The 114,175-nt window shown below is 59.6% G+C and carries 105 protein-coding genes and 6 pseudogenes (1 of these 111 running past the window's edge); 44 read left to right on the top strand and 67 right to left on the bottom strand.

Annotated features, from left to right (window positions below; genetic code table 11):
* Positions 1 to 184 carry the beginning of a LysR family transcriptional regulator gene (locus tag RGR602_RS26515; protein WP_040115000.1) on the bottom strand. Its footprint begins 767 nt before the window's first position, so only the first 184 of its 951 coding nucleotides appear in the window; the start codon lies at positions 182 to 184; its stop codon lies beyond the left edge, outside the window.
* 185 nt (positions 185 to 369) lie between these two features.
* On the opposite strand from RGR602_RS26515, the gene RGR602_RS26510 reads away from it, so the two are divergent.
* From RGR602_RS26510 to RGR602_RS26485, 6 genes are all read left to right on the top strand, one after another.
* Positions 370 to 1,386 (top strand): ABC transporter substrate-binding protein, encoded by a 1,017-nt coding sequence (locus RGR602_RS26510; RefSeq protein ID WP_040114999.1) that lies wholly within the window; start codon positions 370 to 372, stop codon positions 1,384 to 1,386.
* 73 nt (positions 1,387 to 1,459) lie between these two features.
* Positions 1,460 to 2,287 (top strand): ABC transporter ATP-binding protein, encoded by an 828-nt coding sequence (locus RGR602_RS26505; protein ID WP_040114998.1) that lies wholly within the window; start codon positions 1,460 to 1,462, stop codon positions 2,285 to 2,287.
* A gap of 2 nt (positions 2,288 to 2,289) precedes the next feature.
* Positions 2,290 to 3,129, top strand: a complete 840-nt coding sequence (locus RGR602_RS26500; RefSeq protein ID WP_052451768.1) for an ABC transporter permease — start codon at positions 2,290 to 2,292, stop codon at positions 3,127 to 3,129.
* On the top strand, positions 3,129 to 4,442 hold the full coding sequence (locus RGR602_RS26495) for a cytosine deaminase (protein ID WP_040114997.1): 1,314 nt from the start codon (positions 3,129 to 3,131) through the stop codon (positions 4,440 to 4,442). Before RGR602_RS26500 ends, RGR602_RS26495 begins: the two co-directional genes overlap by 1 nt.
* A gap of 1 nt (position 4,443) precedes the next feature.
* Positions 4,444 to 5,853, top strand: coding sequence for an FAD-binding oxidoreductase (locus RGR602_RS26490; protein ID WP_040114996.1), 1,410 nt, complete (start codon positions 4,444 to 4,446; stop codon positions 5,851 to 5,853).
* The gene (locus RGR602_RS26485; RefSeq protein ID WP_040114995.1) at positions 5,850 to 6,431 is read left to right on the top strand and encodes an NAD(P)H-dependent oxidoreductase; all 582 of its coding nucleotides are present in this window, start codon (positions 5,850 to 5,852) and stop codon (positions 6,429 to 6,431) included. The genes RGR602_RS26490 and RGR602_RS26485 overlap by 4 nt, the downstream gene beginning before the upstream one ends.
* Here RGR602_RS26485 and RGR602_RS26480 read toward each other — a convergent pair.
* The gene (locus RGR602_RS26480) at positions 6,428 to 6,817 is read right to left on the bottom strand and encodes a RidA family protein (protein WP_040114994.1); all 390 of its coding nucleotides are present in this window, start codon (positions 6,815 to 6,817) and stop codon (positions 6,428 to 6,430) included. The genes RGR602_RS26485 and RGR602_RS26480 overlap by 4 nt on opposite strands.
* 453 nt (positions 6,818 to 7,270) lie before the next feature.
* On the opposite strand from RGR602_RS26480, the gene RGR602_RS26475 reads away from it, so the two are divergent.
* Together RGR602_RS26475 and RGR602_RS26470 are read left to right on the top strand one after the other, a co-directional pair.
* A complete protein-coding gene (locus tag RGR602_RS26475; protein ID WP_040114993.1) occupies positions 7,271 to 9,139 on the top strand; it encodes an adenylate/guanylate cyclase domain-containing protein in 1,869 nt (622 codons plus the stop codon).
* A 493-nt stretch (positions 9,140 to 9,632) separates the two neighbouring features.
* Positions 9,633 to 9,866: a BrnA antitoxin family protein gene (locus tag RGR602_RS26470; protein ID WP_040114992.1), complete on the top strand. Its 234-nt coding sequence runs from the start codon at positions 9,633 to 9,635 to the stop codon at positions 9,864 to 9,866.
* A 1,085-nt stretch (positions 9,867 to 10,951) separates the two neighbouring features.
* On the opposite strand, the gene RGR602_RS26455 is transcribed toward RGR602_RS26470, so the two are convergent.
* The 3 genes from RGR602_RS26455 to RGR602_RS26445 form a co-directional block, all read right to left on the bottom strand.
* Positions 10,952 to 11,158 carry a KTSC domain-containing protein gene (locus RGR602_RS26455; protein WP_040114991.1) on the bottom strand — a complete coding sequence of 69 codons (207 nt, stop codon included), beginning with the start codon at positions 11,156 to 11,158 and terminating at the stop codon, positions 10,952 to 10,954.
* 294 nt (positions 11,159 to 11,452) lie between these two features.
* Positions 11,453 to 12,052 carry a general stress protein gene (locus tag RGR602_RS26450; RefSeq protein ID WP_040114990.1) on the bottom strand — a complete coding sequence of 200 codons (600 nt, stop codon included), beginning with the start codon at positions 12,050 to 12,052 and terminating at the stop codon, positions 11,453 to 11,455.
* 25 nt (positions 12,053 to 12,077) lie between these two features.
* A complete protein-coding gene (locus tag RGR602_RS26445; RefSeq protein WP_040116492.1) occupies positions 12,078 to 12,392 on the bottom strand; it encodes a PepSY domain-containing protein in 315 nt (104 codons plus the stop codon).
* 434 nt (positions 12,393 to 12,826) lie between these two features.
* Between RGR602_RS26445 and RGR602_RS26440 the strand changes: the two genes are divergently transcribed.
* Positions 12,827 to 13,117: a hypothetical protein gene (locus RGR602_RS26440; RefSeq protein WP_040114989.1), complete on the top strand. Its 291-nt coding sequence runs from the start codon at positions 12,827 to 12,829 to the stop codon at positions 13,115 to 13,117.
* 18 nt (positions 13,118 to 13,135) lie between these two features.
* Entirely contained in the window at positions 13,136 to 13,291 is a 156-nt protein-coding gene (locus RGR602_RS38880; protein ID WP_082046696.1) for an entericidin domain-containing protein, read from the top strand.
* A 467-nt stretch (positions 13,292 to 13,758) separates the two neighbouring features.
* Here RGR602_RS38880 and RGR602_RS26435 read toward each other — a convergent pair whose 3' ends face one another.
* Positions 13,759 to 14,667 (bottom strand): LysR substrate-binding domain-containing protein, encoded by a 909-nt coding sequence (locus tag RGR602_RS26435; protein ID WP_040116491.1) that lies wholly within the window; start codon positions 14,665 to 14,667, stop codon positions 13,759 to 13,761.
* Positions 14,668 to 14,792: 125 nt separating this feature from the next.
* Between RGR602_RS26435 and RGR602_RS26430 the strand changes: the two genes are divergently transcribed.
* On the top strand, positions 14,793 to 15,866 hold the full coding sequence (locus tag RGR602_RS26430) for an alpha/beta hydrolase (protein ID WP_040114988.1): 1,074 nt from the start codon (positions 14,793 to 14,795) through the stop codon (positions 15,864 to 15,866).
* 230 nt (positions 15,867 to 16,096) lie between these two features.
* Here RGR602_RS26430 and paoC read toward each other — a convergent pair whose 3' ends face one another.
* Genes paoC through paoA form a run of 3 tightly spaced genes read right to left on the bottom strand, consistent with a single transcriptional unit; the run spans position 16,097 to position 19,883 of the window.
* The gene (gene paoC, locus RGR602_RS26425; protein WP_040114987.1) at positions 16,097 to 18,295 is read right to left on the bottom strand and encodes an aldehyde oxidoreductase molybdenum-binding subunit PaoC; all 2,199 of its coding nucleotides are present in this window, start codon (positions 18,293 to 18,295) and stop codon (positions 16,097 to 16,099) included.
* Between the two features lie 2 nt (positions 18,296 to 18,297).
* Positions 18,298 to 19,248: an FAD binding domain-containing protein gene (locus RGR602_RS26420; protein ID WP_040114986.1), complete on the bottom strand. Its 951-nt coding sequence runs from the start codon at positions 19,246 to 19,248 to the stop codon at positions 18,298 to 18,300.
* Entirely contained in the window at positions 19,245 to 19,883 is a 639-nt protein-coding gene (paoA, locus tag RGR602_RS26415) for an aldehyde dehydrogenase iron-sulfur subunit PaoA (RefSeq protein ID WP_040114985.1), read from the bottom strand. Before paoA ends, RGR602_RS26420 begins: the two co-directional genes overlap by 4 nt.
* Before the next feature lie 775 nt (positions 19,884 to 20,658).
* Here paoA and RGR602_RS26410 point away from each other — a divergent pair.
* Positions 20,659 to 20,937 carry an HU family DNA-binding protein gene (locus RGR602_RS26410; RefSeq protein ID WP_040116490.1) on the top strand — a complete coding sequence of 93 codons (279 nt, stop codon included), beginning with the start codon at positions 20,659 to 20,661 and terminating at the stop codon, positions 20,935 to 20,937.
* Between the two features lie 206 nt (positions 20,938 to 21,143).
* Here the strand turns inward: RGR602_RS26410 and RGR602_RS26405 are convergent, their stop codons facing one another.
* The gene (locus tag RGR602_RS26405; protein WP_040114984.1) at positions 21,144 to 21,569 is read right to left on the bottom strand and encodes a VOC family protein; all 426 of its coding nucleotides are present in this window, start codon (positions 21,567 to 21,569) and stop codon (positions 21,144 to 21,146) included.
* Between the two features lie 106 nt (positions 21,570 to 21,675).
* Here RGR602_RS26405 and RGR602_RS38875 point away from each other — a divergent pair.
* The 3 pseudogenes from RGR602_RS38875 to RGR602_RS37685 all read left to right on the top strand — a co-directional run.
* A pseudogene (locus RGR602_RS38875) lies at positions 21,676 to 21,777 on the top strand (aldo/keto reductase); the annotation flags it as partial.
* 27 nt (positions 21,778 to 21,804) lie between these two features.
* A pseudogene (locus RGR602_RS38870) lies at positions 21,805 to 21,994 on the top strand (IMP dehydrogenase); the annotation flags it as partial.
* A 149-nt stretch (positions 21,995 to 22,143) separates the two neighbouring features.
* Positions 22,144 to 22,293 (top strand): annotated as a pseudogene (locus RGR602_RS37685) ((R)-mandelonitrile lyase); the annotation flags it as partial.
* A 336-nt stretch (positions 22,294 to 22,629) separates the two neighbouring features.
* Here the strand turns inward: RGR602_RS37685 and RGR602_RS26400 are convergent.
* Positions 22,630 to 23,661 (bottom strand): IS110 family RNA-guided transposase, encoded by a 1,032-nt coding sequence (locus tag RGR602_RS26400; RefSeq protein ID WP_040114983.1) that lies wholly within the window; start codon positions 23,659 to 23,661, stop codon positions 22,630 to 22,632.
* Positions 23,662 to 23,773: 112 nt separating this feature from the next.
* On the opposite strand from RGR602_RS26400, the pseudogene RGR602_RS38865 reads away from it, so the two are divergent.
* From RGR602_RS38865 to RGR602_RS38855, 3 genes and pseudogenes are all read left to right on the top strand, one after another.
* Positions 23,774 to 23,941: pseudogene (locus RGR602_RS38865) on the top strand (carboxymuconolactone decarboxylase family protein); the annotation flags it as partial.
* Positions 23,942 to 24,046: 105 nt separating this feature from the next.
* Complete coding sequence (locus tag RGR602_RS38860; RefSeq protein WP_223844126.1) at positions 24,047 to 24,541, top strand: carboxymuconolactone decarboxylase family protein; 495 nt, start codon at positions 24,047 to 24,049, stop codon at positions 24,539 to 24,541.
* Complete coding sequence (locus tag RGR602_RS38855) at positions 24,538 to 24,840, top strand: (R)-mandelonitrile lyase (protein ID WP_223844146.1); 303 nt, start codon at positions 24,538 to 24,540, stop codon at positions 24,838 to 24,840. The genes RGR602_RS38860 and RGR602_RS38855 overlap by 4 nt, the downstream gene beginning before the upstream one ends.
* 317 nt (positions 24,841 to 25,157) lie before the next feature.
* Here RGR602_RS38855 and RGR602_RS26390 read toward each other — a convergent pair whose 3' ends face one another.
* From RGR602_RS26390 to RGR602_RS26380, 3 genes are all read right to left on the bottom strand, one after another.
* On the bottom strand, positions 25,158 to 26,687 hold the full coding sequence (locus RGR602_RS26390; RefSeq protein ID WP_040114982.1) for a SulP family inorganic anion transporter: 1,530 nt from the start codon (positions 26,685 to 26,687) through the stop codon (positions 25,158 to 25,160).
* A 4-nt stretch (positions 26,688 to 26,691) separates the two neighbouring features.
* Positions 26,692 to 27,396 (bottom strand): carbonic anhydrase, encoded by a 705-nt coding sequence (locus tag RGR602_RS26385; RefSeq protein WP_040114981.1) that lies wholly within the window; start codon positions 27,394 to 27,396, stop codon positions 26,692 to 26,694.
* Positions 27,397 to 27,875: 479 nt separating this feature from the next.
* A complete protein-coding gene (locus RGR602_RS26380) occupies positions 27,876 to 28,244 on the bottom strand; it encodes a winged helix-turn-helix transcriptional regulator (protein ID WP_040114980.1) in 369 nt (122 codons plus the stop codon).
* A gap of 78 nt (positions 28,245 to 28,322) precedes the next feature.
* Here RGR602_RS26380 and RGR602_RS26375 point away from each other — a divergent pair, with 78 nt between their 5' ends.
* Together RGR602_RS26375 and RGR602_RS26370 are read left to right on the top strand one after the other, a co-directional pair.
* Entirely contained in the window at positions 28,323 to 29,231 is a 909-nt protein-coding gene (locus tag RGR602_RS26375) for an NAD(P)-dependent oxidoreductase (protein ID WP_133938138.1), read from the top strand.
* Positions 29,228 to 29,644: a GFA family protein gene (locus RGR602_RS26370; RefSeq protein WP_040114978.1), complete on the top strand. Its 417-nt coding sequence runs from the start codon at positions 29,228 to 29,230 to the stop codon at positions 29,642 to 29,644. Before RGR602_RS26375 ends, RGR602_RS26370 begins: the two co-directional genes overlap by 4 nt.
* Before the next feature lie 230 nt (positions 29,645 to 29,874).
* On the opposite strand, the gene RGR602_RS26365 is transcribed toward RGR602_RS26370, so the two are convergent.
* The gene (locus tag RGR602_RS26365) at positions 29,875 to 30,291 is read right to left on the bottom strand and encodes a GFA family protein (RefSeq protein ID WP_040114977.1); all 417 of its coding nucleotides are present in this window, start codon (positions 30,289 to 30,291) and stop codon (positions 29,875 to 29,877) included.
* Between the two features lie 661 nt (positions 30,292 to 30,952).
* Between RGR602_RS26365 and ku (RGR602_RS26360) the strand changes: the two genes are divergently transcribed.
* The 3 genes from ku (RGR602_RS26360) to ligD (RGR602_RS26350) are packed head-to-tail and all read left to right on the top strand — an operon-like array spanning position 30,953 to position 33,736.
* Positions 30,953 to 31,852, top strand: coding sequence for a non-homologous end joining protein Ku (gene ku, locus RGR602_RS26360; RefSeq protein WP_040114976.1), 900 nt, complete (start codon positions 30,953 to 30,955; stop codon positions 31,850 to 31,852).
* A gap of 14 nt (positions 31,853 to 31,866) precedes the next feature.
* Complete coding sequence (gene ku, locus RGR602_RS26355; RefSeq protein ID WP_040114975.1) at positions 31,867 to 32,685, top strand: non-homologous end joining protein Ku; 819 nt, start codon at positions 31,867 to 31,869, stop codon at positions 32,683 to 32,685.
* Positions 32,686 to 32,689: 4 nt separating this feature from the next.
* Positions 32,690 to 33,736, top strand: coding sequence for a non-homologous end-joining DNA ligase (gene ligD, locus RGR602_RS26350; protein WP_040114974.1), 1,047 nt, complete (start codon positions 32,690 to 32,692; stop codon positions 33,734 to 33,736).
* A gap of 252 nt (positions 33,737 to 33,988) precedes the next feature.
* Here ligD (RGR602_RS26350) and ligD (RGR602_RS26345) read toward each other — a convergent pair whose 3' ends face one another.
* The 15 genes from ligD (RGR602_RS26345) to RGR602_RS36470 all read right to left on the bottom strand — a co-directional run bounded on the left by ligD (RGR602_RS26345) (position 33,989) and on the right by RGR602_RS36470 (position 52,334).
* Positions 33,989 to 36,631 (bottom strand): DNA ligase D, encoded by a 2,643-nt coding sequence (ligD, locus tag RGR602_RS26345; RefSeq protein ID WP_040114973.1) that lies wholly within the window; start codon positions 36,629 to 36,631, stop codon positions 33,989 to 33,991.
* 143 nt (positions 36,632 to 36,774) lie between these two features.
* Positions 36,775 to 37,086, bottom strand: a complete 312-nt coding sequence (locus tag RGR602_RS26340; protein WP_040114972.1) for a DUF982 domain-containing protein — start codon at positions 37,084 to 37,086, stop codon at positions 36,775 to 36,777.
* Positions 37,087 to 37,210: 124 nt separating this feature from the next.
* Positions 37,211 to 37,786: an alpha-ketoglutarate-dependent dioxygenase AlkB gene (locus tag RGR602_RS26335; protein WP_040114971.1), complete on the bottom strand. Its 576-nt coding sequence runs from the start codon at positions 37,784 to 37,786 to the stop codon at positions 37,211 to 37,213.
* 21 nt (positions 37,787 to 37,807) lie between these two features.
* Positions 37,808 to 38,002 (bottom strand): hypothetical protein, encoded by a 195-nt coding sequence (locus RGR602_RS26330; RefSeq protein WP_040114970.1) that lies wholly within the window; start codon positions 38,000 to 38,002, stop codon positions 37,808 to 37,810.
* A 1,047-nt stretch (positions 38,003 to 39,049) separates the two neighbouring features.
* Complete coding sequence (locus tag RGR602_RS26325) at positions 39,050 to 40,087, bottom strand: IS110 family RNA-guided transposase (protein ID WP_040114969.1); 1,038 nt, start codon at positions 40,085 to 40,087, stop codon at positions 39,050 to 39,052.
* Positions 40,088 to 40,242: 155 nt separating this feature from the next.
* On the bottom strand, positions 40,243 to 41,862 hold the full coding sequence (locus RGR602_RS26320) for a GMC family oxidoreductase (protein WP_133938328.1): 1,620 nt from the start codon (positions 41,860 to 41,862) through the stop codon (positions 40,243 to 40,245).
* Positions 41,863 to 41,864: 2 nt separating this feature from the next.
* Complete coding sequence (locus RGR602_RS26315; RefSeq protein ID WP_040114967.1) at positions 41,865 to 43,394, bottom strand: FGGY-family carbohydrate kinase; 1,530 nt, start codon at positions 43,392 to 43,394, stop codon at positions 41,865 to 41,867.
* A gap of 30 nt (positions 43,395 to 43,424) precedes the next feature.
* A complete protein-coding gene (locus RGR602_RS26310; RefSeq protein WP_040114966.1) occupies positions 43,425 to 44,267 on the bottom strand; it encodes a class I fructose-bisphosphate aldolase in 843 nt (280 codons plus the stop codon).
* Entirely contained in the window at positions 44,240 to 45,988 is a 1,749-nt protein-coding gene (locus RGR602_RS26305) for a glycerol-3-phosphate dehydrogenase/oxidase (RefSeq protein WP_040116489.1), read from the bottom strand. Before RGR602_RS26305 ends, RGR602_RS26310 begins: the two co-directional genes overlap by 28 nt.
* Positions 45,989 to 46,000: 12 nt before the next feature.
* Positions 46,001 to 46,996, bottom strand: a complete 996-nt coding sequence (locus RGR602_RS26300; RefSeq protein ID WP_040114965.1) for an aldo/keto reductase — start codon at positions 46,994 to 46,996, stop codon at positions 46,001 to 46,003.
* The gene (locus RGR602_RS26295) at positions 46,993 to 48,000 is read right to left on the bottom strand and encodes a sugar-binding transcriptional regulator (RefSeq protein WP_040114964.1); all 1,008 of its coding nucleotides are present in this window, start codon (positions 47,998 to 48,000) and stop codon (positions 46,993 to 46,995) included. Before RGR602_RS26295 ends, RGR602_RS26300 begins: the two co-directional genes overlap by 4 nt.
* Before the next feature lies 1 nt (position 48,001).
* Entirely contained in the window at positions 48,002 to 48,991 is a 990-nt protein-coding gene (locus tag RGR602_RS26290; RefSeq protein WP_040114963.1) for an ABC transporter permease, read from the bottom strand.
* 22 nt (positions 48,992 to 49,013) lie between these two features.
* Entirely contained in the window at positions 49,014 to 50,540 is a 1,527-nt protein-coding gene (locus tag RGR602_RS26285; RefSeq protein ID WP_040114962.1) for a sugar ABC transporter ATP-binding protein, read from the bottom strand.
* A 65-nt stretch (positions 50,541 to 50,605) separates the two neighbouring features.
* On the bottom strand, positions 50,606 to 51,634 hold the full coding sequence (locus RGR602_RS26280) for a substrate-binding domain-containing protein (RefSeq protein WP_040114961.1): 1,029 nt from the start codon (positions 51,632 to 51,634) through the stop codon (positions 50,606 to 50,608).
* A 553-nt stretch (positions 51,635 to 52,187) separates the two neighbouring features.
* Entirely contained in the window at positions 52,188 to 52,334 is a 147-nt protein-coding gene (locus RGR602_RS36470; RefSeq protein WP_074071407.1) for a DUF1127 domain-containing protein, read from the bottom strand.
* 346 nt (positions 52,335 to 52,680) lie between these two features.
* Here RGR602_RS36470 and RGR602_RS26275 point away from each other — a divergent pair, with 346 nt between their 5' ends.
* Positions 52,681 to 52,923, top strand: a complete 243-nt coding sequence (locus RGR602_RS26275) for a hypothetical protein (protein WP_040114960.1) — start codon at positions 52,681 to 52,683, stop codon at positions 52,921 to 52,923.
* A gap of 4 nt (positions 52,924 to 52,927) precedes the next feature.
* Positions 52,928 to 53,254, top strand: coding sequence for a DUF2934 domain-containing protein (locus tag RGR602_RS26270; protein ID WP_082046695.1), 327 nt, complete (start codon positions 52,928 to 52,930; stop codon positions 53,252 to 53,254).
* A 431-nt stretch (positions 53,255 to 53,685) separates the two neighbouring features.
* Here the strand turns inward: RGR602_RS26270 and RGR602_RS26265 are convergent, their stop codons facing one another.
* From RGR602_RS26265 to RGR602_RS26225, 9 genes are all read right to left on the bottom strand, one after another.
* Entirely contained in the window at positions 53,686 to 54,942 is a 1,257-nt protein-coding gene (locus RGR602_RS26265; RefSeq protein WP_223844125.1) for a peroxidase family protein, read from the bottom strand.
* Between the two features lie 888 nt (positions 54,943 to 55,830).
* Positions 55,831 to 56,829: a L,D-transpeptidase family protein gene (locus RGR602_RS26260; RefSeq protein ID WP_040114957.1), complete on the bottom strand. Its 999-nt coding sequence runs from the start codon at positions 56,827 to 56,829 to the stop codon at positions 55,831 to 55,833.
* Between the two features lie 765 nt (positions 56,830 to 57,594).
* Positions 57,595 to 58,755 carry an alpha-hydroxy acid oxidase gene (locus RGR602_RS26255; protein ID WP_040114956.1) on the bottom strand — a complete coding sequence of 387 codons (1,161 nt, stop codon included), beginning with the start codon at positions 58,753 to 58,755 and terminating at the stop codon, positions 57,595 to 57,597.
* Positions 58,756 to 60,039: 1,284 nt separating this feature from the next.
* Positions 60,040 to 60,276, bottom strand: coding sequence for a hypothetical protein (locus RGR602_RS39530; RefSeq protein WP_246703744.1), 237 nt, complete (start codon positions 60,274 to 60,276; stop codon positions 60,040 to 60,042).
* A gap of 431 nt (positions 60,277 to 60,707) precedes the next feature.
* Entirely contained in the window at positions 60,708 to 61,616 is a 909-nt protein-coding gene (locus tag RGR602_RS26245) for a homocysteine S-methyltransferase family protein (protein ID WP_040114955.1), read from the bottom strand.
* Positions 61,617 to 61,814: 198 nt separating this feature from the next.
* Entirely contained in the window at positions 61,815 to 62,504 is a 690-nt protein-coding gene (locus RGR602_RS26240) for an ABC transporter permease (RefSeq protein ID WP_040114954.1), read from the bottom strand.
* 12 nt (positions 62,505 to 62,516) lie between these two features.
* A complete protein-coding gene (locus RGR602_RS26235; RefSeq protein WP_040114953.1) occupies positions 62,517 to 63,242 on the bottom strand; it encodes an ABC transporter permease in 726 nt (241 codons plus the stop codon).
* Between the two features lie 25 nt (positions 63,243 to 63,267).
* Positions 63,268 to 64,041 (bottom strand): transporter substrate-binding domain-containing protein, encoded by a 774-nt coding sequence (locus RGR602_RS26230; protein ID WP_040114952.1) that lies wholly within the window; start codon positions 64,039 to 64,041, stop codon positions 63,268 to 63,270.
* 44 nt (positions 64,042 to 64,085) lie between these two features.
* Positions 64,086 to 64,868 carry an ABC transporter ATP-binding protein gene (locus RGR602_RS26225; protein ID WP_040116488.1) on the bottom strand — a complete coding sequence of 261 codons (783 nt, stop codon included), beginning with the start codon at positions 64,866 to 64,868 and terminating at the stop codon, positions 64,086 to 64,088.
* A gap of 172 nt (positions 64,869 to 65,040) precedes the next feature.
* On the opposite strand from RGR602_RS26225, the gene RGR602_RS26220 reads away from it, so the two are divergent.
* The gene (locus RGR602_RS26220; RefSeq protein WP_040114951.1) at positions 65,041 to 65,526 is read left to right on the top strand and encodes an Lrp/AsnC family transcriptional regulator; all 486 of its coding nucleotides are present in this window, start codon (positions 65,041 to 65,043) and stop codon (positions 65,524 to 65,526) included.
* A 39-nt stretch (positions 65,527 to 65,565) separates the two neighbouring features.
* Here RGR602_RS26220 and RGR602_RS26215 read toward each other — a convergent pair whose 3' ends face one another.
* On the bottom strand, positions 65,566 to 66,342 hold the full coding sequence (locus RGR602_RS26215) for a transporter substrate-binding domain-containing protein (protein ID WP_040114950.1): 777 nt from the start codon (positions 66,340 to 66,342) through the stop codon (positions 65,566 to 65,568).
* A 373-nt stretch (positions 66,343 to 66,715) separates the two neighbouring features.
* Here RGR602_RS26215 and fba point away from each other — a divergent pair, with 373 nt between their 5' ends.
* Positions 66,716 to 67,780, top strand: coding sequence for a class II fructose-bisphosphate aldolase (gene fba, locus RGR602_RS26210; protein ID WP_040114949.1), 1,065 nt, complete (start codon positions 66,716 to 66,718; stop codon positions 67,778 to 67,780).
* A gap of 8 nt (positions 67,781 to 67,788) precedes the next feature.
* Here fba and RGR602_RS26205 read toward each other — a convergent pair.
* The 7 genes and pseudogenes from RGR602_RS26205 to RGR602_RS26175 form a co-directional block, all read right to left on the bottom strand.
* Positions 67,789 to 69,538, bottom strand: a pseudogene (locus RGR602_RS26205) (glycerol-3-phosphate dehydrogenase/oxidase).
* Between the two features lie 28 nt (positions 69,539 to 69,566).
* Positions 69,567 to 71,117, bottom strand: coding sequence for an FGGY-family carbohydrate kinase (locus tag RGR602_RS26200; protein WP_040114948.1), 1,551 nt, complete (start codon positions 71,115 to 71,117; stop codon positions 69,567 to 69,569).
* A gap of 37 nt (positions 71,118 to 71,154) precedes the next feature.
* The gene (locus RGR602_RS26195) at positions 71,155 to 71,997 is read right to left on the bottom strand and encodes a DeoR/GlpR family DNA-binding transcription regulator (protein WP_040114947.1); all 843 of its coding nucleotides are present in this window, start codon (positions 71,995 to 71,997) and stop codon (positions 71,155 to 71,157) included.
* Between the two features lie 179 nt (positions 71,998 to 72,176).
* Complete coding sequence (locus RGR602_RS26190; RefSeq protein WP_040114946.1) at positions 72,177 to 73,124, bottom strand: D-ribose ABC transporter substrate-binding protein; 948 nt, start codon at positions 73,122 to 73,124, stop codon at positions 72,177 to 72,179.
* A 110-nt stretch (positions 73,125 to 73,234) separates the two neighbouring features.
* Positions 73,235 to 74,287: an ABC transporter permease gene (locus tag RGR602_RS26185; RefSeq protein WP_040114945.1), complete on the bottom strand. Its 1,053-nt coding sequence runs from the start codon at positions 74,285 to 74,287 to the stop codon at positions 73,235 to 73,237.
* A 23-nt stretch (positions 74,288 to 74,310) separates the two neighbouring features.
* Positions 74,311 to 75,855 (bottom strand): sugar ABC transporter ATP-binding protein, encoded by a 1,545-nt coding sequence (locus RGR602_RS26180; RefSeq protein WP_040114944.1) that lies wholly within the window; start codon positions 75,853 to 75,855, stop codon positions 74,311 to 74,313.
* Positions 75,852 to 76,508, bottom strand: coding sequence for a DUF2291 family protein (locus RGR602_RS26175; protein WP_040114943.1), 657 nt, complete (start codon positions 76,506 to 76,508; stop codon positions 75,852 to 75,854). Before RGR602_RS26175 ends, RGR602_RS26180 begins: the two co-directional genes overlap by 4 nt.
* Before the next feature lie 794 nt (positions 76,509 to 77,302).
* Between RGR602_RS26175 and RGR602_RS26170 the strand changes: the two genes are divergently transcribed.
* From RGR602_RS26170 to derI, 7 genes are all read left to right on the top strand, one after another.
* On the top strand, positions 77,303 to 78,877 hold the full coding sequence (locus RGR602_RS26170; RefSeq protein WP_040114942.1) for an FGGY-family carbohydrate kinase: 1,575 nt from the start codon (positions 77,303 to 77,305) through the stop codon (positions 78,875 to 78,877).
* Between the two features lie 38 nt (positions 78,878 to 78,915).
* On the top strand, positions 78,916 to 80,427 hold the full coding sequence (locus RGR602_RS26165; RefSeq protein WP_040116487.1) for a glycerol-3-phosphate dehydrogenase: 1,512 nt from the start codon (positions 78,916 to 78,918) through the stop codon (positions 80,425 to 80,427).
* Positions 80,428 to 80,438: 11 nt separating this feature from the next.
* Positions 80,439 to 81,371, top strand: a complete 933-nt coding sequence (locus RGR602_RS26160) for a sugar phosphate isomerase/epimerase family protein (protein ID WP_040114941.1) — start codon at positions 80,439 to 80,441, stop codon at positions 81,369 to 81,371.
* A gap of 72 nt (positions 81,372 to 81,443) precedes the next feature.
* Positions 81,444 to 82,379, top strand: a complete 936-nt coding sequence (locus tag RGR602_RS26155) for a sugar-binding transcriptional regulator (RefSeq protein WP_040114940.1) — start codon at positions 81,444 to 81,446, stop codon at positions 82,377 to 82,379.
* A 100-nt stretch (positions 82,380 to 82,479) separates the two neighbouring features.
* A complete protein-coding gene (locus RGR602_RS26150) occupies positions 82,480 to 83,256 on the top strand; it encodes a DeoR/GlpR family DNA-binding transcription regulator (protein WP_040114939.1) in 777 nt (258 codons plus the stop codon).
* Positions 83,253 to 84,023: a triose-phosphate isomerase gene (locus RGR602_RS26145; RefSeq protein WP_040114938.1), complete on the top strand. Its 771-nt coding sequence runs from the start codon at positions 83,253 to 83,255 to the stop codon at positions 84,021 to 84,023. The genes RGR602_RS26150 and RGR602_RS26145 overlap by 4 nt, the downstream gene beginning before the upstream one ends.
* 12 nt (positions 84,024 to 84,035) lie before the next feature.
* Entirely contained in the window at positions 84,036 to 84,491 is a 456-nt protein-coding gene (gene derI, locus RGR602_RS26140) for a D-erythrulose-4-phosphate isomerase (protein WP_040114937.1), read from the top strand.
* Positions 84,492 to 84,749: 258 nt separating this feature from the next.
* Here derI and RGR602_RS26135 read toward each other — a convergent pair whose 3' ends face one another.
* The 3 genes from RGR602_RS26135 to RGR602_RS26125 form a co-directional block, all read right to left on the bottom strand.
* Entirely contained in the window at positions 84,750 to 85,025 is a 276-nt protein-coding gene (locus RGR602_RS26135; protein ID WP_040114936.1) for a hypothetical protein, read from the bottom strand.
* Between the two features lie 484 nt (positions 85,026 to 85,509).
* Positions 85,510 to 85,734, bottom strand: coding sequence for a hypothetical protein (locus RGR602_RS26130; protein ID WP_040114935.1), 225 nt, complete (start codon positions 85,732 to 85,734; stop codon positions 85,510 to 85,512).
* 128 nt (positions 85,735 to 85,862) lie between these two features.
* Positions 85,863 to 86,072, bottom strand: a complete 210-nt coding sequence (locus RGR602_RS26125; RefSeq protein WP_003588915.1) for a cold-shock protein — start codon at positions 86,070 to 86,072, stop codon at positions 85,863 to 85,865.
* Between the two features lie 1,191 nt (positions 86,073 to 87,263).
* On the opposite strand from RGR602_RS26125, the gene RGR602_RS26120 reads away from it, so the two are divergent.
* Positions 87,264 to 87,761, top strand: coding sequence for a cupin domain-containing protein (locus RGR602_RS26120; RefSeq protein WP_040114934.1), 498 nt, complete (start codon positions 87,264 to 87,266; stop codon positions 87,759 to 87,761).
* 358 nt (positions 87,762 to 88,119) lie between these two features.
* Entirely contained in the window at positions 88,120 to 89,586 is a 1,467-nt protein-coding gene (locus RGR602_RS26115; RefSeq protein ID WP_040114933.1) for an MDR family MFS transporter, read from the top strand.
* Between the two features lie 334 nt (positions 89,587 to 89,920).
* Here RGR602_RS26115 and RGR602_RS26110 read toward each other — a convergent pair whose 3' ends face one another.
* Positions 89,921 to 90,400, bottom strand: a complete 480-nt coding sequence (locus tag RGR602_RS26110) for a chemotaxis protein CheW (protein WP_052451764.1) — start codon at positions 90,398 to 90,400, stop codon at positions 89,921 to 89,923.
* On the bottom strand, positions 90,400 to 92,181 hold the full coding sequence (locus RGR602_RS26105) for a methyl-accepting chemotaxis protein (protein ID WP_040114932.1): 1,782 nt from the start codon (positions 92,179 to 92,181) through the stop codon (positions 90,400 to 90,402). Before RGR602_RS26105 ends, RGR602_RS26110 begins: the two co-directional genes overlap by 1 nt.
* A gap of 625 nt (positions 92,182 to 92,806) precedes the next feature.
* On the opposite strand from RGR602_RS26105, the gene RGR602_RS39920 reads away from it, so the two are divergent.
* Positions 92,807 to 93,229, top strand: a complete 423-nt coding sequence (locus tag RGR602_RS39920; protein WP_203226236.1) for a transposase — start codon at positions 92,807 to 92,809, stop codon at positions 93,227 to 93,229.
* Positions 93,230 to 93,387: 158 nt separating this feature from the next.
* Here RGR602_RS39920 and RGR602_RS38845 read toward each other — a convergent pair whose 3' ends face one another.
* The gene (locus tag RGR602_RS38845) at positions 93,388 to 93,606 is read right to left on the bottom strand and encodes a hypothetical protein (protein ID WP_082046763.1); all 219 of its coding nucleotides are present in this window, start codon (positions 93,604 to 93,606) and stop codon (positions 93,388 to 93,390) included.
* A 116-nt stretch (positions 93,607 to 93,722) separates the two neighbouring features.
* Positions 93,723 to 93,800 (bottom strand): annotated as a pseudogene (locus RGR602_RS38840) (LysR substrate-binding domain-containing protein); the annotation flags it as partial.
* Between the two features lie 393 nt (positions 93,801 to 94,193).
* Here RGR602_RS38840 and RGR602_RS26095 point away from each other — a divergent pair.
* Positions 94,194 to 95,114, top strand: a complete 921-nt coding sequence (locus RGR602_RS26095) for an aldo/keto reductase (protein ID WP_203226235.1) — start codon at positions 94,194 to 94,196, stop codon at positions 95,112 to 95,114.
* Positions 95,114 to 95,794, top strand: a complete 681-nt coding sequence (locus tag RGR602_RS26090; protein ID WP_040114929.1) for a DUF6064 family protein — start codon at positions 95,114 to 95,116, stop codon at positions 95,792 to 95,794. The genes RGR602_RS26095 and RGR602_RS26090 overlap by 1 nt, the downstream gene beginning before the upstream one ends.
* Positions 95,795 to 95,991: 197 nt before the next feature.
* Here the strand turns inward: RGR602_RS26090 and RGR602_RS37675 are convergent, their stop codons facing one another.
* From RGR602_RS37675 to RGR602_RS26070, 4 genes are all read right to left on the bottom strand, one after another.
* On the bottom strand, positions 95,992 to 96,597 hold the full coding sequence (locus tag RGR602_RS37675) for a hypothetical protein (RefSeq protein ID WP_040114928.1): 606 nt from the start codon (positions 96,595 to 96,597) through the stop codon (positions 95,992 to 95,994).
* 119 nt (positions 96,598 to 96,716) lie between these two features.
* Positions 96,717 to 97,157 carry a SyrB-like regulator gene (locus tag RGR602_RS26080; RefSeq protein ID WP_040114927.1) on the bottom strand — a complete coding sequence of 147 codons (441 nt, stop codon included), beginning with the start codon at positions 97,155 to 97,157 and terminating at the stop codon, positions 96,717 to 96,719.
* 300 nt (positions 97,158 to 97,457) lie between these two features.
* Positions 97,458 to 97,853 carry a DUF983 domain-containing protein gene (locus RGR602_RS26075; RefSeq protein ID WP_040114926.1) on the bottom strand — a complete coding sequence of 132 codons (396 nt, stop codon included), beginning with the start codon at positions 97,851 to 97,853 and terminating at the stop codon, positions 97,458 to 97,460.
* Between the two features lie 149 nt (positions 97,854 to 98,002).
* A complete protein-coding gene (locus RGR602_RS26070; RefSeq protein ID WP_040116485.1) occupies positions 98,003 to 99,406 on the bottom strand; it encodes an aminotransferase-like domain-containing protein in 1,404 nt (467 codons plus the stop codon).
* A gap of 345 nt (positions 99,407 to 99,751) precedes the next feature.
* On the opposite strand from RGR602_RS26070, the gene RGR602_RS26065 reads away from it, so the two are divergent.
* Complete coding sequence (locus tag RGR602_RS26065; protein ID WP_203226234.1) at positions 99,752 to 100,036, top strand: hypothetical protein; 285 nt, start codon at positions 99,752 to 99,754, stop codon at positions 100,034 to 100,036.
* A 600-nt stretch (positions 100,037 to 100,636) separates the two neighbouring features.
* Here the strand turns inward: RGR602_RS26065 and RGR602_RS26060 are convergent.
* Entirely contained in the window at positions 100,637 to 101,515 is an 879-nt protein-coding gene (locus RGR602_RS26060; RefSeq protein ID WP_040114924.1) for a LysR substrate-binding domain-containing protein, read from the bottom strand.
* A 110-nt stretch (positions 101,516 to 101,625) separates the two neighbouring features.
* On the opposite strand from RGR602_RS26060, the gene RGR602_RS26055 reads away from it, so the two are divergent.
* Complete coding sequence (locus RGR602_RS26055; protein WP_040114923.1) at positions 101,626 to 102,555, top strand: NAD-dependent epimerase/dehydratase family protein; 930 nt, start codon at positions 101,626 to 101,628, stop codon at positions 102,553 to 102,555.
* A 7-nt stretch (positions 102,556 to 102,562) separates the two neighbouring features.
* A complete protein-coding gene (locus RGR602_RS26050; RefSeq protein WP_040114922.1) occupies positions 102,563 to 103,192 on the top strand; it encodes a LysE family translocator in 630 nt (209 codons plus the stop codon).
* Between the two features lie 189 nt (positions 103,193 to 103,381).
* On the opposite strand, the gene RGR602_RS26045 is transcribed toward RGR602_RS26050, so the two are convergent.
* From RGR602_RS26045 to RGR602_RS26015, 6 genes are all read right to left on the bottom strand, one after another.
* Entirely contained in the window at positions 103,382 to 104,455 is a 1,074-nt protein-coding gene (locus tag RGR602_RS26045) for a lipocalin-like domain-containing protein (RefSeq protein ID WP_040114921.1), read from the bottom strand.
* The gene (locus RGR602_RS26040; protein WP_040114920.1) at positions 104,445 to 106,856 is read right to left on the bottom strand and encodes an ABC transporter permease; all 2,412 of its coding nucleotides are present in this window, start codon (positions 106,854 to 106,856) and stop codon (positions 104,445 to 104,447) included. The genes RGR602_RS26045 and RGR602_RS26040 overlap by 11 nt, the downstream gene beginning before the upstream one ends.
* On the bottom strand, positions 106,856 to 107,512 hold the full coding sequence (locus RGR602_RS26035) for an ABC transporter ATP-binding protein (protein WP_040114919.1): 657 nt from the start codon (positions 107,510 to 107,512) through the stop codon (positions 106,856 to 106,858). Before RGR602_RS26035 ends, RGR602_RS26040 begins: the two co-directional genes overlap by 1 nt.
* A 393-nt stretch (positions 107,513 to 107,905) precedes the next feature.
* Positions 107,906 to 108,526 carry an exopolysaccharide biosynthesis protein gene (locus RGR602_RS26025; RefSeq protein ID WP_040114917.1) on the bottom strand — a complete coding sequence of 207 codons (621 nt, stop codon included), beginning with the start codon at positions 108,524 to 108,526 and terminating at the stop codon, positions 107,906 to 107,908.
* Positions 108,527 to 108,559: 33 nt separating this feature from the next.
* Positions 108,560 to 108,862, bottom strand: a complete 303-nt coding sequence (locus RGR602_RS26020) for a hypothetical protein (RefSeq protein ID WP_040114916.1) — start codon at positions 108,860 to 108,862, stop codon at positions 108,560 to 108,562.
* Between the two features lie 53 nt (positions 108,863 to 108,915).
* Positions 108,916 to 109,899 carry a TerC family protein gene (locus tag RGR602_RS26015; RefSeq protein ID WP_040114915.1) on the bottom strand — a complete coding sequence of 328 codons (984 nt, stop codon included), beginning with the start codon at positions 109,897 to 109,899 and terminating at the stop codon, positions 108,916 to 108,918.
* A gap of 393 nt (positions 109,900 to 110,292) precedes the next feature.
* On the opposite strand from RGR602_RS26015, the gene RGR602_RS26010 reads away from it, so the two are divergent.
* Positions 110,293 to 110,967 carry a L,D-transpeptidase gene (locus RGR602_RS26010; RefSeq protein ID WP_040114914.1) on the top strand — a complete coding sequence of 225 codons (675 nt, stop codon included), beginning with the start codon at positions 110,293 to 110,295 and terminating at the stop codon, positions 110,965 to 110,967.
* A gap of 14 nt (positions 110,968 to 110,981) precedes the next feature.
* Positions 110,982 to 111,524 carry an OmpA family protein gene (locus RGR602_RS26005; RefSeq protein ID WP_040114913.1) on the top strand — a complete coding sequence of 181 codons (543 nt, stop codon included), beginning with the start codon at positions 110,982 to 110,984 and terminating at the stop codon, positions 111,522 to 111,524.
* Positions 111,525 to 112,015: 491 nt separating this feature from the next.
* Here RGR602_RS26005 and RGR602_RS26000 read toward each other — a convergent pair whose 3' ends face one another.
* Together RGR602_RS26000 and RGR602_RS25995 are read right to left on the bottom strand one after the other, a co-directional pair.
* On the bottom strand, positions 112,016 to 112,780 hold the full coding sequence (locus RGR602_RS26000) for a response regulator transcription factor (RefSeq protein WP_052451762.1): 765 nt from the start codon (positions 112,778 to 112,780) through the stop codon (positions 112,016 to 112,018).
* 13 nt (positions 112,781 to 112,793) lie between these two features.
* On the bottom strand, positions 112,794 to 114,032 hold the full coding sequence (locus RGR602_RS25995) for a GAF domain-containing sensor histidine kinase (protein ID WP_040114912.1): 1,239 nt from the start codon (positions 114,030 to 114,032) through the stop codon (positions 112,794 to 112,796).
* Positions 114,033 to 114,175 lie beyond the last annotated feature (143 nt).

Here is a 114,175-nt window from a genome sequence, read left to right as displayed (position 1 = left end):
CGGCCGCAGTCAGCCTGAGGCCGCGCGGCAGGCGCTCGAAGAGCGGAGCGCCCATTTCCGCTTCCAGCGCCAGGATCTGCCGGTTGATGGCAGAGGAAGCGACGTTCAACCGTGCCGCTGCCTTGCGGATAGAGCCCGACCGCGCAATTTCGTTGATGTAGAGAAGCTTCCTGGAATGCAGCATCGCGCGCCCTCGGTGCATCAAATTAAAGCACGCAGCCCAATTTAGGAGCGCGCACCGTTTGAGATGCCAAAAAGGCATCGTTGCGCACGAATTTTGATGCTTTTCAAAGAGCAACGCAATCGCTCAAATAAAGAAAATGGGGTGCCGGTAAGGGCAATCCCTGGCACCATAGGGGAACGCCGAACATGTCCAATGTACTGAAAAATATTGCACTCACCGCATTCCTTGGTCTCGGCGGCTCGATCGCCACGGCCGCGCCGGGCCACGCGCTCGACCAGGTAAGCTATGGCACCAATTGGTTGGCGCAGGCCGAGCATGGCGGCTTCTATCAGGCGGTCGCCGACGGCACCTACGAGAAGTATGGTCTTGACGTCAGCATCGTTCAGGGCGGCCCGAATGCAGCAAACAGCGCGCTGCTGATATCCGGCAAGATCGACTTCTACATGGGCGGTTCACAGGGCGAAATCACCGCCGTCGAGCAAGGAATTCCTTTGGTGGATGTCGCAGCCATCTTCCAGAAAGACCCGCAGGTGCTGATTTCGCATCCTAATGCCGGCATCGAGACGTTCGAGGATCTGGCCAAGCTGAAGACGCTGTTCCTCGGCAAGGACGGTTACCTGACCTATTTCGAGTGGATGAAATCCAATTACAAAGGCTTCAAGGACGAACAGTACAAACCCTACAACTTCAATCCTGGACCGTTCATCGCCGACAAGGAGTCTGCCCAGCAAGGCTACCTGACGTCCGAACCCTACGAAATCCAGAAGCAGACGGGCTGGGAGCCGAAGGTGTTCCTGCTCGCCGACAACGGCTATACCCCATACTCCACGATGATCACAACGACACAGATGATGATCGACACGAAGCCGGACGTCGTCCAGCGCTTTGTCGATGCCTCGATCGAGGGCTGGTACAATTACCTCTACAGTGACAACAGCAAGGCGAATGAACTGATCAAGAAGGACAATCCGGAAATGACGGATGGTCAGATCGCCTATTCCATCGCAAAGATGAAGGAATTCGGCATCGTTGAATCCGGCGACGCCATGGACAAGGGCATCGGCTGCATCACAGACGCGCACTACAAGAAGTTCTTCGACGAAATGGTGGCCATCAACATCTTCAAGGCAGACACGGACTATACCAAGGCCTTTACGACCAAGTTCGTCTGCAAGGGCACCGGCATGTCGCTGAAGAAGTAAGCCACAGGGCTGTGTGAAGAGCTTGCCGCGCCCCAGCGTCAAGCTGCATCCTCTTCAAACAAAGAGACCCGCAATGCCCCTAGCCGAGGTCCAGACGGCGCCGCTGACTGAAAAACGCAAACGGCCGTTGGTCGCCATGCAAGCCGTTTCGAAGGTTTTCTCCAGCGGAACAGTCGCGCTTTCTGGCATGTCGCTCACGGTCGAGACCGGCGAGTTCATCAGCCTGCTCGGCCCGTCCGGTTGCGGCAAGTCGACTGCGCTTCGCATCATCGCTGGCCTTGGTGATATCACGTCCGGCAGCATCGACTGGCCAAGTTCGCGCATCAACGCAAAGGGACTTCCCGAAGGCGATATCGGTTTCGTCTTCCAGGAGCCGACGCTGATGCCGTGGAAGAATGTCTTCAGCAATGTCCATCTGCCACTAAAGCTGCGCGGGATTTCAAAGGCCGCGGCACGCGATCAGATCATGGGCGCGCTCGCGACCGTCGGCTTGCAGGATTTCGCCGGCGCCTATCCGCGCGAGCTCTCCGGCGGCATGAAGATGCGCGTCTCGATCGCCCGTGCGCTCGTAACCAGACCGAAACTTCTTTTGATGGACGAGCCCTTCGCGGCACTCGACGAAATCACCCGTCAGAAGCTGAACGACGATGTGCTGCGGCTCTGGAAGGAGACAGGCATCACCGTGATCTTCGTCACCCACTCCGTCTTCGAATCCGCCTATCTATCTAGCCGCATCGTTGTCATGAAGGCGCGCCCGGGCCGGGTTCATGCAGATCTTTCGCTTGTGACGAGCCGCGAGCGCGACGCGCATTATCGCACCTCGGAAGAATACCGGCGCGCCTGCGAAACGGTCTCCCATTCGCTGATCGGGGCAATTAACGCTGCAAAGGAAGATCGTTGAAGATGGACACAGCCGACGCCTTCGCGCCGTCAATCCCCAATCGGCCCAACCCCAAGCGGCGTGATCTGGCGCTTCGCATTTCCGTACCCTTCGCCGTCATAGCCGTCGTTGTTTTGATTTGGGGGCTCTATGTCAAGCTCTCCGGTGTTCCGCCCTATATCCTGCCGGGACCGATCGCCGTGGCCAATGCCTTTGCCGCGGATTGGGGCACCCTCGCCCCCGCCCTTTGGGTCACAACCAAGATCACCGTCATGTCGCTGATACTGGCACTTGTCGGCGGCGTCGGTTTTGCGATCTTCCTCGTTCAATCCCGGTGGATCGAGATCGCCTTCTATCCGCTTGCAGTGATCCTGCAGGTAACACCGATTGTGGCTATATCGCCTCTCATCCTCATTTATGCACCATCGACGCAGGTGGCGCTCCTCATCTGCGCTTTCCTCGTCGCCTTCTTTCCGATCCTTTCCAACATGGTCCAGGGCCTGAAAAGCGTCGATCACAATCTGATCAATCTGTTCGAGCTTTACGGCGCCACGCGTTGGCAGACGCTGCTCTATCTCAAGCTGCCTGCAGCCCAGCCCTATTTCATGACAGGGCTCAGGATCGGTGGCGGGCTTGCGCTGATTGCCGCTGTTGTGGCGGAATTCGCAGCCGGCTCAGCCGGCGCCGGTTCCGGCCTCGCCTTTCGCCTGCTCGAGGCCCAGTATCGGCTGAACATACCCCGACTGTTCGCGGCGTTGCTGATGCTGTCGCTGCTCGGCGTCGCAATCTTTGCCGTCACGTCCTTCATCTCGTGGCTCAGCCTGCATCGCTGGCATGAAAGCAGCCTGGAACGGGAAAACTGATGACCTATTCCTTCATCTCACCTCCCAATGCCGGCCGATTCGTGCTGAGCAATGCAACGCTTCCGGCGGCAGCTGTCAGCGGCTACACCGCACCGGCCGAAGAGGGTCTCGTCAGGGCTGATATCGTCGTCGCAGACGGTCTGGTTTCCGCCGTTCTGCCGCCAGGCGAAGCACCCGCGGACTATGCAAGGTCCGATCTTAAGGGCGGCATGGCCTGGCCATGCTTCATGGACGTTCATACGCATCTCGACAAGGGACATATATGGTCCCGCAACGCCAACCTCGATGGCACCTTCATGGGAGCGTTGGAGGCGGTGCGCGTCGATCGGGAGGCGCATTGGTCCACCACAGACGTCAGAATGCGGATGGAATTCTCACTACGCTCCGCCTACGCTCACGGCACCAGCCTCATACGCACGCATCTCGATTCTATCGCTCCGCAGCACAGGATTTCCTTCGATGTCTTCGACGACGTGCGGGATGCCTGGAAGGATAGGATTACACTGCAAGCTGTCGCGCTCTTTCCCATGGAGCTCGTGGCAGATGCGGCCTATTTCGCCGATCTCGTGACGGTCGTTCGCAATAAAGGCGGCCTGCTTGGCGGGGTCACGAAGATGGGACCAGACCTCGTCTGGCAGTTGGATAAGCTCTTTCGTGCGGCCGCAGACAGTGGGCTCGACGTCGACCTGCATGTAGACGAAACGGACGATCCGGGCGCTGAAACGCTAAAAGCAATCGCCGACTCGGTGATCCGCAACGGCTTTCAGGGCAAGGTCACGGCAGGCCACTGCTGCTCGCTCGCCCGACAGGACGACGGTCTCGCTCAGAGAACTGTCGAATTGGTCGCCAGGGCCGGCCTGTCGATCATCTCGCTTCCGATGTGCAACATGTATCTCCAGGACCGCTATCCGGACCGCACGCCACGATGGCGTGGGGTAACGCTCTTCAAGGAGCTTGCCAAAGCCGGAGTCAAGACCGCCGTCGCGTCCGACAATACCCGCGACCCGTTCTATGCCTATGGCGATCTTGATCCGGTCGAGGTTTTCCGCGAGGCGGTACGCATCCTGCATCTCGATCATCCCCTGGATACGGCTGCTCGCATCATCACCACGTCGCCAGCGTCGATCGTCGGCCGCCCGGATATCGGCCGGATCGCCCCCGGAGGCCCGGCCGATCTCGTACTCTTCAGCGCCCGGCGCTGGAGCGAATTTCTCTCCCGTCCGCAGTCTGACCGCGTCGTGCTTCGGCGCGGCAAGGTGATCGACCGCAGCCTGCCGGATTACCGTGAACTCGATAGTGTCGTTGGAGCCTGACATGCCGGATTACGAAAAGATCAAAAAGGAACTTGCAGGCATAGCCATCGAGGACAATCCAGCGCTCGTGCGTCAAAAGAGCCGCGATTTCTATTGGTACTCGCCGATCCTGAAGGCCCAGCTCGACAACGTGACCGCCGATCTCGTCGTTACGCCGAAAGACGAAGCCGAGGTGATCCAGACGCTGCGGGTCGCGTTCGCACACGGCGTACCCGTGACGCCGCGCGGCGCCGGCACCGGCAATTACGGCCAGGCCATGCCGCTTTCCGGCGGCATCGTGCTCAATCTTGCGGCCATGGACAAGATCAAGGAAATCCATCCAGGGCGCGTCATCTGCGAGCCTGGCATCGTCATGGCGCAACTGGACAAGCAGACGAAGGCCCATTCCGGCCAGGAACTGCGCTTCCACCCGTCGACAGCCCAGACCGCAACGATCGGTGGCTTCATTGCTGGCGGCTCCGGCGGCGTCGGCTCGATCACGTGGGGTGGACTGCGCGACCTCGGCAATATCCTGCGGCTGCGCGTCGTTACCATGGAAGCAGAACCGCGAGTGCTCGACCTGACGGGCTGGGACCTGCAGAAGGTGAGCCACGCCTACGGCACGAACGGCATCATCACCGAGATCGAAATGCCGCTCGCGCCGGCCTACGATTGGGTGGACGTGCTGGTCGGCTACGACGATTTCATGACGGCCGTCCGCTTCTCCGATAAGCTCGCACGGTCCAACGGCATCTTGGTCAAGGAAATCGCGCCGATTGCCGCCCCGATTCCGCATGACTACTTCACCCGCCACAGGCCCTACATCCGCAAGGATCAGTCAGTCGTCGTCTTGATGATTGCCCCGCACTCCATGGATGCGTTCCTTGCCTTTGCGGCATCGCAAAATGGCGAGATCATTTTTCGTTCCGACAAGGTGGAGAGCATGCGGGGCATTCCGCATGCCTACGAGCTTGCCTGGAACCACACGACGCTCCGTGCGCTGAAGATCGATCCGAAATTCACCTATCTTCAGGTCCAGTATCCGGGACCGGATCATGTCGAGAAGGTTCAGAAGATGGTCGAAATCTTCGGCGATGAAGTGCCTGGGCATCTCGAATTCATCAGGTTCGACGGTCAGATCCAGTGCTCCGGCCTGCCGCTGGTGCGCTACACGACGGAAGGGCGGCTCGAGGAAATCATCGAGATCCATCAGGATCATGGCTGCCCGATCTTCAATCCGCACCGCTATACGCTGGAGGAGGGCGGCATGAAGCGGACCGACAGGATTCAGCTTGCTTTCAAGCATGAAACAGACCCAAAGGGCTTGCTCAATCCCGGCAAGATGATTGCCTGGGAGAACCCGAATTTCGACTTCTCGGCAGGCAAGAACTATCTGTTCCCCGGTCTTGCCAGCATCATGGAGCCCTCATGAGGGTTCTCGTCCTTCATTCCCATCCGGTGGAAGCGAGTTACGGTGCAGCCCTTTACCGACAGACACTCGAAAGTCTCGCCACGGCCGGACACACGGTCGATGGCTGCGATCTTTATGCGGAAAGTTTCGATCCGGTGCTCTCCCGTGGCGATCGCCTCGTCTATCACGAATATCCGAAGAATATCGCGCTGGTGAAACCCTATGTCGATCGCCTCAAGCAGGCGGAAGGGCTCGTCATCGTCACACCCGTGTGGAATTTCGGTTTCCCGGCGATCCTCAAAGGATATTTCGACCGCGTCTGGCTGCCCGGTGTATCTTTCGAGCTGGTTGACGGACAGGTGCAATCGCGGCTCCGGCACATCCAAAAACTAGCAGCCGTCCTGACTTACGGCGCCACGCCTTTTCGCGCGTTCGTCGCCGGCAATCCGCCGAAGAAGATCGTCAAGCGGGTGCTGCGCGCCCAGATAAACCCACTGAGGCCGGTCACTTTCCTCGCCCATTACGACATGAATAACTGCACGGCGGAAACGTGCGCTGCATTCCTTGGTAAGGTGAAGACGGCAATGGAGCGATTCTAGAAAACCTTAGCCGCCGTCACTTCGACCTCGACCAGAAATTCCGGCCGGGTGAAGCCACTGACGATGATCAGCGTCGACGTGGGCTTCGGGTCCGCGGTAAAGCGGTCGCGCACGGCCATATAGGCCGGAAAATCCTCGCGCCGCGTCAGGAAGCCCGAAATGCGGATGACATCAGCAAAGCTCATATCCGCCTCTTCGAGTATAGCCCTGATCGCCTCGAAGCACAGCTCGGCCTGCGCCGTCACGTCCCCGGGCACCGTGTCGTCGAGGCCAATCCCGAGTTGGCCCGATGTCACCAGCAACGAAGCTCCGGACGGCACCAGCAGGCCGTGATTATAATTTCCGAAGGGTCGGCGAACCGACGGTGGATTGAAAACCTTCGTCATGGAAGAGCCTCGTTGGAACCCTATCAGTTATAGCGGAAACCGTCGTGCTTCCAAGGCCGTGGTCTCATCCCCCGGAGGGAAACCCTAAAACCACCGTCCAGATCAGGTAAAGGACATCCGGTTAGGCCTCAACAGACTGGATTAGCTCACGCGGCACCCGAAAACCGGCGCAGTGATCTCGATTGCCGTCTTTTTCCTCAGCACGTGCGCCAGATCTCGACGCGCTACGGTTTCAACTCTTTGGAAGAGCAAGGCTATCTCGTAAGACGGCGTAAAAATTATGGAACTTGATCCACACCCTCTGAATATCAGAGGCCGGGGACGACCCGAAAGCGCAAGTCCGCGCTCTTGGCGGCAGCAAAAAGAGACATTCATCGACCGCTGGAGTATGATCGGATCGGCCTGGAATTATGGCACCCCGAGCGTGGCAATACACGGAGACGAGATGGTCACATGGACGATCCGACGGTGCACAGACGTTTGACGGCAATCCTCGCCGCAGACGTTGTAACTTATAGCCGACTCATGGGCCGGGACGAGGAAGGCACTCACGCGGCATGGAAATCGCATCGCAAGGAGCTGATCGACGCCAAGATCGCCGAATGTGAGGGTCGCATCGTGAAGCTCACCGGCGACGGATTTCTGGCGGAATTTCCGAGCGTCGTGAATGCGGTCACCTGCGCGGCCACAGTCCAGCGGGGCATGCTAGAGCGCAATGCGGGTGTGCCGCAGCGCAGCCGAATAGAGCTCCGCATGGGCATCAACCTTGGGGACGTGATCGTTGAGGGCGACGACATCTTCGGGGACGGTGTCAACGTGGCGGTGAGGCTTGAAAGCATAGCGACGCCAGGCGGAATCGCGGTCTCTGCAGCCGTCCGAGATAATGTCGGCAACCGGCTCGATCTTCGGTTCGAGGACATGGGCGAGCAGACGCTTAAGAACATTGACAGGCCAGTGCGCGCTTATGGCATCTCCCTGGACTTCCCACCGGCTCCGAGGGGCTCGGATGCAAGCCAAGGAGAGCCTTGGGAGATTGAAAAACCGTCCATCGCGGTCCTGCCATTCAACAACATCAGCGGCGACTCCGAGCAAGAATATTTTAGTGATGGGATCACCGAGGACATAATTACCGACCTGTCGAAAATCTCCGGTCTGTTCGTCGTCGCGCGCAATACGGTGTATACCTACAAGGGCAAGCCGGCGAAGGTACAGCAGGTGAGCCAGGATCTCAGGGTAAACTTTATTCTGGAAGGAAGTGTCCGCAAGGCCGGCTCGCGTGTGCGCGTCACCGCGCAGCTCGTCGAGGGCAAGGGCGGAGGTCATCTCTGGGCCGATCGCTACGACCGTGATCTCACCGACATCTTCGCCCTTCAAGACGAGATCACCCGTACCATCGTGGACCACTTGAAGGTCAAGCTGTTGCCCGAGGAGAAGAAAGTCATCGGTCAGGCCCCGACCGGGAGCTTCGAGGCTTATTCGCATTACCTTAGAGGACGGCATTTCCTGCACTGGCACTCCAAGTCTCATTACGTCCTGGCCAAGCGCATGTTCGCCATGGCCGTCGAACTCGACCCACTCTATGCCCGGGCCTACGCCGGAATTGCGGACTGCGATTCCTTCCTCTTCCTTCACTATAACGCTGATGTCTCAATCGACGGCATTCTGGCGGCCAGCGCCAAGGCGCTGGATCTTGAGAGCGGTCTTGCAGAAGCGCATGCTTCACTCGGCCTCGCTCTTTCGCTTCGCGAGCGACATCCGGAAGCGATGGCAGAGTTCGATCAGGCAATTGCCCTCGATCCCAATCTGTTTGAAGCCTATTACTTCTATGCCCGCGCCTGCTTCACCCAGGGCAAACTGGACGAAGCGGCCAGGCTTTTCCAGCGCGCCGCAGAGATCAAGCCTGACGATTACCAGGCCTTGCTTGTGCTCATTAACGTTCTCCGATCGCTCGGGCGCGAGCAGGAAATGAAGATTGCGGCGCGTGAAGGTGTTGCACGCGCCGAGCGCGAGCTCGTTCTGCGTCCGGAAAACGCGAGAGCCGCCTACCTGGGGGCTTTGGGTCTCGCGGCCCTTGGTGAGCTCGATCGCGCTAAGGAATGGGCAGGGCGCGCTTTGACCATCGATCCCGACGACCGCCTGGCGAAATACAACATGGCTTGCTTTTACTCGCTCGAGGGTGAACATGAACGAGCGATCGGCCTACTAGTGGAACTTCTCCCCCGCGCCACCCACGAAACAAAAAGGTGGGTGAAATACGACTCGGATCTCGACCCGATCCGTTGTCATCCGCACTTCCTGAAGGTGCTTGAACTCCTCGACTAAGAGACACTGATCTGGAAAAATATTTTCAGGTTGCCTCGTCCTTCGTCCGCCAGTCATCGCCTCGAAGCCCACGCGGAGTGGCGGCGAATGGTGTCAGAATGCCGTTTCGGCGCGACGACGGCCCGTGCTTGCCAATTTCAAGGGATGCGTCTGCATCTGCACGCATCAAATTCGTTTCGACTTCCGGCATGAACAGAAATCAATCACTCAGGCAGTCAATCACCCGTCTGAAAACGGAAAGGCGCTCGATCCTTTCGGGGAGCGCCTTCTCCGACCGGACGACTTCGAACGCAGCGGCAATTGCCGCTGCAGGAAGTTATCGAAAACGGGTAGTGAGTGATAGGTGTGATGGCGACACGGGCATTGCAAGTAACGAGACATCGTTTGCACACATCTTCGGTGGGTGGGAGCGGTTCACATAACCGGCGAAAAGGTGATATGCCTTTAACAGATCTGACGGTAACGGCTGCTGTCAGAATAGGAAGATTCGCTCATGGCAAACCCGCCTCGCAGACCTCTCAATCCGATGGACGCGGCCGAAGCGCTGTTCAAACCAGCGAAAAAGGCTGCAGCGCCTGCGGTCGACCGGCCAGCGGCCCCAAAAACGAAAGAGCTTGTCTCGCTCAAGATTGACAGCGATGTGCTCGCCTATTTCCAGGAAGACGGCCCCGGCTGGCAGGATCGCATCAACGAGACATTGCGGACGGTAATAAGAGACAAGACCTGAGCGGCTTGCCGCACTCGATAGCGCCACTGCAAAATGACCCAATTATGAAGGACAGCTTCCGGCCGCCGGCAGGCGAGAGAGGCGGACCAGCCTTCAATTTCCGGTTCGGAGGCCGCTACTTCGGTGACAGCAAGAGGTGCCTCGTCCTGCCTCGGCATTCTTCGGGTTACGGCACGAAATATCCCAGTGCCAAGCATCGGTGCACCTTGGTCGGCGCACCGTTCATGGCTATCGGCAGCCTTTGGCGGCAGGGCAAAGGGAACCACGTCGTGCACGATGTTGACCACAGAACCTGATCCAGATGTCTGCCCAATCCTCGCTCGACAGCTCGTCTCAATTTTTGTTGTCCGGTCATCGGATGGAACCCTTTGTTGACGGTCCCCAAGTAGCGTAAAATCGACATCTCGGCCAAAAGAGGATGGTCAATGAGGGGACGATTTCCCAGAGAATCCAAAGCTTGCTGCATTGCGGCAGCAATCTCGTTTTGGTCTTATGCTCCAGTTTCAGCAGACTGCCGATCAGCCCTCGACACCCCAGAGTGGCCAAGGATCGCCAGGTCAATTGCCGCTTTGCAGCTGTGCGAACAGATTCCCGTCGGTCCAAATCAAACCGCCCGGTTTCAAGTGGAGTCGGTCGATTTCTGCTCCGTTTCGAGCAGTGTCTCCTCAGTCACAGCAAGGGCATTGCTGACGTGCGAGGCGGATGCAGAGACGCTTTTTCAGACGCCGCCACTCGACAGTGAGGTTGTGGCCACGATAACGCTTGATACTGTTCAATGCCGGATAAGAGATACGAACCTTGAAATCAGCGGCGAAATTGGCGCACTCTTGTCCGGACTGACGGAAATCCAACAGATCGCCCGCGATTGGGCCCAGTCGCAGCTCTCACTCCTATGCGCCATGTACCGATGAGGGTATGTCCACCGCCAGTCCGTATCCGGCGCTAGGTTTTTCGAAGTTCCAGACAGGACAAGAGACTCGCTCGGCAGTGGTTCAGAACAACCGTCTGCCATATATGGCGTACGTCCCCAGTGCCTCGGACCCTTCTCGCCACACCAAGCATCCCCACCCACCAGGGCCAACACGTCACTCCTCCTTGGAAATTCGATATGTGAAACGATTCCTGATATGGGCGTTGAAGAACCGTCCCTTCGAGAAGGCACGCCGAAATGCCGCATATGTCTCGGGAGGAACATCCTCGTAGTCGTAGCGGTTCTCGCTGGTGACCAGCCAGACCGAGAGTGTGCGGGTCGCCGCATCATAATTGGTGTCGCGGATCAAATGCGAAGGCATTGCAACTCCGTCCCTCAGCCAAAATCTCGTCTCGCTCAATCGCGTGCTGACTCAAGTTGCTACCTCCAGGCTGCCCGCCCCTAGGTTGCAGAAGTCCGCTTTTGACCGGGTGCAATCGAACCACGACCCCAGGGCTCGGCGACAACGACCGGACGGTAAATGAAGGCTCGATGTGGGGCCAAGGCGCGATCGCCAGTCGTCTTAGCCGAGACCCTCGAAAAGGCGTCCCGCTTCGCGGGACGCCTTGAGCAGAGCGGCCACCAAGTCATTGATGCTCTTAATCCCTCGCGTTCCTTAGAGTGCGGTACGGCGGTAGCGGTTCCGCTCCTGTTCGATCTGCTCGGGGCTGTAGGGATCGAGACTGTCGTCGAACCGTGTCCAGCCCTCTTCCATATAGGCGCGGCGGCGTTCGGTCGGATCCACCCAGTTGGAGCGCCGAAGGATGGCTTCGGCTTCAGCGACCCGACCCTCGTCCACCCTTGCGCTCACGAGCGTCCCGCCCCGACGCACGCCCTCTGCATAGAGGTGAGCATCCTCTTCGGATACGCCCGAACTGGTGAGCGCTCCAATCAGGCCGCCTGTAACTCCGCCAGCAACTGCGCCAGCAGCGGCGCCAGCCGCGGTCGCGACCAACCAGCCGGCTGCGACGACAGGCCCGACCCCTGGAATGGCCAAAAGGCCCAGCCCGGCAAGTAGTCCGCCGGCGCCACCCACCGCCGCGCCGATACCGGCGCCGGTTCCCGCACCTTCTGCTGCGCCAGAGGCGTTATCCTGATCGCGCCCATTGTTCGAGACGATGCTGATATCATCCGAGGGAATTCCGGCCGACTCTAATTCATTCACGGCCGAGCGCGCGTCGGAATAGTCGTCGAATAGTCCAGTTACGGTTCTCATTGTTCTTCTCCTTGATTGGTGCTGGTTACTTGGCGACTACGTTTCCTTGGTAGTCGAGTGCGACCGATAACGATTTGCCGTCTTTGGTAGCGGACGCCATCCAGATCCCCTTGTCATCGAGCTTCAGGTCTTTGACATCGGTGTAACCTGCGTTTTCGATGCGCTCCTTGGCCTGGGCTTCGGTAAAGCTGTTGGCCCCTTCGACAGGCGCCGCCGGGTTATTCGTGCCCGGGGTCGCTACCGCAGGCGTGTTTCCGTTTGACGAGGGAGCGGGGGTTGTCTGGGCAAATGCCGAGAGCGCGGATGCCCCGAGGGCCACCACGAGAATGAAGTTTTTCATCGGTGTTTCCTTTTTTGCGGACTCATGTCGGATCCGTGATCGGAGAAACACCATGCTGCCCTTTAAGTTCCAGCCGCCCAGGTATGAGCTGGTTGCCGGCCGGAATCCAATCGGAGCATCCCGCGAGAGCAGAATGGCATCATCGGCGAAAGCGAAGAGATCATCGAAGAGTTCAAAGGCTTTGCCGCACTCGACGCAGGAATGATCCCAGGCCGTCAAACATTCCGAAAATCGTCCGCTACGGCACGCGGATCGCCTGGGCCAAGCAGCTGGGTCTGAAGACGCGATCCCTCTCCTTTTGGCAGGCCTCGCCGAAGAGGAGGGATTACTATGACCTGCGTCGAGGAACTATCTCTAGGCGCGCCGCGCTTATTCTCGCCGCGACGGAACACACGCCCTCCCCCGCAGTTCTCCTCTCATGGAAGGAGATCACCATGATCAGCGAAACAAAAGGTGCCCGATGGGAGGGTGTGAATGAAAACGGAGGACGGCCTTTATGCCTGCGCGCCGGGCATAAGGAACGCCGTCAGGAGGGCAAAAGCGTCGAGCACTGGGGCCGGGCTTTACCGAAAATCGGTCAAGGCGCAGCCGGTCTCAAGGCAGACGACCTTGCGAGGATTGACGCGCTTCGCGAAGCTGCGCGCAAGCACGCCGACAAGTTTCTCTCCGAGAGTACCAAGGATGTCGAGCAACAGAAGGCGTCGCGAATTCGCAAACGGCCCTAATCTCCAAGGATCTATGCAATGTCACTGACGACAAAAGTTGCCGCCGCCTGCTGCGTTCTTCTCGCCCTTTCCTCCTGCGGGAACACTATCCGCGGCGTCGGGCGTGATGCTGCCAATACCGTGGACGCCACCCAAAATGCCGGGAATCGGGTAGGCAGAGCAGCGGCGAATTGAACGGGAAAGCATAATAAGCGCCCCGTTATCGGCCACCCCTGGGTCAAATCCCGAGCGGATCTTCCGCCGGGCGGTCAACGCTTGCATCTCTAGGGATCGGAAGCGCGCAAGGCCCAAAAAGCCGAAGCGAGACGCTGACGAAACGCATCGGAGCTCACTCGAACCGTGAGCGCCGACAAGTTGCCGGTGCAGTTCGTCGAAAGCCGAGCTCCCCTCGTTTTTCAAAATTGTGTTTCGACATAGCAGTTGATCCCACCGCGCGCATTAAACATTGACGCCGGCGGCACTAACGCCTGCAGTCGAACGCATGAGATATCCTGCCTTGGCCAAGGGTTGATGTGCTCCTCCGAAGGGGTAGCCTTCCGTACTTGCTCACACCAGAGCGCCTCCTCTTCCGACCCGTGTGAAGCGGGACGGCAGCTATTCCTCGAGACGTTATAGGCTTTCGCGTTGGTTAGGGAGGCAGGCTACGGTTCGAACTTCAGCTCGTGACTTGTTGATCGTACCGTTTCCAGGAAGCTTCGCAGTGCTTTTCGCGCACCTCGTGGCTGCCATCCCATGGCCAGTTCCCAGGCAAGGTCTGCAGGTGCGTCAATCAGTGGGATGAATGCTACACCAGCGATCTTCATCGTCGTCGCGCCCAGGGGCACCAACGATACGCCGAGCCCCGCGGCGACCAAGCTCAAAATCGTATGCATCTGTCTTGCTTCCTGGACGACATTCGGTACGAAACCCGCCGTCCTGCAGGCATTTGTAATCTTCACATGTAGGGTCGGGCCTTGTGGGTGAGGAAACATAATGAAATCGTGTCCAGCCAGATCAGCAAGCCGGCAACGGTTCGAAAGAGCGAGCGGGTGATGTGATGGCGCTGCGACAACCAGCTTGTCCCGGTGTATCAGTTCCACGGCCAGGCCATCGACAGTCTTGATCGGCGGATGGAAGAAGCCAAGGTCGATATCACCGCCGGCAAGATCGGCCAGTTGCGCCTCCGTGGAACGCTCATCGAGGCGAATTGTCGTTTCGGGCCAAACCTCGTGGAAGGCGCGAATGGCCCGAGGAAGCAGCCGATAGAGAGCTGCAGAGACAAAGGCGATGGAAATCTGGGCAAGGTCGTCTGAAGCCGCGCGGCGGGCCAAGCGAACCGCGTCTTCCGATTGCGCAATTGTTCGACGAGCCTCCTGAAGAAACACGCGACCCGCTGCAGTGAGGCGGACCATGCGTTGCGTCCGCTCGAATAGCGGAAATCCCAAACGCTCCTCGAGCCTCTTGATCGATTGGCTAAGCGGCGGTTGCGCCATGCCGAGCCGGGCAGCGGCGCGTCCGAAATGCAATTCTTCGGCAACGGCAATGAAATGCCGCATATGGAGCAAGCTCATCATCATATCAGAAGCATCTCAATAAACACTGTTTTGATATTGGAAAAATTCGCCGGCAACAACGATCTACGATCTATCCAGTCGAGCCCATCCTGTGAGCGAGCAACCCTTTCGAAGGAGTGACCATGCAAAAACTTGCTATCTATTGTGCTGCCATCGCGACGACCTTCGGTGCTGCGCCTACATTCGCGGAAGTCGAACGCAAGGATTTCCGGGTAAATGCTGCGCCTGATATCGAACTGGCTATCCGGGAGGTCCGGAAGACAGGGCCAGAACGCAAAGGGCCTCCCATCATCCTTGTCCATGGAGCACGGGTGCCGGGTATCGCCTCCTTCGATTTGCCGGTCGAAGGAGGATCACTGGCTGCGGACTTGGCAACGAGAGGATACCGGGTGTTCATCGTGGACGCCCGTGGTTACGGCAGATCGGACCGTCCCGGACAGGATGGTCCACCGGAAGGCCGGCCGCTGACCCATTCCAACGAAGTCGCACGCGACATCGATGCTGCGGTCGAGGCGATCCGGGATAGGACTGACAGCCGGCAAGTCGGGTTGCTCGGCTGGGCCACCGGCGGGCATTGGGCAGGCATGTACGCATCGCTTTTCCCGGAAAAGGTCAGCCACCTGGTCGTCTATAACTCACTTTACGGCGCAACCTCTGGACATCCGACACTTGGATCGGACAGCGAGACCGCCGACCCGAATGATCGCCGCCGCTTCAACATAGCGAAGTTCGGGGCCTATCGGTTGAACACGGCTGCTTCCCTCATGCCCTCCTGGGACAAATCCATTCCTGTCGACGCCAAGGAAAGCTGGCGTGATCCGGCAGTGGTCGAAGCCTACCAAAAGGAGGCGCTGGCGTCCGATTCGACATCTGGCGATCGGAAGCCAGCTGCATTCCGCTCCCCTTCCGGGGCAATGGAAGACAGCTTCTATCTTGCTTCCGGCAGGCAGCTTTGGGACGCTGCATCAATTACCGCACGCGTGCTGGTCATCCGTTCTGAGAACGATTTCTGGAGCCGTCCTGATGACGTAACGACGCTTGAAGGTCACCTCGTCAATGCTGCCCGTGTCCGTAGCGTAACGATTCGGGGCGCCACGCATTATGTCCACCTCGATCGTTCCGAGCGTGGCCGTTTGCAACTCATCACAGAAGTGGTGAGATTGCTCTCGGAATCCGACAACACCGCAAGCCGGTGAGCTCATGTTCAACCGATGGTCACTCCTCTGACTCAAAGAGCCTCTAGGCAGCGGCTGAATTCGGGTCGCGCCAAAGGCTCCCGTAACCGCGGCGATGCCGAGGATCTCGGCAAGGTCGTCTGTGAAGAGTGCCCTGGTGAGCGTCGGTTGGGATACGGGGCTCAAGACCTCGTGCAACGCGGTTCCGTGCTGCCTGGCGGCGGTTGCGATCGCAACCACCGCCCGAAGCGCTAAGCGATGTCTGGAAGGCCGCCGATCAGTTTGTCAATCGTGATCGGATAGTGCCGGACCCTGACACCGGTCGCGTTATAGATGGCGTTGGCGATCGCGGCGGAGACACCGCACAGGCCGAGCTCGCCGACCCCCTTAGCCTTCATCGGTGACGACATCGGATCCGTCTCGTCCATGAAAATCACGTCCTGATGAGGGATGTCGGCATGCACTGGTACCTCATAGCCGGCAAGGTCGTGATTGACGAAGAAGCCGCGGCGTGCGTCCACTGCGAGCTCCTCCGAAAGAGCACCACCCGCCCCCATGGTCATCGCGCCGATCACTTGGCTGCGTGCGGTAATCGGATTGAGAATGCGTCCCGCCGCGCACACTGCCAGCATCCGTCTGATGCGCGTTTCCCCCGTGGCGACGTCCACGCCGACCTCGACGAAGTGAGCGCCGAAGGTCGATTGTTGGTGCGTTTCGGAAAGCTTACCCCATTGGATCGTATCTTCACCAACCAGTCCCTCGGCGCCCGCTGCCTCTGCGAGTGACACCGACCGGTTGCCGGAGCGGACCTCGCCGTTTTCGAAGACGACATCGTCGGAATTGAAACCAAGTTTCTGCGCTATGGCTTCCCTCAGCTTCACGCAGGCTGCGTAGACACCCGCCGTCGAACAGTTGCCGCCGAACTGCCCGCCGGAACCGGCGGAAACCGGAAAGCGGGAGTCGCCAAGCCGGACCGCGACCCTGTCGACGGTGACGCCCATCATCTCGGCCGCAGTCTGCGCGATGATGGTGTAACTGCCCGTTCCGATATCGGTCATGTCGGTTTCGACGGTAACGACCCCTTCCCGGGCGAGGCGGACGCGTGCTCCAGAAGGAAGCAGCAGGTTGTTGCGGAAGGCGGCTGCGACGCCAAGGCCGATCAGCCAGTCGCCCTCACGCTTCGACCCCGGTCTTGCCCGCGCGCTCCATCCGAAGCGCTCGGAGCCGAGCTTCAGACATCCGACCAGATCACGGTGCGAGAATGGCCGCTCGGGCTGCTCGGGATCGACCTGGGTGTCATTGATAATCCTAAATTGCACGGGATCGAGACCGAGCTTCTCGGCCATCTCGTCGATGGCGATCTCCAGCGCCATCAAGCCAGGGGCTTCGCCCGGAGCACGCATCGCGTTGCCCTCGGGAAGGTCGAGCGTCGCCAGCCGCATCGCCGTCATGCGGTTCGCGCCCGCGTAGAGCAACCTGGTCTGATTGACGGCCGTCTCGAGCTGTCCGCCTTTTAGATCGCCCGACCAGCTTTCATGGGCGATCGCGGTGATCTTGCCGTCGCGTTCGGCTCCGATGCGTATGCGTTGGATGGTCGCCGGACGGTGGGTCGTGTTGTTCATCATGAATGGACGCGGCAGCGCCACTTTGACAGGTCGCTTCGCAGCCTTTGCTCCAAAGGCGGCAAGGACGGCATCGGCACGAAGAAACAACTTGCCTCCAAACCCGCCGCCGATGAATGGCGACATCAGATGAATTTTATCCTTTTCCACGTCGAGGGTGGTCGCCAGGTCTGACCGCCACCAGTCTATCATCTGGCTCGACGTCCAGACCGTTAGCTCGTCACCATCCCAGGCCGCAATCGAGGCATGCGGCTCCATCATCGCGTGGGACTGGTCCGGCGTCGTGTAGGTTTCGTCGAAAGTGATCGGAGCCGTCCTGAAAGCCGCATCGAAGTCGCCGGCGGCTGAATCCGGCTGCTGGGACTCGTCCGGCTTCACCGCCGAAGCCATCGCCTCTTTGAGGTCGAAGGCGCCCTTCTCTTCGGCATAGTCGACCTTTACCAGTGCTGCGGCTGCGCGGGCTTGTTCGAAGGTTTCGGCCACGACGACGGCGATCGCCTGGTGGTAATGCTGGATTTCATCACCGCCGAAGAGCTTGGCGGTGTTAAACTTGCCCTTCTTCCGTTCGCCGACCTCAGGGGCGGTCACAACCGCGATGACGCCTGGCGCCTTCTTCGCGGCAGAGACGTCCATGGATTTGATGCGACCCTTGGCGATAGCCGCGCCCACGGGGTAGCCGTAGGCGTACGGCACCTTAGCATCGTGCCATTCGTAGGCGTACATCGCCAAGCCCGTCGTCTTGAGCTGGCCGTCAATGCGGTGGATCGGCTGGCCGACGACCTTGAGCTGATCGATCGGGTTCGTAGTTGCTGGCGTATCGAACTGCATGGCTATCCCCTAGCTTCCGAGATCACCGCTGCGAGCGTGCGCTCGACCAGGTTGACTTTGAAACGGTTCTGTTCGGTAGGACGGGCGTCCGCGAGAAGGACACCAGCGGCGGCGCGGGCCCCTTTCGGCAGCTCGGTTTCGGCCGCCTCGACCCGCCAAGGTTTGTGGGCAACGCCACCGACGGCGACGCGACCGGTCCCATCGGATTGAATAACCGCGCCCACGGAAACGAGTGCGAAGGCGTAGGAGGCGCGATCGCGGACCTTCCTGTAGATGTGACGCCCCCCGATCGGCGGTGGGAGAATGACCCCTGTGATGAACTCGCCGCGTTCGAGAACCGTCTCGATATGCGGGGTGTTGCCCGGCAGGCGGTGCAAGTCGGCGATGGGGATGGAACGCTGGCTGCCGTCGGCCTTTACCGTTTCGACCACAGCATCCAGCGCTCGCATGGCGATCGCCATGTCGCTCGGATGCGTGGCGATGCAGGCGTCGCTCGTGCCGACGACGGCGTGCTGGCGGGTGAAGCCGCCGATGGCCGAACAGCCGCTGCCTGGCTGGCGCTTGTTGCACGGCTGGTTCGGGTCGTAGAAGTACGGACAGCGCGTGCGCTGCAAGAGGTTCCCCGCCGTCGTCGCCTTGTTGCGGAGTTGACCGGAAGCGCCCGCGACGAGCGCTCGGGAGAGCAGCGCGTAATCTCGACGAACGGTTTCATGTGCCGCGAGGTCCGTATTGCGAACCAGGGCTCCAATACGCAGTCCGCCCTCCGAAGTGGGTTCGATCTTGTCCAATCCGAGGCCGTTCACGTCGATCAGATGCGTCGGCGTCTCAATCTCCAGCTTCATGAGGTCGAGAAGGTTGGTGCCCCCGGCGATGAATTTCGCTTCCGGATTGGAGGCGGCCGCCTGGGCCGCGGCCTCGACGGACAAGGCCCGTTGGTAGATGAAGGCTCTCATGCTTTTGTCCCCGCGACTTCGACGATGGCGTCGACAATGTTGGAATAGGCGCCGCAACGACAGATGTTACCGCTCATGCGCTCGCGGATTTCGGCCGGGGTGACAGCCACCTTAGCGGTTAGGTCGCCAGTGACGTGGCTTGGGACGTTTGCCTTGATCTCCTCCAGCACCGCCACGGAGGAACAGATCTGCCCAGGCGTGCAGTAGCCGCACTGAAATCCGTCGTGCTTGACGAAGGCCGCCTGCATCGGGTGGAGATCGCCTGGCTTTCCGAGACCTTCGATCGTCGTAATCTGGTCGCCTTCGTGCATGACGGCAAGCGTCAAACACGAGATGACGCGACGGCCATCGACCATGACGGTGCACGCGCCGCACTGGCCGTGGTCACATCCCTTCTTCGTGCCCGTAAGATGGAGGTGTTCGCGCAGCGCGTCGAGCAGCGTTGTCCTATTGTCGACGTCGAGATTACGCCTCTCGCCGTTGACGGTGAAGGACATCTTCGTCGTGTAGTTCATCGTGTTTCCCGCAGATTGTGCCGCCGCTCCCCCGGCTGCGACGCCGGTGGCCGCGACAGTCGCGGCAGACGAGATAAGCAAATCCCGACGAGAGATTTCGAGTTGAATGGGGTTATGCATGTGCAGCTCCACTTCACGCTGATTGCATGGGGGCGCGTCCAGCCGATCCGGCAAAGGCGCCAGCAGGCTAGATAGAGCAGAAACGATCGATGATTAGGCCTCCCTGCTGCATACACTTATCGATCTGATTCATGAATGGCATTCCGACATACGAGTTGAAGATTATGCCGGCCATGCATCCTTTGTCACACAGCGTTTGGCGCGCCATCGTGAAGTATCCGTTTGGCACATTATCGAACCTATGCCGATAGCCGATATCCTTAAGTTCCTCCTTAGAGCCCCATTTCGTACAGATTTTGAGGATTGATCCAGGGCCGTTAACGCGACGCGGCGAACCCACTATCCAGCCATACGCACCACCGACCGGCCTCGAAGAGCAGGCGAACGACCGTCGAAATGAGGGCAAGAAAACGTCTGAGCCAAATCTTTTTAATGTTTTGCGGTCCTCAGGTCGGGCCGCGCGGACACCAGAGGCGACGGTCACACTTCGTGCTTTCGCCATCGGTCAAGAGATCCGGATAGCGAACGATACTCTTCGTCTGGATCCGAGAACAGCTCGTGCACGCACCGTCTCGTTTCCGGTCCCGTAAGCTTCAACGGCTTCCAGAGCTCGACAAGCAGGATCTTGCAATTCAGCCTCTTGTATCATGACCGTCGAACGGAAGTATGCATCAAATCAGTGGATTGACGCCGTTGAACTCGTTCACTCTCTACCCTTTGGCGAAATTAATATGTCAAGATGCATAGGGAAACATTCAAAAAGGAACCAACTTACATGACGACGACAAACGAAATCGCAGACAAGATCGCCGGTGAACATGGCCTTACCAAAGCCCAGAGCAAGGCCGTTGTAGAGGCGGTCTTCGCCTCGATTACGTCGGCCGCCACATCTGGCGCCGAGACCTCGATCCCGGGCTTCGGCAAGTTCAAGATAAAGGAGACGCCGGAGCGCGAAGGCCGCAATCCCTCAACCGGAGCCACCGTCAAGATCGCTGCCGCAAAGAAGCTCGCCTTCACGCCGGCCAAGGCAGTGAAGGATGCTCTTAACAAGTGATCGTTCGGATCATGGAAGCCCCGCTTTCGGCGGGGCTTTTCGAACAGGCACCGGGGCACTGCGAGTCGTCTAAACCGACGAAACATTATGGGACCGAAGGGCTCCAAGCCTCCGGCCGCACTAATTTGCAAGAGTGAGGAGCAGATGCATCCACTTGGCCAGGATGCGGGCATCCGTTCCGTTCGTTGTAGCGGAATCAAGTCAATTCAATCCTGCGGTGGCAGATTGGCCGGATTCCACACCACTTCCCAAAGGTGGCCGTCAGGATCAGTAAAGTATCCAGCGTATCCACCGTAAAAAGTCTCCTCAGCGGGCTTTACAATATCTGCTCCCGCAAGCCGGGCTTGTTCCATGACCTCGTCAACCTCACGTCGATGTGAGACGTTGTGGCCGATCGAGAATGAGGCGCTGCGCGCGGGCGCTTTCGTCAGACCGCTGTCGTGGGCCAGATCATCCTGAGCCCAAATCGCAAGTTTAACCCCGCTGGAAAGGTCAAAGAACGCGACGGCGCCATGCGCGAACTCACGGCCGACGATCCCTTGAGTGGGTAGTTTCAGGCCGTCACGATAAAAGGCAAGCGAGCGCTCAAGGTGGGCAACACCCAGCGTCAAGACAGAAATACGTGGTTTCATTGACATTCCTCCATCTCAGTCAGCTCCGTCACATCCGAGATCGACCGGGCTTCGATACCAAATAGCGCTGCCGAAGGAGCACTGGCCCGAGAGGTGGCGAAATACTCTGACGGCCGCGGACCTTGCCGAGATCGAGGATGCCGCCGCGACGATCGAAATCGAGGGGGAACGCTATCCGGAACAGTTGATGGCCGCTACTGGGCGCTGACGCTTGGACCGGTTGACGCGGAGCTATGCCCGCGCGGGTGGAAAAGTCGGCTTCGTCGGTGCCCTGCACGGTGTGCAGCTCGACGGACAGGGCTGTTTTTCGCGCAAAGCTGCTCGGCGCTCCGGCCCAGTCCGCCGCTTCCTGCCGACAGGTTTTCGACCTCGAACTACCGCTTGCCGATGTCGTCGAAGGCTATCGCGCCATGCACGAGCGCCGCAATCAAGACGCTGCTCAGGGGTCAAACTGGACGTCGACTACGCAGTCCGGTCATCGAATCGTATTTGTCACCCCGCCTCACGCACGAGACGCGGCGCGCTACTGGCGAGCTAGCGTTCACGGGAGCAGACCATGGAAGAGGAAAGCCAGATGAAGAAGATTGCCGCAGGCATCGGCATTTCCGCTCTCGCCGCGGCAGGCGTCGAGGCTCAGGAACGTCGCCGGGTCGCTCCAGCCGCCGTCTACGACATCGCCCCCGGCCTTGCCCACTTCACAGACGATGTTCTCTTCGGCGAGGTTGTCTAATCGCGTTCCGTTCGTCAAGGTGGTCTGGGCATTCGGCATCTGCGCCGTGTTGCGAGACAGGCCACGCGGCGGGAGTTGAGTGGTTTGGGTCAGGCCTCAGCGGCCATGTTTCCTTCAGAGCTGTCCGGTGCTGGGAGCAGGGTTGTCTCCGCGGTCGATATAGGGTCGCCGCACGATGGGTCTTCGCAGGTAAGATCTTCCTATGTTTGGGACGCAGTCTCAGTGAGCTGCAGCCGCGCTAACGGAATGATCCAACCCACGTCCGCAGCAGGGACACTCAGTGCTTCAAATCGGGTTTGACGCGCTGAGGTGAGAAGGCTGGCACCTCGCTTATGCTGTTGCGCCAGCCAATCCGTTGAAGACTTCTCCTGTTTTGAGCATGCTGTGCATGATGACCGCGAGCTTTCGCGCGACCGCCACTGCTGCGCGCTTGAAGCCCAACCGCTGACGCAGCTTGAGCCCCCAGTTTTTGAGAGTGCTCTCGTTCCTGGCACCGGTTCTCGTGAGGATCACGGTCGCCGCTTCATAAAGCAGTCCCCGCAAATGGTTGTCGCCTCTTCGCGAGATGTGGCCGTCATAATCCACCTCGCCTGACTGGTAGCGCCGCGTTGTCAACCCGAGCCAGGCGCCAACCGAGCGCGACGTTTTGAAGTTTTCTGGATCTTCAATGGCCGCGATATACGAGACGGCCGTGACGGCACCAATCCCCGGGATTGTCATCAAAAGCTTCGTCTCTTGGCTTTGCCGCGCCGCTGCGAGCAACTGGTGATCAAGATCGGCTCCGCGCTTGCGTATGTCGCGCCAGGCCTCAAGTAGAGGCAATATGATCCTTGCCAGGCCGTCATTCCCATCTAGGAGTTCCCTCACATTGCCATCAAATACCCGACCTGTCCCTTTGGGGACGATGAGACCGAACGTCTTCATCAGGCCGCGGATCTGGTTGCTAAGCTGGGTTGAGATTCTCAGGAGCTGATTGCGAGCCGCCACAAGCGTGCGCGTCAGCATGCTGTCGAACGCCTTTACCCGGACGGCCTTGTAGAAGCCGGCTTCGGCCAGTTGCGCCAAGCCATCCGCATCATTGGCATCTGTCTTGTTGAGCGTCTCGTCCAATACCTTTTGCGCGTGCCGCGCTTCAATGCAGATCGCCGGAACCCCCTCGGCCGTCAGCGCGTGATAGAACCATGTCGACAACGGCCCCGTCTCGAACACAACGCGCCTGGCGTGCGGCGCATGCTTGCGGATCATCTGCGCCAGAAGCTTTGGATCCGACGGGCACTTTCCCCGCCAGATCCGCTTACCGTCCTGTCGTATCGAGATCGCAGTATCTTTCAATGAAACGTCCAGGCCTATATATTGGTCCACGGTTGCTCTCCGTTCGATGTTTGGGCCCGGTTCCAATCGTGAGCCCGTTTTACCATCTTATCGGGGGCAACCACCCCCGCCAGCCATCATCTTATAAAAATGGCCTGGGGCGATCGCGCCGCGATTACCCCATGTTTGGGAACGAGCAGAACTTGCACCTCGCGATCGGAGCCTCGTCACCGGTCTCGGCGATCATCTCGACCGGCAAAACTGGCAGATCGGCGGTCATGTCCGGCATGCCCTCGACAACGGCGTCAAAGCCGGAGAGATTGGCGAACTGATCACCCAGCTCGCCTTTTATTCCGGTTGGCCGAACGCCATCTCCGCCGCGGCAGAGACTAAAACGGTATTTGACGAGCGTAACATCGCTCCGGTCAAGAGCAGTGTGGCGGCCCGGATCGAGCTCGAGGCTGCCGCCGAGGCGGCACGGGCAGCAACGATCAATACTTCCGTCGCGCCGAACTCCGCGGGGCTTGCCGATCTGACAAACCGCGTGCTTTTCGGAGACCTCTGGCAGCGGCCAGACTTTTCGGCCCGCGACCGCAGCCTGGTAACCATGTCGGCGCTGATTGCCATTGGACAACCGGAGCAGCTTCCTTTCCATGCTAACCGGGCGATGGACAACGGCTTGACCCGCGCTGAAGCATCCGAGGTTGTAACCCAGATTGCCTTCTACGCGGGCTGGCCACGAGCCATGTCCGCAGTGCAGATACTCCAGCGGGTGTTCGACAGTCGGGAGGCCGTCTCTAAAGCATCTGCCGCCTCGGCCGATCTTAAGATAACCCGCGTGAATCAGGGCCGGGCCAGGGCTCCCGAACAATATTTCACGGGCGAGGTTGAGACCTCTGGCTTCTATCGGGCGATGCGCCCGCCCGTATAGGCGGGGCGACCGTATCTTTCCCGGCTGGAGCCCGCACGGCATGGCATACCCACCCGCTTGATCAAACGCTCTTCATCATCTCCGGCCGCGGCTGGATTCAGACAGAAGGAAAGCCTATCGAGCAAGTGGGACCGGGCGACGTGGTCTGGATACCGCCGCTGGTCAAGCACTGGCACGGCGCCTCGGCAGGCGAGCCGATGACGCATTTTGCCGTGGCCGAAGCCTTAAACGGTAGTTCGGTCACTTGGATGGAGAAGGTTTCCGACGAAGACTACGGCAAGGGTCGCGAACTCGATTGACTGGCCGGCGGAGCCTGACGGAGGAACCGACGCGGAACAGGATCTTAAGGCGAACTCTTCCAAAGGGCTGTCTCTGAGCAGCCGCAAGGTGCGGCATGGGCACCGCGCAATCAAAAGAGCTCCACGAGCTGCGTGGCATTTCTGCGGCAAATCATCCTCGCAATTGCGGAAGCAAGATCCATAAATTCAACGTTATCGCACTTGGCTGGAGCGTGCTTCTAGCTCCCGCTATGATTGCGGGTTCGTTACAGGCTGGCGGTTTAGGGAGGCAAGGCTTTAAACGGGAGGGCAACGAAAAATTGCCCTCCCGCAAACGATCAGGCGACTTCTGCAGAGAAACGCGCAAATAGCGGCTTAAGGCGGGGATGACGCGCCGCCTGGGGCGGATGAATCTCTACGCTTCGGCCGGATTTCGTCTCGCGCCTGAGCCATTCGCTGATGGTCTCTGCACTGGTGTGATCCATGTAAAGCAGGTGTTTGCCGATAATACTGACTTTACGGCCTTCGGGCAGTCCTTCGAGCGTGCTAAGCAGCACCGGCACGTCCTTGCAGGTCACCGCTCCCCTTAGCCGGACATGAATTTCGTCGTCAACCTCGGAATGCCTGATTGCGAGCTTTCGGCGCAGATAAGGAAGGATCTCGAGGATCGACAGCGCAAGGCCGAGCGCCACCCCGACCAGCAGGTCCTGCAGGACGACCATGGCCACCGTGACGGCCCAGATTCCAACCGGCATGAGACCATGGTGTTCGAACAGGTGGCGCACATGGTGAAGGCTAATCAGCCGCCAGCCGGTGACGAGCAGCACGGCGGCGAGCGCCGTCAAGGGTACCATTTCCAGCAATCCCGGCAAAAGCGCAACAAGGCCTAGGATCCATACGCCATGCAATACTGCCGAGGTGCGCGTGCGAGCCCCGGCCTGGATGTTGGCCGATGAACGGACGATAACACCGGTGATAGGCAATGCCCCGAGCAATCCGCAAAGCCCGTTACCGACGCCTTGGGCGAAAAGCTCCTTGTTGAAACGCGTGCGTCCCCCGTCATGCATGCGGTCGACAGCGGCCGCCGAAAGAAGCGTTTCGGCGCTCGCAATGACGGCAATCATCAGGATCGTCAAAATAATGCCGGGTTGCACTAGCTGGCCAAAACTCTCGGCCGTCGGTATCGATATGCTCTGTGCCAGTGAGGCAGGCACTTCCACACGGGCAATAGGGAGTTCAAGAGCGGTCGTCAGGACCGTCGCGGCAGCAACGCCGACAAGCGCCCCCGGAACCAGCGCCAGCCATTTGGGCCGGAATTGTTCCCAGCAGACCATCGCGAGGAGGGCGAGAAGACCGACCAGTAGCGCGACGGCCTCGTTGGTCACGCTGGCGCCCCACAATCTACCGACACTCTCGTTTATCGCGGTGACATTCTCAATGCCGCCGGCGGAGGGTTTGGCATCCATGAGCACGTGGACCTGTCCGAGGATGATCAAAATGCCGATGCCGGCCAGCATGCCATGAACGACGGCCGGCGAAATTGCTCTGAACCAGGAGCCGATCCTGAGGAAACCCGCCAAGATCTGCAGGAGGCCTACGATGAGCAGCACGGGACCGAGCATGGCAACGCCGTACTGTTCGACGAAGCCGAAGACGATGACGGCAAGACCGGCGGCAGGCCCGGAGACCTGAAGAGGCGAGCCCGCCAGCAGGCCGACAACGAGGCCTCCTATGATACCGGAGATAAGCCCCATGGCCGCTGGTACCCCGGAGGCGATCGCAATTCCCAGGCAGAGAGGAATGGCGACAAGGAAAACCACCAGAGACGAAGCGAGGTCGCGCGAGAGTGCAGAGCCGTTGTTTATCATGGCACTACTCCCCGCCAAGCGTTGCGGCAACCCGCGGCATGACATGCGGGTGGTCTCGTCCTGTGATGGCGACCGGCAGCGGCTCGCCCTCCTGCACCTCGGTAAACGTCGCCAAAGCCCCGTCATAGACTTGAACCTCACCCGTCCCGATGTCGAAGAACCAGCCGTGCAGCGTGATCTCGTTTGTCGCAAGCTTCGCAGCCACCGACGGATGGGTCTTTAAATGGTCGAGCTGCACGACGACGTTTTCCATTGCTACCGCACGCACGCGGTCAGTTTCGGAAAGGTCGTCGGGATAGGCTTGGCAAACAATCGAATAGGCGGCGTGGCTGTGCCGCAGCCAGGCTGCGACATTCGGCATTGGCGCCAGCATTTCCGGGTGGCACAGCCCTTTCATCGCCCCGCAATCGGAGTGACCGCAAACGACAATGTCGCTGACGCCGAGCGCCAGGATGGCATATTCGATTGCGGAAGAGACCCCACCATTGAGGGTCGAGAAGGGGGGAACGATATTGCCGGCATTGCGGCAGACGAAAAGATCGCCGGGACCGGACTGCGTTATCGTTTCCGGCATCACTCGGCTGTCGGCACAAGATATCATCAGGGCATGTGGCTGCTGGCCTTCGCGCGCCAGCTTGCGGTAATGGGCCGAATGATTCGGAAACACGGCGCCACGAAAACTGGAGATACCTTTCAGGAAGTCACCCATATATCGGATCCTCTTTCTGGCCGGACGTCGGACTGGGAGGATGTCTCTCATCCGGCGGGTTGCAGAAGCGATCTGTTCGCAGTTGCACAATAAAGGGCAGAACGAGCGCAAAAAAAGAGTCGCGCAGCATATTGCGTCGCAACATTTTTTGAACAAGACGTGATCTGGCTCATTGCCGCTCACGTCACGAATTCCAGGATCGAACCGTTGCGATCCACGTCTTCGCGCGGGGCACCGCCGCCGAATTCGCCGGTGATTCGATGATGCCCTTATTCCGACCGACACAACGGCAACATGATCCAGCACGATGCTTGAAAGAAGGTCCCACGGACTGGACTGGCGGCTCCCATAGAACCGAATCCTTAGCCGCAGGGGTGGTGCTGTCCCGCTTGAGCGCCAAAGGCAAGCCTCATCGGCTGCTCAACAAATATGGTGAAGCCGTAGCGCGAAACGGCGATGAATTTCGGCAGGATTCTGCCTCAGGCCCCTATCGCCAAGAGGGGCCGACGCTCCTGCTCTGCCTTCTCCGCCATGCGGATTTCGTATGCCTTACCCCAGTTTGCCATCACGGTCACGGCATGGTTGAGGCTGCGGCCGAACTCGGTCGCGGAATATTCCACCCGCTGCACCTTCCCCGGAAATACCGCGCGGCTGATGAGATCGTCCGCCTCCATCTCGCGGAGCTGCTGGGCGAGGACTTTCTCGCTGATCCCTGACAGGATGCGCCTCAACTCGCCGAAGCGGCGGGGCGAGAGATTGATCTCCCAGAGGATGTCAGTCTTCCACTTTCCACCGATCACGTTGAGCGCACTCGCAAAGCCGCAATCGTCGTCCGGCAGGCGTTTCATTTCCGATCTCCCCATACTGCAGAGTAACCACTTACCTGAAGGTACGCAATTTACCTCTCCGACTTGCAGCCGTATCAAATGACGTCTCAAATATTGGAGTTCAATTCGATGACGACAATAGGGTTCTTCGGCGCGGGCCGAATGGGAGCTTCACTTGTTCGGACGCTCGCAAAAAGCGGGCATGAGGTACATGTCTGGAACAGAACGGCGGCGAAGGCGGAAGCGCTGGCGCCGTTCGGTGTGCAGCCGAGACCAACGCCGGAAGCGGCGGCGGCTGAGGCCGAGATCGTCTTCGTCAACCTGCTCGACTATGCTGCCTCCGACGCACAGCTGAGAAAGCCGGAGGTCACACAGGCGCTGAAGGGAAAGCTCCTGGTGCAGCTCACCTCGGGCTCCCCAAAAGCGGCGCGCGACACCGGCGCCTGGGCGACCGGCCATGGGATCGCCTATCTCGACGGAGCCATTATGGCGACACCAAATGTCATCGGAGAACCCGACACACTGATCCTCTTCGCCGGATCGAAGTCGCTTTACCAAAAGCACGAAAGGGTATTTGTGGCGCTCGGGGGGAAATCCGCCTTCCTCAGCGAGGATTTCGGGGCTGCATCGGCCCTCGACAGCGCCCTTCTTGGGCAGATGTGGGGCACATTGTTCGGCACGCTTCAAGCGCTCGCCATCAACCGGGCAGAAAACATCGATGCCGACGCCTACTCGACGTACCTCAAGCTCGTCCAGCCGGTCATCGACGGGGCCGAGCGGGACCTCATGCAACGGGTCCACGACGGCCGCGACCGCGGTGACGATGAAACCTTTGCAACAATCGCTGCTCACAATGTCGCTCTCCAGCATCTGCGGCATATCAACGCCGAGCGTGGCCTGAATCCGGTCCTTGCCGATGCCTTCGACAGCCTCTTCACAACCGCCATCCAAAATGGTCACGTCGGCGACGATTTCGCGATACTGGCCCGTTTCATGAGGGCGCCATGACCGATGTAGAAAAGCCCGTCGTCCGTACGGCACGCTGCTCCTGCGGCAGCCTGAAGCTGGCCCTCCGCGGCGCGCCGGAACGGGTCTATGCCTGCGCTTGTCTGGACTGCCAGAAAGCGACTGGCTCGGCATTTTCCTACCGGGCGCGTTATCGCAAACAGGCCATCATCGCCGACGACGGCGAGCGACGGCGCTTCCGGCGCTTCACTGACAAGGGCCGCTGGATGGATCAGATCTTTTGCCCGAATTGCGGCACGTTGATCTATATGGAAGCGGAGGTGCTGGACGAGCAGATCGTCGTCTCGATTGGCTGTTTCGCCGAGCCAGATTTCGCGCCACCAGCTGCGATCTTCTGGTCACGGCGCCGCCATGGCTGGTACGAGCCGATACCGGAAATCCAACGTGTCGAGTAGCCTCAATCCACTGCGACCGCGGCCAAATATTGCAAGCTTTTACCGGCCCGAAATCATCCGCGGTGCGACCATTCAGCGATCCCTTAGCGGCAAAATGGGTCAAGGGGGTGATGTCTCCGTTTTGCCGATGGCCTCCCCCACGCGTCGTTGGACCGAGCTGGGAAGACTAAATTGCCCGCCTGTCGCGGCTAGGCTTCAGCACTCTTCCGCGGTTTCCGCTCGCACCCGCCTCAATCTGGATACCGATCGTATATTGGAAGCGCATGGATGTGCGCGGACCAAGGCAAGCGCTCGGCAACCTGAACCTGAATGTCAGGGGAAACCATCGTTGGGTCGTCAAGGGTGGCAATTTGCACGTCAACGATCCCGGGAATGAGGGCTTCGTTCAGATAGATAAGGCCTGTTCCGCATGTCGCGCAGAAATGGCGGTGCGCTTGGCCGTTGGATGACCAGATACGAGGTTCGCCTTTGGTAAATCGGAAGCTGCCGGTCTCTACCCCCATCCAACCGACCATCGGCGCACCGGACGAACGACGACAGTCCTCGCAGTGGCAGATCGCGGCGTGAACAGGCCGATCCGACTCATATCGAACGGCGCCGCAACGGCAACCGCCAGTTAGTCGGCTATTGGAGCCGGCTTCAACCATTCCAAGTCCTCCCAATGCTTTGCATCATCTCACCGATTCAGCCCTATAACACGAATCGCCACTCTTGCCTTGACCGCTGGCGAATTTTTCAGGGGCACCTTCGCGCATAATTTTCATCTCAAGGCTGGAGACAAGTCACAATGCAAGTGGCCGCATTGAAGCGACCAATCCGGACGATCGGGGAACTGATCGAGGCACTTCAATGACATCCTCCGTTTCGCCGTGCAGACGCTTAAAGCTCTTACCCGCCGTTGATGCCAGTTCAAGGGCGAAACCTGGTCAGTGCTTGACCTTCGTAATCCCTCCGGTCGCCCTCACCAGGCCCTTGTTTTGGTTTTTGCCGTTAGGCGGCGATCAGCAGAAAGAGAGCCGCCGAGGTCGTCGCTCTCCTTGAACTGTCCCTTTTCATTGCGGCGGACATAGCGTTGGTCGCTGCCTTATCGATCCGTTCAGGCTTGGTCATGTCATCCATGCGTCAGTTGCGACCAACTAAGAACGCACGCCGGGGGCGAAAAGATGCATCGAATCAAGGGCATGATGATGACGCGGAAAACGAGCGCCGAGCCAAGACTAAGTCATTGAAATTAGATTCGTTTCGAGTCGGAACAATCGATCAGTGAACCGGTTGATTCGCGATGGTTGGAGTCAGGAGTCCGCGTAAATGGTTACACCGCGAGCGAATTGGAAGGGCTACATCAAGTTCGGCGAAGTTGCGTTTCCGGTCGCGCTTTACACGGCCGCCTCGTCATCCGAGCGGATAGCCTTCAATACCTTGAATCGCAAGACCGGCAATCGCGTCCGCCGCGAATTCGTCGATAGCGAAACCGGCGATACGGTGGAGCGCGAGGCACAGGTGAAGGGCTTCGAGATAGAGGACGGGCGCTATGTTGTCCTCGAACCGGAAGAAGTCGCAGCGGCGATTCCAAATAGCGACAAGACACTGAAGGTCGAGGCATTCATTCCTTGCGACGAGGTCGACGACGTCTATTTCGACAAACCGTATTATCTTGCGCCCGACAAGATGGGCAGCGATGCGTACAAGCTCCTGCGTGACGGCATGAAACAAGCCAAGGTCGCCGCAGTCGCTCGCACGGTCCTGTTCCGGCGCCTGCGCACCGTACTTATCCGACCGCACGGCAAGGGCCTGATTGGATCGACGTTGAACTACGACTACGAGGTGCGTTCATCGCAGAAGGCGTTCGAGGAGATGCCGGACCTGAAGATTGAAGGCGAGATGCTGGAGCTGGCAAAGCACATCATCAACACCAAGAAGGGTGAGTTCGACCCGAAACAGTTCGACGACCGCTACGAAGAGGCGGTGGCCGAGCTCGTGAAAGCAAAGATGGAAGGCCGCGCGCTGCCGAAGAAGAAGGCACCCCCAGCATCCAAACCGAGCGATCTTCTACAGGCCCTGCGTGAAAGTGCCGGAATGTCCACGCCTGCCAAGGGCAAACGCACCGCGGCCAACGCCAACGCCGGCAAAGGCCGGCAAAAAGCCAATCGGGCCGCCGCATCCGCGGCCCGCAGCACTGGTGGCGCCCACCAGCGTCGTGCTGGCTGATCGAAGAGGACACCATGGCTCTCCGCCCTTACTGGAAAGGCTATCTGAAGCTTTCGCTGGTTACCTGCCCGGTACAAATGACGCCGGCCACGTCGGAAAACGAAAAGGTGCGCTTCCACACTCTGAACCGGCAAACCCAGCATCGCGTCGTGAGCCACTATGTCGATTCCGTCACCGGCAAGGAGGTGAAGGACGAAGACGAAGTCAAAGGTTACCAAAAAGGCGAGAACGACTATGTCATTCTCGAAGACGAGGAGCTCGAAAATGTTGCACTCGAAAGCACCAAAACCATAGACATCGAGGTGTTCGCGCCGCGCGATAGCGTTGGATGGATCTGGCTCGACACGCCTTACTACCTGTCGCCGGACGATCCTGTCGGCCAGGAAGCCTTCTCGGTCATTCGCGACGCCATGGCGGCCGAGAATATGGTCGGTATTTCCAGACTTGTCATCTCGCGTCGGGAACGGGCCGTCATGCTTGAGCCGCGCGGTAAGGGCATCGTGCTCTGGACGCTGCGTTACGGCGATGAGGTCCGCGACGCAGAGACCTACTTCGAGAAGATCGATGACGAGATGACCGACAATGAGTTGATGCCCCTGGTCCAGCAACTCATCAAAAAGCAGACACAACACTGGAACCCGAAGATGGCCTCCGACCCTGTCCAGGATAAGCTCCTCGACATCATCGAGGCGAAGAAGAAGCTGATGAAGAAGCCCGCCAGGGCAAAGTCGAAAGGCAAGGACAAGGAAGAGCCGGCGCCAACCAACGTCATCAACATCATGGATGCGCTGCGCAAATCGGTCGAAGCTGAAAACCGCTCGGAGAGGCAGTAGCCTCATGACGCGCCCGCGCCGACCCTCTTTGCCATTGCTCGACGTGTCTCATTCTGCACTCCAGTCGCGTCCGATCCGAAAGCGCGATCCTGACCAGCCGAACCTGCCTTTCGATCCGATGCCGCAGCGCGTCGAACCCTGCCTCGCCCTGCTGAAGAGCGTGGTTCCGCTGGGACCGGATTGGCTTTACGAGGTGAAATGGGACGGTTACCGGCTCGCGATCCATATCGAACCAAAGGGTGTGAGCATCATTACGCGCGGCGGCCATGACTGGACCCACCGCTTTCCTTCGATCGCCGCGGCGGCAAGAGACCTCGGGACGACCGCCATTCTCGACGGCGAGGCCGTTGTTCTCGACGAACAGGGCCGGTCGGACTTTAGCGCCTTGCAGCGTTCGCTCGGAGGTCGGGGCGGCAAACGGATCTCGAGCGAGGCCATCCTCTACGCCTTCGACCTTCTCTATCTCGACGGACACGATCTCACTCGCGCCGAGCTTGCCGTGCGCCGGCGCCTTCTTGAAGATCTGATACCAGAAGGCGGCAATGGGACGATCCGCCTTTCCGAAGCGATAGAACTGCCAGCCGAAGATCTCCTTGAGCACGCATACCAGGTCGGCCTGGAAGGGATCATAGCCAAGCATCGGGATCAACCTTACCGCAGCGGTCGGACTGGCGACTGGCTGAAGATCAAGTGCGTGCAGAGTGAAAGCTTCATCGTCATCGGCTACGAACAATCGGCGTCAGCGCGCGGCGGCATCGGCAGTCTGCTACTGGCCGGCAAGAAGGGCTTCGACTGGGTTTATGTCGGGTCGGTCGGCACCGGCTTCACCAGGAGCGATGCCGAGTATTTGAAAAAGACGCTCGATCATCTGAGAACGAACACCCCGGTGGTTCCGCTTAAGGGCAAGCGCTTCGTCTTCGCGCAGCCGACACTGATCGTCGAGATCGAATTTCGCGGCTGGACGCATGACCGCAATCTACGCCACGCTTCCTATAAGGGGCTTCGGGAGGTCCAGGACAACGCGGCCGTCTTCGATGTGACGGATTGTTGATGGGAATAGATCACACAGTCGGCGCCACCGATCAGCGCTTCGCGGAACCTGTTCACGCGAAAGGCGTCGAGATGATACAGGCGGCGATTGCTTCCCTGGAGGAGCGGCTTCGGCACGTCAGTGATGAGGTGAAGCCACTTCTCAAGCGGATATTGGCATGTACGGCATACCAGCATGAAATCATCGGTACGGCAACTCAGGCCATGACCATGAAGGCAATACGATCGGCAGCAGGGCTATTGCAGATGCCGCTCATGCGGCGGCTGTTGTCTTGCCCAAACGCTTAATCGCCTGCTCCAGCGGCCGCTGGGCATCACAATAGCCCTGCCAAGCCGATGTCTTTGCGAGCAGAGCCGGCACAGTTCTGACCGTGAATCGCTTCGGATCGAGGTCGGATTTGACCTGCGTCCATGTCAGCGGCATCGAGACGGTGGCGCCGGACCGGGCCCGTGGTGACAATGGTGCAACCGCCGTCGCCATGCGGTCATTGCGCAGATAGTCGAGGAATATCCGACCGTTCCTCAAGCTCTTGGTCATCTTGATCAGATAGAGCTCGGGATTGTCGCGCGCCATTTGCTGGCAGACGGCATGCGCAAACGCTTTCGCCTGAGACCAGGAGAGCGGCTTGCGTTTATTGATGGCAAGCGGGGTAACCACATGAAGGCCCTTGCCGCCAGTTGTCTTGCAGAAACTGATCAAGCCGAGTTCCTCAAGCCTGTCACGCATATCGCGGGCCGCCGAAACGACGGTGGAAAAGGGCACGTCCGGACCAGGATCGAGGTCAAAGACGAGCCTCCCTGGCACTTCTGGCTGCTGCGGCTCGCAATTCCAAGGATGCAGTTCGACAGCGCCGATCTGAGCGACGGCAGCCAAACCCTCGATCCGGTCGATCTGCAGATATGGCTTCTTGTCACCGAAGACCTTGACCAGTTCGAGAAGCCTCGAGGTGCCAGGCATGGCATGTCGCTGGAAAAACTGCTCGCCACCGATCCCGTCGGGGGCGCGGATAATGGAGCAGGGCCGCCCTTTGATGTGCTCGATCATCCAGGAGCCGACGGCTTCGTAATAGCGGGCCAACTCTTCCTTGGTGACGGATCCCTTGTCATTGGCATCCGGCCACAGCGGCTTGTCCGGGTTGGAGATCAGCACGCCCATCACGTCCGCCTTAACACCCTTCCGTCGCGTCGACCTGGCCGCCGTGGCTACCAGCGCCGGCCCCGGCAGGTCGGTTTTAGAAGGATTCGCCGGCCGTTCGGCCACGACTTCCTTGGCCGGCTTGTCATCGCGCAGTCCCTTAAAAGCAGCCTGGCGGATAAGGCCGTCGGCGGTCCAGCCTGCGAATTCGATTTCCGCCACGAGTTCGGGCTTCAGCCAAGTCACTTCCGCCCCCTTCTTCGGCGCGCCGATGCCAGTAAAGGGCGAATTCGTCGTCTCGAGCGCCTTCAACTTCGGAAGCAGCGTTTCCACTTTCTTCGCGCCATATCCCGTACCGACGCGGCCGACATAGACGAAGTGGTCGCCGTGGTAGACGCCGACCAACAAGGATCTGAACTTGCCATTCGTCTTGGCATAAGCGCCGAGCACGACCTCGTGGCCGGCGCGACATTTGGATTTGGCCCAGGTCTCTGTTCGGCCGGATTGGTACGGCGCGTCCACCTGTTTTGAGATGATGCCTTCCAGCGACAGCTTGCAGGCAGATCTGAGGACCGCGTCGCCGTCAGTCTCGAAATGCTCGACAAACCGGATGCGGGGATTGTCGCCTGCCTCCGCCAGCAGGCTCTGCAACCGCGCCTTCCGATCCGCAACTGACAGAGATCGCAAATCCTCACCACCGTCGTAGAGAAGATCGAATGCGAAGTAGACGAGATCCCCGGCTTTGCCTTCCGAAAGCGCCGCCTGCAGAGCCGCGAAATCGGGCGCACCATTCTCGTCGAGGGCGCAGATCTCACCATCGATAATTGAATCGGGCAGTGCAGATGCCGCCTCGCCTATTTCGCGATATTTGGCTGTCCAGTCGAGGCCCTTTCGGGTCTTCAGTGTCGCCTCACCGTCCAGCACGCGCATCTGGATCCGGTAACCGTCGAACTTGATCTCGTGGATCCAGCCCTTGCCCACGGGAGGGCGCTTCAGGGTCTGACAGAGCTGTGGCGCGACGAAATCAGGCAGGTCGACAGGCGAAACCGACGCCTTGCCGGCTCGCACATCCGATTTTCGCTCGTCAGCGGCCAGCCCTTGATGGCTGTCCCAGACCGCATCAGCCTGAACGTCGCCTCCCGCGACGATGAATGGTTTGGGCTTGCGCCCTTTGCCAGCGGCGATCATCTCCATTGTTCGGCCGGAGGCGACTGATGTGTCATTCTCCTCCAGGATCGCCGCGCCATTCTCCTCGACCGAGAAGGCGTCATGGTGCTTGATCAGCAGCCAGTTGGTTCGCTTACCACGTTCGCGATCGTTGCCCATGCGCACCAGCACGAAGCCGCCATGCAGGCGTTTGCCTTCAAGGGTGAATTTGAAGTCGCCCTTTTCCAGAGCTTGCTTCGGGCTCTTCTTTCCTTCCGGCTTCCAATAGCCACGGTCCCATAGCATCACAGTACCGCCGCCATACTGGCCTTTCGGGATAGTCCCTTCGAAATCGCCATAATCTAGTGGGTGGTCCTCCACCTCGACCGCCAATCGCTTGTCGTGCGGGTCGAGAGACGGGCCTTTCGTGACGGCCCAGGACTTGAAGACCCCATCGAACTCGAGCCTCAGATCATAGTGAAGGCGGGTCGCGTCGTGTTTCTGGATGACGAAACGAGGGCGATTGCTGCGCGCAATGCGCCCTTCACCGCTGGGCTCAGCCGTCCTTTGAAAATCGCGCTTCGATCGATAGGTCGATAGTTTATCACTGGCCATGGTTGTTCCCGAAAACAGCTCCGACAGCGAAATGCTGGTTGGCAGCTGGAAGTTCCATGGTGGCGTTCCTCCAGCCGATCATCGCAAAACAGGAAGCTTGTACCAGGCCTCGTCTCTTCGGAGACGAGGCCGTCGCTGACGCCCTAGACAATGGCTGCCCGTACTGGCCGGGCCGGGTGGATGGCCGGCCTTCTCTTCCACGGGACCATGACGGCAGGCATGCCGGCTTCGAGACAAGCCGCCAGGAATGCCTCGCGCGCGATCACAGCGGGAATGGTTCCGTTGAGGGCACCCCGGCACGTCTTCAGCGCGCGTTCATGGCGCTCTCCGTGGCGCAGTGGCCATTCGTTTTCGAGAAAATCCAACGCGTCGTAAGCGCCTGTGAAGGTCCGCTCCAAACCGCATTGCAGCCGAATCCTCACCGGCCGGGTCCATGGAACATCGTTGAGCGGCATCTCTTCCTCCTTTCATGCCACCAATGATCCTGACGAACTGATATTGGGAGTTGTCTCCGACTGTTCAAGACCGTAAGGCCAACCAGATCATCGCGCCGTCGTTCAGGCAACCTGCACGGTTCCGTCAGCCGATCTCGCGGAAGGTAATGGAATAGCGAAGCTGCTCGACGGGCGGGATGGAGTGCTCCCATTCGCTTCGGGCGGGACCCGAGAGCAGGTAAACGGAGCCCGGCTCGGCAATCACCGAGACACGCTCCCAGTTCGGGCCGGCGCGACGCCTCAACCTGAAAGTACATGGCGATAGCAATGAAACACCGATGACCCTGCCGAACACTTTTTTGTCCTTATGCCAGCCGATCGGCGCGCCCGGCGCATATTCGGTGATCAGCGCCTGTTGCAATCCATCGGGTTCAACACCGGCGAAATCTGCCGCAAGGGTGCGCACGGGCAAAAGGAACGGCGGGACGTCGTCAATGCGCCTCACCCGCTCCCTGTCGAAGTCATACTTCCAGCCGTAGGAGATGACCTTTCGTTTGCCTTCAAAGCCATGAAAGTCGAACGGTTTCAGCGGCAATTGTCTTATCTCTCGAAGCAGATCCGACTGGACCGCCTCGGGAACGACGGCGGGTTGATAGCGCAATCCCTCGGGCAATCGCGTCTCCGCTTCAGCAAACAAGTCTCCTTGCGGCGAAATTCTCATGGTCAGTTCCTCGCCGGCGTGTCAGTGGACACTCGGCGTTTTGACGACTGCGGCGAAATCTTCTGCCACCAGTTCGCTGATCGCAATAAGAACTTCCTCGGCCGAGAAGCCAGAAGCGATCGTAGTGCGGATAAGATCCTTCAGATCAGGCTCGACGACATCACGGCAATCATCGAGCCGCTCATGCGAGATTGTTATGCTGTGCAATTCTTCCATTGTTCGACCTTTCAAGGTTTCGGCTGCCGGCTCAGTGTGCCGGCGGGATCATACGGGCAGACGCTTGTCGCATGGCGATAGGCAGGAGGCCCTCGCGCAGCATCTTCTTGCGGACTACCTTTTGCCATCAGGTAATCGACAGGGCTCCTTCATGAACCCGACGCTCCCAGGGGCTTCATCTCGAGGAACTGGATCTTCTTTTTCACCGCGCGGATGGCCTGTTCGAGATCGCTGTCTATGACGATGACCTGCATCTGCTTGTTCCTTATCATTGTGGTTTATGTTCAGCCGATGCTTGGCAATGATCGCCTCCAGTTCCCTGCGCGTGAGAAGGCAGGGGGGCGGCTTCCAGTTGTTGTCCGGCCGAGCGACGACCTCACCGCGCTCGCACCTTCATGGCCGCAGGCGCGGCAGCAATGCTTGTCTTGTTCAATCGAGTACCTTAGCAGCACAGGGGGCCACACGTCGGCTACCCTTTGACACGCGGATTGTCGACGTCATCAGAACGCAAGCCGCGCGGTATGGGATTATGTGGGTGATTGCCAAAAGATAAGAGGTGACCGTCTGCATTACAAGGCGTTGCACAGCTGCGGACCTAGATGGTTGAATGGAGGCTCAATCCCGCACGGGATTGGAGAAGCGGTTTCAACGGCAGCCACGCTCCGAGGAAGAAGCGCTTGGCTGTCTGACGACCAAAGCGTTGGTGAGCGTCGGTGCCGCAGAAAAAGCTTTATACTCGGCCCAAACGACCAATACAAACCCCTTATGTGGACGGCCCCCGACTCGCAAGATATTTCGAGATAATTTGACCAGATCGCTTGCGTCCATATGTCCGGCCTGTTGTTGCGTCCGCACATGAACGCTGGCCAAGATGGTTTCCGCAACACAGGTCCCAAACATCAAGGCGGCCTTGAGGAGCCAAAGGGATTTCCGGAGTATCCTGTGTCCCGGATCGATCGATCACACCATCTGCTATTATCCTGCAAGTTGTTGTATCACCAACACGTGGTGAAGATCAGGATATCCAGGGTTCTTGCTCGCCAATCTTCATGTGGCGCATCCCGTCAAAGCTGCTCCTGATTGTGCGCTGTATGTTTGCCCAGAGATCATGAGTTTCCAGGCTATGCGCGCCATCTTGTTGGCAAGTGCGACAGCTGCCAGTTTAGGCGGCTTACGTCTGAGCAGTTCCGCCAACCATTGAGAAGCCTTACCAGATCGCCGCGCGTGATGAATGACAGCGGTTGCTCCTGCCACCAAGACGGCCCGCAGAGCTTCATCGCCGGCTCGGGTGATACCACCGAGCCGCAGCTTGCCGCCGGTCGAGTGATCTTCTGGCGTCAACCCTATCCAGGCTGCGAACTGGCGGCCAGACTGGAACAGCTCCGGAGCGGGTGTCTTCATGATCAAAAGAGCCGAACCGATTGGGCCAATGCCGGGAATGGTGTTGAGACGTCTGCTGCGTTCGTCGTTACGCTGCCATGCCTTTACCTTGGCCTCCACATCCGCAATCTTCTTTTCCAGTTGAGCGTATTCCTCGGCCTGGCTCATGAACAATTCCTGTGCGAGCTCTGGCACAGTCGCGTCGGCCTGTATCCTTTCAAGCAGCATAGGGATATGTGCCAGCCCCTTGGCTGCGGAGACACCAAACTCATTGGCGTAGCCCCGGATTGCGTTGGCGAGTTGGGTGCGGTTGGCGATGAGGCGGGTACGGACGCTGATCAGCATGAGTGCCGCTTGTTCATCAGCTGTCTTCACCGGAACAAACCGCATCGTTGGGCGGCTCATTGCCTCGCAGAGCCCTTCGGCGTCAGCTGCGTCGTTCTTGTTCCGTTTGACGTAGGGCTTGGCAAGTTGTGGTGCGATCATTTTTACCTCATGCCCGAATGAGGCGAGCAGCCGTGCCCAATGATGCGAACCACCACAGGCCTCGATCGCGACCAAAGTTGGCGGGCAGGTCGTGAAGAAGTCGATCATCTCCTTGCGTCGCATTTTCTCACGCAAGACCGGCTTCTCTCCAGCATTCACGCCATGCAACTGAAAAACATGTTTTGACGTATCCATGCCAATACGAATAATCTTGTCCATGGGCGGCCCCTTCGATTGAGATCTTAACAGCTCATTCTGGCACATTTCGATGCCGTTCAGGGGCCGTCCACTCCAACATAAAAGGATCGAAACTGGAGCCTCGCTCACTGCGATTGAACGTGAACTTCAGCGCCGGCCTTAAGCACATTTTATTGTCACAACTGCTTCAGAATGATTTCCGAAGCCTTCTCGGCGATCATAATCACCGGCGAGTTCGTGTTGCCGGAGACAATCTTCGGCATGATAGAGGCGTCGACGATACGCAATCTATCGATCCCGTGCACGTTCAGCGTCGGATCCACCACCGCCAAGGTGTCATTTCCCATCTTGCACGTGCCGACTGGGTGAAAAATGGTCGTCGCGATGTCGCCCGCCCTGCGGATCAGTTCCTCGTCGCTGTCGTACTCCCGACCGGGAAGGACTTCCTGCGGCCGGAAGCGCGCCAGCACCTTCGTTTTCATAAGGCTGCGAGCGTGGCGGATGGACTGTGCCGCCAGAATCCGGTCGCCGCCGGTGGAGAGGTAATTCGGGCGGATTTCTGGCGGGTGCGCCGCGTCGGGCGTCGTCACATGCACCGTGCCGCGGCTTTCGGGCCGGAGATTGCAGACGGACACCGTTACAGCCGGATAGCGATGGAGCGGTTCGCCAAGCCGATCGGTGCTGAGCGGTTGGACATGGTACTCGAGATTGGCCGTCGCGACGGCCGGATCACTCTTGGCAAAGATACCGAGCTGGCTCGGCGCCATGGAGAGCGGGCCGGACCGGCTGATGGCATATTGCAAACCCATGCCGGCGCGGCTGAAGAGACTGTGATAGAGTTGGTTCAGTGTGCGCGCGCCTTCTATCTTGAAGATCGTGCGGATCTGAAGGTGGTCCTGAAGGTTCTCTCCGACACCCGGAAGGTCGTGGTGGATGGGAATTCCGTTGGCGGAGAGCACCTCCGGCCGGCCTACGCCCGACAGCTCCAGGATCTTCGGTGAGTTGATCGCTCCAGCCGATAGCACGACTTCTCGGGATGCGCGAGCGACGCAGAGGCGGCCGCGATGCTGGAAGCGCACGCCGGTGACCGTCTTTCCGTTGAATTCAAGTCGTTCAGTTTCGGCACCTGTGAGCAGGCGCAGATTCGTGCGTTTCATCGCCGGCCGCAGGAACGCTTTTGTTGTGTTCCAGCGCACGCCGCCGCGCTGGTTGACCTCGAAATAACCCGAACCCTCGTTGTCACCGTCGTTGAAGTCGCCGGTCTTCGGAATGCCGAGCTCTTCCGCCGCGTCGCGAAAGGCGTCGAGGATCGGCCAGGAGAGGCGCTGGCGTTCGACGCGCCATTCGCCGCCGGCGCCGTGCGTGGCGGACTTGCCACGATAGTTATCTTCTGACTTCAAGAAGTACGGCAGTACGTCGTCCCAGCCCCAGCCCACATTGCCGGCCTGCCGCCAGTCGTTGTAGTCGGCGGCTTGGCCGCGCATATAGATCATGCCGTTGATCGACGAGCAGCCCCCAAGCAGCTTGCCGCGCGGATAGTTCAGCGCGCGGCCGTTGAGGCCGGCTTCCGCGGCCGTCTTCATCATCCAGTCGGTGCGCGGGTTGCCCATGCAATAGAGATAGCCAATTGGCACATGGACCCAATGGTAGCGATCCGAGCCGCCGGCTTCGAGCAGCAGGACCCGGTTCTTCGGATCGGCCGACAGACGGTTTGCCAGGACGCATCCGGCCGAGCCGGCACCCACGACGATGAAATCGTAGATGCCTTCGTCCACCGGCATTTCAGTGCCATGCATGTTCATGCCGCAGCTCCCGCCACCTGGTCCTTGGTTGCCGAAAGCCGCCGCCAGAGGGGGGTCATCGCTTCGGCAATATCCTTGTACAGCGCATAGCGCCTGTTGTAGTGCGCCGTCAGCGCATCGTTCGGCTTGTAGTGCCGTTCGACCCGCACCATGGCATTCGCCCCTTCCGTGAAATCTGCAAAGAGGCCGACGCCCGTTCCCGCCGCAATCGCCGCGCCCAATGCGCCCGTTTCCCGCGAGACAGCGACGGAAACGGGCATACCCAGCACGTCGGCGAATATCTGCGGCCAGAGGCGGCTGCGCGATCCGCCGCCCGACAGCACGGCCTCGTCGAAGATGGCGCCCGCCTTGCGGATCGTCTCGATGTGCTGGCGATGCCCGAAGGTGACGCCTTCCAGAAGCGCGCGAACCAGGTGCCCCTTGCCATGCCAGCCCGCAACCCCATAAAAGCCCGCCCGCGCATGGCCGTCCTGCTGGGCGCCGTAGAGGTAGGGGTGGTAGAGTGGATCGTCGGACGCCGGTTCGATCGCAGCCGCTAAAGCGCAGCAGGCGTCGAAGGGCGATACGCTCTCCTGATGTTCTCCCTCGAAGAACTCCCGTACCAGCCATTCGAGATTGGCGGCCGAGGTCGCGCTGTTTTCCATCGCCATGTAACGGCTGCGGTCGAAGGTCGCGGACATGAAGACCGGCCCGTCGAGGGCGGGGCGATCGATGATCACCTGGTTGATGCTCCACGTGCCTGCGATGATCGAGGCGCTGCCGGTGCGCGAGACGCCCGAGCCGAGTGCTGAGGCGACGACGTCGAACAATCCGCCGATGACAGGCGTGCCGGCTGCAAGGCCGGTTTGCGCTGCGACCTCTCCAGTCACGGTGCCAGCGATGTCGGCGCTTTCGATGAGCGGCGGCAGCAGGTCCATGCAGTCGGCCAGCCCATAGGCAGCCATCAGCGTCCGGTCGTACCGGCGGGCGGCGAGATCGAGCAGGCCGGCACCTGACATGTCGGAGACCTCGCTGACGCGACGGCCGGTCAGACGGTTGACGACGAAATCCTTGGAGAAGAACACCGTGCCGATGCGCTCGAAGAGCTCGGGCCTGTGCCGCTTCAGCCAGGCAAGAAGCGTTGGCGTCTGCGAGGGCCAGGGGCGCTGGCGGCCGATCGGATAGGTCCGGTCGCCCACGCCTTCCGCCGCCCATTCTTCGACGAGACCTATCGCCCGCGTGTCGAGCGACTGGATGGCGAGGAGCGGTTCGCCGTTCCGGTCGAGCGCATAAAGCCCGTTGCCATGGCCAGCACAGCCGATTGCCGCAATATCGGCCGCCACGATACCCGCCTTGTCCACACAGGTGCGGATGACACGCTTGGCATGGGCCCAGAGTTCGCCGAGATCGCGCTCGACATGGCCGGGGTATGGCATGCGGCTGTGGCCCTCCTCCCCCGCATGCGCCAGTTCCTGGCCCGTCCGATCGAAGATCACCGCCTTGATGACGGTGTTGCCGGCGTCGATCCCTAAAAGATAGTCTCCCATTCGCAACCCCTCCCAGGTTCGGTTAGGCCTTCATCCCTGCTGATAGAGCGCGAAGGCGTCCTCGCTGCTCGCATCGTCGTGCACGATCGCCATGAGCCCGCGCACGACGGCGCTCGGATTGGCATGTTGGTAGATGTTGCGCCCATAGACCATGCCCACCGCGCCTTGCCGCATCAAGGCCGCGGACTTGGCGAACACAGCGCGCAGGTCTTCCTTGCCGCCGCCGCGCACCAGAACCGGGCAGCGCGCAGCCTCGACCACGCGGTGAAAGTCTTCCGCATTCGCCGTCGGATCCGCCTTGACTATGTCCGCGCCCATCTCGCGGGCAAGCCGCGTCAGCGTGACGATCTTGTCGGCATCGCCATCGACCATGTAGCCGCCGCGTTCGGTGACTGGCTGCATGACGAGCGGCTCGATCATCAGCGGCACGCCGTACTTTTCGCAGTCTGCCCGTACGCGAGAAATGTTCTGCACGCACTGGCGGAAGAGATCCGGCTCGTCCGGCAGCATGAAGAGGTTGACTACTACGCAGGCGGCATCCATCTGCAACGCGCCGATCAGCGGCTCCGCCTCGTTCTGCAACACCGCCCACATGTCGCGATGGCGGATCCGGTTATAGGGGTTGCCCATGTCGATGCGCATGACGAGCGCCGGCTTCTCCTTGCCGGATATATCCTGCAGCAGGTCGGCTTGGCCGTAGTTCATCTGGATCGCATCCGGCTTCGCATCGACGAGCGCCTTCACGATGGCCGGCATGTTCTCCAGTCCATCGAGGAAGGACGGTTCGTTGCATACGCCGTGATCGATCGCCACGTCCAGGCAACGGCCGTTGCCGAACAGCCGATTCATCCGGATCTTGCGGTTGTCTCGCATGGTTCACTCCTTTGTTTGTTCCTTGCGGAAAGGGTTGCCTCCGCGACGCCGTGGCGCTCGCGCATGAGGGTGAGAAAACGGGTGCGCTCTTCGTCCTTGCGCTGCACTGGCCAGCCTTTGTCGTCGGCGAGGAGGTCGAGCGCGATCTCGGCCATGTCGAGGGAAAGCTCGCCGGTGATGGCAAGTGTCGTGCGCCGGAGGAGCAGATCGTCCAGATGCTCGACCGCCTCCGTACGGATGAGATGCAGGAGCTCCCGGGCGCTGTAGCCGGCATGAGGCAAGAGGTTGTCCGGCCCCGCGGCGGCGAAGCGGGCAACGGCCTTGGCATCCGTGCCATAGCGCTCGAACAGCGTTGCGGCGCGATCGAGGGAAAGGCCTGTCGATTCCGACAAGTCCCGAATCCAGCCGCTACGGTCTATCGGAAATGCCCGTCCGCCGCCGAAAGTGCGGTCCGCCGTGTCGAGGCGGCGGCTCCGGTCAAGCCGTTCCAACGCCATATCGGCGGCGAGTTCGCCGAAGGAACGAAAGGTCGTCCACTTGCCGCCGATCATGCAGAGCACTGGTGGACCACCGTCGCGGCCTTCGAGAACGGTGCAATAATGGTCACGGGGGATGCGGCCGGTGAAGCTGTCATTGCTTGCCGGCAGCGGGCGCACGCCTGCGAACTGGAAGACGATCTCTTCCGGGCGGATGCGGACACCGGGCAATACGAAGGCGAGCGATTGCAGGATATAGTCCCGCTCGTCGGCCTCGCAGCGCACCGTTGCGGGGTCGTCCACGCGGATATCCGTCGAGCCGACAAGCACCTTGCCGAGATAAGGAAAGAGGATGCAGATGCGCCCGTCCTCGTTCTCGTAATAGATCATGTGACCATCGAGCATGTCGCGAAGCCCCGCATGGTCGATGATGAGGTGCGAGCCCTTCGTGCCGCCGATCAGCGGCGCGGGACGAGCTGCCTCAGGAAAGAGCGCGCCATTGGCGATGTCAATCCAGCCGCCGGTCGCGTTGACGACCAGTGACGGCTTGATTGCCAAGGTTTCGCCCGAAATGCCGTCGTGCAGCCGAAATTCCCCAGCCGGCGCATGCTCGATCGTCGCATAGTTCAGGGCCCCAGCGCTCGGGCCGGCCGAGAGCCCATCACGCAGGAGCTCAATGCCGATGCGCTCCGGGTGACTGACCCAGGCATCATAATAGGTGGCGGAGTTGCGGATCGCCGGATTGAGCCCCGGCCATTTCGAAAGCGTGCTTTTGCGACCACGGAACTGATGGCGCGGCATCAGGGCGCGCTTGCGCGTCAGGAAGTCGTAGATGCTCAGTCCAGCCTTGATGGCGACGGTGCCGCGGCGGCTCGGCCGACGGGTGAGCCCAAGAAAACGCACGATGCCGTTTGCCAGCCCGGAAAAGATATCGAAGATCGGCACCATGGTCGGCAGCGGGGCGACATAGTGAGGGGCATTGCGCAGCAACCGGTCGCGCTCGACAAGCGATTCCTGCACGAGGTTGAACTCGCCGTTTTCCAGGTAGCGCAGACCGCCATGCACCATGCGCGAGAGCCCAGCGCTGGCCCCGGAGCAATAGTCGCCCTTTTCCACGATGAGCACGTTGACGCCCTGCAGCGCCAGCTCGCGGAACACGCTGAGACCGTTGATGCCGCCGCCAAGGACGCACACGTCGACCTTCGGGCTTCGGCGAAGCCCGTCCAATGTCTGTTCGCGGTTCATCATGACAATCCGTTATCCGTCGATGTTGGCCAGCTTTTCCGATAGGGCGGCGTCGATGGCCGCGTGATCTTCCGGAGACAGCCGAAGCGTGCCGGCCCGGGCATTGTCGAGTGCCTGTGCCGGATTGCGCGCGCCGCAAAGGGCAAAGGTCACACCAGGCTGCGCCAGTGTCCAGGCGATCACCGTCTGGGCGATGCTCGCATCGTGACGCTCCGCGACGGGCCGGATCGCGTCGGAGAAATCGCGGGCCTTCTGCCGGTTGGCGACGGAAAAGCGCGCATTGTCCTTGCGCTGATCATCGCCGGAGAAGATCCGGTTCGGCCCGATGCTGCCCGAAAGCAGCCCGAGCGCCAACGAGGAATAGCTGAGCGTCGATACGCCGTTTGCAACGCTGAGCGGCAAAAGGTCCGCCTCGATCTCTCGATCGATCATGCTGTACCGCTCCTGGATCGCGTCAAGCGAGCCAGTGGCTATGTACTGCTCAAGCACGGACCGTTTGACATTACTGGCACCGATGGCGCGGATCTTGCCGGCCCGCTGCAGTTCCTGAAGCGCCGCGACGGTCTCCTCGACCGGCGTCGTCACGTCCTGCCAATGGGTGATGTAGAGGTCGATATAGTCCGTGCCGAGCCGGCGCAGGCTATCCTCCACTTCATGGACGATCGAGTCCCCGCCGAGATAGCGGTGAACCGGCCTGCCGTCCTGGTCGAAGAAGTGATTGCCCTTCTGCGTGTGCCAGACGAGGCCACATTTCGTGGCGATCACGGCCTTATCACGCCGGCCGGCAAGCGCCTTGCCGACGATTTCCTCCGAGCGGCCGAGCCCGTAGGCGGGCGCTGTATCGATCAGGGTTACGCCGGCCTCCAGCGAGGCCTGAATGGCGGCGATGGACTGCGCCTCGTCGGTTCCCCCCCACATCCAACCGCCGATCGCCCAGGTGCCGAGCCCGACGGCCGACGCCTTGACGCCGGAGCGCCCGATCTCGCGGATCAGTTGTTCGCCGCTCATGCCGAAACCCCTTCCTTGGATGCAATTTCAAGAATGCGTGCCCCGGTCGCCTCGTCGGTGACAAGCGTGTCGAGATGGTTGCCGCGCAGGACGCTGAGGATCGGGCCCGCCTTGTTCGGGCCGCTGGCGACGCCGATCTTCATCGGGATCGAGGCGAATTCCGCCAGGGTAAGCGACACCAGGGAACGATTGAGGCTGTAGTCGCAGACCCGGCCCTGGTCATCGAGCAGGTGGGCAAGCAATTCGCAACTTGCGCCCGAGCGCTCGATCGCCACCCGATCAGTACTCGAGGAGGGATGCAGGTCGTAATAGCTGGAGTCGTCCGTTAGGATCGAGCCGATGCCGACCACCGCCACCTTTGCCTCGCGCGCCCGTTTGAAGACGTCGGCGACAGAGCGCATGTTGATCAGCATCGCCCGCTGCTCGGCATCGTCGGCGAAGAGGGGCGCGTGGATCTGGTAGGACCGCCCCCCGAGCCGGTCGGCCATCAGGGTCGAAACGTGGTTGACGTCGGTATAGTGCTTGCCCTGGACGCAGCCCGTTGCCGGAATGACCTCGACATCAAAACGGCGCGGTGGCTGCATACCGGCGACGACGGCGCTCACCCCTTTGCCGCCAGTGATGCAGATTGTGTCGCCGTCGTCGAGCTCCTCCATCAGGAGGCGAGCGGCCGCCTCCCCGACTGCCTGGAGCGCGGTCTGCGGATTGTCGGAGACGGTCGGGACCACGATCGCGCGGCTGATGCCGCCGAGTGCCAGAAGCCGCTCCTCCATGTCGACCAGCGGCTCGACCGGGGACTTGATCTTGATCTCGACGAGGCCGAGCTGACGGCCGCGTTTGATGAGGCGGTTGACGGTGGCTTGCGAGATGCCGAGCCGGCCGGCGATCTGTGCCTGCGTCAGGCCTTCCATAAAGTGAAGGACGAGCGCCTGGTGCATCTGGCGGGCGATGACAATCTCCTCGCGCGGTACTGTCGTCTTGGGTTTCAATTTTGCAATTGGCATGTCAGGCGGCTTTCTGCTTGTGCAGGAAATGGTCGATGGAAACGGCAGCGAGCAGAATGCACCCCTTGATCATGTCCTGCCAATAGACTGAAACATCGAGCAGGATCAGAGAGCTCGTGACGACAGATAGAAGCGCGATGCCGAGGATGGCGCCGAGTATCGTGCCGGAGCCGCCGTTGAGCGAGGCGCCGCCGATCACCGCCGCAGCGATGATATTGAGTTCCATGCCAACGCCGAAGGTGGGGGTCGCTGCGCCGAAGCGGGACATGTAGATAACCCCTGCGACACCGGCGAGCGTCGAGCATAGCACGGTCACCCAGAATTTCACCTGATTGGTCTTGATGCCGGAATAGAGCGCGGCCTTCTCGTTGCTGCCCGTATAGAAGACTTTGCGGAAGGCGGTGGCTCGGCGCAGCAGGAAATCGAACAGGATGACGACGGCGACGAAGATCAAGATGACATAGGGTACGCCGTAAAGCGTGCCTTGCCCCACCGCCTTGAAGCCCGCCGGCAGCGTGAAGAGCGAGAGCGGCGTGCCCTTTGTGATGATGAGGCAAAGGCCTCGCACGATCACCATTGCCGCAAGCGAGGTGATGAAGTGGTTGAGACCCACGACCGTCACAAAGAAGCCCATTATTCCACCGATCGTGCTGCTCGCGAGGATGCCGATGAGCGAGGCCGTCCACGGGTCGAGCCCGGCGAGGAAGAGCGAGCCCGAGAGCACCATCGCGAAGCAGACCACGGAGCCCACCGCGAGGTCGATGCCGCCGACGATGAGCAGGATCGTCATGCCCACGACGACGATGCCTTCAACGGAAAAGCTCATCAGCATGGCGCGGAAATTGCCAAGCGTCAGGAAGTGCGGCGAGGCAACGCTCATGATCACGCACAGCGCGAGGATGATCGCGATCAGCCCCGCCTCGCGCATTGTGCCAATGCGTTTGAAGGACGCTGTCTTCGGCGCGCCTGTCGCCAAGGTGTCGATTGCCATTCCCGTTTCTCCCACTTTGTCCTCACGCGGCATGGCTTGCCGCCTTTGCCGTGCCCACCCCCGAAGCGAGGCGGATCACGGCCTCCTCCGTCATCTCGTCGACGCCTAGCTCGCCGGCGATGCGCCCCTCCCGGACGACAAGCACACGGTCACATAGCCCGAGGAGTTCCGGCATTTCCGATGAGATAACGATGATGCCGATGCCCGACCGCGCAAGCTCGCGTAGCAGCCGGTGGATTTCGGTTTTCGCGCCGACATCGATGCCGCGCGTCGGTTCGTCCATCAGGATGACCTTTGGCCTCACCGCAAGCTGCTTGGCGAGCGCAACCTTCTGCTGATTGCCGCCGGAGAGCGATTTGACCGGCGCCTCAATGCCGCCCATGCGCACCGCAAGCCGACGCGCGAAATTCTCTGCCAGGGCGGCTTCCGCGCGACGGTTCAGCAGACCGATCGGATTGGTCAATGACTTAAGGTCCAGTACCGAGATGTTCTGTGCGATGGACATTTCCAAAAACACGCCTGACCCCTTGCGGTCCTCGGAGAGATAGACGATGCCGGCCTTCACGGCATCGGAATAGGCGCGGATCGACTGCGCCTTGCCATGCAGGCGCACCGTGCCCGCCGAGCGCGATCTGAGCCCGCAGATGCCTTCGGCGATTTCCGTGCGGCCGGAGCCGATGAGGCCGCCGATCCCGAGGATCTCGCCCTTGCGTAGGTCGAAACTCACATCATGGAACCGCGCGCCGTCACCAATATTGTCGGCCTCGAGGATCGGCTCCCCGGACGCGTCGTCCGCACCGAGCTTGTCCGGATAGAGCTGCGTGATCTCGCGCCCTACCATGCGGCGCACCACGTCGTCTGGCGTGATGTCGGCGATGTGGTCGGTACACACGTAGCGGCCGTCGCGAAACACGGTAACGCAGTCGCACAGGCTGAAAATCTCTGCCATGCGATGGCTGATATAGATGATCGAAATGCCGTTCGCCTTAAGGTCGCGGATGATTGCAAAAAGCTGCCGCGTCTCGGTCTCGGTCAGCGCCGCGGTAGGCTCGTCCAGGATCAGCACGCGGCAGTCGAGCGTCAGAGCCTTGGCGATCTCGACGAGTTGCTGGCTGGAAATCGGCAGGTCCGCGACCTTGCGGCGGACGTCGATCGCGGCGAGACGATCCATGACGGCCTGTGCATCGCGCTCCAGCGCGCGATAGTTCATGAAGGGGGCACGGCGGCGGTTGGTCGCCGCCATGAACATGTTTTCAGCCACGGTCGCATCCGGGCAGAGCGCGATTTCCTGATGCACGAGCCCGATGCCGAGCGATTGGGCGGCGGCAGGGGACGATATGCGCACGACCTTGCCGTCTACGCGGATTTCACCTTCGCTCGGCTGCAGCACGCCGGCGATAATGTTCATCAGCGTCGATTTGCCGGCGCCGTTCTCGCCGCAGAGCGCATGGACTTCGCCACGCTCCAGCGTGAAATCGACGTCTGTCAACGCCTTCACCGCCCCGAAATGCTTGGTCACGCCATGAATGCTGAGTACCGGCTCTGCCATCGTCTTCCTCCCTCGCCATCACGACCATCCGCACTGAAGGGTGCGGATGGTCGATTTTCAGAAGCTCATTCCTCGATACCCTTCGTGCCGCGACGCTTCAGGTACTTGTCCCAGTAGAAATCGTCGGCGTTTTTCGCCGTCACAATCGACAGGCCGTTATCGACGACCGGGATGCTCATTGGGTTGAATCCGGAGCGCTTGGCGTCGTTCATCGGGTCGATCAGTTCCGGATGCTCTGCGAACCACAGCAGCATGAAGCCCATATAGCCCTGCATGCCCTGGTTCGGATTGATCGAGCCGAAGACTTCACCGGCCTTGATCATATCGAGGATGTTGGCGTTGACATCTGCGCACATGACGAGGACCTTGCCCCCGCTTTCCTTGTTTGCCTGTGCGGCGCCGATCGCCGAGTTGGCTTCGGGCATGAAGACCGCGCCGAGATTCGGATTGGCCTGGATAAGGCTCGAAAGCCCCTGATAAGCCTTGGTCGGGTCCTGGTTGGAAGCAGCGCGGCCGACGAGCTTCATGTCCGGCCACTTCTCTTCCATACGGGCTATGAAGGCGGCGATGCGCTTGTCGTGGTTGTCCTGGCCCGGATTTTCGAGAACCGCATATTCACCCTTGCCGCCCATCTTCTCGGCGATCGCGTCGGCGGCATAGGTGCCCTCGCGGGTGTTGTCCGAGGTGATGAAGGAGACGCGCTTGGAAAGCGGCGAGTCGGCCGCAAACGTGACGACCGCCGTACCTCGGTCGACCGCGCGGTTGATTGGCTCAATGAAGGGATCGGAATTCATCGGATGAACGAGAATGCCGGCCGGGTTCTGTGCCAACGCCTGGTCGAATGTGGCGATCTGCTTGTTGACGTCATATTCCGGCGTGCCGGTATATTCCGTCTCACAGCCGAGCTGCTGGCCGGCCTGCTTGAACATTTCATAGACAGGGAACCAGTATTCCACGCCCGACACCATGACGTTCATGACGTATTTTTCGCCCGGCTTGCAGCGGAACGGGTTCTCCGTTTCGGCAGCCGTGGAACCGGCAAAGAGCGTCGACGCAAGGACCGCCATCGCGGTCGTGCTGAAAAAAGTGCGCAAGTGTCCTCCTCGGGGCCATAGCCCCTCCCAAAAAAGCCCGAAGGGCGCCAGACCGGCGCCGGTGATCGCAGTGATGACCGGATTTCCTCCTCGAAGTCCGGTAGGGGTAGCTATACGCAATGCGCCGCACCTGTCAATATAATTCATCTCATGAATTATAATTCACATGCACTATCATCGCTACGTGATGCTCAAGCAGCGCCCAGAGACGAAAAAGCCTGCCGCGGGAGGAGGTGCGGCAGGCTTTCTCAAAAAAAGCGAACAGCGACTGGGAGGAGTGCCGCCGTTCCTATAGACGTCCCTTGGAAGGAGGAGGGGGCCGCCTGAACCACGAAGCTCTGCGGGAGGACATGCAATTGCTTCGGAGAGAGAGATCATATGCCATCGCTCGGCGGTTGACAGGCTTAATGTTGCACTGCAGCTATGCAAGAAACACGAAGCCGCCAGGCTCGCGACGGCAAAAGCTCTAGAGAATACGGAAACATGAAAAATTGACGCGAAAACGCCCGCATGAGCGGGCGTCGGCAGTGTCGGCGAGCTTGGAGCAGCGCTGTCAGCGAGCGATCGATGCCCGGGCGATGCTACGGATATCGGCGCGGTCGATGCCGAGATCCTGCAATTCACGGCTGGACATCCGGCCAAGTTCGGAAACGGTCTGGCGGAACTTGCGCCAGTTGTTGAAAGAGCGTGCCACGTTCATGATAATCCCCTTTCCCGAGGGCTGTGACGTCAGCAACCGTGCTTGGCCCCGGCGTCGTTTCGATGATTGGGATATAGGTGTTTCAATCGTTTTAAAACAGCAACAATCCGTCACCGCAGCTATGCGTCTGCCGCATATGGCCCGGAGTTCTTGCGACGATTGCCATTGGCCCGCTCTTTCAGAGACGCCTGAATGGCATCTATCCGCGATCTTAAAGCCGCGGCCTGCAAATGCGCCCCATTGGACGCGATCCGGAACTCCGGACCACCTATCCGCATCGGCCGGTAAAATCCTGAGGAACCGACACCCCTCCCCGCCAGTTCTCCTTTTACGAAAGGAAAACTCAATGGCAAATGAACTCGAAGCCGGCTTCACCGGATCGCCAGTTGAAAAACCTGAGGGCATCCGGAAAGTCGCATCTGACACGGCCTCCGCAATCAAGCGGGAGGCTAACGCTGTCGCAGTCGGCGTCACAGACCACCCGCAGGCCGCAAGCTCACTCATCCTCGGTATTGGCGCGGCAGCCTTCGGCATTGGCTACCTGCTGGGGAGGTCGTCCGTCTCCACCAGAAATCGGTATTGGAGGTAATGACATGGCAGGAGAGCAAAATGGCGCTCGATCCCAGAGCGTTGATGAATATGGAAGACGGCATGGCCCCATCCACGAAGACGAAGTGCGGAGACGAGCTCATGCCATTTGGGAGCGAGAAGGACGACCTGAAGGGCGTCAGGAAGATCACTGGATCCAGGCGAAGGGGGAGATCGAACGGGAAGCCGGTGAAATCGAAGGCGACGACCTTCCAAGCTTGGACGCCCTGAGAGAAGCCGCACGCGAGCATACCGACGCGTTCCTGATTGCGACCGACCTTGAAGATGCCGATCAGCGCGAGGCCGCGCCCGGCACCCGTGAGCAACCCTGATCATGGCAAAAGGAAACAGAAGATGAGGAAGACCGTGACAACAATTGCGGTCGGCTGCAGCATCCTGCTTTCACTCTGCGCCTGCGGTAACACGCTCGGCGGCGGCATGGGTTCGTGACACCGGTCGTACTCGTTTGTTCCGGGCAACACCGATCCGATCCTTAGAACCGATCCTCCTGAACCGTCTTCAGCTCGAAGGACCGGTTCGGCATCCTTCAGTCCATCCGGCACAATCCCGATCCCAGGATCAGCGACACCAGCGGAGACGACGCCGTCAGAACGCCGGTTAGACGGTGTCGATCCTGATTTGTCAAACGGTCGTGCCGGCCACTACCGGCGGCAGCTTTGGGCTCGTGTCCAGTGATTTCCCAAAGCAGCAGGTATCTCTCTTTGCCTCGCCGCGACGCGGCGAGGCAGCAGTCTCAAGAGCCCTACTGCATAACCGCGGCGAACTGCATCCACTTGGCGATCGAGTCGATCGGTGCGTTGTCCGGCATCTTGAGAGGGCTCTGATCGGGCGTGAACCCGCGCGAAAGGGCCGAGTCGGGATCGGCAAGCAGCACGCCCACGAATGTCAAGGCTACGAGACAGCTCCCAACTTCGCCCAATCGGTTTCCACCTGCAGCCTCGGCTTCGGCCAGAATGTAGAACCAGAGCGGTGTGCGTTCGTGAAAGCGCGACGCGGTGCTGGCGAGGAAGTTCTGCAAATCGGGCTTCGTGGTAAACAGGGCTGAGACATCTTGGATCGGCGAGGACTCCACTGCGCCGATTTGTTTGAGATGCTTGTGTAGTGCCTGGCCCGTCGGGAGCCGGAGATTGTAGCCTCGACGAAGGTTCCGCCTTGCCAGGTTCTTGAACAACGCCTTGAGCTGTTGGTCGTCCTGGTCTTCGCCTTCCTTGAACATCGTATGCAATGGCGGAGCGAGTTCCGTGTCGATCTTTCTGGCAAGACGGGCCGGCTCGCCGTCGCTCCCGTCGTGGGGATCGACCCCTGTAAAGCGCGCCCAGTCGATTATCCAGTTCTTGGGCAGCTTCTTCTCGTCATCCAGCCTGCCGCCGCCGCCGGTGAATTCGAAAAGTAACCGCAAGGTGGCGCGCGGTAGAAAACCAGTGCCCGGCCGCCCAAAGTTCTTGTTGTAGTCATAAAAGGCTCTGACCATGGAATGACCGAACCGATAAGCCGCCGCGGAGAATTCTAACGGCAAGGCATTTCCAAGTCGGGTATTCTGCCTTCGGGCATCGAATTCGGCTCTGAACTTGAAGAAATGAGATGCCCGATCGTTGACGATGCGGTCTACCACAGCCGGGTCGCACACGCCCTGGAGATATCCATCAACGATCAGCCACTGATAATGGAGTCTGGTTAGAGCCTGCGCTGAGCTGAAATCGGCGATCCAGCCCGTGTCGTGCGACGCAAGGTAGTCGATGGCCTTGTTGTGGAACCGAAGAAAGCTCAGATGGAACTGCGCAACGACGAGATTTTCGTCGTTACGATTATCGCCGATTATTGCGCGCTGGGGCAGCGTATCAGAGAATTTCTGAAACACCTCAGGAGTCATCGCCGCCTGAGCCAGACGTAAAGCCGCTTCCCGGACAGACGACTGGACCTGGCCATACCGAGGCAGGTCTCGATGTTGGTCGAGCATGTCGGGCAACGGCCCCGGTTCGATCGCTGTTCCGACACGCATTTTGTCTTTCAGCGTGGGATGGCGAAGACCAGAAATCACTTTGACAACGTCTGCATCTATTCCGTCGCCGACGGCAGATCCGCCGTAGACACTATCGAGATCGAAGCGGGGCGAGCGAGCGTTCCTGAACTGGCTCTCCACTGTCGACGAGGCGACAGGCGGGTGTGCGTTGACCATGCTCGAAATCGCCCCTTCGCGATCGGTTCGGGCTGTCAGCTCGTGATCCAGGAATTGGCCCCAATATGTGAGAACCGGCGGGAGCGTGGAATCTTCAGTCGGATCTTCACTCGTCGGCGTAGCGACAACATCGATCAACATTGCGCCGAGTTCATCGAGTTCCCCAACCGTCTCCGCCGTGTTGGGCAAGTAGTTCTCGGGCGCATCCAGTGGCGGTACGAAATAGCCGAAGTCCGCCTCTTCGTCGACTGCGACGTCACCTGTCGCTGGCGGCCTGGCGCGAAGGCTTGAGATAGAAACGGTGCGCTTTTGCTCGCTACCCCCGTGTGATTGAAAAACGATTGCCATTGGCAACACCCTCCGTTTTCCAGCCCGCGGGATAATTCGTACAGCTAGAAGGCGAAGTCAATTAATCATATAGGGCTATTTTTCGCCTTTAGGTTGGTAAACACGGTGTAAACCGGCGCCCCTGCTGTCTGGATTCGGAGCACATGCTCAGTGCGGCCACAATCGTCGTGCGCTATCGCCTCAGGACACTCGGCCAACGGCAGCGCGCCACAGTTCCTATACCTTGCGCGTCGATCGCCTGACAACGCCGTGCACTTCTGAGGCGGCGCGCAGGCATCGCTTGCGGGGAGCCAAGCACTCGTCAAAAGCGGAAAGAGCGGCCAAAATCCGCGACCGGGGGGCGCTCATTACCGCCAATACGCTTCACTTAAGAGCGGCCGGACCTTGATTGACGAATTCCACCATGACTCCTGGCTTGACCATTCCGGCCAGCTCTTCGGCGTCCCAGTTCGTCAGGCGCACGCAACCGTGCGATCCAACCTTGTCGATGAGTTTTGGTTCAGGCGTCCCATGGATTCCGTAAGTCGGCTCGGTCAGGTCGATCCAGACGCTGCCGACCGGACCGTTCGGCCCCTTTGGTATCGTCAAAACCTTGTTATTCTTCCCCTGCCGGAAGTTGAGCCTTGGGTCGTACCTGTACGCTGGCATCCTCGCGACGCCTTTCACCTTGTGCTTGCCCGACGGGGCCGGATTGTCTTCGCTTCCGATCGTCGCAGGATAGACTGCAAGCAGCGATCCGTTTTCGGCATAGGCCAGGATCTGCCCTGTCTGCTTGTTGGCCTCGATCCTCTCGACCTTTCCTTCTTGCGGAGGGCCGGGTGTCACGACCCAAACCGTGTCACCTGGAGCGAACCGCGAAAAGGGATTAAGCGCTTGCATAAGGCCGACGTCCATGTGGAACCGCTCGGAAAGCTTCTCGGCAACGCTGGTATATCCAAGGCTCTGCATCTTCGCCTTCTCGTCGTAGTCTTCAGGGATCCTGTCGACGAGACCCGTGGCATCCTCTGCCGAGACGACGTAGCTCTCAACGATGGGCGCATTGCCTTCCAAGCGGGCGACCACCTCCGGATCCGGCTTCCCATCGACGACAAGGCTGTTCATCGTTTCGAATCCTGCCACGGCTTTGCGAACATTCTCGCCGTAGAAACCGTCGATCACACCTGGAGACGAGCCCGCGCGGTCGAGCAGGACCTGAAGACGCACGACCGCTGGATCTGGATCGGCGGGCGCCTTGGTCGGCCTTTCTGCAGCGATGGAAGCAATGGAAGCGGAATCGATGGCTTCGCGCCGAAGTTCCTGCGCGCCAACACCACCAACGGTGAAGACCACGGCGAGCAGCGACATCGACAGGACTGTTTTCATGGACAACAAATGGCCGATACCGGCAACTTGTTCCACAACGCTGGAGGGCCTGATGCCTTGATCATGCCCAGAAAGCTGCCGAGCGGCATTGACTATCGATGGCTGTCTAGCTGCATGCAGGTTGCGAGGCTTGGAAAAGCGAGCGCTGGCAGTTCTCGCATTTCGAAACCCAAGGCGGCCGGTAGCTATTTCTTTGAACGAAGCTCAGCCGAGCGGCGGTGGCGCTCGACATCGACACTTCTCCTCCGCTTTATGAAAAGACGGGGAGCAGACGAGCCAGCCCTCGGCGGTCTGAGAAGGAGGACGCATGCGAGTAGGGTGATTGGAAACGTGACAACCGATGCAGCCAAAGCGGAGAAAAGCTGGTCCGTCCGCTGGGTCGGCAAAAGATTAGTCGAACCCATACACTCGCATGACGGAGCAAGCGTTTAGCTCCCGAACAGGTGGCCTTGCCGCCATCTGCGGCATCTTCCCTTGAAGCCAGTCAATATGGATTGGACGCCGGCTGATGGTCACCATCATGTTTCATCGCGTCTTAACTCTGCACAAGCGCAGATGTTCCGCTCGCCACTGCCATGCATGCGGTCCGGCACCGACAGATCGGCCGGCGCCATTCGGATCTTGCGTCTTGATGGAACCGACGCCGCGCCCCCGCAGCAGGTTTTTACGATCAGGAAGCCGGTTCTACAAACCCGCAGGCACGATAGGTCGTTTGCGGCACGGGCGAAGTCGCCAAAGCTTCAGCGAGCTCGGTCGCTGGTCAATTTAATATGGGGCGTTTTGACGGAAGCGCAGGTTCTGTCTTGTGAGCTGATCGACGGAGGTGCATCCCATAAGCGTCATATCGCGCGCGATTTCGCTACGCATCAAATCCAGCGCGCGTTCGACGCCCGCTTGGCCCGCGGCGGCGAGCGGAAATAGGTAGTATCGACCTAGGCCGACAGCTTTCGCGCCCAATGACAAGGCTTTGAGCACATGGGTGCCACGCTGAACGCCGCCATCCATCATCACGTCGATCTTGTGGCCGACCGCGTCGACGATTTCGGCGAGTTGGTCGAATGCGCTGCGCGAGCCGTCCAGCTGGCGGCCGCCATGGTTGGAGATCACGATGCCGGTACATCCTATCTCCGCTGCTCGCTGAGCATCCTGAACCGACATGATGCCTTTCAAGCAGAACTGTCCGTCCCAATGCTGCACCATTTCGGCGACATCGGCCCATGACATCGCAGGATCCAGCATTTCGGTGAAATAGCGGCTTATCGACATGGCGCCGCCGCTCATGTCGACGTGGCTGTCGAGTTGCGGCAGACGAAAGCGTTCATGCATGAGATAGTTGATTGCCCAAGCCGGCCTGACCGCGAACTGGGTGAGGCCGGCAAGGTTCAGTTTGAACGGAATCGAAAAGCCCGTGCGCTTGTCGCGTTCGCGATTGCCGCCGGTGATGCTGTCGACCGTCAGCATCATCACGTTTACGCCCGCCTGCTTGGAGCGTGCCATCATCTCCCGATTCAGGCCACGGTCCTTGTGGAAATAGAACTGATAGACTTGTGGCCCGTCGCTGATCTGACGTGCTTCTTCTAAACTGATAGTTCCCAGTGACGACACCCCGAACATAGTGCCGTATTTGGCTGCTGCTGCAGCCACCGCCCTCTCGCCTTGATGATGAAACAGCCGCTGCAGCGCCGTCGGCGAGCAATAGACTGGCATCGCTAGTCTTTGGCCCATGATCGTCACCGACATGTCTACATCGCTCACGCCGCGCAATACGCTGGGCACCAGGTCGCAGTCACCGAAGGATGTCGTGTTGCGACGATAGGTGACTTCGTCGTCAGCCGCACCGTCGATATAATTGAAGATCGGCCCGGGGAGGCGCCGCTTGGCCAATTGGCGGAAATCATGGAAATTGTGGCAGTTCTTCACATTCATATTCTGGCTCTGATATCTTGAATTACACTGAAGTCCGGGCTCTGATTTTCGCCCATTCAATCGCCGTCGGGATGTCTCGGTTCCATCCTCCCCTAAGCCCAGGTCGTTTCCATTATCCCGGAGTTTGCCCTTGCGTCCCGGTGAAGGGGTAGTGGGTGCCGCGTTCGATGGCAAGTTCCTGCGAAGATCGGAGACATGATATGTCGCGTTGTGACATGGCGGCCTGGACAAGTCCTGCCTATGCTTCGGATACCTTCGGGGGATGGATCGCGCGGGACTGTCTGCCCGAAACTCCCGGGGGTTGAAGCACCGTGTGGATCGAAGGAAGACGGTAGCAGATTTATCATGCTTTGGTTATCCGCAAATGTCCGCGCAAGCCGCGCTAGTAGTCAGGGTAATGCCCGGAGAACGACCCCTCCGGTGGTGCCTAAAGATCAAGGGGGGTAGTCAATTGCTTGATCCAGCGACTGCGCGACAAGGTAATGCGACTGTCGGGTTCTGGCTCGCCCGCCAGCTTTGCAGTGATCTTTCCGGAAGAGAAAGGGCGCTCCACGACTTCTTGTCGGAGCGCCCGGAGCATGCGGTCGACAACGTTTGCGGCGGAGGTCGACAGCAGGCACCGACAAGATGAAGAGATTCGGAACGGATAGGCAACATGGGATCGGATTTCGGGACCATATCATGCGCTGATTGATTGCGTTATCCACCGATTATCCACAGCTTGTCCACAGCAACGGCGGCGACGAGCGCAGCAACTTCAATGACATTTGCGTGGCGGCAATCACAACACACAATTGCTATGTGACTGTTGGATGACATTATGCATTTGTTTGTCGGCTTCGATACAAACCGAGGCCCCGCTGAGATAGACTCAGCCTCTCTCTTGAGCGCGTGGCGGCGGACGCTCGGAGGCGGAGGGCGGTGGGCAAACATGAGGGCCTACCGCCTTCTTTTTTGACCGACGACCCCTCGCCTGGATCCGCCCAGCTCACGTGGCGAGCCTGACATTCCATATGGATTGAACTGAACTCGCCCACGTCATAAGTTGAATCAGAGGAAAGGGTTGCATGGCGTATCATCGGTGTCGGCCCGAGCCCCCGCTTCGCGATCTCGTCAGTCACCGCATCCATCGTGGCGACAGCCTGCCTTTCAGTGGCAAACGATTCCGGCACATACACTTCCGGCAGCCCCACGAGATGAAAACCGACACTCCCCAGGTATCCCTGAGCTGATAGCGGGCGTTTCGCGAAAGCCAGGCGTCCGACGCGCTGTTGAGCCAAAAGGTCACCGGGCCTTGAGGGCTTCGGCTCCTTGGCGTATCAGTTCTCTCCATCGACCAAGCCCATGGGCGACGCCAGCGCTTTCTCCCTTTACGGCAACCGCTCCCGCGTCGATCAACCGTCCGACAAGGAGAAGGGCGGCCATCGAAACCTTCACCGCATCCACCTGGATCATGCTCGGCCCAAGGACATAGAGCACGGATTGGTGATTGGCGACGGCTTCCTCGTCTGCCGCGTTCACACTTTAGGTTCAACCCGATCCCGGCACACGGCGAATGACTGCTCGATACGATCATCCGGCTCGGCGTGAGAATAGTCCTCGTTCAACGTTGAATCCCGTGGCGAAGTCGCAAATGGCCTGCAATGCCGCACCGGACAAGGGCGTCAGGACACGCTCCTTGCCGAGAAAACAGAGAACATGCCGGGACGTTACTGACGATGCTTTCGCCTCGGTTTGCGTCGTTGTTTGCCCGTCAGAGAAATCTCGACCGGTTTGCTGGGCCAACAAAGGTTTTCCAGCCGATCATGGTCCACATCGATCCCAAAAGCACGCGACGCATAGATTCAAGCCATATGCCTCCTGATCGGTCGTATACTCATCACAGCCTCGGCTTTGTAAACTTAAGAAACCTGCGACACAAACGCGGCTTTGCAGCATTCGCTCATACAGATTCACTCCGTCATGGTCTGCTTAAGGCGATGGATATGCTCGGCACCAATGCCGCAACAACCGCCGATTATTGTTGCACCGGCCTCCGCCCAGGAGCAGGCAAAGCGCATATAGCCATCATCGTTCAGATCGTTGCGGGTAGTATGGAGGCCTTCATTTGCGCCGGAATCATTTTGCTCCCCTTCGAAGGCATTGGCATAGACACCGATCTCTACCGTGGAGCCTCTAGTCTTGAACGCACGAGATGCTGTTTCAACCGCCGCCCGCATGACTTCTGGCTTGCTGCAGTTGAACAAGAGCGCCTGCGCGCCAGACGAGGCTGCCCAATTCGCCGCATCGTCGACCCGCTCGCCGGAACGCAGCTTCGGTTCACCTCCTTTGACTTGTACCTCGTCATCGGCCAGCGTAAACGAGATCCAGAATGGCTTCCCGTTTGCGGAAACTGCAGTGCGCACTGCCTCGCCCTCGGCGATCAGGCTGAGGGTTTCCCCGAGCCACAGGTCCACAAAGGGGCTGAGCTGTTCAACTAGCACCTTGAGATAGTCCTGGACCCGCAAAGGATCAAAGTTCTGAGGTTCGTAGGAACCGAAGATTGGCGGCAGCGAACCAGCAACCAGGACTTTCCGATCCTTGACGGCATCGGCGGCTTTGCGTGCCAACTGGCCCGAGAGCGCGGTTAGCGCCGCCCCTTCCTTCTGAAACCGCTCTTCGCCGATGTGGAAAGGCACCAGCGCATAGCTGTTGGTGGTGACGACGTCCGAGCCGGCGGCGATGAATTCCTCGTGGACCTTTTGGACAATTTCTGGCGAATTGACCAGCGCCAGTGCCGACCATTCCGGCTGCTTCAATTCGGCACCGAGGCGCAGGAGTTCGCGGCTCATGCCGCCGTCGAGAATGCGCAGTCTGCTCATGGATAGGTCTCCGTAGGGGAATTAAATCTAAAGCCGGCCGCAAAGCCTGGCCGCATTTGGCGATGATGTCGTCCGCAGTTTCGAGCCGATCGACAACCGGAAGCGTCTCTGGCGGATGACCTTCCAGCACTCATTTCTGCCAGCACGGCGAAACAAGTCCGCAAAGGTGTGGAATCATGATCGATTTCCGCGTTGGCGTTAGCGTCGCGATGGCACCTGCGCCTCGAGGAGGCGGAAGGCACGAGCGATGATTGCCGTGAGAATGAGATAGAAGACAGTAACGACGATCAGCGGCTCATAAACGAGCAGCGTGTCCTGGCGCACCTTGCTCGCCACCGCGTATAGATCCATCACTGTGACGGTAAATGCGAGCGGTGTCGCTTTGAGCTGCATGACGATTTCGCTGCCGATTGTCGGCAATGCGATGCGAATGGCCCGGGGCAGCCATATGCGCCGGATCAGGGTGAAAGGACGCATGCCGAAGGCTCGGCCCGCTTCCAACTCGCCCTTGGGCACTGCGAGCAGCGCGCCGCGCAGCACTTCCGCCTCGTAGGCGGCATAGTTTAGCGTAAAGCTCACGGCTGCGAAGAAGAAGCCCTCACGCAGGATGGGCCAGAACAGGCTCTGGCGCAGGCCTGGGATCATTGGCAGCAGCGAACCGACGCCGTAATAAAAAAGCCAGAGCTGGATTAGCAGCGGCGTGCCGCGCAGGAAGGTGCAGTAGCCGCGAGCGAGATATTGCGTCACCGGGCCGCCGCTCACCTGCGCGAAGGCGAGGCCGATCGCCAGGATGAATCCGAAGACGACCGAGATCACCAGCAGCAGCACCGTCTGCGCGGCGCCCGCCAATAGAAGCGACCAATAGGAGGCTATCCACGAGAAGGTCATGCCGTGTGCTCCTTAGGCAGGCTTCGGCTGTCCGCGCCGCACATGGCGCTCGATCAGGTTGAAGGCGATATTGGAAACGAGCGTGAGAGCGAGATAGAGAAGGGCAGATGCCAGGAAGAAGATGAAATAATGCTTGGTGCTCGCGCCAGCCAGGCGAGTGGCGAGCGCCAGTTCCTGATAGCCGACGACGGCAACGAGCGCGCTGTCCTTGGTGACCGACATCCACAGATTGGCAAGGCCCGGAAGGGCGTTTGGCAATAATGCCGGCAGGATGACTCGGCGGAAACGCAGCATCGGCCCCATGCCGAAGGCCTTCGCCGCGTCGATCTGACCAACGGGGATGGCGAGGATCGCGCCGCGCAGCACTTCCGTCATATAGGCACCCTGCACGAAGCCGAGCACTGCGACGGCGACGACGAAGCCGTTCACTTCGATCGCAGGCAGATTGAGCCCGGCCAAAAGCCGGTTGAGGCCGTCCATTCCCGCATAATAGAGCCCGACGATCAAAATCAGTTCCGGAATGGCACGGATAGCCGTCGTATAGACATTGAGCAGCAAGCCGAGCGGCCTGTTGCCGGAAAGCTTGCCAAGCGCGCCTCCCGTCCCGAGCAGAATGCCGATCAGGAAAGCGCCGGCGGAGATGGCGATCGTGGAGGCGGCACCGACAAGTAGGGTTCCGCCCCATCCGGGCGGATAGGGGGAGAGCAGGTCTAATATGCCTCGTGGTTCGGTTGCCATCGTCCGGCCGGGTCCGGGATCGAGGTCAGTTCGTACCGTAGATGTCGAAGGCGAAATATTTCTTGGTGATTTCACCGTACTTGCCGCTGGCGCGCACGGCGGCGATCGCAGCATTCAGCTTTGCCTTGAGCTTAGAATCTTCCTTTCGCAGGCCGCCGGAAACGCCAGCTCCGAGAATCGCCTCGTCGTCGGCGACGTCACCCATCTTGACGCAGCAATCCTTGCCGGCGTCACTTTTCAGGAATGCATCAAGGGCAAGCGAATCCCCGAACACATAGTCGATGCGGCCGGCGGCAAGATCCTGGAATGCCTCGTCCAGGGTCTGATAGGTCTTCTCGTCAGCGACATCGGCGAAATACTTCTTATAGTATTCCGATTGGATGGTTGAGACCTGAATGCCGAGAGTTTTGTCCTTCACGTCATCGGCCGTCGCGCCGGGCTTCTGGTCTTTTGGGCCGATCAAAGTGCTCGGCGTGTTGTAATACTTCTCGGTGAAGTCAATGACCTTCGATCGCTCTGCAGTGTTTGACATCGACGACCAGATGACGTCGAATTTCTTGCTCTGCAGCGCCGGAATGAGCCCATCCCAGGAGACCTCGACAACTGAGCATTTCTCCTTCATCTGCTCGCACACGGCGTTCATCAGGTCGATTTCCCAGCCCTGCCACTCACCGGAGGCATCCTTGGCGAAAAAGGGAGGATACGATTCGTTCATGACGCCAAAACGGACTTCAGCCTGAGCCGTGATGGCAGAAATGGCAATCGTGGCGCCGGCGAGCAGCAGGGGGAGCAGTTTCATTCGTGGATTTCTCCTGTTTGGGGTATCTGTGACCAAGCAGCGGATCAATGATGGGCGAGCACGCCGGTAAATTCTCGGCAACGGGCACTGAGTGGGGCGTCGAAGATCTGCCGAGGCGATCCCTCCTCCTCGATCAGGCCCTGATGCAGGAAGAGAACGTGGCTTGAGACGTCGCGGGCAAAGCGCATCTCATGGGTGACGATCAGCATTGTGCGGCCCTCCTCCGCGAGCTCGCGGATCACCTTGAGCACCTCTCCGACCAGCTCGGGATCGAGCGCCGAGGTCGGCTCGTCGAACAGCATGACGGCCGGATCGACACAAAGCGCCCGGGCAATGGCCGCCCGTTGCTGCTGGCCGCCGGAAAGAAAGGCGGGGTATGCGTCGCGCTTTTCGTAGAGCCCAACCTTATTGAGGAGAGCGTCCGCCTTCTCGATGGCCTCGCGGCGAGCATATCCCATGACCTGGACTGGTGCTTCGATGATGTTCTCAAGAACCGTTCGATGTGCCCAGAGGTTGAAGGTCTGGAAAACCATGCCGAGGCCCGTGCGCAACCGCTCGATCTGCCGCCAGTTCACCGGCTGCATCTGCCCGCTGCGGGCGCGTTTCAAAGCGATTTCCTCGCCGTTCACGACAATGCGGCCCCGATCGGGGATCTCCAGCAAATTGATGCAGCGCAGAAATGTACTCTTCCCGGAGCCCGACGAACCGATGATCGAAATCACGTCGCCTTTACGCGCCGTTGTCGAAATGCCCTTGAGGACTTCATGTGGGCCATAGCTCTTGTGAAGATCATCCACACGAAGGGCCTGGATAGACGGTTTTGTCATGCGCGGCACCGGTTCAAATAATGTTTGGAGAATATCGCGGATAGCTGCGGTATTTGCGCGCAAATTCTGATTGTTTTGCATTTATTATGCAGAAATCTGTTTCTTATGCGTTTAATATGACAGTACACCGGTGTCGCCGGGTGATTTCGCCGTAGGAGGAGGAGGGAGCAGCATGGAAAGATTGGATGGCTTTGATCGCGACATACTCGACATCATTCAGCGCAATTGTCAGCTGACGGCGGAAACCATCGCCGAAAAGGTCGGGCTTTCGACCTCGGCGGTGCAGAGGCGGCTGAAACGCCTGCGCGAGGACGGCATCATCAAGGCAGAAGTAGCCGTCGTCGATCGCAAGGCGACGGGCACACCGATGGTGTTCATCGCCGGATTGGAGATCGAGCGTGACAACTACGATGCGCTAGCGAAGTTCCGCCTTTGGGCGGAAAAGCAGGATCACATCCAGCAAGTTTACTACGTTACCGGAGCGGTGGATTTGATTACCATTATCACGGCCCGCGACGTCGAGCATTATGACGACATCGCGGCCCTGATCATGAAAGAAAACCCGCAGATCCGGCGCATGCACACGAATGTAGTGCTGAGGGACGTCAAGTTAGGCCTATTGGTTCCGCTGAGTGCTTACGACGATCCCAGCAGATGAGGGCGGAGAATACGTCCGCTATTACGCAGCAGAGATTCCTTACTGCATTGCCGCGTCGAGTTTCTCTTTCCATCCACCGCTTTCCAGTTGCTTGCGCATGAAAGCGTCCACCGCCGCCTTTAAGGCGGGATCTTCGCGCAGCAGATAAGCATTCTGGAAATGCGTGAACGGCTCTTTGACGGCGACCGGGCACAGGACACTGGCATGCAGCTTGGACTGCAGGTCCACCTCCACGCCGTCCGTGACCATCACGTCGGCCCTGCCCGACGCAATCTGGTCAAAAATTGTCTTGTTGTCGGGAAAGACCTGGATGGACGCCTCGTCGAAATGTTCGTGGGCGAACTTGTCGTTGGTCCCGCCCGGATTGACGATTACCCGCACGGAGGGTCGGTCGATTGCATCAAGCGTGGTATATTTTTCCTTATCCTCGCAGCGCGCAATCGGTCGCTTGCCGTCGGTCACATTGGGCACCGAGAAATCGCCCACTTCGTCACGGGCTGCGTTTACGGTAATGCCGCCGAGTGCGATGTCGAACTTGCCGGCCTTGAAATCGTCCAGCATTGTTTTCCAGGTTGTGGTAACGAAGTCCGCCTTGACACCGAGATCGGCAGCAAGATCCTTGGCCATGGCGATGTCGGCACCCGTGAGGGTGCCATCAGCAGCTTTGTAGCTGAAGGGCTTGTAGTCGCCCGTCGTGCCGATCTTGATCACGCCAGCCTTCTTGATTTCCGAAAGAGCGTCGTCCGCCGCGACGGTCAGCGCCGATGTCAGACTCCACGCCACCACCAAGGTGGCCGCAAAATAGGTTCGCTTCATGGTTCCTCTCAATAGGTCGGTTGTTGCAGCGGGATCGCCGGCTGGTCGCGCGAGACTACTGACGCAGCCAAAGTTTGTCACGCCCTGCCCCCACGAGCTGGCGGGACCAACAGCTGCAGTTTCATTGAGATGTTGCGGCGGAAAAGTCCGCTTTGCCGCCTTCCTGGTCACCGTTCGATCGGTGGAGCGCATGCGTCGCTGGCTCCCCGCAAATATCATACTGTTTGTGATATTGTTATTGCGGCTTGTTACATTCCTCCTCCTATGCCATTCTGCCCTTTACAAATGGGCGCGCGAACAGCCAGCGCGCCGGGGCTCTACTTTCGACAGGATGGCGGCGTTCCGTTCGACCATCGATATGGGGAAATCTTCAATGGCACGCATCACGCTGAGGCAGCTGCTCGATCACGCTGCGGAGGAAGGCTACGGCGTTCCCGCCTTCAATATCAACAACATGGAGCAGGCACTCGCCATCATGGAGGCCGCGGACGCCTCTCATGCACCGGTTATCATGCAGGCGTCGCGCGGAGCGCGCGCCTACGCCCACGACATCATGCTGAAGCACATGATGGATGCCGTCGTCGAGATCTATCCACATATTCCAGTCTGCGTTCATCTCGACCACGGCAACGATCCGTCGAGCTGCATGACGGCGATCCAAGCGGGCTTCACTTCGGTGATGATGGACGGTTCGCTGGAGGCGGATGCCAAGACACCGGCTGACTGGGCCTACAATGTCAGCGTCACCAAGATGGTGACGGACATGGCGCATTTCGGCGGCATCTCGGTCGAGGGCGAACTCGGCGTTCTCGGCTCGCTGGAAACCGGCATGGGCGAGGCCGAGGACGGCCACGGCGCCGAAGGCAAGCTGTCGCATGACCAGCTGCTGACAAACCCCGACGAGGCCGTAAAGTTCGTGCGCGAAACCAAGGTCGATGCGCTGGCGATCGCCATGGGGACGTCGCATGGTGCCTACAAATTCACCCGCCAGCCGGATGGATCGGTACTGGCGATGAGCGTCATCGAAGAGATCCACCGGAAACTGCCGAATACGCACCTCGTCATGCACGGCTCGTCGTCAGTCCCGATCGAGCTGCAGGAGATCATCAACAAGTACGGCGGCCAGATGAAGCCGACATGGGGCGTGCCGGTCGAAGAAATCCAGCGCGGCATCAAGAACGGCGTGCGCAAGGTGAACATCGATACCGACGGCAGGATGGCGATGACCGGCCAGATCCGCCGAGTGCTGCAGGAAGATCCGAGCGAATTCGACCCGCGCAAATATCTTAAGCCGGCGATGGCTGCGCTCAGCAAGCTCTGCAAGGAGCGCTTCGAACAGTTCGGCACCGCCGGGATGGCAAGCCGGATTACGCCGCTGCCTGTGTCGGACATGGCCAAGCGCTACAAATCCGGTTCGCTCGATCCGATCTTCTCTTGAGCTGCAGCCTATGCTGACGCGGGGCGCTGTGCCTGCTTAGGCCCGGCGGCAGGCAGGCACCCTGCTTGCGAGCGTCTGGCCATGGAATTTATCAAGCTGGTTGACGACGTCCTCGATCTCGCCTGCAATGCGTTCGTCGTTCCAGCCGAGCGCAGCCCCGGCGACACCGGCGATTTCCCGCAAGCCTTCGAGCTTCAAGCGGCCTTCAATAGCAAGCGTCGTGCGCCGAAGGACTATATCGGAGAGATGTACGACGAGTTCGTTTCGAGCAATCCAGTCGACTTCCTTGAAACTGTAGTGCCCCGCGCCCGTCAGCCGCTGGTCATCGGAATATGCCGACGAGAAAGAGAGCACGGCCGCAGCCGTCGTTCCGTAGCGGCCAAGCAGTTCGTCCACGCGCTCGACCGGCGCGTCGGTCCGCGCCGCAATTTCCTTGATCCAGACGCTTCGTTGCCGCACTTCCATTGGGAAGGCCTTCCCGCCACCGATCGGCAGGTAGCGGGTCGACTTCTTGCGAACATGCTGCAGGCGCGCGAGAACGGAATCGGCAACTTCCTCGGCAAAACCGCGGAAAGTAGTCCACTTTCCGCCGACCAGCGAGATGATCGGAAACGGCCTGCCTTCTTCCGGCTCCTTCACCGGTGCGGAATGATCGCGACTGATCAGCCCCGGGGTGGTCGCGTCGGAGGCCGGCAGCGGACGGATGCCGCTATAACTGTAGACGATCTGATCACGATCGAAGCGAAGCGTCGGTAGCAGCGAGCGGATGCTATCGAGGAAATACTCGGTTTCCGGTTCCTCGCAGCGGACATTATCCGGGTCGTCGGCAGGGATATCAGTGGAACCGATGAGCGCCATCCCGAGATAGTTGTAGACGAGGCAGATGCGCCCATCGTCGGCCTCGAAATAGATCATGTGGCCGTTCAGGCTGCGAACAAGCTCAGGGTGATCCAGCAGAATGTGGGAACCCTTCGTTCCGCCGATCATCCGAGAGGGAGCGCCGAGCGCCCCATTGACGTGATCGATCCAGGGACCGGCGGCGTTCACCACCAGTTTGGGAGACACAGCAAATTCGTCGTCGTCCGGTTGCCTGAATGTCAGCCGCCCGCCGGAGACTGCCGCAAGCGTCGCGAAATTGGCGGCAAGGCTCTTCGCATTTGCCTCGAGCCCGTCCATGACGAGTTCGTAGACGAGCCGCTCAGGCCTGCTGATCTTGGCGTCGTAATAAATTCCGCCGGCAACGATTGCCGGGGTGAGGTGCGGCATTTCCTTGCGCGCCTTCTTTTTCAGGATCAACCGATGGCGCGGCATGACCTGGTCGCGTGATCCAAAGAAATCGTAGAGCCTAAGCCCGATCTTGATGAGAACGGCCCCCCGGCTGCGTGGCGCAGTCTTGGAGCCAAGCAGCGTGCGCAGCGCTGCCCAAATACCCCGTGTCCAGGAAAACACCGGTATGAAAGTAGGCAATGGCTCGACGTAATGCGGAGCGTTCTTCAGCAGCAAATTGCGCTCCAACGTCGACTGGGCGACCAAACCGAACTCGCCCGTCTCCAGATATTTCAGGCCGCCGTGAATAAGACGCGATGGCGCAGCACTCGTCCCGGAGCCGAAATCGGCCTTGTCGACGATCACGCAATTGACGCCTTGGACCGAAAGGTCGCGAAACAGTCCGGCACCATTGATGCCCGCTCCGATGATCAGAACGTCGATGTCGCCCTCTCCAAGGTTAGAGAATCGTTGCTGCATGTCGGGAGTCATGATCTTGTCGTCCTAAATCACCCACACATCAGTGCCGGGGTTCTGCCTCGTCGGTTACCGATTGCTCCGGCGCAAGGCCTGCAATTTTCGGCCAAAGAGGCGTCATTGCGTCGGCGATCTGGCGGAAGACCCGGTAGCGTTTGTCGTAGTCCGCCCTGCGTGCCGCATCCGGCTGGCACGTCTTCGCGATGCGGGTGATGTCGCGCGGATCGCTCTGCGGATTAGCATAAGCGCCGGCGCCCGATCCGGCGCAAAGAGCAGCACCCCAGGCGGCGGCCTCATCCGTTTCGGTCACGGTCACCGGTATGCCGAGCACGTCGGCGAACATCTGAACGACCAGCGGGTTGCGCGAGACACCCCCGGCAAGCCTTGCCTCTTCAAATTCAAAGCCGTCGCCAAGTGCATCGACATGGATGCGATGATTGAAAGCGATACCCTCAAGCACGGCCCGCAGCATGTCGCCTCGATCGTGCCAGCCGCCAAGTCCGAAGAAGCCGGCACTTGCCGAAGCACCATAGGGCGAACCGAACAGATAGGGATGGAAGAGCGCCGTCGATGGCCGATCGAAAGCCGCATCGATTTCCGGCGCGAGCAACGCGTGAATGGAGCTGCCTTGCACCTCGCCCTTCGTCCGCTCGCCGGCGCATAGCTTGTCGAGAAACCAGTCGTAATTCGCGGTCGATGCCGGCGAGATCGACATGTTGTTCCAGATGCCGGGCGCGATGCCGTTGCGGCAGAACCAACGCCGGTCGACCCGCGGTTCCGACGATAGCGTCTCATTGATCGAATAGGTACCGGCAATGACGGCGACGACGCCCTTGGCATAGCCGCCTGCCCCGAGCGCGGAGGCCGTGACGTCATGCAGCCCGGCCACGACCGGCGTTCCCTCGGCAAGACCGGTCAGGTGCGCCGCCTCACGTGTCACGCGCCCGATGATTTGATCAGAACGCGCGGCCGGCGGCAGAGCATGGACAAGTTTCTGCAACCCAAAGAGCCTCAGGGCCTCCTGGCTGTATTCCTGTGTCTTCACATCGGTAAAGGAGGTACTTGCCTCCGTGCGATCCGTACCGACGATGCCTGTCAGGCAAAACCGCAGCCAGTCCTTGCAGCTCAGAAAATGACCAATGCGTTTGAACCGCTCGGGTTCCATGTCGCGGATCCAGGCAAGCAGTGTCGATGGTGCGGAGACATGGGGGATCTGACCCGTGAGCTCGATGGCTTGGTCGGCGACATTGTTTTCCATCCACCGATCGATGACGGCACCGGCCCGGCTGTCCAGGGACAGGATGGCCCGGCCCAAAGGTATCCGCTCGTGGTCGAGCAGGTAGATGCCATCCCCGTGGGCCGTTGCGGCGATGCCCTGGACGTCGCTTGCCGGCCGATTGCTCAGCGTGATCGCCTCCCGAATCGCGTCTGCCGTCGCGCTCCACAATTCGTCCATGTCCCGTTCGATATGGCGGGCCTTTGGGATAAACTGGGTGACGCGGCGCCGGGCGACTGCGAGCGGCGTGCCGTCAATATCGAAGATGACGGCCTTGGTGACCGTCAGGCCACTATCGATCCCGAGCAGACTCGGCATTCGCTTTTACCTCGCTATCAGCAACGGGCTTGTCCGGTCACGAGCGCCCTCCGGCGCCCTTGGCGATGACAACGTTGATATCTCTGGACCGCATGCGGTCGATGTGCGCCGGCTGCGTCTTGTCGTCGACGATGACGACGTCGAACTCGTCCAGTGCCGCAAAACTGTGAAGCGCCCGCTGCTCGAACTTCGTGTAATCGGCAAGCAGGATGCGCTTGACGGAACAGTCGAACATGGCACGCTTGGTATCGACCGTCTCCGGGGATTGGTGTAGCACCGTGCCGTCGCTGATCGCCGACATGGAGATGAACGCGACATCGGCCCTGAGACCCCTGATCTCGTTGATGGTCATGCGACCCATGAAGGCGTTACACCAGTTGTGATACTGTCCACCGAGTGCGAGCAGCGTCACGTCGTGCATGCCCTTCAGCGCGTTCATGAGCGTGAGCGAATTGGTGATGGCCGTGACCGGTACCTTCGACGGCAGATGCGCCGCCATCTGTAGGACAGTGGTCGAATCATCGAAGAAGATGGCCTGCCCCGGCTCAACGAACTGCATCGCCGCTTCGGCGATCAGCTTCTTCTCCGCCGACTGGCGGTTTGAGCGATAGACCTCGCTTGATTCTATGAGATTGGTGGCAGCCGCAGTGACGATACCGCGCGTCTTCCTGAAGAGACCGCGGCTGACAAGTTCGTCCACGTCGCGATGAGCAGTCATCAGGCTGATCCCGAAACGGTCGGTGAGGTCTTCTATCCGCATCGAGCCTTCATTCATGACGGCCTCGGCAATCATGCGCCGGCGAGCGATCTGACGCGTCTGGCGGCTGTCGCTCGTAAGCTGGTCCAACAGATCGTCGCCCTGGCTCGTCTTCTGTGTCACGGGTCACCCTTGTCGCTGAGTTCTGGATTCCAGCTTCGTACAGTGATTGCCGCCCCAAGGCAAAAAGGCGACATGGAACGGGCGGTTGCGGTGCGCAGTCAGCGTTTCCGGCATCCGGAGAGCCGAGCAGTCTGCCGCCGTCGCTGAAAAGGGGCGCCTTTCGAGCGCCCCTTCGACGATTACTGCGACAAGACGAACGGACCCGTGTACTTGTCCACATTGTCCTTGGTGATCAGCAGGCAATCGAAAAGCTGTTTCTCGCTCTTGGCACCGGTGTTGCCGGTCCTGATGATGCTGTCTGCCTGCTTCACCGCTTCTTGGGAGAACACGGCAACCGGCTGCAGGACGGTGTACTGGAGTTCACCTGCCTTGATGGCCGCAACGGCATCCGGAGAACCGTCAAAACCGCCGACCTTGATGTTGGCGAGCTTGCCGGCTTCCTTGAGAGCGGCGATGGCGCCCAGCGCCATTTCGTCGTTGCCAGAGATGACTCCGACGATGTCCGGGTTTGCCTGCAGCATGGACTGCATCTTGTTATGTCCCTGAGTACGGTCCCAGTTGGCGACTTCCTTGGCAGCCTTCTTCAGGTCCGGATACTGCGAAAGCACGGTCTCATAGCCGTTGGAGCGCGTCGCGGCATTGTTGTCCGACGGTGCGCCGAAAAGCTCGGCATAGTTGCCCTTGTCGCCTATAGCTTCGACCCACTGCTGGGCACCGAGTGCCGCACCCTGGGCGTTGTTGGAAACGAGCTGCGCCTTCGCCAGGCCTTCCTGGTTGATTTCCGCGTTGACGAGGATAACCGGAATGCCTGCGGCAACGGCCTTCTTCACCGCACCGACGGAACCGTCAGCATTTGCCGGATCAAGGATAATCGCAACCGACTTGTTGGTGATGGCCGTATCGATCAGGTTGCTTTCAGTGTTGGTGTCACCCTTGTGCGCGCTGACCGAGGCGGTATAGCCAAGCTTTTCGGCAGCGGCTTTGGCAACGTTGCCTTCCGTCAGCCAGTACGGGTTCGACGGGTCGTTGACGATGATCGTCATCATCCCGGCCGCCCAGGCCGAGCTTGCAAGAAGCGGTGCCACAGTCGCGGCGGCGAGAAGAATGCGCATGCCTTTTTTAAACATAGTCTCTCTCCCATTAGTGAGCTCAGTTTTGCCGGAGACCCGGCGGTGCTTTCCCCAATCGGCCTTCATGGAATCCAGCCTGCCGTCGCGGATAAGTTCAGTTGACGCCGTCAGGACGATTTGACCCGGCGGCCGTATTGGATGCTGTTCATGAGGACGGCGAGAACGATCACCGCCCCGGTGAAGACGGTCTGCCAGTAGGCTGAGACGCCGATGATGACGAGGCCGTCCGAGAGGAAGCCGATGACGAAGGCCCCGAGCATTGTGCCGCGAACCGTACCGCGGCCGCCGGTCAGCGCTGCACCACCGATGACGACGGCTGCGATCGCCGTCAGTTCGTACGTGGTGCCGGCCGTCGGACCGGCGGAGGTCAGCTGCGACGACAGCACCAGGCCAGCGATCGCGGCACAGGCACCCGACAGCACATAGACGACGATCTTGACGCGCTTGACGGGAACGCCCGAAAGGTCGGCCGCACGTTCGTTACCACCCGAGGCATAGAGCCAACGGCCGAAGGCCGTGCGGCTCAGCACGATGCCGCAGACGATTGCCAGAACCGCAAGCACGATCACGCCGATCGGGATGCCTGCGAGCCGGTTGAAGCCGAGCCAATCAAACCCGGTATTGCCGAGCTCGGGGCGGCCGCCGAGATTGTTGTAGGTCAGGCCATTGGTCATCAACAGCGCAATACCGCGGGCTACATAGAGCACACCCAGCGAAGCGACGAAGGCCGGCACCTTGAGGTAAGCGATCAGCACGCCGTTGACGGCACCCACCAAAGCACCAAGCGCACATGTCATGATGACGACGGCCCAGACCGGCGGATAGAGGATGACGCCGAAATAGTTGAGCGTGACGCCTTGCATCATGAAACCGGCGATGCAGCCTGCGAGCCCCAGCGTCGAGCCCACCGATAGGTCGATGCCGCCGTTGAGGATCACCAACAGCATGCCGATTGCCAAAATGCCAAAGATCGCGACGTGCGACGCCATGATCAGGAAGTTGTTCAGCGTGAAATAGTAAGGCGACAGGAACGAGAAGACTGCGATGATGACGATCAGCGCAAAGAATGCCCGGCCTTCGAGGATGAGACGCACGACGTTGGTATTGCGCTTCTGCCCGGTGGAAACTGACTTCTTCTCGACGATGTTTGTGACTGACATACTCAGCGCTCCATAGTTCCGGGCTAGTGCGCGACCACGGCTTCGCCGGAGGCTGCCATGATCTTTTCCTTGGTGACGTGCGAGCCAAACTCGGCCGATATCCTGCCGCGGTGCATAACGATGATGCGGTGCGCGATGCTCAGGCATTCATTGACTTCGGACGTCGAATAGATGACCGCCAGTCCCTGCTTGGCGCGCTCCGACAGCAGCTTGAACACTTCGGCCTTGGCGCCGATATCGATCCCGCGGCTCGGCTCGTCGAGCAGGATCACCTTCGGCTGGGTTGCCAGCACCTTGCCGATGACGACCTTCTGTTGGTTGCCGCCGGACAGCGAGCCGATAGCTGCCGTGCCGCCATCGGTCTTTACATGCACCCGGCGGATCGCATCGTTGACGAGATCGCGCTCCCGATGGCCGGAGGTGAACAGCCCGTTTGTAAAGGCGCCGATGCTCGCAAGCGACAGATTGGATCCGACGGTCATCGTCTGGACGAGGCCATCGCGCTGGCGATCTTCGGGTACGAGGACGAGACCGCCGGCGATGCGCCCGGCGATGCTGAGCCCGCCGACGTCCTGGCCCTCGAGGAGAACCTTGCCGCCGTTCGAACGCAGGCGACCGGCGATACATTCAAGGAGTTCCGTCCGCCCGGCCCCCATCAGCCCGTATATGCAGACGACCTCGCCGGCGCGCACCTGCAACGATAGGCGGTCGACTGCATTATAGGCAGCGCCGGAAGGACCGGGAACACTGAGGTTTTCGATGGAAAGCGCCACTGCTCCGAACTGATGGCCTTGCGGTGGATTGCCGAGGTCGAAGTTCTCGCCGACCATGTTGCGGACGATCCATTCGAGGTCGATATCCTTGCGCTCCGCATAGGCCGTCATGTTCCCGTCGCGCAGCACAACGGCGTGGTGGGTGATCTGCAGGGCCTCTTCCAGATGATGCGAGATGTAGACGATCGAGACGCCGCGGCTGGTTAGGTCATGGATGACCTTGAAGAGTACTTGCACTTCGGTGGCGCTCAGTGCCGAAGTCGGTTCGTCCATGATGAGGATACGCGAATTGATAGAAAGGGCGCGCGCGATCTCGACGATCTGCTGCTGGCCGAGGCGGAGATCTTCGACGCGCGTCAGCGGATCGATGTCTTCCTCGAGCTCTTCCATGAGCGTACGTGTCTGGCGCTCTTCCTCGGCGAAGTCGACAACCCCACCCTTGATGATCTCTCGACCCATGAAGATGTTGTCACGGACGCTGAGATTGGGTGCCAGGCTGAGCTCCTGGTGAATGATAGAAATCCCGCACCCGCGCGCATGGGTCGACGATGCAAAGCTGACAGGCGAGCCGTCGAGGATAATCTCGCCGGAACTCGGCTGCACGACGCCTGAAAGGATTTTCATCAAAGTCGACTTGCCCGCGCCGTTCTCTCCGAACAGGGTCGTCACCTGGCCGCGGTGGATGTCAAAGTTCACTCCTTTCAGGGCGTGAACATTGCCATAGGACTTGGCGATATTGCGAGCGGCAAGTACAACCTCGCCCCGGCTTCCGGAGTTGCATGGCGGCTGGCTCATTTGACCTCGACCTTCACCGGCGTGACGAGCCAGTTCTTCGGGTTGATGAGCTTGAAGACACCCACCACGGTCGCCGTCTTTCCATCCAGCCTGTCAGGATCGAGGCCCGCAAAGACCGTCTTCTTCATCTCGTTGTTGATGGCCGATCCGGCATCCTGATACTGGATCTGGTTGGTAAACTGCCCGAATTCGATGGTTCCGGTCGCGTCACGGAGGTCCGTGCCATTGACCGCAGGACCGGTCTGGACACGGACCACCGTCTGGGGAGGCAACCCGTCGACTTTTATCTCGCTAATGTTTGCCTTGCGTGCGCCAAAGACACCCGTCAGAGTAACGGGGATCACCGGTCCGGTGCTCGTCGCAGTCCCGTATTTTTCGGCGGCTGCCTTCTTGTCGGCAGCGATTGCGGCCGCAAGCTCGGCGACCGCAACGGCCCGATCCTCAACATTCGCCTTAATCTTCGGAAACTGCTCTGCGCCGAAAGTCTCCGCGGAAAATGCCTGTTGGCGGACATCGTCGGCGGAGCCGATCTTGACGACCGTGGTATCGAGCGCAATCGCTCCAACGACGATGACGGCAAGCGCCGCGCTTGCGATAAGCTTGAAATTGCCGCTGCTCGGCTTTGCTGCTGCATAATCAGGCGGTGTACTCATCTCCGGACGGCCTTTGACTTGAATGGCAAGGAAAGAATGGCGAGTGCGGCAGCAATCGCAGACCGGCGGAGCCGTTGCGCCGCACCAGAGCAATAAATCGGCGTATCACCGACAGGACCGCAACCGTGCACAAAAATCCTCATTTGGAAGCCTCCTCAGCAAGACCGGCGGCTGTCTCCTCCAACCACCTGACCTGCAGCTCTCGATCCGGAAGCGGGACCTCCGTGATAGAACTGTGTTATTTACGTCGCAAACCATGTTATAATTTTTGCGACTTGTCAACGGCCGCTTGATGAGAACGTGAGCAAAGACGCATAACTTCGAGTTCAGTTTTCCCGCGACTGCGCGGAATAATTGGAAGCAAACGCACAAACTCTCCTCTACGCTTCATGCCCGATAGAGGCACGTAACTTGCTGTAGGGATTGCGTATTATTCAAATCATGCGCAGCGGACACTGGCGATGATGGCGTTGCGGCGCATCACTTCGCAAGCGGCTTTCTACACTCTTATGCAAATTATTCTAGTTGAAAAAAATTTCAATTCCAGTAAAATCTTACTAGCCTTATGGTATCTTTATGTTATATTCCGCAGCGAGGCCTGTCGGAGGTTCAGCCGCACACTTCATCAGGATATCAAAAGACAGCGCGCTCGCCGCAGGCCACAGAAAGACCGAACCCGTCGGGAGCCGCATGCCAAATCCCCAACGAATCTTGCCGATCGGGAGGACTTCAGATGAATTGGACGCGCGTAACAGCCGCCGAGGCGTTCGCAATAGCGGCGGGATGGTCCTGCGATGACATCGACTGAGAGGATCATCATCGGAATAGATGCCGGTACCTCCGTCATCAAGGCGGTGGCCTTTAATCTGTCCGGACGCCAGATCGCCACGGCCTCCGTACGCAACAGATACACCACGGGAGACGACGGTTCCGCAACGCAATCGCTGAGTCAGACTTGGCTTGATTGCGCCAGCGCATTACGTGGCCTTGGAGAAAAAGTAACCAGTCTCGCATCACGCACCGCAGCCGTCGCGGTCACCGGCCAGGGCGACGGCACCTGGCTCGTCGGCCGCGGCAATACGCCGGTCGCTGATGCCTGGCTATGGCTCGATGCGCGTGCCGCACCGACGGTCAGCTCGCTTGCCGGCGGACATGAGAACCGTGCCCGCTTCGAGGCAACGGGCACCGGCCTCAACACTTGCCAGCAGGGTGCGCAACTCGCCCATATGGATCGCTTCACACCGGACCTTCTCGACCGAGCGGAGACGGCGCTGCACTGCAAGGACTGGCTTTATCTCAACCTGACAACCGTGCGGGCGACCGATCCGTCCGAAGCGAGCTTTACCTTCGGCAACTTCCGGACGCGGCAATATGATGCGATGGTGATCGATGCGCTTGGCCTGAGCCATAGACGTGCGCTTCTGCCCGAAATCATCGACGGTATCGAGATCAGTCACCCGCTGACGTGTGAGGCGGCGAGGGCCTGCGGACTTCTTGCCGGTACGCCGGTCTGCCTTGGTTATGTGGACATGGCGATGACGGCGCTTGGTGCAGGCGTGCGCAGCCACGCTCGCAATGCCGCCTGTTCGACGATCGGCTCGACGGGCGTGCACATGCGTGCCAAGCCCGTTGCTGACGTTCAGCTCAATCATGAGGGAACGGGCTATGTGATCGCCCTGCCCATCCCCGGCATCGTCACCCAGGTCCAGACCAACATGGGCGCTACGATCAACATCGACTGGATCCTCGACGTCGCCGCCTATCTGATGGCCGAGGCGGGCAAGCCCGCTTCGCATGCAGACCTGATTGCGCGCATCGACGGCTGGTTTGCGCAAAGCCGGCCGGGTTCGGTGCTTTACCATCCCTACATCTCCGAAGCTGGGGAACGTGGGCCCTTCGTCAGCGCCGATGCGCGCGCGGGCTTCACGGGGCTTTCTACGCGCCACGGCTTCCCCGACCTGCTGCGCAGTGTGGTCGAAGGGTTGGGGCTTGCCACCCGCGATTGCTACGCGGCAATGGGCGCGATGCCCGAAGAGTTGCGGATCACGGGCGGCGCAACACGCTCGGTCGCCCTTCGCCGTTCACTCTCGGCCGCCGTTAACGCACCGATCCGCCAGTCGCGCCGCGATGAGACGGGGGCCGCCGGCGTGGCGATGATGGCCGCAGTGGCCGTCGGCGTCTATTCCAGCATGGACGATTGCATTGCCGACTGGGTGACGCCGCTGCTCGGCGACGCGGAGATTCCGGATGTAAACGAGGCTGCCCGGTTCGACCAGCTATTTTCCGCCTACACCGATGTGCGCCAGGCAATGGCGCCTGCCTGGGCCAAGCTCGCCCGAGCCGCAACGACATCGCCGGTAAGCGAGTAAATCAAGTTTTGATGCAGCAGGCATCGAAGGAGCATGACATGACTGAACCCGACCTCCTGGATCTCTTCGTCATCGGCGGAGGCATCAATGGCGCGGGAATCGCACGCGATGCTGCGGGCCGCGGGCTGAAAGTCGCGCTGTGCGATAAGGACGATTTGGCACAGGGAACCTCGTCTCGTTCGGGCAAACTGGTGCATGGCGGTCTGCGTTATCTCGAATACTACGAATTCCGCCTGGTGCGCGAGGCGCTAATCGAGCGTGAAGTGTTGCTCAATGCCGCGCCGCATATTATCTGGCCGATGCGCTTCGTCCTGCCGCACAGCCCGCAGGATCGTCCGGCGTGGCTCGTGCGGCTCGGCCTGTTCCTTTACGATCACCTTGGCGGCCGCAAAAAACTGCCGGGCACACGCACGCTCAATCTGCTGCGCGATCCGGAGGGAACCCCAATCCTCGATCAATACACGCGCGGCTTCGAGTATTCCGATTGCTGGGTCGATGACGCCCGCCTCGTGATCCTGAATGCAGTCAGCGCGGCGGAAAAGGGCGCTACTATTCTCACTCGATCGGCAGCAATCTCGGCGCGCCGTGAGAGAGGCAGCTGGATCGTTACCACGAAAAACAGCCTCACCGGAGAGACGCGAACCTTCCGCGCAAAATGTCTCGTCAACTGCGCCGGCCCCTGGGTGATGGACATCATCAATCGTGTCACCGGCTCGAACTCCGGCCGCAACGTCCGTCTCGTGAAAGGTAGCCATATCATCGTGCCGAAGTTCTGGGCCGGCTCCAATGCCTATCTGGTCCAGAACCACGACAAGCGCGTCATTTTCATCAACCCCTATGAGGGCGACAAGGCGCTGATCGGGACGACCGATATCGCCTATGAAGGCCGCGCCGAGGACGTGTCCGCCGACGATGCGGAAATCGATTATTTGCTGAAGGCGGTCAATCGCTACTTCAAGGAGAAGCTACGCCGAGAGGATGTGCTGCACAGCTTCTCCGGCGTTCGTCCACTTTTCGACGACGGCAAGGGCAATCCCTCCGCCGTTACCCGCGACTATGTCTTCGATCTCGACGAGACCGGCGGCGCCCCTCTGCTCAACGTCTTCGGTGGTAAGATCACCACATTCCGTGAACTTGCCGAACGGGGCATGCAACGTCTCAAGCATATTTTTCCGAACATGGGCGGGGACTGGACGGAGAAGGCGCCGTTGCCCGGCGGCGAAATTCCGAATGCCGACTACGAGACCTTCGCCAACAGCCTGCGCGATGCCTATCCATGGATGCCGCGCAAGCTCGTGCATCACTACGGCCGTCTCTATGGCGCCCGCACGAAGAATGTGATTGCGGGGGCGACTGGCATCCAAGGGCTCGGGCGGCATTTCGGCGGGCAGCTTTATGAGGCCGAAGCCCGCTATCTCGTTGCGACGGAATGGGCCGCGACGGCCGAGGACATCCTTTATCGCCGCACCAAGCACTACCTGCATCTGAGCGAAGCGGAACGTGCAGCCTTTGACGAGTGGTTTGCTTCAATCCGCCTTGCCGCAGCTTGAAGGATATTGCCATGGCGTTGACCCTTTCACTCAATACCAATCCACTTGTGAACCGCTTCGCAGACCCCGACGATCTCATCGAAACGGTCGCGCGGGACTTGAGGATCCGCGACCTCCAGCTGACCCACGAATTCATCAATCCGAGCTGGCAGGCGCCCGTCATCCGCCGCCTGGCGCGCACGATGAACGCCGCGCTGAAGCGCACGGGTGTGCGGATCACATCAGGCATGACGGGGCCCTATGGCCGCCTCAACCACTTCGGACATCCAGATGCTGATGTGCGCCGCTATTACATCGACTGGTTCAAGACTTTTGCCGACATCACCGCCGATCTCGGCGGCCACTCCGTCGGAACGCAGTTTGCAATCTTCACCTACAAGGACTTCGACGATCCGGTCAGACGCGAGGAACTGGTCAAGATCGCGATCGACTGCTGGGCCGAGATAGCCGACCACGCACGCGCTTCAGGCCTTTCCTACATCTTCTGGGAACCGATGAGCATCGGTCGCGAGTTCGGCGAGACGATTGCCGCATGCCGGTCGCTTCAGAAGCGGCTGGCAGCCGCCGAATTGGCCGTCCCGATGTGGATGATGGCGGATATCGATCATGGCGACATCACCTCCGCCAACCCCGACGACTACAACCCCTATGCCTGGGCACGCGCCGTCCCGCCGGTATCGCCGATCATCCACATCAAGCAGAGCCTGATGGACAAGGGCGGACACCGGCCCTTTACTGCAGAATTCAATGCTAGAGGCCGCATTCAGCCTGCGCCTCTGCTCCAGGCACTTGCCGAAGGTGGGGCGAAGGACAACGAAATTTGTCTGGAACTCTCCTTCAAGGAACGAGAGCCGAACGATCGTCAGGTCATCCCGCAGATCGCCGAAAGCGTCGCCTTCTGGGCGCCGCATATCGACACTGGCGTCGCCGACTTGAACATCTAAGGCGAGCATCTTTAAAAGGCAGCACTGCGATGCGGCGCAATCGCCGCCTGTGACATTCGAAAGGGAACCGTGATGACCGACGCCGATGATACGCTGGCCGTGCGTGCTGCCTGGCTTCACTATGCGGGCGGGCTAACGCAGTCCGACGTCGCCCGTCGCCTCGGCGTGCCATCGGTGAAGGCGCATCGCCTGATCGCGAGAGCGGTTGCCGATGGCGTCGTTAAAGTCACCATCGACGGGGATATCGTCGAATGCGTCGAGCTGGAGATGCGGCTTTCCGAACGGTTCGGGCTTCAATATTGCGAGGTCGCACCCGATCTCGGCGAGGAAGGCTTACCGCTTCGTGCTCTCGGCCATGCGGGCGCCGGCTATCTCAAGCGCGAGATCGAGCGCGGCGACAATGCGGTCATCGGCCTTGGTCACGGCCGCACGCTTTCAGCCGCCGTCCAGTATATGCCGAGGGTGAACGCGAAGGGCCTGCGCTTCGTCTCGTTGCTTGGCGGCCTGACACGAAACTACGGCGCCAATCCCTATGACGTGATGCACCGCATCGCCGAAAAGACCGGTACCCATGCCTATGTCATGCCGGTTCCCTTCTTCGCCAATACCGGCGAGGACCGCGAAGTATTGAAGGCGCAGCGTGCCGTCAAAGAAGTTTTCGATCTGGCCAACAATGCCGATCTGAAGCTCGTTGGCCTGGGAACGGTCGATGCAGAGGCGCAGCTTGTTTTGTCCGGTGTGGTTGAGCCCCGTGAAATGGAGGACATTGCCGCCGCAGGCGGTGTCGGCGAAATCCTCGGGCACTTTTTCGACGCAGACGGCCATATCCTTGAGACGACGCTAACAGCGCGCACGCTCTCCGCGTCATTCCCCAAAACCACGAGCGAGCGGCTTGTGGCACTGGCGGGCGGACGGGCGAAGGTGCCGGCCATCCGGGCAATCCTCAACAGCCGCCGCCTTTTCGGGCTTATAACGGACGAGCGAACCGCGCAGGCACTGTTAGAGTAGCATATCAAGACAACAAGTTTTGGACGCAAGATAACACGGTTCTTGTTGATTATCACGAAATATTCGTTATTTTGATATCAAACGCGGGCGGAGACTGGGTATGAGGCGGGAAGAGCGGCAGCAGTTGATCGTCAACCTGCTTGTCGAAAACAAGACCGTCGATCTCGACGACCTTGCCGATCGCTTCGCCGTGTCGAAGATGACGATCCATCGCGATCTCGACGATCTCGAGCAGGCGGGTGTGCTCCGCAAGGTTCGCGGCGGCGCTACCATCGACGCCGGAATGCAATTCGAAAGCGACTTTCGCATTCGCGAGCGCCTGGGCACCGAGGCCAAGCTCGCAATGGCGCAGACCGCGCTGGAACTGGTCGAGCCGGGAATGACCGTGATGGTAAACGATGGCTCGATGGCGGCCGTGCTCGGGGAAATGTTGCTGCAGAAGCGTCCGCTGACGTTGATCACCAACAACGCGGCGATCATGGAGCGGTTGAAAGGCGAAAGCGCCATCACGCTGATCGCGCTCGGGGGCATCTATTCGGCAAAGTTCAACGCCTATCTCGGCGTCGTCACCGAAGAGGCACTGTCGCGCCTGAGGGCCGACATCGCGTTCATTTCCACGCCGGCCGTCAGCGGCAGGCTCGCCTACCACATGGACGACAACGTCGTGCGCGCCAAGCGGGCGATGATCGCGTCGTCGGCCAGGACCTGCCTCCTGGTCAACCACCAGCGCATTGGCCACACCGCACTGCATGTCATGGCGGATCTCGCCGACTTCGACGCCGTTATAACCGACATTGCACCGGATGCTGCCTTCCTGGAGGAATTCGAGCAGGCGGGCATTACGCTCACCATTGCATCAACGCAGGATCCGACATGACCGAAAAACCGCGCTTCTGGATTGGCACCAGCTGGAAGATGAACAAGACGCTTGCGCAAGCTCAACATTTCGCGCGCGGCCTCGAAGCCGCGGATGCCGCGCGCGACCCGCGCATCCAGCGCTTCGTGATTCCGCCCTTCACGGCGGTACGCGAGGTCAAGGCAATGCTTGCCAGGACGTCCGTGAAGGTCGGCGCGCAGAACATGCACTGGGCCGACCAGGGAGCCTGGACGGGCGAAGTCTCGCCGGTGATGCTGAAGGACTGCGATCTCGATCTCGTCGAGCTCGGCCATTCAGAGCGGCGCGAACATTTTGGAGAGACCGACGAGACAGTTGGCCTGAAGACTGAAGCGGCCGTTCGCCACGGTCTCATTCCGTTGATCTGTATTGGCGAGACGCTTCCCGACCGTGAAAGCGGGAAGGCCGCCGAAATCCTAGCGGCCCAGGTGCGTGGCGCACTTTCAAAACTTTCGAGCGACCAGAGGAGCGCCGAGATCCTTCTGGCCTACGAGCCCGTCTGGGCGATCGGCGAAAACGGCATTCCGGCGACCGCGGATTACGCGGATGCCCGCCAATCTGAAATAATCGCCGTTGCCGAAGCTGTGCTCGGCCGGAAGATCCCCTGCCTTTACGGCGGGTCAGTCAACCCACGGAACTGCGAAGAACTGATCGTGAGCCCACATATCAACGGGCTCTTCATCGGCCGTTCGGCCTGGAATGTCGAAGGCTACCTCGACATCCTGACAAAATGCGCCGCCAAACTCTGAGGAGAAAGAAATATGAAGCTTGCCATTGCAGGAGACAGCGCCGGCGAGGGCCTCGCCAAAGTTCTGGCCGACCATCTGAAAGACCGCTTCGACGTGCACGAAGTCTCGCGCACCAGCGCCGGTGCCGATCCGTTCTACGCCAACCTCTCGGACCGCGTCGCCTCGGGTGTCATCGACGGCACCTACCACAAAGCGATCCTCGTTTGCGGCACCGGCATCGGAGTCTGCATCTCGGCCAACAAGGTTCCGGGTATCCGCGCCGCGCTGACGCATGACACCTATTCTGCCGAGCGCGCCGCACTTTCCAATAATGCGCAGATTATCACGATGGGAGCCCGCGTCATCGGAACGGAGCTTGCAAAGTCGATCGCTGATGCGTTTCTTGCCCATGCCTTCGACGAGAACGGTCGGTCTGCCGGCAATGTCAAAGCCATGGATGATCTCGACGCGAAGTACAAGGCCTGTTAATCCATGCAGACAATGGAGCCGGATCCGGACATTGCCCAACGCCCCGATCGTCAGAGCGGCAGGGGCCGCCATGGGCATGTTACGACGATCGGGAAGCCGTGCTTTCCACTTCCGCATCCGCCTGACCGACGATCGTTGCAGACTATTTCAGAAGCAGCTCACAGGCCGCGTGGCCGGCTTAGCCAAAGAGGATGACATCAGCTCGTTTGCTCCCCGACTGCTTACGGCAGAGCTGGCTGGTGATGCCAGCAGTTATTCTCATGCCCGATCATATGTAAACGAGGTCAACAGGGTCGTAACGAAATTACTCGCCCTTTCCTTGACCAGGACTTCGGTCCATTCATCTGTCCCCCGCAGCCTCAGGTCCGTGTAAATGCTGTCCACGGCTGCCTCTTCGATACGCTTGATATGCGTCTTGAATGAAGCCTCGCCGCCACCGTGATACATGTCTCTGATAACCATCCGCAGAATTTCCTGGATAGCGATCTGCCAGGCCGTATTGATCGACTGAAGTTCATTCGTGTCCTGTGCCATTGAAGCTTCCTTTGGTGTGAGTGAACTGTCAGCATGCCTCTGGCCAATGCAGTTGGTGCCCCTTCAACCGCACAAGTGCATCTCAAGGGTGCTTCACGTTCAGGACAGGACGTTGTTTTGCCTTGGCTGGCATACCGACGATCGCGTTTGGCCTTTCGGGGCCCTCATCTTCAATAACCCGTGCGATATGAGCCTTTTCGGCTCTCCCGGGTATGATTTTCGGCTAGCGCAGCAGCCAGCTGCTTCCATCGAACTCCGCTCATTGAGCTTCAGTCGCGTGCGCTGGAGGCGTCGGGCACCCCCTGCCGCAGCAATCGTGCGCTTGGTTTGCCTTGCCACCCGACTGGCCCGGCCACAGTCTTTGCGACACGATATGCGTTAAGCTGAGCTGACTTGGCCCTCGCAGCTTCGGAGCGCGCCGGTCTGAAAACTCGTTATTTCTGGCGTTCTTCCAAACATAAGCCAAATGGGGGTGTGATAGCGGTCATCTGGCCTTGGCGCGTTTTGCAAGTAGGGCGGAGGTCGCCAACACGCGGTCATCGAGTTCCCTTGCAAGGCGCGCCTCACGAAGCCTTAAGGTCTTCGCCTCCCGGGACTTGGCAACGGAGTCGAGCTCTTCGACCGCCTTGTTCTTTGCGAAGAACTGCGTCTGGATATTATCGAAGGCAATCTCCGCCTGTTGGCGAGATTTGCTGTAGGTCTCTGTCATTGTGGCTCCAAGGGCAGGCTCGACGTGCGAGCGAAGCAAAAAGGCCAGGCAAATCGCCTGGCCCCGAATTGATAACCTGCTTCCGGCAGTGCCAGTACATCCGTGGTCAAAGGAAAGCAGATATCGATTTAAGCGTTCTGAAGATTGCAGGCCGACATCTTGCCCGACTTGTTGTCGCGCTCGAGATCGAAACCAATCTTCTGGCCCTCGACGAGTTCGCGCATTCCGGCACGCTCGACGGCAGAGATGTGAACGAAGGCATCAGCGCCGCCATTGTCCGGCTGAATGAAGCCGAAGCCCTTGGTGGAATTGAACCATTTAACTGTGCCAGTGGTCATGATGAACCCTTTCATAGCAATATTGAAGAACCGCAGCGCCAAAGCGACGCGGATGGGATAGCGATTTTTGAAAGGAAGTTCGTTCAGGCCGCGGTGCCAATCGCGCGATAACCAAGCTAGCAAGCAAAATTCGACAATCAGTCATATAACTGACCTGAGCCGCATCGTCAACTATTAGTTTGCCGTTGAGGTACCCGTCATCTTTTAGTTGTTCTCTCCACCCTTGCACGTGATAGGGCGACCGTCTCGCAGAACATCGTGCTGCGAACTGCAGAAGGGAGTTCAGGAAGCAGGCCAGGGCGCAGGCAATCGTCGCAGATTCCGCAGCCGTCCGGGTCCATAAGCTGGCTTCGGCGGCTGCGCTGGCAACATAGACAGATAAAGGAACTCTGCGACCGCCCGCGTCGTTGCGGCGGCAATATCTCGATTTCGTAACAGGAAGGTTCAACTGATGACGGGGCCATTTTTTCACTCCTCTTACGCTCCCGCAATTGAGATAGGAACGGCAGTCCGATCCTGCAAGCACCAAATGGAGCAGCACGGGCGCATGCCGGCCGGCGTGGTTTCTGCTAGTCTCGCGGTCAGGTCATGTGCCGGCGGGTGATGCCGGGATCGAGGCCGGCGCAGACGATGGTGCTGTCGATCCGCGATCCGTCTGGAGGAGAGCGGCGGCATCGATTCCCCGAGCGTGATCCGGCGGGCGATCACGAAGCGGCTGCCATAGTGCCGCGACGGCTCGATTTCGGTAAGACGTGAGCTGCCGACGCACCAGATGGTGCCCGATAAACTGGACACGAGCAGCCGCGACGGTCTCGTCAAGGCCGGCGATACCGTCGAACCATTCGCACTGATTAAGGCGGATCGAAATTGACGACCGCCACAAGTTCGATTTCCAAACGCCAGCGATACGGACAATAGGCTTGGTCACCGCTTCGGTATCCTCTACACTCTCGACGAACCAGAGAAGCGGTCTTCGATCGCCAGTGGTTCTCCGATCGGCGAGGTGAACGGTGTACCGGCACTGGGAACTGCCAATGCAGGCGACCATGGTTATCGATCAGATGAAAGAGCCCACTGGCTGGTCCGCATCGAGCCTGCCGATGTCATCGACGCTGTTCGCAAACTCAACCTACGGGCGGCCGCCTGACCTGAGCAAACCAGATCCCAAAACAGACGAGAATCGAGAATAGAGTGACTCACGACCACAATCACGACGACAACCAGCGCCAACATGCGCAAGACCACTGGCGCGAGAATGGTGTTAAGGTCATTCCCGGCAATTCGCTCGATCCGAATACGGCGCAGACACCTGGCATGAACCGCGCCACCGCCGTCAGCAAGGCGCGCGCCGGGGCGGAGAAGATCTGGGCCGGCACTGTGACGATCCATGCCAATGCCAAGACCGGCGCTCACCATCACGGCGATCTCGAAAGCATCATCTACGTGGTCAAGGGCAAAGCCCGGATGAGGTGGGGAGAGGAGCTTCAGTATACGGCCGAAGCTGGTCCTGGCGATTTCATCTACGTACCGCCATTCGTTCCCCATCAAGAAATCAACGCCAGTCGGGACGAGACCCTGGAATGCGTCCTCGTCCGCTCGGGCCAGGAACCAGTGGTCGTCAACCTTGATATCGAACCGGTCGAAAAGCCGGAAGAGGTCCGCTGGATTGATCCAATCCACCGCGCGTGATTGATCGGTGACGCGTAATGTCGAGGCGTTTGGCTTCGTTCGGTCATCCGCGCGCTTAAAACGCATCTCCAAGCTGACGTCAGTCTGTCAGTCGAAAGCGGCGATTCACTTGCGATCTATGGTGCTTTCGCACCTCATTTTGGTCAGCAACTCAATGGTTCATCGCAACTGAAATCCAACACGTCTCCGTTTGCGTGCGAACAGGAGGCGATGATCGGCAAGAATAGATATTGCTGCGCAGCCGGGTAGCGCTCAAATCGTTGCTTGACGCAAGGGACCTGAGGAGTAGTTAGGTCCTCATGCAATAGCCCGCCATCGCTGCCAAGCCCCTCACGGCCCCTTTTCTGAAGAGCCATCTATGTCTGAAAAAACTTCCCATCGCGGGCTCGTTGTGGTCGCGATCATGGCAAGCATGGCGATGATTGCCATCGAAGCAACGATCGTTTCGACGGCGATGCCGCAAATCGCCGCCCAGTTGGGGCAGATCAACCTCTATTCCTGGGTTTTCTCGTCATTCCTGCTGACGCAGACGGCGACCACCGTTGTATTCGGCAAGCTCGCGGATATTTATGGCCGCAAACCGATGATCCTCCTGGGTATCGGATTGTTCCTGTTCGCATCCGTGCTTGCCGGCTTCGCGTGGTCGATGCCGTCGATGATTGCTTTTCGGTTGCTGCAGGGTATCGGTGCAGGATCGATTCAGCCCGTCGCCATGACGGTAGTTGCCGATCTTTTTCCCGGAAACCAGCGCGGCAAGGTCCAAGGTTACCTCGCAAGCGTGTGGGCGCTGTCGGCCGTCGTCGGCCCGCTCCTCGGCAGCCTGATCATTCACAATCTCCCTTGGGCCTGGGTATTCTGGATCAACGTGCCGGTCGGACTTCTCGCCGCATTGGGGTTCATACTGTTTTTGCACGAGGAAAAGCGGAGCCGAATGGTCTCTATCGATGTGCTCGGCGCCGCACTTTTCGCCATATCGATTTCCTCACTGATGATTGCTTTGACAGAAATGGAAAGTTCCGTTTCCGGCCAAGCCATCGCTGCCCTCGTTGTCTTTATCGTCACTCTGGCCGCTTTCATCTGGCAGGAGCGTCGTGCCGAAGCGCCCATGGTCGCTCCGGACCTGTGGTTGAAACGGCCGATAGCGTTCGCAAATCTGGCGGTCTTTTTCGCAAGTATGTCGATCATGGGTCTGACGACCTTCCTTCCGATGTACGTGCAGACGGTTCTCAACCGCTCGCCTCTCGTGGCAGGTTTCGCATTGACCATGTTGCTGCTGGGTTGGCCCTGCGGTGCAACGATCGCATCCCGCCAGTTTGCCCGCTTCGGTTTGCGACCCATCATGATCGCCGGCAGCGTCTGCATTCCGGCGGGCACGTGCCTGCTGGTTCTGCTGACGCCCTCGAGTTCGGCTGTCCTGGCTGGGGCCGGTTCATTGGTGATGGGTTTCGGCATGGGATTGCTCAACATCTGTGCCTTGATCCTCACTCAGGAAAGCGTGAACTGGTCTGAACGCGGCAGTGCTACCGCCTCGAACGTCTTCTCGCGCAATCTCGGTAGCACGCTCGGCGCAGCCGTGCTCGGTGCAGTACTCACATATGGCCTGGCGCACACCGCCAGCGGCCAGGCGATAACGCCGGAGCAATTGCGGGCGCTCTTGAATGGCACCGGTGCCGTCGTCGCTAGTGCAGAAGAGCTCCGGCTCGTCCTTCAGCATGCACTACATTCTACCTTCTTGGTCATGCTGATGACTGCCGTATTAATCGTTCCAGCCTGCTTTTTTGTTCCGCGACCCTCGGAACGTCGGGAAATGCAGCAAGAGACCTGAGGCAGCGATCTGCGGTCGTGCCCCTCTGGTCCGCAATGACGAAGTTGAACACGATCCGAAAAGACGCCACCTGTGGCGAAGTTCCGCCATCGCAGGAACATCCGAATGACGATTGACAAGCTGATAACCGAAGGGGATCGGCTACCCGTAGGCCGGCCGAACAGAGCAGGGCGATTCCGACCGGTGCTGCAGGCCTGGGGAAGGACGGTTTTCTGCTTGTCGGGGAGAGGGCAAAGCCCTTTCTCCCCTCTCAGCGAGTTGAAGTATATGAGGCCGTCGGCCGGTTCTGTGATCGAAGCTGCAAAATCTTTCCCATTCTACTCCTGCGAAATTGCTAGGCCGCATATGACGCTGCACCGTCGGCCTGGAACATCCGGGAGAGGTTCAAAAAGCAGATCAGTCCGTTGTCATGGGTGATGATGCCATCCGAAAAGCTGCGATCAAAAGAGGTTGCCACTTCCGGGATTTGCTGAATTTGGCTGCCCTTGACAGTCAGAATATCGGAGACTTGATCCACCAGCAGGCCGACGACTATGGTGTGGATTTCCGCGACGACAATTGCGCTACGCTCGCTGGGGACGATGGATGTCATACCGAGTTTGCTGGCGAGATCGATGATGGGGATGACAACTCCACGCAAGTTCATAACACCTAGCATTTCACGTGGTGACTGCGGGACGGGCGTGGAGGGTAACCATCCGCGAATCTCGCGGATGGTTTTTGTCTTGACGCAGAACTCCTGACCTTGCAGACGAAAGGCGATGATTTCAATCTGATCGTGATCGAGACCGATCAAAGGCTCTGATTGCGACATCAGAATTCTTTCCAGCTATCGCCGCTCTTTAGTGCCGCGTTGCCATTGAAGGCGTACGCAACCTTCGCTGCGAGCTCGCGAGCCGGAGACGCCGCAGGTCGGGACGTCTGGTTAGCGGGAGCCACGCGATGTCCTGTCGAACTGATTCCGATATTGAACTGCCCTAGCAGCTCGAACAGTTGCTCAGCCTCACGCGCCAGACTATGCGCGGCCGCTGTCGTCTCCTCAACCATGGCCGCATTCTGCTGCGTACCCTGATCCATCGTATTGACCGCAGTGTTGATTTCCTTCAGGCCTGTCGCCTGTTCTTTGGAGGCTTCAACGATGGCGCCGACATTGCCGTCTACCTGAACGACCTGGCTGACAATCTCCTGCAGGGCTCTACCTGTATTGCCGACCAGCGTAACGCCGCTCTTCACGTGCTCGTTCGATGTATTGATCAGTTCCTTGATTTCCTTCGCGGCCTTAGCCGAGCGCTGCGCAAGCTCCCGAACCTCCTGAGCGACGACTGCAAAGCCCTTGCCTGCCTCACCCGCCCGGGCGGCTTCGACACCCGCGTTAAGCGCCAACAGGTTGGTCTGGAATGCGATCTCATCGATCACGCCGATGATATTGGCAATCTCACCGGCAGATTTCTCGATCTGGCCCATGGCGTCTACGGCCCGACCCACAACCTTGCCGGAGTTCTCAGCGTGCTCTTTGGTCCGGCGAACTAGATTTCCAGCTTCCTGAGCTCGATGGCTGGAATCGGCGACTGTGGTGGTGATCTCTTCCAAGGCGGCGGCCGTCTCCTCGACCGATGCAGCCTGCTGTTCCGTCCGCTTCGACAGGTCGTTCGATGCCGACTGGATCTGCTGGGATGCCGCGGCGATCGCACCGGCATTCTGCGAGATCGTTTGAAGCGTCGCACGGAGCTTTGAAGAAGTCTCGTTGAAGTCACCCCGCAATTTTTCCAGGGCCGGCAGAAATGGGGAGCGGATCTCCTGGGTCAAGTCACCCGCAGACATAGCCCGCAGTGCGTTTGCGAGTTGCTCGACGTTGTTCACGCGCTCGGTCACGTCGGTGGCGAACTTCACCACCTTGAATACTTTGCCGTTCATGTCGAATATTGGATTGTAGGATGCCTGAATATAAGCCCGCTTGCCGCCCTTGCCGATGCGCATGAATTCGTCTGAAACGAATTCTCCTCCGGCCAGCTTTGTCCAGAACCGACGATAATCCTCGCTGTTCGTATAGCTCGGCTCGCAGAACATCGAATGGTGTTTACCTTGCACTTCGGACAACTGATAACCGAGCGTCTTCAGGAAATTCTCATTTGCCGTCAGAATGTCACCCTTCGGCGTGAACTCGATAACCGCTTGCGCCCTGGAAATTGCATCAAGCTTCCCGGAGTCCTCGGCCGCCTTGAGCTTCTGCTCGGTAATATCCGTCGCGAATTTCACGACCTTGTAAGGTTTTCCGCCACTGTACACCGGATTGTAGGAGGCTTCGATCCAGACCTCCTTTCCGCCTTTGCCGATGCGCTTGTACTGGCGGCGATCAAACTCGCCCCGCGCCAGCTTTGCCCAGAATTCCTTATAGTCGGTACTGCCTACTTCGGCAGGATCGACGAAGATCCGGTGATGCTTCCCGACAATCTCGGATAGCTGATAGCCGAGCGCGCGGCAGAAGTTCTCGTTGGCGGTAATGATCGTTCCATCGAGCTTGAACTCGATGATCGCCTGAGACTTGTTCATAGCTTCCAGTACGGCCTTCGCGTCAGCGCCGCCAAATCCTAGCATTTCATTCCCCCAAGAAACTTGAACTCGTAGCAGGGGACCATCCGGCAAGCTTCGAGTAACCATTACTGTTGACAGTGCTAATTCTCGGGTGAAGTAATTTACGATTTGTGAAGATACTGATGGAACTGCAAAAATAGTGCGCATTTTGTTCTTCTTGCGAAATGCCAGTTTGCAGTATTCATCCAGAGATGGGTATGCAAGCTTCATGCAATCTGTAGGGCACATCTGATGCATGTGGGCAGGCAAACCGAACTCCAGCTCAATTTCAGGGAGCCGGCTCCACCGCTTGAGATTCACGTGGCCAAAAATTAGCGTGGCGTGTTTGTTCAATACCCGTGCCTGCCGAGTATCAGTTCACGTGGCGTGGCAGTTGCCACTATCTCGCGCACTACGATTTCGTACTTTTGGACTGCGAAAAGAAGGTTCTCCGATTGCAAGGTCACCTCTACCGCCTCTTGGGATACAGCCGTCGCGATGGGTTTCACGGCGAAGCAGACCAATGCGTCAGGACCGTCGATGTTTGCAATGACGTCGAGATCAAGGCTATCGTCGCTTTAACGAGAGCAGCGGCGGCGCTGCTCCAAGCAGCGCAACCGCGGATCGCTCCGGCAGGCATGTCGTCTCCATGCTCCATGATCATTTGTTCTTTGTCACGAAATACCGCCGTGACGTTCTGTCAGAACCGGCAATCGGCGACCTGCGGCGCATCTTCGCCAAGCTGTGTCGCGACGTCGAGGCCGAATTGATCGCATGCGACGGCGAAGACGATCATCTTCACCTCTGGTGCATTCCCTGCGACGATCGCCTGTCGAAGTTGGTCAACAGCCGCCAAGGCGTAACCAGCCGACTTCTGCGCGACAGCCGCCGGGAAAATCACCGGGGCACTACCGCAAGGACGTTTAAGTCAAATCCCAGCGGGAAGTGGCAAAAGGCCGCTCTCGCGTTCCTCCCCGGCCTGAACGCCGGGGCCCTCGAGGTTCACGATGAAGGAAGCCCCTGCTTTCCACTGGCAAAAGTCTGCGTATCGACGACCACACGGAACCGCTGAAGACGTAGAGGTCCCGGCCTCGCTTTTGCGGGAACTTCACCCGTACGCCCGAACCCAGCCGCATCGCTTGAGTCCTGCGAGCTGCTCTGCCAACACCTCATTGGCGGGAGCACGTGAAAGTTGACCGAGCGCGAACCGTTCCTTTCCGGCCGCCCAGCTTATAACTGAGACCTCTTGCCGCGATATGTCGTTGGTGGCGGCAGAGCTTCGTGTGCTTGCGCCAGCGTCTCCAACCAAGCTGCCAGGCCCTCTGGAATTTCCTCGTTTCCCGCCTCAAGCGCCTCGATCCATGACAACTCGCATTGAAGCGCGGACGCAATGTTGATTGGCGTCCAACGGATGTGCAGGAGGCACTCGGAAAAGCGTTCGGGTGTCATGGTTGCAGGCATTTTCTGGCAAGTGATTCCGGTTTGCGCACAGTCGCACAAAGGTCGTCGGAGTCAATCGCGCATCATTTAAGTTACCTCACGCGACGCAGATTGCCTTGTTTCGAGGCAACCCCTCGTCCAAATCGGAAATCAATGCCCCTCACCGGCTTCAGCTCAAAGGCCCGGTTCAGCAGGCCCTCGGTTCATTCGGCGCCGCGAAACGGGAACTCGGCTGCCAGCCTTGGCCACTCTCGAGACGGTACGTTCTGAAGACAAGCTCCCGGGCGATGTGCATAGGCGAGATTGTGGCAACGTGTCCGGCGGCTCGTTTGCTGCGGGGTCGGCTTCGCGTCCTCGCGAAGTGCGCATGCGTCCGCGTCCGAGATGATACGACGTGCACCCCCGCCATAGGGTCGCTGAAAGCCGTTGCTCGGCCAAGTCCACAACGACGGCCGGCGGGTATCACTATATTATCGGCGGTCCACGCTTTGCAGACCCCAGGCAACGTTCTAAAATCCCGGTAAAAGCTCGAGACGATCGAGATCGGCCATCGCCTCATAGGGTTCGCCAATTGCCGCCGATATCACGGAGACCGGATGCTGACGACACGTCGAATGCTGGTGCAGGCCTCCCTAGCTGTGATGGCCGCAATAAATTACCCGCCGCTCTTGGCACATTCCCAGGATCAGCGGCCTGTCGCGCGCCGCGTCCCTTCGACGGGGGAGACGGTTCCCTCCGTCGGACTTGGGACTTGGATCACCTTCAATGTCGGCGAGGATCCGACGCTTAGGGACGAATGCGCAGACGTCATGGCAGCTTTCTTCGAGGCTGGCGGACGCGTGATCGACTCTTCGCCCATGTACGGATCATCGCAGCCAGTCGTCGGCCATGGCCTGCAAAAGCTCGGGCAGCCGGCGGCGCTTTTTTCGGCGGAGAAGGTCTGGACGTCCTCGGGCGCTGACGGTCCAAGCCAGATTGAGCAATCCCGCCGTCTCTGGGATGTGCCGCGCTTCGACCTCATTCAGGTCCATAACCTCCTTGCCTGGGAGGCGCATCTGCAAACCCTGTTCGCAATGAAGGCGGCCGGCTCCGTGCGCTATGTCGGGATTACGACCTCCGAAGGGCGCCGTCATGATCTTCTTGAACAGATCATGCGGCACGAAGCCATCGATTTTGTGCAACTCTCCTATAATATCGTCGATCGTGAGGCGGAAGAGCGGATCCTGCCGCTGGCGGCGGAACGTGGAATTGCCGTGATCATCAACCGGCCCTTCCGGCAAGGCGCGCTGACTAGCCGGCTCGACGGCGAACCTATGCCCGAATGGGCGGCCGAACTGGGTGCATCGAGTTGGGCCCAGTTACTCCTGAAGTTCATTCTCTCGCACCCGGCCGTTACCGTCGCGATCCCAGCAACAACCCGTGTCGACCACGTGCGTGAGAACGTCGCGGCGGCGACAGGCCCCTTGCCAGACGCCGCCACTCGCGAGCGCATTGCAGCCCACGTGCAGGATCTTTGATGTCGGAATGGTGGACCTACAGCCTTGAGGATTTTCTGCTCTTTTCGCCACGCGTCTACTGGCGGATGTTCGAGTTGCACAATGCGATCCTGTGGCCGCTACAGGCGCTCACACTGGCTTTCGGCTTTGCCATGGTTGTCCTTATCGTGCGACAGTCTTCTGGCGCCGGGCGCTTCGTCGCGCTCGTTCTCGCGATCCTTTGGGCCCTCGTTGGATGGTCTTTCCTATGGAACCGTTACGCGACCATTAACTGGACCGCCGCCTACGTCGCACCCGCATTTGCCGTTGAGGCCCTGCTGCTCTTCGTCGTCGGCACGCTGCTTAACGGTCTTGTCTTTTGCCGGCGCGGACCCGCCGCCTGGACGGGATATGCGCTTCTCGCCTTCGCGCTCGCCGGGCAGCCGCTGCTTGCGCCGCTGCAGGGACGGGTCTGGAGCTCGTCCGAGATCTTTGGCGTCGCGCCCGATCCGACAGCGATCGGCACGTTGGGCTTCCTGCTTCTTGCCCGCAGCAAGTTCTTACCTCTGCTCCTTCCGATCCCCCTCCTCTGGTGTTTCTCGAGCGGCCTAACCCTCTGGAGCATGGGAGCGCCGGAGGCATGGGCATCTTTTGCGGCCGTAGCGCTCACGCTTGCAGCCTGCATGGGAGCGATCATCGACCAGCGACAACCGGCCGCGTGATTATTTTGATGCCGCCGCGTGAAGGAAGGCGCTCGCCGGCACCGCCCGCCAGCAGAGAGCGCCTTCTGCAAGCCTTTGCCGCAAAAGCTATGCGGAGATGTTGGCGCGATCCTCTCGGTGGGCGGATCGTCGATGGTGATATCTCTGCCATTTAGGCCAGCCGGTTTGTCCGGGCAACCGCCAGGAGATATGTAGGCTCACGAACCGTCGAATCGCTCAAGCATCCTTGCAAGCTGGACATTCTGCAAATGCAGCTTTTGCGCCAATTGGCTTCTCAATTGCCTGATCTCCTCGTCCAGGCGTGCCACCTCATCGAAGAAACCTTCTCGAGGGGGCGAGGATTGCGCGCTTTGATCGCTATTTGCAGTGGCAATGCTCCCCGAAACCATGTCGGCGCGGGTTCTCTTCGGGCGGCGTTCTGGCCGCTTTGTCCGCTGTGTTCGTGGAGATTTTTTACTTGGCTTGCTTTCCGGCACCAGCGCATGCGCATCGCTACCGGGTCGGCTAATCTCATGACGAGCGGGCCTCTGGACCTCTTCAACATCGTTTGGCGGTGAGATTGCCTGGGGAACATCTAGATCGCTGTCGGGTTCATCTGAAGTCGTCGTTGCCACTAGATCAACAGCAGGATTCTCATTGTGGCCAGGACGACCGGATACTTCCGTTGAGTCTGACGAAAGCGCCGACGCGTGTCGTACGCCGCTTTCGCTCGCCTCGGTATCATTCCCAACCGAACTCTCTCGTGTTTCTGTCGGCCGTCTTCGCGACGCTAACTGAGCAAGGAATTTCCATGGTGTTTTCATAGTGCTTCAACCTCGAGCAATCCGCAGCAGGGCGTTGCCGCAGCTTTAGATTCGGGCTCGCGACTGAGGCCGGCGAGTTTCTCCGCCGTCGATCCCCCAATCGCTCCTACCCTGGTCGATCAGACGAGCCCGAGCCGCTTGCGCAGATCGGTATTTTCCGCGCGAAGCTTATCTGCCAGGGTTTTGCGAAGTCTTTTGTTCTCTTCTTCAAGCCGAGCAAGATCTGCCATCTCATCGAGAGCTGGCAGCGGCGCCTTGGCTGATTGCGCAATTTGCTTTGTTGTCCGCTTTCTACTGGTGTTCTTGATGGCGTCCTTGCTCGTGCTCTTGCCAGTGACTTGCGTTTCTTGGGGCGTCAGCTTTGCCTGCCCGGCTCCTGGACCACGCTTCTTGCGATCACTCGGCAGCTGCGCAGTCTTCCCAAGTGATGCAGCTACCGTTGCTCCGGCGGATGCCTTCTGGCCCCGTAGTGCGCGCGGCTTTTTAGGCGCCGGCACTTTTGCCGTTGGGTCCGTCTCTGCGACTTCGGTAATGGAGCCCGTATTGTTCTCGTCAGCCATCAGTTATCTCCCTCTGTAGCCAAGAGTTCTTTTGGGCTGAGTGAAAGACGGAGTCAACATGAGCGCGCCATGGATAGCTCACGCTGAGACGCGGCGCCAACGCTCGTATAAGCAGATTGGCGAAGCAGATGACGCTCCCGCGCTCGCCTTGGCGTATTCGAATCACGGACGGCGATCTGAATTGAGCTGAGTAACGCCGCCTGCAGCGTTGCCCTCAAATAGTTTGATCGAGGTTTCGAATTCGGTGTACCCGGCTGCCAATAGCTTGAGCCGGTATTGCGTATGCGGCGGGAACGGGGCTTAGACCTCTTTCGACGCAGGAGAGGTGCGGTCGAGCTTGCCCTCTTCGGCCTTGTAGAAATATTGGCTGGCAATCAGCCATCCCTTGAGAGGCCGCAAGGGCGGGATACAGGTAGCCAGCATAAAAGGACCGGTGACCAGCAGATGGACCCACAAGGGCGCGCTGTACTGGACCTCGAGCCACACGCCGAGCAGGACACTCGGCACGCAAGCGAAGCAGATGACGAAAAATGCTGGACCGTCCGCCGGATCGGCGAAACCGTAGTCGAGGCCGCAGACTTCGCATTCGGGCCTTATTTTCAGAAAGCCGTTGAAAATGTGCCCCTGGCCGCAGCGCGGGCATCGTCCTTTGAGCCCGGTTGTCGTCGGCGGAATTGGTGGCCACTCCGTTTGCATGACGAACGATCCTTACAGTGCGCATGCGTCTATGCATGCATTGAATGAATTTATTGACTGCATTCAATATAAGTACATTTGTCGAATTGGTACGATATGGCATATTGCCGCGGAGCTCCAACTTCGGATCAATTGAGAGGCGGACCAAACTAGAAGAACGACGCCGCGAGTTCAGGCGAGCTTTCAAGGGCGTGTCCCATGAATTCAAGACTAACCCGCAGTTTTTCGCGATCGACAGGACCTCCAAGGCAGACGCGCACCGCTTCCAGCGCCTGACCTTCGACCGTAAATGCATCGCTGGCAACGACGCCAATGCCCGCGGCGCGCATGTGGCTGCCGAAGGTCGAGCGCGTCCAGCCGTTCGTCAGCGGCAGCCAGATGTTGAAGCTGATGGGATCGCCACAATAGCTACCTGGCTGAAGGATGGCTGCAACCAGTTCCTGGCGTGCCGCTGCCTCCTGGCGGATGAATCGAAGGATGGCATCGGCGGTGCCATCCTCGATCCACCGCGTGGCAAGCGCCATATTGAGTGGCGACGCCATGACATTGTTGGTACGCATGGCACTGACGAAGGGCCAGATCGCCTTGGTATCAGGTGCAACGACATAGGCCAGCCGGAGCCCGGCGCCGATACATTTGGCCAAGCCGCCGATGTGCCAGGTGAGGTCCGGGGCCATCGCCGCCAACGGCGGCGGCGCATGCAGCGGAATGAAGCCATAGGCGTCATCCTCGATGATCGGGACGTGATATTTGCGCGCCACCGCGCAAATCTCTTCGCGCCGCCGCTCTGGGATCGTCAAGGTAAGCGGGTTCTGCAGGGTTGGGTTGAGATAAATTCCCTTGGGTTTCACTCTCTCGCAGGCTTCGGCAAAGGCGTCGGGCAAAATGCCGTCAGCGTCCATCGGCAAGCCCGATAGATTGAGACGCAGCTGCGCCGCAATCGAGCGGATGCCGGGATAGGTGATGCGTTCCGATAGGATGGTTTCAGAGGGCTTTGCCAGCAGGCCGCAAATCGCCAGCAGCGCCGGGTGAGCGCCGGGCGTCACAAAAATACGCTCCTGCGAAGGGACAAGGCCTCGACGGCTGAGCCAGGCGGCGGCAGCCTCCTTGTCCATGCTAGAACCGCCAAATCCCTGATAGCGCAAAAGCGGGATAAGGTTGGAAGCCACCGCCGAGATTCCCTCGCGCATCCGCGTGATCAATTCCGGATCGGTTGGCTCCGGCGGCATATTCATCGAAAGGTCGATCGCAGACGTACGGCGCGGATCGAGAACGGCGTCGGACCCAAAGCTCCGGCGCTCCTTGTCGGCCCCGCCGGTGACGAACGTGCCGCGGCCAACGTGCGAATCCACCAGTCCGCGCTTCTGCGCCTCGGCATAACCACGCGCGACGGTCGTGAAATCGATATCCAGATGTTTCGCCAACTCGCGCTGCGGCGGCAGACGATCACCGATGGCCAGATGACCGCTGCGCAAATCCATCTCGATAAGGTCGGCGATGGCCATGTAGCGTGGGCTGTTGCTGCGGCTGAGGTCGGGTAGCCAGTCTTTCATCGGAATATCGCCATGTCCTTCTTTCATCGACATTGACTGTATATTGTTGCAACCACCTTCTGTCACGAAGAATGTCTCAAGCTCCGATGCGAGTGTCGACCAGTTTACCCACTCAAGCGATTGGCGTGCGAGCGCAGAGCCATCCGGCCGCCACGGCTTACAAAAATGGCCTTTGCTGAGCGCGGCCACGATCGGCGTCGGCGACATCTGATCTTGCCAGAACACTTATATGAAAGCCGCCCAGCGGAGCGGCTTTCAGGTGCGCGATGATTGCGATCAGGCGTGGCGGGCCCCGCGTGAAATCGCTCCATCGAGATTGGCGATCTGATGCTCTATCACGTGATAATGAAACGTAGATATCATGCCGTCGCTCAGAGCCATCTGGATGGCTTGTCCGTGGATCGCGGCTTCTTGCGAACGGAGATCACGAACTTCAGCGGCGCTGAGCAGCCTTCGGCTTCTGTCAGCCGCGATACGGCCATCGGCGGCACGGATCTCAGAAAGTATGGCGTCCAATCGGCTGTCGGGGATGAACATCGGCATTGGATCCACGAGCGGGTCATCGTCGCCGGGCTCGGTCCGAGCCCAATGATCGCGACGATCATGCTCGCCGGCGCGCACACCGTGTGAATTGCGGGAAGCATGGGACGCAGCGAAGGCGGTTGCTAGTGGGACAGATATAAGGATGGCGGTGAGCGCCGTCTTAACGATCAAAGAGCGCATTTTGCATCTCCCGAATTTGGAGGACGATTGTCTTTTCATCCTCCCGTGTGCAGTGTCGTCCAGTTCCGTCGTGTCGCGGTGGTCACTCATCGCCGGCGGTTCTCGACCTGCAGCGAGACAGGATAGATCCCCGTCGGTGAGACCTGTAATTAACAAAAGATAATTTTTGCCGCTTCTGGACGTTCCGCAATCCAGCCTATCTTTGCGTCATGGCGGCGGGAGCGTGGCGGAGAGTGGCGATAGCTCTGCACGCCGTGGAGACATGACCAAAAGTGCCCTCCTGACGCGGACTCGTCGCGAGATGGTGCCCGATCTCAACCGGCACTCGCTCCAGCATTTCGATGTCCATCAGATCTGGACTCATGCCGACTATGGTGTCGCAACGGCTTCACAGCGCGAGTTCGCAAAGCCGATAGCACAAAGTGTTTAGGTTCTTCGGTAGGCCGGCCATGCCTGAACCTGGTGCCGACCGCTGACATGCCGAGCGGCTGGAGGCCCGGACTATGGTTAAGTACATCGCCTCATTTCCTCGCCGATCCATGATCGGAAATGCTTCACCTGGATCTTAGTGGCACTAGAGGAGGCCGTCAGCACCGTGTAGCAGTAGGACGATGGAACGAACAGATCGGCAGCCATAACAAGTCTGCCCGCCAAAATGTCGTCAGACGCGATCGCTGCAGATACCAGTGCCACCCCGTCACCGGAAACCGCCGCCTGGACGAGCAATCCAGCATGGCTAAAGGCTCGGGTGAAAGACAACGTCTTCCCAAGCATGCCCCGCGCTTCCAGCAATAGCATCCAAGGGTGCGTTGAACCTTCATAGATTATCGGAAGGCCATCTATGTCATCGATCAAGAGGTCCGGGCGCCCCGACCTTTCAAGAAGGCTTGGGCTCGCGACCATCACCAAGCGATCCGGGAACGTCAAGTCGTCTGCCACATGCGGTTCATACCTGGCATGTCGTACCACGACGTCGCATTTGCCCGACTTCAACGGTACCGGTTCATCTGTCGCCTCCAGCCTAAAGTCGACCTCTGGATAGGCGAGGTTGAAGCGCGGAATTCTTGGGATGAGCCATTTCATTGCGAATGAATGAGTCGTCGAAACCCGTAGCACCCGGTCGCCGGCGCCATCAGCAAGGTCGTTTATTTTCTGGTCGAGTAGCAGAAGTGCCTTGGCAATGGTCTCGGCAAGTTCTTTACCCTTATCGGTAATCGTCACGCCGCGCGGGTGACGCTCGAACAGGGAAAAGCCCAGCGTTTGTTCAAGAGTCTTGATCTGCTGGCTCACGGCAGCCGGTGTCTTATGAAGCTCAAGCGAGGCAAGCTTGAAGCTCTGCCAGCGCGCGGCGCATTCGAAATCAATAAGTCCCGCCAGGCTGCGCATTTGTCAGTCCATAAGACATAGAAATTCTTATTCACTGGCTTAGTATTTGTCGGTTGCGCAGTCAATGGATGCATGGGAATCAAGGATTAATTCAGGAGCTAGGAACCACCATGCAAAAAAATGCCTTAGTCATTGGCGGAACCCGTTTTTTCGGCCGGCTGTTGGTAAGGCGGCTTCTCGAAGCTGGCCTCAACGTAACCGTGGCGACCCGAGGAATCACCTCGGACGACTTCGGGACCACCGTTAGCCGCGTCACGGTGGATCGGCGCGACGAAGATGCCATGGACCGTGCCTTCGCTGGAAGAGGAGACTATGACGTCATCTTCGACCAGATGTGCTACAGTCCGCTCGACGCTCGGATATCGGAATCTGTCTTCGCCGGGAGAGTGGGCCGTTACATCATGGCGTCGACCATCGAGGTCTACGCGCAATTGCTTTGGGCCAAAAAAGCTCCGTTCGACGAAAATCTCATCGATCTAGGCAACGAGCGCGCAAATCCCGATTTTCCCTGGCGCGACGAGACATACTCCGAAAGCCTCTACGGGCAAGCCAAACGCGCTGCTGAGGTTTGGTTTCATCAGTCTGGCATACTGCCGGTGGTCAGCGTTCGGATCGGGCATATTCTGTCTGGGCCGGACGATTTCACCGGCCGGCTTCGAAGCTATGTTGATCGTGTAGCCAGCGGCCGACCGCTCTTTTATTCGATCAACAACGGCAAGAGTTCGTTTTTCAATCCCGCCGGAATTGCCGACTTTCTTTACTGGGCTGGGCAGCATACCTTTACTGGTGCGATCAATGCATGCGCGAACGGCACGTTGACGGCTCTGGAGATACATCAAGCCGTCGCATCAGTCATGGGAAGAGAGGCAAAAGCGGAGGCCATGACCGGGATTAGCCGCGCCGCAGTACTCAGTCCATATGACTTCCCGGCCGATTACGCGATGTCGAGCGCGAGGGCTATTTCTCTCGGCTACGAAGCGCCAGATGTTTCCCAGTGGTTGCCCGGTGTAATTGCCGCACACCTCGAGCGCGGACGGTAGGCCCAGCATGTTCGCAATGGAAACGATCGCTTCGTTCGTGCTTGCCTCTAGCCTCGTAATCCTCGTGCCAGGCCCAGCAACCTTCTTTGTCATGGGACAGGCCGGACGGGGCATGGGCGCCGCCGCCGGAGGCATTGCGGGAATTGTCGTTGGTGACATAGTCCTTATTACATGTGCTGGCCTAGGTTTTGCGGCCCTCGTCGCCCAATGGCCCTTTCTAATTGATGCAATCAAGGTCCTTGGATCAGCTTATGTAGCCTATATCGGAATAGGGCTGATCAGGCAGTCGTTGAGTTCCCAGGGCAGCATGGACAAAAGCGGTCAAGTTCTTCCGCCTCGGCACCAATTTGCCAAGGGAATTGCGCTGACGCTTTCCAATCCCAAACCGATCATATTTTTCGCAGGCTTCTTTCCCGCATTTTTACCGCTCGGCCAGCAGCCAACCTTATTCGGATTCTATGCGTTGGGCGCGATTTTTCAGATAGTTAACCTATGCTACTTTGCTGCATTGACGCTCTTGGTCCGGCTCTTCAGCCGGAGCCTCTCAAGGGCCGTTTTCCAGGGATCGCCCCTCAATCTGCTGAGCGGCATCGCCTTGCTCGTTTGCAGTGGCATCCTCCTCGCTACCCTTCTGTGAGCTGAAGCACGTTGGACGAAGTGAGAGATCCGATGCGCGAATGCACTCACAGCCTGGTGGAATACGCAAGACTTGCATAATTGCATCTCAGCGACGCTGTATGTGCAGATGAACGCTTCGAACCCGTCGGCTGGGAGGATGGGGCTCTTCGACCTAAAGTTCGGCCGCGCACATCGCGGCCGATCATCGTTAGTATCCCGTCATTTCCAAATAGCCATGCCCCCCAGCACTTCCGTTGAATGAAATTGGACCTTCCCAATAGGGCGTGGTAGTCGCCATCCATGCATGGTCGTTCAAAGGACTAGTCGTGACGTCGAAGCCGCGCTCGGGAATCCGGACGCGCCATGCAACCGGGACATTCCGGTCGCCGACGCGTGCTGTTCGCAAAGGGGTTATCTGCAGCGATCCAGGCGGCAGAGGGGTAGGCTTGCCATCCGACGAAATCCAGTTCGCCGACATGTAGCCGCCGCGACCGTCGCGGAGCCGAAACGCCATGACCTTTTCGCCGGAATCCAGGTGGAGCGAAAACCACTCCCATCCAGTCTGATCCTTAGCGAGGGGCTGCGAAGACCATTCCCGATCAAGCCATGCCTTGCCGCTGACCCGAACGGTCTTGCCGTCAATGTCGAGAGAACCCGACACCTTATAGAACGGCTGCGAATAATAGTAGCTCGCCTGTCTTTCGGCCGACTTCACCGAATAACCTTGGTCTCCCTGCAGTACGAGAGGACCGCTGGCCGAGAGTTCGAGCGTGTAGGCGAAACCTTTTCCGGTCGCGTGCAGGCTAACCTTGTCTAGCTGGTCGGCGCCCGGTTTGGGCAGGCCTTTCATTTCCCAATCATCGATCCAGGCAGAAAAGGGTACGGCCACGACACCTGCTTGGCCGACCCCTCCGCGAGCGAGTTTTTCAGCCAAGAGATGCCGATCTTTCGCGGTGATCGCGGCATGGCCCATCCAGACTTGAGGATCGGACCAGCCGCCCTCGGTCTTCGGCGCCAGGGCGGCGCGGAACAGCGTCCATTGTACGCCGTACTGCGTCCCCTCCTCACTCTCAAGGTTTGCAGTGATGTACCACCATTCGATGCGGAATTCAGGATGGGGGCCGTGATCTGCCGGAAAGCGGAGTTGTATGCCGGGGCGTGGAACAGCGAAGCCCTCGGCGGTCGAGCCCAGTCCGGCAAACCCTTGCGAAATAGCGGCGGCAGGAACGGAGATTGCCGTGGCTACGGAAACAAGGACGACCAGAAGACCTCTAGCGTTCATTGGCAAACACCCTCAGCAAATCCGATGGCGCGACCGTCGCCAGCCGTCGGAGTGGAATAAAGACAGACAGGATCGCCGCAGCCAGCGCCACCAGCCCCAGGACGAGCCAGTCCATCGGAAACATCCGCAACGGCAGCCGCCAGCCGAACGCCTCGACATTGACAATCGACAGCAGCACCCAGGCAAGCGCAAGGCCGACAGGGACCGCGGCAACGAAAGTCGCAAGCCACAACGCCAGAGTCCGCAGCACTTCGAGCAAGGCAAGATCGCGCCGCCTGATTCCCATCGCCCAGACAGGTGCGAGCTGCGGCAGCCGAATGCCCGACAAGGTCAGCAGGCTGGAGAACATCGCAAAACCTGCAACGCCGAGGGTGAAGAGATTGAGCATTCCGGTCACGGCAAACGTCTGGTCGAAGACCGCCTGAGATTGCCGTTTCAGGGAGGCCTGGTCGATGATGTTTTCGGAAGGCAGACCGAATTCGGTCGTCAAGCGTTCCTTCAGCACCGGGGCGTCGGCAGGCGGAACACGCACGCCATACCTCAGCTTTGGAACGTCAGTGTAATGTGCCGTCAGGGCTTCGACACCGACGATGACCTGGCCTTTTGGATTGCCATAGTCGGAATAGACCCCAACGACCGGGAGTTTCCATTCGCCGGGCAAGACCAGGCTATCGCCAATTGCGAGCCCCTTGCGACGCCAGAGCTGCTCGTTGATGAGCGCCCCTTGCCCTGCGGCGACCTCGTCCCAGACATTGATCGTGCCCGACAGGAGCGGCCAGTTGTTGCGATAGGTCGGATCGCCGGCTGCCGCGCCGAAGATCTGCAGCCTCTCTCCGAGCACCTCACCTTCGACGCTCCAGATGGGAAGAACCGACATCGACTGGTCCAGCAGCCATGTCCGCAGGCGCATAGCTTCGTTCTCTTCTCGCGCGGTGACGTAAAGCTCCGCCGCCAGCCGTTGGTCGAGCCAGCCGATGAAAGTCAGGCGGAAGCTGGAGACCATCGTGCCGACACCGACATTGGCGGCGAGCGCCAGCAGCAGTGCCATCAGGGCCAGGCTAAGCCCGGGCAGCTGTTGCCGCGTATCGGCCCAGAACCACGTGACGAGCACGCGTGACGAGTTTCTCTGCATGATGGCAAGAAACGCCGACAGCATGCCCGGCAGCATCAGGGCCGCTCCGAGCAAGAGGCACGCCAGGACCGCAAAGCCTGCGATCAGCCCGTGTCCGACACTCGCCAAAGTGGCCGATGTGATCAGCAGAGCCAACCCGCTCAAAAGCTGCAGTCGGATACCGATTGCCGTCGCACGGGCCCAGGCACGAGGTTGCGCTGCAGCCAGCAACGGCATGCGCCCGACCCGCCAAAGGCTTTGTGCCGACGACACGATCGTTCCGCCGATCGCTATTCCCAGCCCGGTTGCCCACCATTCCGGCCGGATGGTCAGTGTACCCGGGACGCTCGCTCCATACAGCCCCTGAAGCGTTACCGCCACACCGGGGAGCAACAGGGAGGCCACGAAATACCCGATCACGACGCCGATAAGCCCCGAAAGGAAGGCCAGCGCCAGAAGCTCGGTCATCAGCAGGAGGTTCAGGGACGACATGGAAAGCCCGAGAGAGCGCAAGGTCCGAAAGGTCGCTCTGCGCTGCTCGAACGCCAGGCCGATCGTCGCATAGACGATGAACAGACCGACGGCAAACGCGAGGAAACCGAATGCCGTGAGGTTGAGGTGGAAGCTGTCGGTGAGCTGGGCGACATCCGGCCGGTCGCCGGGTGGCTTTAATGCGACCTCGGGTGCGAGAGTGTCAAGCGAAGGCAGATTCGGCCGCTGTTCCGGCGCAACGACGAGACGGCTCAACTCACCGTGTTTTTCAAGAACCTGCTCGGCGACGGCGATATCGGTGAGCGCGGCTCCGTCCGGCAGGTCCGGCGACACCTCGACCTGCATCTGCGTCTGCCCCTCAAGCCTCAAGGCGGTCGCCTTGGAAACCACGAGGGTACCCGGATCCACCATGAAGCCAGCCAGGCCATCCCTTTCTCCGGGCTTAAAGCCCTGCGCTTGCGCTGGCATCGTCAACGGATCACCGCCGATAAGCCGCACACGGACATTTCCGAAGCGATGGTCGCCTTCGATAATGGGCGAGACATTCCAGCCTGCCCTTCTCAATTTGGAATACGTGCTTAGGGGAACGGAATGGCCGTTGCTCGGTACGAGTTGCGCCAGTTCGTTCTGGTCGAGCACGGAGGCTGCCCGCGCATAACTCGCCCGTGCCTCTGCGTTGATCGCCTGGACACCCGACCACAGCGCAGTTGCTAACGAAAGACCAAGTATAAGCGTAACAAGCTGAAGAGGCCGACGCCGCCAATGCGAAACGAGAGCGCTTGCGGCGGTCCAGAGCATCAGGCGATCCTTCCGCCGCTGAGATGAACGCTGCGGTCGAGCATCTGTGCCAGCCTCGAAGAATGCGTCACCATCAACAGCGCAGCACCTGCACTCTTCGTCAGCGACAGCATGATGCCGATCACCGCGTCCCCGGTCGCTTCGTCGAGATTGCCGGTCGGTTCGTCGGCGAGAACCAGGGGCGGCCGCGCGGCAAGCGTTCTGCCGATCGCCACCCTCTGCTGCTGGCCGCCGGAAAGCTGCTCGGGGTATCGGGCGAGAAGTGCCTCGATGCCAAGATTTTCCACGAGCTGCCGCTCCCAGGTAGGATTATGTCGGCCAGCAAGCTTTGCATGAAAGGAAATGTTGGCCGCGACGTCGAGCGACGGAATCAGGTTGAACTGCTGAAACACCAAGCCGACCGCCGAACGTCGATACCGGGCCCTTTCCCGATCATCCAGAGCGGCAATATCTCGGCCCGCTGAGAGGATCTGCCCGACATCGGGATAGTCAAGCCCGCCGACAAGGTGAAGCAGGGTGCTTTTCCCGCTTCCCGACTCCCCGGTCAACGCGACGCTTTCGCCAGCATTGAGATCGAAATCGATGCCTTTCAGGATCTCAAGAGGTCCTTCTGCGGTCAAATAGGATTTTCTGACATTGCGGAGTGAGAGCAGCATCTGGGTTCGGGATCGATAAAGATGTCAGAGTATTTAGGCATAACCGTCGGCTTTGTAACCGTTCTTGCATGGCAATTTTGGGCAGGCAGCAGCAATACTCGGCGCCGGCGCGATCTGCCCTCGAAGCAGCTGTGCGTGTTTGATCCCGCCGGGACGCCCAAGGGCCTGCGCAAGCTTGTTGGATCTGATCATCGCGAATCGGCCCGATGAGTTCCGCTGCGCCGCCATGATGGCCGCCGGCAAGATCAGGGCAAGCCAGTTGCTTTCGTAAACCTGCATCCCTTCGGCGCCATGCTTCGGGCGTCGCCGCCGGTGGAGTAGATATGAACGGGCTGTCTGCAGGCGCCACGGCTCTTGAGGACGTTAACGTCGACACACGCCAGGTGGGCACCTTTACGCCGCAAAGACCATTGATGCCATGAAGCTGAGCAGAACCGCGGTTGTGACGATCGTCGCCGATGCGAGCAGCAACCCAATCAGAGTGACGAGGCCGTCGCCCTCCATCATGGCAACCGCCAGGATCACCAGCGACAACACCGGCAGCACGTTGCCAAAGGGGATCGGCAGGGCAATCACCACGGCGAGCAGGAAGATGGGGAGGCCGAGCAAGGCCTGCGCTGTCGGACCGGTGAGGACCTCTATCCGATCGGCGCGCACAACCTTCTCAACCCTTGCGATCATCGGCACCGAGTGACGGACGATAAGATCAAGCGTCGCGAACGAAACATGACGGTTTCTGACGATGGCAGGCAACCACACAGTTCGACGGCCCGCGCTGATCTGGAGCGAAACCAGTGCAAGCGTCGTGCCGAACACCATGCCGAACGGGCCAGGTATCGGCGTCAGGGCCGGGATTGCCAGAAACAGGACCGTGAAAGCGATGCCGGCCGGCCCCATGGATTCCAAAGCCTCGCCGATGGAGAGGCCGCCTTTCGCCCTGGCGAATTCCAGCATCTTCCTCAGTTGCGCGGAGGCCACTCCGCGCGACTGTTTGTGCCCGTCTTGTTCGAACATCTTACTCAAGCCATTTCAAACCGGAACCGCCCATTACGCATTCTCGCCGGCATCGCCTAGAACGCGAAGGAAAGCTGCGCATTGCGGGTCTTGGTTATCGAGAAGCTCCGCCGGCGATGTACGACCGATCGCAAGGTTGACGACAGTAGCCGCCGCCCAGCCGTAGTCGCCGGCGGCGCGTTCGATCAGCTGCGGGCCTTGAGACGTGAGGCAGGCCTGGGACTGGCGAACGATCTCCACGGGAAGCTTCGCGCGCTCGGCTTGTTCCACTATCTGAGCCTGTAGCGGATCGACGACGAGAACGGCAAAAATCCAGCCGATGAAATCCGAGAACATATCTATTTCCTTTCCTGTTCGGTAGCTAACGGTGTTCCTATGAGCAGCGCCGATCATGCAAGCTGCTGCTGATCCCGCGTCTTGAGGAGGCTCCAGACCACCCCGGCGGCGATGATGGCGAAGGTGATGCCGAGCGACAGCGCGGCCGGGAACTTTTCAAGACCGAGAAGATCGGCGACGAAGACCTTCGAGCCGATGAAGATCAGGACGACGGCAAGCGCAGGCTTCAGATAACGGAAGCGATGGATCATCGCCGCGAGGGCGAAATAGAGGGCTCTAAGACCGAAGATCGCGAATATGTTCGAGGTGTAGACGATGAACGGATCCGTTGTGATTGCGAAAATCGCAGGGACCGAATCCACTGCGAAGATGACGTCCGCCACCTCGACCATCACGAGCGCCATGAAGAGCGGTGTGATGAACCAGGTCATCTTACCCGTCTTGGCATTTGCCTTTTTGACGAAAAAGCGCTCGCCGTGATGTTCGTCGGTGACGTTGAAGCGGTTGCGCATGAAGCGCACGAGCACATTCTTCGAGACGTCAGGCTCAGCAACCTCGATGACGAGCATTTTGATGCCAGTCACGATGAGGAACGCGGCGAAGATGTATAGAATCCAGGCAAATTCGGCGACAAGCGTCGCGCCAACGCCGATCATGATGGCACGCAACACGATGACACCAAGAATGCCCCAGAAAAGCACACGGTGCTGGTAGATGCGCGGCACGGCAAAGAAGGAGAAGATCAGAGCGATGACGAAGACGTTGTCAAGCGCAAGCGTCTTTTCTACGACAAAGCCCGTCATGTAGGCAAGGCCAGCGTCAGAGCCGAGATACCACCACACCAAGCCGCCGAACGCAACGCCCAGTGCGATATAGAGAGCGGAAAGCTTTACGCTTTCACGGACGCCGATCTCCTTGTTCTGCTTATGGAGAAGACCGAGGTCGAACGACAAAACGGCGATGACAAGGGCGAAAAAGCTCGACCACATCCAGAGCGGCGTTCCCAGCCACTCGACAAGCAAAAACGAGAGATCCAAAGATAATCCCCTATCGGCACTGGTTGTCGGAAAACGGTCCGACATCGCAAGAGTGCCGAGGCACTCGCCAGAGGGGCCCGGACCAACGGGTTAGCCCGCAGATGGGGATTCACTTTTCGGTCGTCAAGGGCAGCCTGAACTCGCCTCGTCCATCGGCAAACATGCCAGATATTTTTGACGCAACGTCGCGACCGCTGACAACTTCGTCTTCCCGCACAAGTGATCCTTGCGTTTGTTGGTTGCGACCTCCTAAGTAACGATCAGAACGAAACCGATGCAGAACAGCCACAACTCGATCACGGTCATTTAACAGGAACGCAGTTTTCTGTTGTGGCCAATTCAAAATCTGATTTACTGACACTTCGCTGTTTGGCTTTGAGGGGGATATTGCCGATGGTGTGGACCCGCAGGGATGTGTTACTTGGTGGTTTGGCTTTACTTGGCACCGGCGCGGTGCAAGAACCGGCACTCGCCCAGGCGTCTTCCTATTTTGCCGGAACCGCCGTTGACAATGGCGTGACGTTCCGAAAGACCAACTTCGCCAAGATCGATAAGCGGTGGCACCGCCAGGTTGTCAAATATTTCAGCAGCGAGCCGATCGGCACCGTTGTTGTCGATACAAGGCACCATTTTCTCTACGTGATCATGGAGAACAAGACAGCCATCCGCTACGGCGTCGGCGTCGGCCGCGAGGGCTTCAAATGGTTTGGCCGGGCCACGATTGATCGTAAATCGCTTTGGCCGCGCTGGACGCCGCCGCCGGAGATGCGCAAGCGCCATCCCGAACTGCCCGAATTTGTGGCGGGAGGCTCACCGAAAAATCCACTCGGCCCCCGCGCCATGTACCTGCTTCGCGACGGCGTCGACACCGGTTATCGCTTTCACGGCACGCTGGAGCCCGGGAGCATAGGCAAGGACGCCTCCAGCGGCTGTATCCGCATGTTCAACGAAGACGCCATCGATCTTTACCAGCGTTGCCCGATCGGCACCGCTGTGCAGGTACTGCCGCATATTGCCGATCAGGCTGAAAATGCCGCTCAGGTTGGCGAAACAGCCCCGGTCCAATAAGGAATATCATCCAGATGTCTGCTACCATCGGATACACGAGGAGCGTTATTGCCGCGGCCATGCTCTTGGTGCTCGCCGCCTGCACCACCACCCATATCGCCTCAATGGAAGAACCTGCCGCGGCGCCGATGACCGGTCAGACCAACGATCCCGCGCCAGGTTTCGACAACATAACGGCTGGCAGCGAAGAGGATTTCATCCTCAATGCCGGTCGACGGATCTACTTCACACAGGACTCCGCCACGCTCGATTCCGTCGCCATGGCGACGTTGGATAACCAAGCCACTTGGCTCAACAAGAACCCGAATTGGCTGGTCAAATTGCAAGGATTTGCCGACGATTCCGGTTCCGCGTCCAAAATGGTGGCGCTGTCGCAGAAGCGCGCCGATGCGGCAATGGCCTATCTCGCCTCCAAGGGCGTGGACGCCAGGCGCATGTGGGCCAAAGGTTACGGCAAGGACCGCGAAGTCCGCGATTGCGCGGAGCGCTCGTGCAAGGTGCAGAACCGGCGCGTTGTCTCCAATCTTCGCACCCAGCGCGATGATGAAGGAGCTTGACAACGGACCGGGCCTTTTGGCGCTTCTCACCTGCTCCGTTCTGGGATCACAAAAGAATGACCGCCCGTGGCAAGCAAGTCGAAATACCGTTCTGGATGGACAGGTCGTCCGGCGGACCGGATGCCTTTGAAACGAATCCAATCCGAGGTCGTTTTCGAATTAACAGCGCGAATTTCGCCTGTGGTCGTCATGTATTCCAAAGTGTGTTCGCGCCTGCGGCGCCGAACAATGCAAAAGGCTGACTGTTTTCAGATTGCCGCCAGAACACGATTTGAGACGGTCAATTATCCCCCCGCCCGCGGGGTCTGGCGGAGCGACCACGCTGTAAACTGCAGACATCGGCAACTTTAGCCCGTGGGGTAGTATCTCTTGGATCGACAGTTCAATCAGGCGAGAACGGCAACGGGGTCGCCGGGAATTCTTCTCGAAAATCGTGCGAACCATCAGCGACCGCCCATAATGGGAAGAAGCCATCGATCGCTGCGGCGAGTTCAGGTTCGAGCCCGCCTGCGATTCCTGTCGCGCGGGCTGTCATGCAATCCATCAAGCCACTCCTGCACCTCCGCCTCAGCCCGCTCCAGAGCGCTGTAGTTCAGGAGTTTGCGCAGGAAAGCGACCGCAACGGCGCGGGCGCGGAGATTGAAGCGGCCGTCCTCGTGGTCGTCGCCGGCGGTCTGGTAGACGTCCAGCTTGTCGTAGAGCTGCTGCAAGCGGTTCTGCACGCTGCGCAACGACAGGCCCCGACGCTTGGCGATGGCCCGGTCCGTGAGGCCCAGCGCGATGTCGACGAGGATCTCGTATTCGGAATCGGTGAAGCCGTTCGTCTGGCCGAGGCTCTTCTGCTGCAGGCCCCGCACCTCGCGGTCGATGACGCACTGGCTCTCGATGAAGATCGAGCGCAGCGCAAGCTTCAGCCGCTCGTCGGAGGCGGATTTGAGCACATAGCCATAGGCGGCGCCGTCCGGCACGATGCGGGAGACGCCGCGCACATAGGCCTCGTCCGAGTAATTCGACCAGAACAGGATGCGGGTTTCCGGCCGCTCCTTCCAGATCGTGCGCGCCGCCTCGATGCCGTTGCGGCTCGCCATCTGCAAGTCCATGACGATATGCGCCGACTTGTGGTCGCGGGCGAGCTTCTCGCCGACGGTTCCGTTTTCCGCCTCGATCACCGTGTCGCATTCCGGCAGGGCAGCGTTGACCGCCTCGTGCAGATAGGACCGGTGCAGCGGGTCGTCCTCGACGATGAGAACCTTCATCGTGCCCTTCTCCTCAGTTTGACTCGCTCGCCGGGTCGTGCGGCACGAGCGGCAGCACGACGCGCACCACAGTCCCGCGATTGTTGTGGCCGGGCCCGGTCGTGAAGCGCGCCGAGATGAGCCGCGCACGGGTCTTCATGTTGTCGATGCCTCCGCCGATCCGTCCCCGCGTCTTGGCGAGCCCGGTCCCGTCGTCGGAGATTTCGATCGACAGCCGGTCGTCGTCGGCCTCGAGCCGAACCATGACGGCCAGCGGGGCGGCATGTCGCACCGCATTGTTGATCGCCTCCTGCGCGATACGGAACAGCGCGACGCTGACAGTCGGCTCCAGTCGCTCCAGTGCGCCGTGCGTCTCGTCGACAAGGCCCCATTCGATGCCCGATCCAGTATCGCGGGTCGATCGGTCCAGATGATGCTCGATCGCTTGGGCGAGGCCAAAGAGCTGGAGCACGGAGGGTTTTGCCTGCTCGATGATTTGCCGCAGATCCTGCATGCAATGCTGGAGGGAACGGGAGATGGGCTCGAGCGCCTCTTGCGCCACCTCGGCATTGCGCGACAGCCGATCGATCCGGCGGGCGAGCCGCGTCAGGTCGGCGAGCGTCTGGTCGTGCAGGTCCATGCCGATCCGTTGGCGTTCCTGCTCCAGTGCTTCGGTCAGCTTCAACGCGCCTTGTCGCAAGCCCTCCTCGCGCGCGCGGGCCTCCGCCTCCACGATGGCTGAGCGCTGCGCCTGCTCGGCCGCCTGCAGCGCGAAGAAATAGGGCGTCAGCAGGTCGGCGATGATGCGGGCGCGTTCGATATCCTCCATGGTATAGACATCCGCCCTTTGCGACGAACACGACAGCGCCGCGATGATCGTGCCCTGTACCTTCATCGGTACATGCAAGCGGCTCCTCAGCGACTGTTCGACGATCGGCCGCTTGAACGCGCCCTCGAAATGGAAACGCGGGTCCGTCATGGCGTCGTCCGCCAGGAGAAAGTCCACCTCGCCCCAGAGCAGCGAGCGGATGGGACTGTTGACCACCGGCGCGCCGGCAAGGTCGCCCCAGGCAGTCTCGATGCCCGTCTCGTAGGCCGTGTGGTAGTTGCCGCCCTCAAGGAGAACACAGACATCGAGATGATCGTGCGGGATGATATGGGCAACCTCGGCCGCGACTGAACGGATGGCCGAGCGGAAGTCGAGCTGGCCCGCGAGCAGCCGGGAAATGCCGAGATAGTGGTCGAACATGGCTGCGGGTGCGAGATGCAGCATTGTCATTTCCTCCCCGAGACGGCAGCAGGCTCCTCAACCCGCCGCGATCGCTTCGCAGTAAGCCTCGCGGAAGCGCCGCCGTCTTGCGGAAACCCGCAGCTTGTTGCGCAAAACCCGCAAACGACTTGCCGCCTTGCCCCTAT

Source organism: Rhizobium gallicum bv. gallicum R602sp (assembly GCF_000816845.1).
In the GTDB taxonomy this organism is placed as follows: domain Bacteria; phylum Pseudomonadota; class Alphaproteobacteria; order Rhizobiales; family Rhizobiaceae; genus Rhizobium; species Rhizobium gallicum.
This window is presented reverse-complemented; position numbering and strand designations above follow the sequence as displayed.

Coding starts and splice junctions, on each gene's coding strand:
- fba (WP_040114949.1), top strand. CDS start 66,716: ATGGCACGCATCACGCTGAGGCAGCTGCTCGATCACGCTGCGGAGGAA.
- RGR602_RS26500 (WP_052451768.1), top strand. CDS start 2,290: ATGGACACAGCCGACGCCTTCGCGCCGTCAATCCCCAATCGGCCCAAC.
- RGR602_RS26110 (WP_052451764.1), bottom strand. CDS start 90,400: ATGTCGCAATCAGAGCCTTTGATCGGTCTCGATCACGATCAGATTGAA.
- RGR602_RS26330 (WP_040114970.1), bottom strand. CDS start 38,002: ATGGAAGAATTGCACAGCATAACAATCTCGCATGAGCGGCTCGATGAT.
- RGR602_RS26405 (WP_040114984.1), bottom strand. CDS start 21,569: ATGAAACCACGTATTTCTGTCTTGACGCTGGGTGTTGCCCACCTTGAG.
- RGR602_RS26480 (WP_040114994.1), bottom strand. CDS start 6,817: ATGACGAAGGTTTTCAATCCACCGTCGGTTCGCCGACCCTTCGGAAAT.
- RGR602_RS26010 (WP_040114914.1), top strand. CDS start 110,293: ATGGTGTGGACCCGCAGGGATGTGTTACTTGGTGGTTTGGCTTTACTT.
- RGR602_RS26125 (WP_003588915.1), bottom strand. CDS start 86,072: ATGACCACTGGCACAGTTAAATGGTTCAATTCCACCAAGGGCTTCGGC.
- RGR602_RS26430 (WP_040114988.1), top strand. CDS start 14,793: ATGCAAAAACTTGCTATCTATTGTGCTGCCATCGCGACGACCTTCGGT.
- RGR602_RS26135 (WP_040114936.1), bottom strand. CDS start 85,025: ATGGCACAGGACACGAATGAACTTCAGTCGATCAATACGGCCTGGCAG.
- RGR602_RS26020 (WP_040114916.1), bottom strand. CDS start 108,862: ATGTTCTCGGATTTCATCGGCTGGATTTTTGCCGTTCTCGTCGTCGAT.
- RGR602_RS26450 (WP_040114990.1), bottom strand. CDS start 12,052: ATGAGAACCGTAACTGGACTATTCGACGACTATTCCGACGCGCGCTCG.
- derI (WP_040114937.1), top strand. CDS start 84,036: ATGAAGCTTGCCATTGCAGGAGACAGCGCCGGCGAGGGCCTCGCCAAA.
- RGR602_RS26090 (WP_040114929.1), top strand. CDS start 95,114: ATGTCGGAATGGTGGACCTACAGCCTTGAGGATTTTCTGCTCTTTTCG.
- RGR602_RS26025 (WP_040114917.1), bottom strand. CDS start 108,526: ATGTTCGAACAAGACGGGCACAAACAGTCGCGCGGAGTGGCCTCCGCG.
- RGR602_RS26470 (WP_040114992.1), top strand. CDS start 9,633: ATGGCAAACCCGCCTCGCAGACCTCTCAATCCGATGGACGCGGCCGAA.
- RGR602_RS26225 (WP_040116488.1), bottom strand. CDS start 64,868: ATGACAAAACCGTCTATCCAGGCCCTTCGTGTGGATGATCTTCACAAG.
- RGR602_RS26455 (WP_040114991.1), bottom strand. CDS start 11,158: ATGCCTTCGCATTTGATCCGCGACACCAATTATGATGCGGCGACCCGC.
- paoA (WP_040114985.1), bottom strand. CDS start 19,883: ATGCATAACCCCATTCAACTCGAAATCTCTCGTCGGGATTTGCTTATC.
- RGR602_RS26175 (WP_040114943.1), bottom strand. CDS start 76,508: ATGAGTACACCGCCTGATTATGCAGCAGCAAAGCCGAGCAGCGGCAAT.
- RGR602_RS26285 (WP_040114962.1), bottom strand. CDS start 50,540: ATGGCAGAGCCGGTACTCAGCATTCATGGCGTGACCAAGCATTTCGGG.
- RGR602_RS25995 (WP_040114912.1), bottom strand. CDS start 114,032: ATGCTGCATCTCGCACCCGCAGCCATGTTCGACCACTATCTCGGCATT.
- RGR602_RS39920 (WP_203226236.1), top strand. CDS start 92,807: ATGCTCCATGATCATTTGTTCTTTGTCACGAAATACCGCCGTGACGTT.
- ligD (WP_040114974.1), top strand. CDS start 32,690: ATGACGCGCCCGCGCCGACCCTCTTTGCCATTGCTCGACGTGTCTCAT.
- RGR602_RS26080 (WP_040114927.1), bottom strand. CDS start 97,157: ATGGCTGACGAGAACAATACGGGCTCCATTACCGAAGTCGCAGAGACG.
- RGR602_RS26300 (WP_040114965.1), bottom strand. CDS start 46,996: ATGAGCGGCGAACAACTGATCCGCGAGATCGGGCGCTCCGGCGTCAAG.
- RGR602_RS26255 (WP_040114956.1), bottom strand. CDS start 58,755: ATGAATGTGAAGAACTGCCACAATTTCCATGATTTCCGCCAATTGGCC.
- RGR602_RS26045 (WP_040114921.1), bottom strand. CDS start 104,455: ATGAACGCTAGAGGTCTTCTGGTCGTCCTTGTTTCCGTAGCCACGGCA.
- RGR602_RS26215 (WP_040114950.1), bottom strand. CDS start 66,342: ATGAAGCGAACCTATTTTGCGGCCACCTTGGTGGTGGCGTGGAGTCTG.
- RGR602_RS26000 (WP_052451762.1), bottom strand. CDS start 112,780: ATGAAGGTTCTCATCGTCGAGGACGACCCGCTGCACCGGTCCTATCTG.
- RGR602_RS26260 (WP_040114957.1), bottom strand. CDS start 56,829: ATGAAAACAGTCCTGTCGATGTCGCTGCTCGCCGTGGTCTTCACCGTT.
- RGR602_RS26070 (WP_040116485.1), bottom strand. CDS start 99,406: ATGAAAGACTGGCTACCCGACCTCAGCCGCAGCAACAGCCCACGCTAC.
- RGR602_RS26380 (WP_040114980.1), bottom strand. CDS start 28,244: ATGAAACGCCTGCCGGACGACGATTGCGGCTTTGCGAGTGCGCTCAAC.
- RGR602_RS26075 (WP_040114926.1), bottom strand. CDS start 97,853: ATGCAAACGGAGTGGCCACCAATTCCGCCGACGACAACCGGGCTCAAA.
- RGR602_RS26445 (WP_040116492.1), bottom strand. CDS start 12,392: ATGAAAAACTTCATTCTCGTGGTGGCCCTCGGGGCATCCGCGCTCTCG.
- RGR602_RS26320 (WP_133938328.1), bottom strand. CDS start 41,862: ATGCATGGCACTGAAATGCCGGTGGACGAAGGCATCTACGATTTCATC.
- RGR602_RS26435 (WP_040116491.1), bottom strand. CDS start 14,667: ATGAGCTTGCTCCATATGCGGCATTTCATTGCCGTTGCCGAAGAATTG.
- RGR602_RS26375 (WP_133938138.1), top strand. CDS start 28,323: ATGACGTCTCAAATATTGGAGTTCAATTCGATGACGACAATAGGGTTC.
- RGR602_RS26370 (WP_040114978.1), top strand. CDS start 29,228: ATGACCGATGTAGAAAAGCCCGTCGTCCGTACGGCACGCTGCTCCTGC.
- RGR602_RS26315 (WP_040114967.1), bottom strand. CDS start 43,394: ATGGGAGACTATCTTTTAGGGATCGACGCCGGCAACACCGTCATCAAG.
- RGR602_RS26365 (WP_040114977.1), bottom strand. CDS start 30,291: ATGGTTGAAGCCGGCTCCAATAGCCGACTAACTGGCGGTTGCCGTTGC.
- RGR602_RS26485 (WP_040114995.1), top strand. CDS start 5,850: ATGAGGGTTCTCGTCCTTCATTCCCATCCGGTGGAAGCGAGTTACGGT.
- RGR602_RS26340 (WP_040114972.1), bottom strand. CDS start 37,086: ATGCCGCTCAACGATGTTCCATGGACCCGGCCGGTGAGGATTCGGCTG.
- RGR602_RS26335 (WP_040114971.1), bottom strand. CDS start 37,786: ATGAGAATTTCGCCGCAAGGAGACTTGTTTGCTGAAGCGGAGACGCGA.
- RGR602_RS26385 (WP_040114981.1), bottom strand. CDS start 27,396: ATGGGTGACTTCCTGAAAGGTATCTCCAGTTTTCGTGGCGCCGTGTTT.
- RGR602_RS26050 (WP_040114922.1), top strand. CDS start 102,563: ATGTTCGCAATGGAAACGATCGCTTCGTTCGTGCTTGCCTCTAGCCTC.
- RGR602_RS26290 (WP_040114963.1), bottom strand. CDS start 48,991: ATGGCAATCGACACCTTGGCGACAGGCGCGCCGAAGACAGCGTCCTTC.
- RGR602_RS36470 (WP_074071407.1), bottom strand. CDS start 52,334: ATGAACGTGGCACGCTCTTTCAACAACTGGCGCAAGTTCCGCCAGACC.
- RGR602_RS26270 (WP_082046695.1), top strand. CDS start 52,928: ATGGCAGGAGAGCAAAATGGCGCTCGATCCCAGAGCGTTGATGAATAT.
- RGR602_RS26310 (WP_040114966.1), bottom strand. CDS start 44,267: ATGCGAGACAACCGCAAGATCCGGATGAATCGGCTGTTCGGCAACGGC.
- RGR602_RS37675 (WP_040114928.1), bottom strand. CDS start 96,597: ATGAAAACACCATGGAAATTCCTTGCTCAGTTAGCGTCGCGAAGACGG.
- RGR602_RS26230 (WP_040114952.1), bottom strand. CDS start 64,041: ATGAAACTGCTCCCCCTGCTGCTCGCCGGCGCCACGATTGCCATTTCT.
- RGR602_RS26155 (WP_040114940.1), top strand. CDS start 81,444: ATGACCGACGCCGATGATACGCTGGCCGTGCGTGCTGCCTGGCTTCAC.
- RGR602_RS26005 (WP_040114913.1), top strand. CDS start 110,982: ATGTCTGCTACCATCGGATACACGAGGAGCGTTATTGCCGCGGCCATG.
- RGR602_RS26190 (WP_040114946.1), bottom strand. CDS start 73,124: ATGTTTAAAAAAGGCATGCGCATTCTTCTCGCCGCCGCGACTGTGGCA.
- RGR602_RS26295 (WP_040114964.1), bottom strand. CDS start 48,000: ATGCCAATTGCAAAATTGAAACCCAAGACGACAGTACCGCGCGAGGAG.
- ku (WP_040114975.1), top strand. CDS start 31,867: ATGGCTCTCCGCCCTTACTGGAAAGGCTATCTGAAGCTTTCGCTGGTT.
- RGR602_RS38845 (WP_082046763.1), bottom strand. CDS start 93,606: ATGACACCCGAACGCTTTTCCGAGTGCCTCCTGCACATCCGTTGGACG.
- RGR602_RS26275 (WP_040114960.1), top strand. CDS start 52,681: ATGGCAAATGAACTCGAAGCCGGCTTCACCGGATCGCCAGTTGAAAAA.
- RGR602_RS26165 (WP_040116487.1), top strand. CDS start 78,916: ATGACTGAACCCGACCTCCTGGATCTCTTCGTCATCGGCGGAGGCATC.
- RGR602_RS26145 (WP_040114938.1), top strand. CDS start 83,253: ATGACCGAAAAACCGCGCTTCTGGATTGGCACCAGCTGGAAGATGAAC.
- RGR602_RS26055 (WP_040114923.1), top strand. CDS start 101,626: ATGCAAAAAAATGCCTTAGTCATTGGCGGAACCCGTTTTTTCGGCCGG.
- RGR602_RS26060 (WP_040114924.1), bottom strand. CDS start 101,515: ATGCGCAGCCTGGCGGGACTTATTGATTTCGAATGCGCCGCGCGCTGG.
- RGR602_RS26235 (WP_040114953.1), bottom strand. CDS start 63,242: ATGGCAACCGAACCACGAGGCATATTAGACCTGCTCTCCCCCTATCCG.
- RGR602_RS26200 (WP_040114948.1), bottom strand. CDS start 71,117: ATGCCGAGTCTGCTCGGGATCGATAGTGGCCTGACGGTCACCAAGGCC.
- RGR602_RS26510 (WP_040114999.1), top strand. CDS start 370: ATGTCCAATGTACTGAAAAATATTGCACTCACCGCATTCCTTGGTCTC.
- RGR602_RS26150 (WP_040114939.1), top strand. CDS start 82,480: ATGAGGCGGGAAGAGCGGCAGCAGTTGATCGTCAACCTGCTTGTCGAA.
- RGR602_RS26390 (WP_040114982.1), bottom strand. CDS start 26,687: ATGATAAACAACGGCTCTGCACTCTCGCGCGACCTCGCTTCGTCTCTG.
- RGR602_RS26240 (WP_040114954.1), bottom strand. CDS start 62,504: ATGACCTTCTCGTGGATAGCCTCCTATTGGTCGCTTCTATTGGCGGGC.
- RGR602_RS26170 (WP_040114942.1), top strand. CDS start 77,303: ATGACATCGACTGAGAGGATCATCATCGGAATAGATGCCGGTACCTCC.
- RGR602_RS26160 (WP_040114941.1), top strand. CDS start 80,439: ATGGCGTTGACCCTTTCACTCAATACCAATCCACTTGTGAACCGCTTC.
- RGR602_RS26130 (WP_040114935.1), bottom strand. CDS start 85,734: ATGACAGAGACCTACAGCAAATCTCGCCAACAGGCGGAGATTGCCTTC.
- RGR602_RS26095 (WP_203226235.1), top strand. CDS start 94,194: ATGCTGACGACACGTCGAATGCTGGTGCAGGCCTCCCTAGCTGTGATG.
- RGR602_RS26495 (WP_040114997.1), top strand. CDS start 3,129: ATGACCTATTCCTTCATCTCACCTCCCAATGCCGGCCGATTCGTGCTG.
- RGR602_RS26410 (WP_040116490.1), top strand. CDS start 20,659: ATGACGACGACAAACGAAATCGCAGACAAGATCGCCGGTGAACATGGC.
- RGR602_RS26475 (WP_040114993.1), top strand. CDS start 7,271: ATGGACGATCCGACGGTGCACAGACGTTTGACGGCAATCCTCGCCGCA.
- RGR602_RS26065 (WP_203226234.1), top strand. CDS start 99,752: ATGAAACGTAGATATCATGCCGTCGCTCAGAGCCATCTGGATGGCTTG.
- ku (WP_040114976.1), top strand. CDS start 30,953: ATGGTTACACCGCGAGCGAATTGGAAGGGCTACATCAAGTTCGGCGAA.
- RGR602_RS26490 (WP_040114996.1), top strand. CDS start 4,444: ATGCCGGATTACGAAAAGATCAAAAAGGAACTTGCAGGCATAGCCATC.
- RGR602_RS26265 (WP_223844125.1), bottom strand. CDS start 54,942: ATGCGTGTCGGAACAGCGATCGAACCGGGGCCGTTGCCCGACATGCTC.
- RGR602_RS26305 (WP_040116489.1), bottom strand. CDS start 45,988: ATGAACCGCGAACAGACATTGGACGGGCTTCGCCGAAGCCCGAAGGTC.
- paoC (WP_040114987.1), bottom strand. CDS start 18,295: ATGCAGTTCGATACGCCAGCAACTACGAACCCGATCGATCAGCTCAAG.
- RGR602_RS38880 (WP_082046696.1), top strand. CDS start 13,136: ATGTCACTGACGACAAAAGTTGCCGCCGCCTGCTGCGTTCTTCTCGCC.
- RGR602_RS26040 (WP_040114920.1), bottom strand. CDS start 106,856: ATGCTCTGGACCGCCGCAAGCGCTCTCGTTTCGCATTGGCGGCGTCGG.
- RGR602_RS26105 (WP_040114932.1), bottom strand. CDS start 92,181: ATGCTAGGATTTGGCGGCGCTGACGCGAAGGCCGTACTGGAAGCTATG.
- RGR602_RS26420 (WP_040114986.1), bottom strand. CDS start 19,248: ATGAGAGCCTTCATCTACCAACGGGCCTTGTCCGTCGAGGCCGCGGCC.
- ligD (WP_040114973.1), bottom strand. CDS start 36,631: ATGGCCAGTGATAAACTATCGACCTATCGATCGAAGCGCGATTTTCAA.
- RGR602_RS26325 (WP_040114969.1), bottom strand. CDS start 40,087: ATGGACAAGATTATTCGTATTGGCATGGATACGTCAAAACATGTTTTT.
- RGR602_RS26180 (WP_040114944.1), bottom strand. CDS start 75,855: ATGAGCCAGCCGCCATGCAACTCCGGAAGCCGGGGCGAGGTTGTACTT.
- RGR602_RS26185 (WP_040114945.1), bottom strand. CDS start 74,287: ATGTCAGTCACAAACATCGTCGAGAAGAAGTCAGTTTCCACCGGGCAG.
- RGR602_RS26440 (WP_040114989.1), top strand. CDS start 12,827: ATGATCAGCGAAACAAAAGGTGCCCGATGGGAGGGTGTGAATGAAAAC.
- RGR602_RS26505 (WP_040114998.1), top strand. CDS start 1,460: ATGCCCCTAGCCGAGGTCCAGACGGCGCCGCTGACTGAAAAACGCAAA.
- RGR602_RS26035 (WP_040114919.1), bottom strand. CDS start 107,512: ATGCTGCTCTCACTCCGCAATGTCAGAAAATCCTATTTGACCGCAGAA.
- RGR602_RS26220 (WP_040114951.1), top strand. CDS start 65,041: ATGGAAAGATTGGATGGCTTTGATCGCGACATACTCGACATCATTCAG.
- RGR602_RS26115 (WP_040114933.1), top strand. CDS start 88,120: ATGTCTGAAAAAACTTCCCATCGCGGGCTCGTTGTGGTCGCGATCATG.
- RGR602_RS26245 (WP_040114955.1), bottom strand. CDS start 61,616: ATGAGCAGACTGCGCATTCTCGACGGCGGCATGAGCCGCGAACTCCTG.